The sequence below is a fragment of the Dethiosulfatibacter aminovorans DSM 17477 genome (assembly GCF_900142005.1).
GTDB lineage: Bacteria > Bacillota > Clostridia > Tissierellales > Dethiosulfatibacteraceae > Dethiosulfatibacter > Dethiosulfatibacter aminovorans.
Genome location: NZ_FQZL01000005.1, coordinates 173,015 through 288,357, shown reverse-complemented (window position 1 = coordinate 288,357; position 115,343 = coordinate 173,015). Strand labels below are relative to the sequence as shown.

Here is a 115,343-nt window from a genome sequence, read left to right as displayed (position 1 = left end):
CTGTTACCACCAGTCCCAGCACAAATACTATGAGTGTAAGAATGATACAGAATACGAACGAATCAGGTATTATCTTGTCTGCTGCAAACTGGAAATTCTTTGAGAATCTCCAAAGAAAGCTGCCCTTGTTATTGCTGTTTATATTTTCTTTAGAATTTATTGACATATATTATCCTCCTAATATCATATGTAGTTCTTTGAGGTCTTAAGCTGAGTCAACAGCTTTTTGGTGTAATTTCTCTTGATGCCATCAATTTCCTCAGGGGCGTATTGATAGAAACCTTCTCCAGATTTGAGACCGAGCTTTCCATTCTGCACCTTTTCATGGAGAAGCTTGTTGGCACTTGTTGAATTGTCCATTTCAGGTAGAAGATTGTCTCCCACGATTGCCCATATATCAAGTCCGCCGAAATCCGCTATTTCAAGCTGACCCGTACTGCAGTACCTGAATGCAGGTCCGAACTTGAGTGCATTGTCGATATCCTGTGGAGCCGCCACACCCATTTCTATGAGCGAGAACACCTCTCTTGCCACACCCTGCTGGATCCTGTTGGCAACCAGTCCTGGTACATCCTTCAGAACCTTGACTATGTTCTTCCCTACCGACTTATAAAGGTCTTCCACCGTTTTATAAGTTTCTTCACTGGTGTCTCCGAAATATGTGATTTCTGCAATAGGCATTATATGCGCCGGATTGTACCAGTGTGTTACCAGTGACTTGCTCTTTCTGTCGTCGGATATGTCCTTTGTGATATCCGAAATTTTAAGACTTGAAGTATTACTTGATAGTATTGCATGTTTTGGACAAATTTCATCCAATGATTTAAAAATTTTCTGCTTCAATGAAACGTTTTCAACTGCAGCTTCAACAACATAGTCTGCATCCTTTGCTGCCTCTTCCAGATCACCATAGATCCCTATTCTTCCTAAAATGCTTTCGAAGTCATCCTTTTTGATGACTTCTTCCTCTGCCAGAACGACAAGCTCTTCTTTGATGATATCAAGGACAGTTTCTCTCATATTGTCATTGATTTCAAATACGCTCACATTGTAGCCATGAATAGCGAAACATTCCGCTATGCCGTGACCCATTGTTCCGGCTCCGATTACTGTAATGTTTTTAATCATTTTGCACCTCCTGCCCTATATAAGTGCAACAAGCGTGCCAAAAAAGAAAACATTTTCAATGCACTGATGAAATCACCCTTGCCCATAGCCTACAAAGTACCTTTAGCCCAATAAAGTCAACACTTTTAAGGTTATGCATTTTTTTGTTTTGCCAAGCTGGTTAAAGGTTCTTCCCATGTTGTTTTTACAAAACGCAGATGCATTATCGCATCGTTCAATAATTAACAAGCCTGCACTAATATTCATATGCAGGCTTCAAAGGTCTTTCGATGCTTTTTTGCATCTCGATGCTTTTCCGCATCTCTACTTTAAATTGTATTTTCTCATCTTCCTCACAACATTTGACTGATTTATTCCAAGTACCCTGGCCATATCCCTGGTGCTGCCGTGTTCCCTCATTGCCCTCTTGAGGATTTCTATCTCCAGTTTTTCCACCTCATCCTTAATATTGCAGGAACCGAAATTCTTCTCATCATCACCTATGAGAAGGACCTTTCTGATATCCCCTTCACCTATTTCATCGTTCATCGTTATAACAACAAGCCTCTCGATAATATTTTCAAGCTCCCTGACATTTCCCGGCCAGTCGTATACAAGGAGCAGCCTTTTGGCATCTTCATTGAAATGCTTGCTCTTTCCGTATTTCTTATTGAACCTGTCTATAAAGAAATCTCCAAGTTCAGGAATATCTTCCTTCCTGTCCCTGAGAGGCTTCACATTTATCGGCAGTACATTGAGCCTGTAATAGAGGTCAAGCCTGAACTTTCCTTCCTCTGCACGAGCCTTCAAATCCCTGTTGGTAGCTGCAATGATTCTTATATCCACCTTAATGGGATCATTCTTGCCTATTCTCATTATTTCCTTCTGCTGAATTACCCTAAGCAGCTTGGATTGAAGATTCAATGGAAGCTCCCCAATCTCATCCAGAAGAACCGTACCTCCATCAGCCAATTCCAACAGTCCAATCTTCTTTTTTTCGGCACCCGTAAAGGATCCCTTTTCATGGCCGAAAAGCTCCGATTCCATAAGATTGTCCGGAATTGCAGCACAATTGATTTTTATATAGGGTTTGTCTCTTCTGCTGCTTTTAGTATACACTTCATTGGCGATAACCTCCTTGCCGACTCCGGTTTCACCAATTATCAGAATGTTGACATCCGTATCCGCTATATGCTCTATTTCATTTTTTATACTTTCAATATGACTGCTTACTCCAATCATGGTATTCTTTGATGCAAGAGCCTTCTTAAGATGGTCTATTTCAAGTTTTTTCTTATATGTATCTTTTTTTGCTACCGCCAGTTTTTCCCTGGCTGATTCCAGTTCTTCCTTTATACCTTCAAGTTCCTCAATCTGCCTGTCGTTTACAACTACATACTTGATGGTTCCATCTTCATTGAATATGGGTATTCCCGACACAAGCATCTCATTTCCCGTCTTTAGACTCTTGCCGATGGAATTCATGGCCTTTTTGTTCTTGATCACCTTGAGGGTAACAGAATTCGTAAAGAGACTCCCCTCCAGATCTGAAATATTCCTGCCGACAACCTCCTCGGCAGCTATGCCCGTCATCCTCGTATATGCTGAATTGACAAACAGCACCTCGCCGTCTCCTGCAGACACAAAAATTGCATCGTGGAGATAATTGGCTATCTCTTCAAAATCCAGTTTGTTTTTTTCTTTGATTTCCAAACAAATCAACCCCTTAATCATTAATAGAAAATGTAGATCGTATGATATTTTTCCTACCCATCTTCAATCAGATGCACAAATGCATCATAATAATTATAACCTTTATCTCCTGTGTCTTCAAGTTTTTTTCAAATGAACCCAAGCCATTGTCAAATATCAGTTACTGCATCTCTCCTCCAAGGTCAGCTTTCCCTTAAGAATAGAAATAAAAATACACAAGTGCATAATTGAACACACTTGTGCATTTTTTCTTTCGTCCTATTCAAATTTGTCAGTCAATGCAATATGGCAAATACATTGTCTAAGATAAGTAAATGAAATGTGTATGGTTCCATCTTCACTTTCCTTGATGGATGGATATGAAAATTCAGGATCTCCTTCAAAACCTTCCCTTGTAATGAGAGTCTTTTCCTTTCTCCATGTAATTCCGCCATCCTCAGACAGGGCTATGCAGAGAGGAGAACGACTGACACCCCATACAGCACTTGGCTTGTCCGTTTCCTTTATATCGATTTCATCCATGTCTTCCTTGTCAAACCACGGAGGCCTGTTTTCTTCGGGAGGGGACATGAATTTGTTGGTGTCGTTGTATATCATCGCAAGCCTTCCGTCCTTCAACTTTGCGCACTGGATGGACGAGTTGTTGTTAGGCAGTTCTGTAGGCTCCGGAAGAGACCAGGTCTTGCCGTCGTCACTTGATACTGTCCTGTATATGTAGTCTGCATTCCTGCTTCTGAAGAATCCCACAAGTGTCTTATCCTCAAGTTGTACAAGGGACATGTGCACCAGCCCTTTGGCTCCTTCGATAACAGTTTCAGACCAGGTTTTGCCGCCGTCGGATGAACGCTTCATGACACTGAAATCCTCACCGAGAAATCCCGTCTCGGATGCCAGACAGTAGTATGCGGGAAGCAGGATATCACCGTTGTCAATAATCAGGGGAGGATGTCTGACAAAAATGCCCGACTCAATGAAAAGATTAGTTGTTTTCGACCATGTATGTCCATAGTCTTCCGACTTTCGCCAGCGCACAACGGCTGTATCCTGATGTATCCCGACCTGAGCAGTATAGATCAACCATATGATCCCGGGGGAGAACTCAAAAAGGATCGGATTCTGTTCAGACCGCTCAGGATCGTCTGAAAGAATTATTGGTGTTTCCCAATTCTTTTCTCCGGCTCTCAGTCTTGCACAATGTACAGATATGTCCGGCTTTCCCTCGCAGCTTCCGCCGAACCATGTACAAAGGACATCCCCGTTGCTTAGGGGAAGGATGTTTGAAGCATGGTTGTGAGGGAACAATGTTGGGATTTTAGTAGTTTCCATAGTTACGTACTCCTTGCAGCTGCAGTTAAATTCATGCTGCTTTAATTTTATTCTCTTTCGCCTGCAATGAAATTTTATTCAGTAGGCAACTTAATTACAATTTTCTTGAATTCCTGTTGTTTTTCAGTATGTCTGACGGCTTTATGTCCGTCATGGGGAAATGCAATATAAAACATTCCTTTACTGACTTTCATATTATGCATAATGTTGCCACTAAGATAAAGGGCGTCCTTTTCAGGATTGTAGGCTATCTCTTCCTTTAAATCCGGAAGATCTGCCCATGCAATCTCTTCACTTCCCTCCAGAACTATCTGGATATCGACATACTTTCTGTGAGCTTCAAAGAATCCTTCATCCATGGGCTTTGTCTTTCCAGCTTGTACCATGAAGAATCCTCCGTCAAACTCGTATCGGCCTATTCCGTTATCATTGTCTTCGATAGCCTCCAATCCCTTTTCAAGGCCAGGGACCAATTCCTTGTAGAGCGATATGTTTCTGATATTGTCTATAATCATATCCTTATTCCTCTAAGCGGCTATCTCTAATTGCTTTTTTCTCTTCACAGAAGTAAGGAAGAAGTATGTGATGAACACTAGTCCTATGGCACTTCCTACGAGCATTACCACAGTGTTAGGTATTATAATCATAATCGCTGTAATGAAGAATGCAGCCCTTATTATCACATTGTCAATTGGAACAAACAGGTAACCGGTAACTGCTGCAGCCAGGAATATTATTCCCCAGGCCAGTATCATCACAGCTATTGCTATGGTGAAAGGTGTAGCGTCCATGAGCAGTATCTCAGGCTTGAATACGAATACATAAGGCACTATGAATGCAACAAAGGCATATCCAAAGGCCGTCCAGCCAGTCTTCCAGGGATTTGCACCTGCAATTCCAGCTGCAGTGAACGAAGCAAGACATACAGGAGGTGTAATCTGCGCAATAACTCCGAAATAGAATATGAACAAATTCGCCGGCAGTGCAGGAAGACCCAGATTTATAAGGGTTGACCCGAACAGTATGTTGGCTATAAGATAGGCAGCAACCGTAGGCAGCGCCATACCCAGCAGAAGACATCCCGACATTGCGAATATAAGAGCAAGAGCTATGCTTGAATCTCCTGTATTAGCTATGATCTTGGTCAGCTTGTTGGCTACTCCCGATTGGATTACGATACCTATCATGATACCTATGGCTGCAGTCGGAACGGTAATTCCTGCCGCCTGTCTTATACCGTCAAGCATTGAGTCCACATATCCCTTGAGGGACATTCTTGTCTTTTTTGAAAACAGACTTACAATAATTGCCAGAGCAGTACCTGTAAGTGCCGCTCTCGTCAATGAACCGCCCCTGAAAATGATGGTTACAAGTGCAACTATGGGCAATAACTGGTAAAGTCTCGGAACTATCGGCTCCGATTTGTACTTGACACCTGAGTCCTTTGAAACCATTTGCTTTCTTTTGGCAAGGAAATGGACCAGAAGGAATACCGAACCGTAATAAGCCAGAGCCGGTATCAGTGCCGAAGATGCAATTGTAAGATAACTTACACCTATCATTTCCGCCATTATGAATGCTCCTATACCCATGATAGGAGGCATGATCTGCCCTCCTGTAGAAGCAATGGATTCTATGGATGCCGCCTGATGGGGCTCGTATCCCGATTTTATCATAAGGGGGATTGTCATTACACCCGTAGTCGATACGTTTGCCACTGCACTTCCCGAAACCATTCCCATGAGTCCGCTTGAAAGAACCGCCGCCTTGGCAGGCCCTCCAACAGTCTTGTCGCTAAGCTTCATACCCAGGTCTATAAGGACCTGGCCGCCGCCGCATGAGGAGAAGAAGGCACCGAATACAAGGAAATAGAACAATGTATTCATGGATGCAGTCAATGGTGATCCAAGGATCCCGTTGACATCCATGATCATAACCTCTCCGAATGTCTGCCAGCTCATTCCCCTGAACTGGAATATTCCCGTCAGCTTCTGTCCCAGGAATGCATAGATAATAAAAATCATTATGAATATAAACAAGTTCCTTCCCATGATCCTTCTGACGGCTTCCATTACAACGAATATGGTAGCATAAGCAGCCATAAGGTCAGAAGGCCTCATTTCATCGATGTTGTATATTCTGTTCTGCAGAAAACTAAGATTTGTCGTAAAAAAGTATGCTATATATATGAGTAAAGCTACAAGTATGATGTCATAAATCCACGCCAGGCTTTTTGCCGTCCTGGACTTGAAATTATCAGCCATTGGTCTGAACATGAATGCAGCCAGGAGACCGAAACACATATGGTAGGGAACCTGCAGCCATCTGTCCAAAGGGCGGACCATAGCTATATATAGCTGAAAAAGAATAAAACTTACTGAAATAACAACCAAGAGCGCATATCGCCATTTTTGTATTTCATTTCTTGTATTTGCCATTATAAACCTCCACTACTATTGGAGGAGAGCGGCACGAATGCCGCCGTCCTCCGTAATTAAATTACTTGATATAACCAGCTTCCTTGAAGTATCTTTCAGCACCAGGATGAAGCGCAACGCCTCCAACCTTCTCTGCCTCCCAGCATGTTTCAGGATTGAACGGCTCTAAAGATGCGAATATGTTTACAAGGTAATCCCTGTTTTCACACATGATTTTTGTCAATTCGTAAACAATTTCTTCATCAAGGTCGTCTGATACGAACAGACAGTCAGGAGTTCCTGCATTTACAAGCTCGTTCTCCTGTCCTTTCCATGAGTTTGCAGCTATTGTAACTCTCTGGAAACCCTTTTCCTTAACGAAATAGTCTATAGTCTCTTCTTCCCACTGAAGGAATCTTACGTCACTTGTCATGGAAACTTCCTGCATTGTTGAAGAGTTGACAGATGTGTGGTCTAGCATAAAGTCAAGCTTTCCATCCTTAACCATTGACGCAAGGTCTGATCCACCACCGTGAACTACATCTCCGCCCCATGATTTTATATCTTCCTCGGTTACACCCATGTATGCCAGGAGTATCTGTACAACTTCGTTATCCATCGATCCTACAGGACTGCATCCGATTCTTATTGGAAGTTCCTGTCTAATAGCTTCCTCAATCGTTGACACGCCATATTCTTCTATGAAATCTTCTGTAAGGAAATTCACTGCTGAAACTGCAGAAAGTTCACCTATCATTGCAAGATATCCGTCTGCAGGTTCTTTTCCAAGAGTTCCTGTCTCCATTGCCCACTTGGCAGGTGCACCATTGATGAATGCTATGTCCGCCTTGTTGTTTGCAAACAGATAAGGAGCACCCATTCCTCCAGGTGATATAGGCTGTACATCAACTTTGCCAATACCGTTATCTTCCCACAATTTGCCAAGTTCCGCCGAAATATTGTAGTTGCTTGTACCTACTTCAAATGTACCGAACAACACTTCAGCATTCAATCCTGTCTCCTGAGCCGTTTCTTCCGTTGCTTCCTGGTTGTTCTCTGCAGGCTTCTCTTCAGGTCCAGAGCATGCCACCATGTTCAAAGACAACAACAATACCAATACTAAAACAATAAACTTTTTCATTTCTACCTAATCCTCCAATTTTTTCTTTGCCAGAAGAATACCGTATTCTATGGCGTTCTCCAGGCTCAATTCATTTGCTATGCCTTTTCCCGCTTGATCGAAGGCAGTTCCATGGTCAACGGAAGCCCTCACTATAGGCAACCCTAAAGTGATATTGACTCCTGCTACAGCATCCCATTTGGCTTCCTCCTTGTTATATACAAAACCGACGACCTTCAGGGGTATGTGCCCCTGGTCGTGGTACATAGCCACAACTATGTCATACCATCCGCCTCTAGCTTTTGAGAAAACAGTGTCCGGCGGCACCGGTCCATCCACGTCCATTCCCTGGCTGCAGGCTTCTTCTATGGCCGGTATGATTTCATCTATCTCTTCCCTTCCAAAAAGTCCGTTCTCACCGCTGTGGGGATTTAAGCCCGCAACTGCTATCTTTGGAGATTCAATCCCCAGATCCCTGCAGGCATCATGTGCTATACGAATGACATCCAACACCCTGTCTTTTTTGACCAGGTCGCATGCCTCCCTCAAGGAAACATGGGTGGATACATGGACTACACGCAGATTGTCATGGGCAAGAAGCATAGTATACTTCTTCGTGTTCGTCATTTCGGCATAAATCTCCGTATGTCCCGAATAATGGTGCCCTGCAAGATTTATAGCTTCCTTGTTAAGGGCATTGGTGACAGTTGCATCAATGTCACCATTCATTGCAAGGCCGATCACCTTCTCAACATACCTAAAAGCCGCTTCACCTGCCATTTCAGAAACTTCACCCAATTTGAGTACGGACATATCCACAAGTTTCATGTCCAGAACGTCAATGGTTCCCCGGCTGAAAACAGCGCCTTCCACTTTTTCCACCGGATTTATTTTCATATGGGTCTTACCCAATATTTCGAGGGCATTTCCCATTACAGCGGCGTCTCCAACAACAATGGGATTGCACTTGTCGTAGATCCATTCCTTGTCGAAAACCTTTGCAGTAATCTCAGGTCCTATGCTTGCCGGATCACCCATGGTGATGCCGACAACAGGCTTATCAGTCATACAATACCTCCTAGCTCATTCCCAGGGCTGCATTTTCTTCAAGGACCTTCTTCAGTGCTTCTATACCCTGGTCAGGCACCTGGTTGAAGGGAGCCCTGCATTTCCCAACAGGATATCCCAGAAGTTCCACCGCAGCCTTTACGATAGTGTTTGGGTTTCCATACTTGAATGTGTTTCTCAAACTTCGGATACTGTCCTGAACCTTTCTTGCAGTCTCCAGTTCTCCCGCAACATACAAATCGTAGATGGATGCCATTGTAGCAGGATATATGTTGGCGCATCCCGCTATGCCGCCCGTTCCCCCTGCCATGAGATTCCATAGTATCAGGGAATCGTTTCCAGAAAGTACGCTGAATCCCTCAACGTGTCTGGTTCTTTCAATATACTGCAGCATGTTGTCAAAGTTTCCACTGCTGTCCTTCACGCCTACGATGTTTGGTATTTCACTGAGTTTTTCAACAGTCTCGGGCGTTATGACATTCCCTGTCCTTGCAGGTATGTTGTACAGTACAATGGGCATGTCCACCCCTTCAGCCACAGCCTTGAAATGCTCGTATAGTTCATTTTGGGAAGCCTTGGCAAATGAAGGCGATATTATTGAGAGAATGTCCGCTCCCAGGTCCTTGGCCTTATTCGACTGCTCTATGGTATCCTTTGTACCTATGCATCCGGTGCCGGCATAGACAGGCACTCTGCCACCTACTTCATCAACTATGACTTTCAGTATCTCCATTTTTTCAGCTTCGCTGAGTATATATGCTTCTCCGTTGGTTCCGAACGGGAACAGTCCGTGAACTCCGGCATCGATGAGACGATTGGCCTGCCTTCTGAGTTCGTCATAATTTATGCTTTCATCTTCATTCATCGGTGTCAGTATTGCAGGTATAACTCCTTTTATTTCCGCCATTTGAATCCTCCTATTGAATTATTGCATTAACTGCAGATAGAGCGCTCTTGCGTCTTCCGCCTTTATTTCTCTCATATTGTTGTCAAGAAGCCTCTTGACTTCCATTCCCGAAGATACCAGTACTTCCAGATCTTCCTTGGGCACTCCGTAGGAAGACAGCTTCGTCGGTATCTCCAGATTTTCCACTATTTCCCCAAGCCTGTTCACAAGCCATTCTGACTTTTCTTCCTCGGTAACCTTGTTGTCTCCAGGCTTTACCCTGTCATACACTGCTGCAAAACGGCTTCTGCACATGGGTTCGTTGAATCTCATGACAGGTACAAGCATCATTGCATTGGAAACTCCGTGAGGTATGTGGTACTTTCCTCCCAGAGGATATGACAATGCATGAACCGCTGTGGTTCCCGCTGCCGCAATTGCCACTCCTGCGTAGAAAGAGGCAACCATCATGGCTTCCTTTGCTTCCACGGCTTCAGGGTCATCGCATGCCTTTTCAATATTTCCAAGTATGAGAGCTAAAGACTCAAGGGCATACATGTCACTGAAAGGATTGGCCTTTTTGGACGTATAGCATTCTATTGCGTGAGCCAGTGCGTCAACCCCCGTGGAAGCAGCTATGGTACGTGGCAGATTTTTTATAGTCACCGCGTCAAGTATTACATAGTCCGCTATCATTTCCTCGCTTACTATGCCCACCTTCAGCTCCTTTTCCGGTACGAGGACTATGCTGTTGGGCGTTGCTTCCGAACCGGTGCCTGCCGTAGTAGGAATCATAAGTGTCCTGACCTGCTTTTTCGCCAGTCCCGGATTCTCAAGAAGATCCCTTACATTGTAGTCGTCAGTGCTGAGAACCGATGCCAGCTTGGCTATATCCATGACACTTCCGCCTCCCACAGCTACAATGAGATCAGCCTCAGTTTCCTTGAAAGTGTCAACTACAGCCTGTGCCTGGTCGCATGACGGTTCCGCAGGCAGATCATCAATAACTTCATATTTAATTCCAGCATCGTCCAACTTTGCCAAGACAAGATCTACAAGTCCCGCCTTTATTATGCTTTTATCGCTGAACACGGCTACCTTTTCAACGCCATACTTCAGTATTTCCCTTATATTGTCCAGTGAATCACTTCCACTGTAAACTATTCCCGGTGATTTGAGCTTATATCTTTTCAATATTCTTCCTCCTTTTATCAGGTTTTTTCATATATTTATCAGCCAGTTCCATGAAGAGATTCTCATCTCCGAAGCCTCCTGATTTTGATATTATTTCATATTCCCTGCCGTTGACGGTCATTCGCGACATCACCGTGCCGGGAGCCATCTCGCAGACCGGGGACAATTCCCAGATATCCATCTGTTTCATGAATCCGAGAAGCATGTCTCCCCCTGTTATCAGAACAGTGCTTTCAATGCCTGCTTCAAACAGTCTCTTGAGGATGAATCCCAGAGTCGAAGATATGTTTACCCTTATATCATCAAGGGACATTCCATTCTCCCTTGCATACTCCCTGGTTGTCATTTCACCGGAAGGGTCGTTGCTGTCTATGATTCCTACAGCTGAGGAGGACAACATCTTCACAAGCTCTTCAATATCACGCTTGCCGCAACTCGTATCATAGTATTCCTTCGAAAGCTTTTGGTGAGGCTTTAGCCTTATCCTCTTTATTCCCCTCGCTTCAGCATAGTCAAGCTGTTTGCCGGTAATGGGATTCACACTGCCGCAAAGAATAAGCAGTTTTTCTATTTTATTGCAGTAATGCACAGACTTCCCTTTAAGCCCCAGAAGATCCGGCAGAACTGATGCCAAACCTGCGCATCCCGCAAAGACCCTGAGTTTGTCCTTTTCATATATGGAATCGGCTATACACCTGATATCGCCTTCCGTTTCTGCATCATAGACATATATTGAAGGCGAATCCACCATTTCATTCCCAGCCTCCCTTTCCAAGACAACGACAGCCTTGTTGCTTTGACCGGATATTATGTCGGGTATATACGAATCCAATACCGGTTCAAAGGGGTCTGTGCCGAAAACGCTGTCACTCACCTTTATACCGTCTATGAAGTGGATGCCTTTTCTGGTCACCCTGTTCATCTTCGGCAAGGCAGGTATGAAATGAAGCACCTTCTCACCTGTAGCATCCAGCACCGCCGACAGTTCACTTCCTATATTACCCCTCAGTGCCGAATCCGTCTTCTTCATTATATGGGGGATACCCTTTTCATAAGCCCTTTTTATTATATTGTATGTTGTCCCGTATGCATCATCGGCAGTCATGTGTCTGGTCTCGGCATTTATCACGAGAACTTCAACAGATTCATCCACAACTTCCATCTTGTAGTCTTCCCTCGTTATTACCTTGGTTACGGCGCCACAAGATGCAAACTGAACACCAGTATCCAATGCGCCTGTAAAATCGTCCGCCACGATGAGCAACTTTATCATCGATACCAATCTCCTTATTAGTGTTTATATTTGAAACACGCGTCTCATTCGCGTCTCTCTTTTGTTACATTCTACAATACACAAAAAAGATTGGCAATTGTTTTCATGGGTTTTTTCGTTTCTTTTTGAAACATTTTCCAGAAAATATGGACTTTTTATTTCGAATATGGTATTATTGTTTCAATTAGAAACACCGATGTGCGTGATAAAGATTTACATGTATATAGAAATGAAACAGGAGGCACCGGAATGAAAAAAATCCGAATTTTAGGAATAGCTCCATACGAAGGCATGAAAACAATGATGCAGAACCTTGCCGCGAAACGCAAGGACATAGATCTTACCGTATATATAGGAGACCTTGACAAGGGAGTTGAAATTGCAAGAAAGAACGTGGATAAAAACTTCGACGTGATCATATCACGTGGCGGAACTGCAAGTATGATAGAAAAGATAACGGATATACCCCTGGTCAGAATTTCATTGTCGGTGTACGATATCATCAGAGCCATTAAAATGGCGGAAAACTACACGGGAAAGTATGCTATAGTAGGATATCCAGGAATCACGGAAACCGCCAAACTCCTCTGCGATCTTCTTCAGTACGATATAGACATATACACCATAAACAGCGTTGATGAAGTGTCAGGACTTCTTTCCGACCTAAAGAAAAAAGGATATCAAATGATTCTCTGCGACATGATCGCAAATACAACAGCCAAGCGCCTGGGAATGAATGCAATACTCATTACTTCAGGTGACGAAAGCATCAACATTGCTTTCGATCAAGCCTCAAGGCTTTATAAAAGCTATTTTGCCATCAAGGAAAACAACCTGTTTCTCGAAAAAGTCATGGGAGAATACGATGAAAAGGTCATGGTCTACGACAAAACAGGTCAATTAAAGCTGTCCACAGTGGACCGGGACAACCTGGAAGCATATACAAAAATTGCAGAAAAGGAACTGGAGGCTTCCTTCAAGACAAACAACAGAAAGTTCATTAAAAGGATGGGAGAATTTTCAATCAGTGTAACCAGTAAGGTTTCAAGCATAAGCAACAGCACATATGTAGTATACTGCTTCAACGAAAACCATAACCTCCAGAGCAGCAACAGGTTTGGCATATCATATTTGACAAAAGACGAGGTGGATGCATCCTTCTTCAATAGCTTCTACAGCATAGCCAGTCCCTTGTCGGAAATGGAAAATGACATCAGACAAATGAGTACCGTGGATTCGCCAATAATGATATTGGGAGAAACGGGAACGGGAAAGTCACAAATTGCAAAGCTGCTATACGCCAGAAGTTCATTGAACAACAACCCCCTGATAACACTAGACTGCAACCTCATGGACGACAAGACATGGTTCTTTCTCCTTAACCACTATAACTCTCCATTGACGGATTCAGACAATACACTGTATTTCATGGACATCCACAAGCTGCCTGAGGACAGGAAGGACTATTTGCTGACAACGCTTGTCAGCACCAATGTCCACAAAAGAAACCGCCTCCTGATGTCCTGTGCTACGAACGAATCTGGAGGGAACCACATTTCTGCAAAGGAATATATCAACCAACTGACCTGCATGACCATACACCTGGCTCCTTTAAGGGAACGAACCGGAGACATACCTCAGATGTCAAGCTTATACATCAACGCATTGAATCTTGACCTTGCAAAACAGATAATAGGCTTCGTTCCGGAAGCCATGGAACTAATGAAAAACTACAACTGGCCGGCCAACTTCACCCAGTTCAAAAGAGTGCTGCGGGAGATGGTTACTGTAACCACAACACCATATATCCCCACGGAAACAGTCGAAAGCATCCTTGAAAAGGAAAAACTCACCGCAGCTGCCGCCTCCATCATATCTCCCGAGAACGAGGACCTGCTGAGCTTCCCTCTCGATACAACCATGACCCTTAATGAAATAAGCAGGGAGATCATTTCCCTGTACATAGAAAAGGCGGGTGGCAACCAGAGTCTGGCGGCCAAGCGGCTGGGAATAAGCCGGACGACACTTTGGCGATATCTGAAGTAATACGGAACATAAAGAAGAGATGCACGGCGGTTTTTCCCGCCGTCATCTCTTCTTTTCATTTCATATCATATCTCAAACCAAAAGGTGCTTCCTTCTCCTTCCACGGAGTCAACTCCAAGACGTCCACCGTGGACCTCGATTATGGACTTCACTATTGAAAGGCCCAGACCCGTTCCCGTAACGGCTCTCTTGTGCTCCTTGTCCGACTTGTAGTATCTCTCCCAGATGTACGGAATATCCTCTTCGGGTATACCTTCTCCCCTGTCCGTGACGCTTATTCTTACTCTTCCGTCCGTTTTCTTTTGATTGACGGTCACAATCCTGCTGTCCCCGGAATAGTTGACGGCATTTATGAGGAGGTTGTAGAAAGCTTGGGAAAGCTTCATCTCGTCCCCTTCAACCATCAGGTCCTCATCAGGGTTGAACTCAATTTTATATCCCTGGGAACCGAGAAGTCCATTCATCCTCTCCACCGTATTTCTTATGGACGAGGTAATGTTGAAGGATGATATTTCCGGAACCATCATCCCCGACTGGAGCTTAGACATGTCCAGCATGTCATTTACAAGACTGGTAAGTCTCCTTGTCTCGTCAATTATTATCTGAAGGTTCTCGTTGTTTTTCTCATGGGGTATGTCTCTCATGACCTCCGCATATCCTCCAATCAGGGTCAGAGGAGTCCTCAGGTCATGGGATACATTGGCTATGAGTTCCTTTCTCAAACCTTCCACCTTTGAAAGTTCTCCTGCCGCGTAGTTTAGAGTATCCGAAAGTTCTTTCACTTCCCTGTAACCACTTCCGTCGAATTTTACATTGTAGTCGCCGGAAGACAATGTCCGTGCTGATTTGTTGATTTTTTCAATTGGCTTGGAGACATTTTTTGAGATGAGAAGGGATAGCATTATGGAGAATACCACCATAAATCCTGTAATCCAGTATAACTGGACTCTGAGGGTGTTCACAGTTGCCTCAACAGGACTTATCATTGCATTAATCAATATGGCATATGAATCGCCTTCATCATCCGACACCGTCTTGACATACATTATCGTTTTGGACAATTCCTTGTCCTTTATCTGTTCCCGCGGAACGAAACCATCACGTTCAATATCCTCTTCCCTTTTAATGTAGTCGGGGTCATAGGAAAGCAAAAGTTCGCCCCCCTCTTCCACAGCCTGCTCGATGAAGCCTGCCTTGTCCTGAAAGGATATCTTCTGAATTTCAGAATCCCTGAAGGTATTGTAGGTCGAATATATTATTCCACTGTCTAATTCAATGACCTCGATACTTATCTCTCTTGTCTTCGAATAATCGGCAATAATGTCATTGACATCTTCCCCGCCAAGGCTTTTCTCTATATGTTCAGCAGTATTCTTGACTTCCGATGTCTTGATCATCCTGTAGAAATCATCAAGAAACACCACCTGAAAGAGCCACAGCACCACAAGAAGTAGTGCGCAAAATCCTGTAAGATAAGCGAATATTTTAAGTTTGATGCTTGCATTTTTCATATTATCCCTCGAATCTGTACCCTATTCCTCTAAGAGTCACAATGAGATTGCTGTATTTGCCGAGACTTTTTCTTAGAAGCTTTATGTGGGTATCCAATGTCCTGTCTCCACCGTAGTAGTCGTATCCCCACACCTCGCAGATGAGCTTTTCTCTGGAAAGGGCTATGTTCCTGTTTGAAGCGAAATAGAACAGAAGCTCGAACTCCTTTGGGGACATGTCTATGTTTTCACCGTCAATGGAAACCCTCCTTGCAGTAAAGTCTATTTTCAAACCATCCTTTTCCAATACATCATGGTCCTCTGTCCTGCTTCCGTATCTTTTCATGACGGCATCCACTCTCATCATGAGCTCCCTTGGAGAGAAAGGTTTCACCACATAGTCGTCAACACCAATCTCGAAGCCGTGGATCCTGTCGTATTCCTCGCCTCTTGCAGACAGCATTATGACAGGTATCTGGGATGTCTTCCGTATCTCCTTTACCGTGGAAAATCCATCAAGCTCAGGCATCATCACATCCATAATTATTATGTCAAAGGATTCCTCCCTGCACATCCTGACGGCATCCATGCCGTTTCCCGCCTCATAGACCTGGTGGCCTTCAAAATCCGCATATTTCTTTATCAGGGACCTTATCTTGTCCTCATCGTCAACTATCAGTATCTTGTACAAAAAATCACCTCAAACCATTATACCTCATTCATTTTACCGAGGGCAAGGATTCTTCCTGCCCCCGGCAGCTGTATTATGATATTCTCTTCATTTCATTCTTCCGCTCTAAAGTTCGTCCTTGCTCGCCTGTACCTTGCTGCACATCACCGTAAGATTGCCGTTCCTGCATCTGATTTCGTCGATCATGACCTTTTCCTGCTTTTCATCCTTCATGTCTATATGGTATACAAGATTGAACATGCTTCCCAAATTTGTAGTCTTCACTTTCTCAAGGGATGCCTCGTTGGTATACTTCTCGAATATGTCGTCAAAGACCTCCGTATAGTCAAGACTCTCGGGTATTGTAATCCTCAGTTCCTTGTCAGGTCTGCCGTCACATCCGAAAGATGACTTGGACAGAAGCATCATTGCAAGACACAGTATCACAGTTGTAACGGCGGCGAAGGTAATGTAGCCCATTCCTGTCGTAAGACCTATTGCCATAGCAAAGAATATTGTCGATATTTCCCTTGAACTTCCTGGCAGGGACCTGTATCTTACCAGGCTGAATGCTCCCATTACTGCAACTCCGGTTCCAAGATTGCCGTTGACCATCATTATGACCACCTGAACCAAGGCAGGCATCATAACAAGGGAAAGAACGAAACTCTTTGTGTATTTTCCGCTGTGCATATATGTGAATGCTATGACAAATCCAAACAGAAGGGATGCAGCGGTGCACATCACCGCATCAGTAATTGTAAGTCCGCTTGATACCGATTCTATAATACTTGTAAACATTCCTGCATCCTCCTTTTTTCGTTCATGTCATGCTTGTAAATGTTGCCGTACTTTGAAAATGATTTTGGATAAATTTCCATGTCCGACAAGATGTCTACCAGCCACATGGGCATCGCTCCTGCAGCCTTTATTTCCATTATATAAATATCATCATCCAGCAGGGGCCTTCCGTAGTCTCCCTTGTCCAGACTCAAGTCGTAATCCCTGCTCCTTATGTTCCTGTCGAAGGTTATCCTAAGTCCACTGTCGAATATTACCGAATACGCCTCCCTGTCATAGGCAAGGAACAACTTGGCCTTGGGCCTGTAAAAGCTCATGAAATAATCAAGCTCCTTAAGTATCTGTCCTCTCTCCTCAGGCTTTATGCCGCTTTCCAGATAGTTGACCGCATCCCTTAAAGGAAGGGAAATCCTCCTTTTGTATACGGTACCGTCATATTTCTTCTTGATCTCCAGAAATACCGTGTCCTTTTTTCCGGGTACGCCGTAGCTTCTCAGCCTCAGCTTCTCCTTGTACACCGGCTTGTCGATGGACCTTCTTATTAGATCGTAGTCATCCGTATCGTAGTAGATGTTAAGAATTGAAGATCTGCAGTATTTGTCGGGGGTTATGTGACACCCTGCCTGTTTCATGAATTTTTTGTATTTTTGTTTCGAGAGCATATATTTCTTCTCCACTCTCTCAAATGTATAGTTGTACCCGCTATTACTCATTGTTTTCCTCCTTTGTGTCTTCCATGGCTATATTATCTACCCCAAAGATGGATTCTGAATGACCGGAATCTGAATTCTGTGTGAACTTTTGTGAAACTTTGAGGAAATAAAAAACTCCGCAGATTTATTGCGAAGCCTTTTCGTAATCTATATTGGTTCAAAAAATCAGGTTGATTTAAAATCGAATTCTATACCAACCTGTAACAACTACATCCAGTCTGAGTGAAATCACGATTTCCTTATGAGCCTCAAAATGCCCAGCATAAAATTTATCCGGGGTACCTTTTTCATGTAGCTTATATATTCGTCCCCGAATTTCTCAATGGCATACTTGTCTGCAATGATTATATCCACATACAACAGAATTATCACTGCCATTCCCATGCATGCAACCATAAGGTTCTGCGAAATGAGAATCAGAGCGAGACTCAACAACAGTCCTGCCGTATATTGGGGATGACGCATAATCGAATAGATGCCGCTGTCTACCAGGACAGTGGTATTTACATAACTCTTGCCTTTTTCCACTCCCCCTTTTCTCTTTAGAACCACCATCGGAATCCATCCAAGTATTGCAGAAATCAGCCATATCATCCATCCTGCATACAGGACTGCATCGTAGCCTGCTTCATTGTATTTACCGAATGCAAAAACAAGTATGAATTGCAATATCAGCAACGGTCCCCAAAGACATGAGAGGATGTACCTTTTCCAGTTTTTCATATATCATGCACTCCTTAAATATGCAACGGCATTGTTCTTCTTCACTATTTAAATTATATCAATATAGCAACAACCGCACAAGATGTTCCAAGAAGGGTTATTATTTCCATTAACCTCTCCGTCCAATATTGCCATTAGCATCGGACCCTTTCTGAATATTTTTACACAAATCATAAAAATATTTTTACCCTTTTTACCACATTCTTGTAAGAGCCTTGAAAATCCAACGTTTCTTGTTTTACGACAGTTCTACTTTTTGGCATGATACTTGCAATTATCAATATTATAATCCATATTGTAATATCAAAACATGTTTTTATCATGATTGAATTTACAATCAATATCCAATAACATACGAGGAGAAGATTGTTATGAAAACCAATAATTTTGAACTGGCCAGAAGACTCCGCCGCGAGCTCCACCAGAATCCGGAATTGTCCAACCAGGAGTGTTGGACAAAGAAGCACCTTATGAATTTCTTGAATTCAAATACCAGCCTTGAAGTGGTAGACAAGGGAAAATGGTTCTACGCTTTGTACAAGTCAGAGAAGGGAAACAGGAACCTTGCTTTCCGCGCGGATATTGATGCAATTAAAATGGAAGAGTCCATGGCGATTCCCCACGCATCAAAAAATCCGGGAGTTTCCCACAAATGCGGCCATGACGGCCATGCAGCCTCCCTTGCAGGGTTTGCACTCGAAATCGACCAGAATGGATCCGACAACAACATATTCTTCCTGTTCCAGCACGCCGAGGAAACAGGAGATGGTGCAGAACAGTGCATAGAACTAATACGCGAAAACGATATCGATGAAATCTTCGCATACCACAACATGAGTGGAATGCCATACAACTCTGTCAATATCAAGGACGGAACCATCAACTGTGCATCTAAGGGCATGACTATACACCTGGAAGGAGCCCCGTCACATGCCAGCGAACCTGAAAAAGGCAAGAATCCTGCTCTTGCAATATCCAAAATAGTGAGCATCCTTCCCGAACTCACATCTCCCGCTGTCAACAAGGGAATGGTACTCTGCACCGTAATTCAGATTGATCTTGGTGAGAAAGCTTTCGGAGTGTCTGCAAGCAAAGGAGACCTTCGCCTAACCATAAGGGCCCTTTACGAAGATGAACTTAACAAACTCCAATATAATATCGAAAAGATGACATTGTTCCTTGCCTACCACTATGGGCTGGAGGCAACTTTCTCATACAACGACAGCTTCCCTGAAACCACAAACCACGATGAAAGCTCCGCAAAAGTTCGTCTGGCCGGCATTGATCTTGGTCTTGATGTATTCGAAATGCCTGAAGCCTTCAGGGGTTCAGAAGATTTTGGTCACTACCTTAAGGAAACAAAGGGAGCAATATGCTATATAGGAAACGGAACGGACTACCCTCATGTCCACAGTCATGAATATGATTTTCCCGATGAATTGATAAAGACTGCCGTAAGACTCTTTAAACGAATTTCTGAAATGTAGAAATAAAAAACCACCTTCAGCTGAATCCCATTCAACTGCAGGTGGTTTTTTCAATTTCATGAATTGAAGTCTTCCTTCATCCTCTGGATAATCGATTCATCACAGATCGAACGAATTATCAAAGCGGATATGGTCTTGGCGCCTTTTTCAATGGCCCATTTGGTCTTGTCGCTCATCATGCATTCGGCAAACTCCTTTGTATGGGGAGCCACCGGGCTGTCGGATACTGAAATCATCGGATGAAATGCAGGACATACATAGCTCAGGTTTCCTATATCTGAAGATCCCAGGGACTCCACGGGGCTTCTGTCCACTTCCACACCCAGCTCCTCGTATATTTCAACTATAAGGTCATTTGTTTGCGGCGTAGTTTTAAGGTCTGCCAACGCCCTTCCCGGTGACTTTATGTTAAGTTCAGTCTGAGTAGCCTTTGCACATCCTTCAGCTGCATCCATGACCATTTTCATAATCTCATCAAGATATTGCTTTTCCTTGTACCTGAACATATACATACATTCAGCCTGATCCGGAATTGTATTGGCAGACGAACCTCCCGAAGTTATCATCCCGTGAACCCTCGAACCGTCTCTCAACTGCTGCCTCATCATGTCCAGCGCATGCATGAAAAGAGTCATGCCGTTGACTGCGTTCTTCCCTTCCCAGGGTGCTGCTGCTGCATGGGACGGTTTACCCTTAAATTCAAATGCATATCCGTCAAGAGCCGTAAATTTCGAGTATGGTTGGTTCTTGTCGTACATGTGAATCATCACTACAAAACTGAAATCGTCATACTCTCCTGAGTTTGCCAAATCAGTCTTCATTCCATTAAACTCCTCGGCTGGCGTGCCAATAAGGTAGATATTGCCTTTCAGGCTGTCCTTGATCCTGTATAGTCCCAGAGCAGCAAGAAAGCTGAGGGCTCCGCTGGCGCTGTGTCCACATGCATGACCGATTTCGGGAAGTGCATCGTACTCAGCCAGTATTCCAATCTTTATGTCGGAACTTTCATCTTCCCTTATCACTGCCTTGAAGGAAGTCTCTACTCCCATGTAGTTCTCCTCAACCTCAATACCTTCCAACCTTAACATCTCAACATATTTTTTCGCTGCAAGAAATTCCTTATAGGGAAGCTCCGGATTTTTGAATATGTATTCGTTCAACGCATGAGCCTTACCCTTCTCCCGGTCTATTGATTCATAGACCAGCTTTTCCAATTCTCTATTGTTCATTTAAATGCCTCCATCATTTTTATATATTTGATTTCATGATACATGATTAACTTTCCAACACTACGAGACAAGCTCCGGATTACCCGGAGCAGTCATTATATATTATTTAAACATCTATTATTCTCACGACATCCAGCCCTTCGAATCATCTTGTACGTTATGTAAATTAAAATGGTCCAAGCCCTATGTTGTTTGCAACCATTATTAATCCGAAAGCAACTGTAGACAAGATGACAAACAGCTTCCATGAGTATCTGATCCAAGCCATGTAGTCAACATTTACAAGAGCCAATGCAGCCATCAGAGCACCTGATGTAGGCCAAATGTAGTTTGTGAAACCGTCTCCATATTGATACACGAGAACCATTACCTGCTGATTAACATGAAGTATCTGACCCAGTGGTCCAAGAAGAGGCATCATTATAACCGCTTTTCCACTACCCGATACTACAAAGAAATTGAATGCTATTACCGATAGATAAATCAGCACGAGGGCCACAAAGCTTCCCTTACTTTCAAGTCCTCCTGCAAGGCCATGTATTGCAGTATCCACTATCCTCGCCTGACTCATGAGAACCATGACTGAAGCAGCTATTCCTATAGCCAAGGCTGCAGGAAGCACCCTCGATGCTCCATAAGCAAAATCGTTGCATGCCTGGGAAGGATTCATCTTGGTTACAACTGCAACAAATATTGCAAATATTATATAAAGGGCTGAAAGCTGGGGCAGTCCCCATCCAAGCTTTATGGCGCCGTATGCCTGGAATACAAATACGAAGGCTAGAGATGCCAACGCTATTTTCCTTCTGAATGTCAGTTCTACAACTTCCCTTTCTCCGGCTTCCTTAGCTTCCTTAAGTTGCTGCTTGTATTCCTCCGCCATAACGCTTTTGTCAGGATCATCTTTAATCTTTCTTGCATATCTTGTGATATATATCATGGTAATGAGATAGAATACAGCAAGAGCTGCAGTTCTGAATCCTATTCCCGAATATATAGGCAATCCCACTATGGACTGACTGACACCAGTTGTATAGAAGTTAAGCACACCTGAAGCAAAACCTACGGCCATACCCGCTCCGGCAGTTGCAAAGCCTGTAATCTTGTCAAAACCAAGAGCGGTAACCATTGAAACAGCAAGGGGTATGAATGCAAGCCCCCCTTCTCCCATACCTATTGCTCCCAAAAGGGCGAATATGAATGTAAGGACTCCAATTATGAAAACTTCCTTGCCTCCTGACACTTCCAGAAGTCTGTGGATCCCAGCTGTTATTGCACCTGATTTCTCAACCAGATATATGGCTCCAACGGCCATAAGCAAAAGAACAATTATATGCGAAGCATTTGTTATACCCAAATGTATCGCTGAAAAAAAGTCCATCAAAGAAATCGATTTCACGCCTTCCGTAACATAACTGAAGTTGTCGGGATCAACAACGGGTTTTCCACCCGGTCCTGGAACTCTTGCAAACTCACCGCTTGGTACCACCCATGACAATGCTACTACAATAAGCATTACTATCATGAGCAGGATATAAACGTGAGGCAACCTAATGGTTTTCTTTCCACTCATCTCATTACTCTCCTTTTTTACCGAATCACTGTTCATATTATTCCTCCTACATAATTATAATGAAATTTAATCAAGCAACTACCTGATTATTAATAATTACACAAAAGAATAATGCAACTTCCGTGCCAACTATATATTTCTTTTCCCGAAAATTTGATTATCATGTGAAGGCCTCTAAAATCAACCTTCTTGGAACATGTCCAATTCTTTCCTTCCAACATAGCCAGCCAATTCAAAGACAAATTCTGTAAAAACTTTTTTACCATCAATAATATATTCAATTAATCCTTATGTCATTAACTGTAGTCATGTCACTTCTCCATCCTTATATCTTCCCTATTAATAAATATTATATCATTCTATATCGACAAAAACTCCCCCTCTTCTTTTTAGTTATATCAATAGATTTATAATACTGAATAAAGAAAATATTGTAAAATTTTTACTGAATACATTGTTTTTTTTACAGCCATCTGACTTTTTTACCCTTTATCTTGTGAAACAATATCTTCGTTTATTATGTCCCACAAGCCTGAAGACTAGCTGATTCAAGCAACAGCTCGCAAATCCCCGCTCCAAAAATTTCAAACCATAAAACTCAAAACATGGCATAAACCTTGCAAATGTTAATAATAACTCGGATTTAAACGGCAGAATAACAAAAGGGAGGTGAATATTCGTACATTAACAGAAACCAACTGCCAATAGCAATCAATTTATACGATAATAATTTTAAAGGAGAAGACATGTTTAAATTTAGTAAAGCTACAAAAGACATCATTGTTGTTGGATTTGCAATTTTCGCTATTTTCTTTGGTGCTGGAAATCTAATTTTTCCACCCTGGATTGGACAATTATCAGGCTCTGCATGGTTCGCAGGTTTAATGGGTCTTGTCATAACCGGGATCGCTTTGCCGATTCTTGCAGTTGTAGCCGTAGGAAACGGCGGTGGAACATTCAAGGATCTTACCCAGCCTGTGGCACCATGGTTCTACAAGGTTTACAACTTCCTGATTATGATTTGTCTTGGATTTCTAATCACCCACCCGAGAGTTGGAGCCGTTGCATATGAAACGGGAGTCAGAACATTGCTTCCGAATGTCAATCAGTCTATTCTTCAGCCTGTTGCATTGATTGTTTTCTTTGGACTTGCAGCATATTTCAGCATCAATTCGTCAAAAGTGGTTGACAAGGTGGGTGAAATCCTTACACCCATTCTACTGGTAACCTTGTCCATTATCATCGGTCTTGCCATATTCAGACCAATTGGCGCACCTGTTGATACAGGCATTGAAAACGCTTTCTACTCAGGTTTCATAAACGCCTATCAAATTGGCGATGTTCTGACTGGACTTCTTTGCGGAGTTATTTTTATCAACGCATTGAAGGACAAAGGATATGGCCCAACGACCGAAAAACTTGGAATAACAACATTGCTTAAATCTTGTCTTGTTGCATTTACATTGTTGACATTTGTTTACGGCGGACTGGAGTATCTTGGTGCAACCGGCGGATCTTTATTCGAACAGGGCACTGATCAAACTGTACTTCTCATAGGACTGGTAAGGAATCTGGGCGGAAGCCTTATCACATATACCCTTGCAATCTGCGTAGTGGTTGCATGTCTTACAACATCCACCGGCCTAATGTCGGTATTAGCCGGCTATATAAATGACACTACAAAGGAAAAAATACCATACAAGGCTGCCGTTGTTATCGTTGCCGTTGTAGCTGTAATACAGGCAATGGGTGGAGTTGCAAAGATCATAGTCATCGCTGGCCCTATATTCATGTTTGTTTATCCTCTTTCAATTGTCCTTGTTCTTCTGGGATGCTTCAAAAAGTTCATTCCCAATGACGGGATATGGAAAGGTACTATTCTGGCAGCATCAATCATCGGACTATACGATGGAATGTCAATCGTAAGTGCAATTGCAGGATTTTCACTGCCTTCCGGACTTACAGCGGCTTATAATGCCATTCCTTTGGCATCACAAGGATTTGCATGGATTGTGCCCGTCATGGTTTTCGGTACTGTCGGTTACTTCATCAGTAAAAATAATGAAGCCAGAAAATCCAATAAGAACACTGCATGATGAAATAAAATTTTTACACGGATATTACCAAATATGCAACGAAAAATGCAGCAGGAATAATTTCCTGCTGCATTTTATTACTTTGACATATCAACCGGTACGGTACAAAACCTTACTGAACCATTCTGCCATTGACTATGGTATGAATTACTTCAACCTCTTTGATTTCTTCATTTTCCACTTCAAAAATATTGTGTGATAAAACAGTAAAATCCGCATAATTTCCCATCTTTATCACTCCCTTAATATCTTCTTCATGAGATAGATACGCTTCGTTTTTAGTAAACAGATCTATCGCCCTTGAAACGTCCAGTTTTTCTTCGGGAAACCATCCGCCGGCAGGACTGCCTTCAAGGTCCATCCTTGAAACAGCTGCATATATTCCATATAGAGGAGCGAAGTCCTCAACCGGGGAATCGGAGCTTCCTGCACACATCACTCCTCCGTCCATGAACTTCTTCCAGCAATAGCTGTATTCCATCCTTTTCCTGCCTATTCTTGATTCTGCAATTTTCCAGTCCGAATTCAGGAATAAGGGTTGAATATTTGCGATTACGTCAAGTTCTTTGAAGTTGTCAAGAATACTTTGACTTGTTATCTGGCAGTGAATAATGGATGGACGCAAACCCTTGTTCTTGTATAAACCATAGTTTTTCCTGAAGGCACCAAGGACTGCATTAATACTCCTGTCTCCTATGGCATGAGCACAGACGTCAAAGTCATTGATGAAGCTTTCATAAACCAACTCATCCAGTTTTTCTTGGGAAGCGACCATTATCCCGTTGCAGGTCTTATCGTCACAGTAGGGCTCCTCGAGTGCTGCCGTCCTGGAACCAAGGGAGCCGTCTGCTATGATTTTTATAGGCCCTACTGACAATTTCCCGATTCTGTCCCATGACTTCAATCCCATTTCGGCGTACCGTTTAATATCCTCCACCTTAGAAGCTCTCAGCTGCAATACAACCCTCAGAGGAAGCTTTTCATTTTCAGCCATATCCCTGAATACATCCCAGAGCATCTTCTTGTCTTCTACAAAGAAAAAATCGTCCGAATGAACGGTGGTAAGCCCCTTTTTCACGAATTCATCGCATCCCCTTGCAATAAGTTCCCTAAGCTTTGATGCTACCTCCATTGAAGGGAGAATGTCTGTAATGAAATCCATTGCATTTTCACGCAAGACACCTGTAAGCTCACCATTTGAATCGACGTCCAGAGAACCTCCGTCAGGACTTTCCGTTTCCCTGTCAATTCCGGCAACGGAAAGAGCCAGGCTGTTCACTGAACAAATGTGGTGGCATACCCTCTTAATGCATATGGGGTTCTCGTCGGATATTTCGTCCAGTAGTTGTCTGTCGGGAAGGGACTTGTCGCTGAATTTTTCATGGTTCCAACCCGTTCCTATGACCCATTCTCCAGGCTTAATTCCTCTTTCACTGATGAATTTCTTCGTCTTTTCCACAATATCTTCCCTTGAAGCGGCATCTGAAAGGTCGACCTCATTTAGTTTTTCCTGACTGTAAGCAATCAGATGCAGGTGTGAATCAGTAAATCCCGGGTAAACGAATTTGCCCTTAAGATCTATGACTTCAGAGTCGTTCCCTTTAAAATCAAGTTCACACATATTACCCATTTCATGGATTTTCCCGTCCCTTACGGAGACATAACCTGTCTTGAAATCGCTGCCGTCTTTTAGAAATTCTCCGTTCACATATAACGTATCCTTTTTCTTCTCCATAGAACACCTCTCATAAATATAGTATATAGATATATTAGAGCAATTTCCGTGCCAGTATTTATTATTGATTCGCATTTGATTATTTAAATATAAAAAAAGCAAATTGCATACTATTTTCAATGGCTCAACCATTTCAAGGCAATTTGCATAGTCTTTGCCGCAAATCAAACACCTGTAAAAATTATAGTGTTTATAAAAAAATTTTTACTGCTTTCAGTGATTGCAATATAAGAATTTTTTATACAAGCTATAATGCTCCCATCATAATCCACCATGTCCTGTAAACCAAAAAAATACTTACTATAACCAATGCCGTCAGCATAGGTGCATATTTGATTATGGTACTGCTTGGAAAAAGCATGTTGCCGTTTCCGATCAATACTATAACCTGGTGGAAGGGCAGAACGAAGTGGGCACATACCGCTATATATGTTATGAACATGAGTATAAAAGGGTCTGCAGTTCCACTGCTGATTAGCAGAAGTCCCGGCAGAACAACCGACAATGTAGTTATGTTGCTTCCCAGTATCATATGAAGTGCCATTGATGCCATTATAGTAATCATGATATAAACGGTGTTGAATTCACTGGGAAATATTTTCGTGAAACTTGAAAAAAGCAGGTCTGAAGTACCGCTATATGTCATGACCTTGCCTATTGAAAACGCTGCAGTCAAAAATACTAAAAGCTTTATGTCCACGCATTTCAAGTCATCCGCCTTTAGAAGCCTGTTAAGGAACATGGCCAGTGAACCTGCAATAACGACAATTGTTCCTGATAATCCATGAATACCTTCAGTTGCCCATATAATGACAACCAAAGCTATTATTGAAAGATTGACTTTATCCTTCCCGGAAAGTTCATCCATCTCAAGATTTGCTTCCTTTTCACAATCGTTGTACATCTTCAAGTCATCCTTGAAAATAAATATAAATCCTGCGGCTGCAGTGAAGTAAAATATTAAAGAAGGAACCGCCATATATTTCATCCAGGTCAATTCAGACATCTGGATGCCGGCTATGTTCAGCAAGGCATTGTTCAGGATCAAATCCCCTTTTATAAGGGCCATATTGATAAATACTGAAGATCCATGCATCCAGAACATCAGGGAATTCTTGGATTTTTCCGGGAGATTTATACCATTGAAGTACTCCCTCATTATTATCGACAGTATTATAATCCTCGAAAAGGGTTGAGGTATTACAAATATCATTGCAAATTGAAGAATCAGCATTATTATCAGAAGCTTCCTGTAATTAGAGCCATGTTTGTACAAATATGGCTCCAGCAATCTCTGGGCAAGCCCGCTGTTTGATATGCCCTGGGAAAATATGTATGAAAAAACTATCATTACAAAAGTTTCAGAAGCAGGAAAATCAAATATTACCGTTATGGGCGTCTGTCCAAACATGACAAACATAGCAAGCATGAATATTGATGCATACATTTTGTTAACTATACCTGTAGTCCATAATATTATGGTTAATGTGAGAGTTGCCAAAACCATGCTCTGATTGAAATTCAACCCCGCTGGTCTTATGAATAATATCAATATAGGTATTATTGCCGTCTTTAAAAATTTTGTCATTACTCCTCCATTTACTGTTTCCAAAGATTTTACCCTTCCGTGAAAGTCCATGCAACCCTTCAATCATATCGAACATCTGTAAAAAAAGCAATATATATAAAAAAATTTTTACCGCAATCGATGATTGTGTTATAATTGAATCAATAAAAACGCAGGTGATTATAATGATTGAAACCTATTACGATATTATTACAAAGATAGAAAATTTTGTTGACGGATTGATGATAGTGGATGAAAACGGATTAATCAAGTACAACAAGCAATTCGCCAAGGGACCTTTTCAAATCGACGAGAAGCAATCCCTTGGAAAAACTCCCATGGAGGTTTTTCCCAACCTGACAGAAGAAACATCCACATGCTACAGGGCACTGAAATATGGCGAAACGACAAAAAACCAACTCCAGACCCTTAATCACAACGGTGTTGAGATAACCGTACTGGACACCACTTTTCCAGTAATAGAGAAGGGAAAAGTCATAGGCGCCGTCAGTACGACAAGGTTCATGGAGACGAGTCTGACAAACGACTTCATAGACCTGTCAACAATGACATCCTCCCACAAGACCGATTTCTATGAAATCAGCGATATAATGGGAAGTTCAGAAGGAATCCAGCTCTTGAAATACAAAATCCACAAGGTGTCCAAGACAAGTTCAAGCGTGCTGATATACGGTGAAACCGGAACGGGAAAAGAACTCGTTGCCCAATCCATACACAGCAGCAGCTCCAGAAGAAGCAGCCGGTTCATTTCGCAAAACTGCGCTGCCATACCACACACTTTGCTTGAGAGCATTTTCTTCGGAACGACGAAAGGGATATATACGGGAGCTGAAAACAAGCCGGGAATATTCGAACTGGCAGACGGAGGTACGATATTTCTTGATGAGATAAACTCAATGGATCTCAGTATGCAGGCCAAGCTTCTGAAGGCAATCGAAGAAAAGAAAGTTACAAGAATTGGAAGTTCGGAATCCAAAAAGATCGATGTCCGAATAATAGCTGCAGTAAACGAAAACCCTCTGGACTGCATAAATTCAAACAAAATGAGAAAAGACTTGTACTACAGACTTTCAAGCCTTCAAATAAAGGTACCTCCCCTGAGAGAAAGAAAAACGGACATACCGGAATTGCTGGACCACTTCATAAAGATATTCAACAGTGAAATCGACATAAATATTACGGGAGTATCGGACGAAGTATATGATATTTTCAAGAGGTATGACTGGCCGGGCAACATCAGGGAGTTCAGAAACACAGTGGAAAGCGCTATGAACTTTGCCACAAGCGAAACCATAGAAAAACAGGACCTGCCCGAAACACTGCTGAACAAAGAAATTTCAAGAAGCCATGCATCCGGCTACGGATACGGCAACTTGAATGAAGCAGTGGCAAAATTCGAAAAAGACTTCATACTGTCAAGGTCTAAAGATATCAAGTCCCTGTCGGAACTTGCGGAAAGGCTTGACATATCAAAGCAGAGTCTTAACTACAAGCTGAAAAAGTACAGTCTGAATCTGTAGTAACCAAATATGAGGAGGCATTTATGGGACCCTCAAAATTGAAATCAAAAAAGAAAAGATCCAATTTTCTCGCAAAGGCATTCAGCAGGTATCTGCCCGATTCATATTCAATAGCAATACTTCTGGCAATAATTGTATTCTTATCGGGAGTAATTTTTACAGAATCAACCATAATGGATATGGTAGGTTATTTTGGTAATGGTATACCATCCTTATTCAATTTTGGCATGCAAATGGCATTGATACTGATAACAGGTCATTCTTTGGCAAGTTCAAAATCAGTGAAAAACATGTTGATATCATTGAGCGGCATTCCTAAAACAGCAACTCAGGGAATAGTTTTCACCGCTGTTGCATGCATGTTTTTGAATTACATGAACTGGGGTCTTGGAATGATAGGCGGAGCCCTCCTTGCGAAACAGGTTGCAACAAAAAACAGGAAAATACACTATCCTTTACTGATTGCATTGGTATACGGGGCAACGATCATAAGAGGCTTTTCGACTTCCATACCTTTGATAGTGGCCACTCCAGGTCATTTCCTCGAGGAATCCATCGGTGTTGTTCCTATCGGACAGACTCTGTTTTCATATTGGAATATAGTGATTTCCATCGGCTTGATCATTTTGCTAGCCCTTTCGGGAAAAATCATGATGCCTCCGGAAGACGAAGTCATCAGCATACCAGAACATTTGACAGAGGTAGAAACAACAGAAGATCCAGTCGATTCAAATACATTTGCCGAAAAATTCAGCCACAGTAAAATACTGAGTTTTTCACTATCAGCGGTTCTGTTGGTGTATTGCGTCAATTACTTCATGAACGTTGGAACTTTAAATATAAGCATCGACATTGTAATAATTCTGTTTATGGCTATGGGGATAATTCTTCATGGAAATCTCATGAATTACAAGACAGCAGTCAAAAATGCCGTCAATGTGACCAGCGGAATAATGATTCAATTCCCCATATATGCAGGCATTATGGCAATGATGAAAACATCCGGACTGGCTGCAATGATGTCCCAATGGTTTGTTTCAGTATCAACACAAGATTCATTCCCATTGACTTCCCTTTTGAGTGCATCCATTGTTAACATATTCGTACCTTCAGGTGGCGGCCAGTGGGCCATACAGGCGCCTATTATGATGCCTGCAGCAGCTGACCTTGGTGTCGATACTGCAAAGACAATAATGGCCATCGCATGGGGAGATGCCTTGACGAATCAGATACAACCTTTCTGGGCACTGCCTATACTGGGTGTAGCGGGATTGGGAATAAAAGATATCATGGGATATTGTGCTACATGGTGTTTGGTTGCAGGACTTTTCATAGCAGGGGTCTTGTTTATTTTATAAAGATAATTCAACTGTAATATTTCAATCACCATTAATTTAATGAAAATTAAAACGACAAATCAAATCGAGTTACATAAGAATGAACGGAAAGTAAAAAGGAATATTTATAGAAAGATATGGTAACTTAATTAAGCCCTTCGACCACAGTGTTGGAGGGCTTTTATATTGCAGTTTGAAATAATGCAAAGGTTTCAGATAATTTTCTTTTGATATATATTTAATATTCCAAGCCGTTTCACTCAATTTTTATATGCGCGTATTGGAATTTTACACTTGACTTGGTACACCAGTATACCGTATAATTTTTATAAATGACTATTCCCAGTATTTGCGCGAGGTCGGTTTTACGAATTTGTATCTATATTTTTACACACGCATGTCGGATTAAACATATCGACTAGCGCAATTCTCTTTAGTCATTGACATTTTTTAATGCTGCTTTTCATATGTCGATTTAAAATTTGTTCATTATTATGGAAATTCATTTAAATAGAATATTTCTTGAATTTATTAGGAGGAAATCAAATGAATACAAAATTGAAAAAGGCTACCATGGACGGCAATACAGCCGCCGCTTATGCATCATATGCCTTTACAGAAGTTGCGACCATCTACCCCATCACCCCATCAAGCCAGATGGCTGAACTCGTTGACGAATGGAGTGCAAATGGTGTAAAAAACATTTTTGGCGAAACAGTTGAAGTAAGGGAGCTTCAAGCCGAGGGAGGTGCTGCTGGAGCACTGCACGGCGCTTTGCAGGGCGGTGCATTATGTTCAACATATACTGCAAGCCAGGGACTTATGCTCATGCTACCAAACATGTACAAAATTGCAGGAGAACTGCTCCCAGGTGTATTCCACGTAAGTTCGCGTGCAGTAGCATCAAACGCTCTTTCGATTTTCGGGGACCATCAGGATGCAATGAGCTGCCGTCAGACAGGTTTTGCATTGCTGGCATCAGGAAGCGTACAGGAAGCCTTCCATATGGCCTGTGTTTCACATCTCGCCGCAATCAAGAGCAGGATTCCTTTCCTTCACTTCTTTGACGGATTCAGGACCAGCCATGAATACCAGAAGATTGATATTCTTGAGTATGACGAACTTAAAAAACTTGTTGATTTCGATTCAGTCAAGGCGTTCAGGGAAAATGCACTCAATCCCGATCACCCTGCAATAAGGGGAACCGCGCAGAATCCCGACATATATTTCCAGACAAGGGAATCAGTAAACAAGTTTTATGATGCAATCCCTGGAATTGTTGAGAAATACATGAACGACATGAACAAACTTTGCGGAACAGACTATAAACTGTTCAACTATTACGGTGCGGAAGATGCAGAAGATGTAATCATCACAATGGGATCGTCCACAGGAGTAGTTGAAGAGACAATAGACTACATGAATGCAAATGGAGAGAAATTCGGATTGCTTAAAGTACACCTTTACCGTCCTTTCTCTGCTGATTACTTCCTTAAGGAGCTTCCGGAAACAGTCAAGAGAATATGCGTTCTTGACAGAACAAAAGAGCCTGGTTCGATGGGCGAACCTCTCTACCTTGATGTAAGAAACGTATATGCAGATATGAACAATGCTCCACTTGTAATAGGAGGACGTTACGGTCTGGGATCAAAGGACTTCACACCTGCTGATGTTATGGCTGTATACGAAAACCTGAGAAGCGGAAACCCAAAGAACTACTTCACAGTATCCATAATCGACGACGTAACAGGGCTTTCACTGCCAAAATATGAAGCAAAGTTCTCATCAACTCCAAAGGATAACTTTTCCTTCAAGTTCTGGGGACTTGGTGCTGATGGGACTGTAGGTGCAAACAAGTCGGCAGTAAAAATCATAGGAAACCACACAGACTACAATGCGCAGGCATATTTCGCATATGACTCTAAAAAATCAGGTGGAGTTACAATATCCCACCTTAGAATGGGACCAAAACCTATAAAGGGTTCATACCTGATTTCATCTGCAGACTTCATAGCCTGCCACAACCAGTCATATGTGGACAAATACGACCTTATAGGAGACCTCAAGGAAGGCGGAACATTCCTTCTGAATACAATCTGGTCGCCTGAAGAACTTAAGGAAAAACTTCCTGGAAGTCTCAAGAGAAAAATCGTTGAGAAAAAGGCCAAATTCTATACATTGAACGCTGTTGACATAGCAAGAGAAATCGGTCTTGGCGGACGTATAAACATGATAATGCAGGCTGGATTCTTCAAGCTTAGCAGCGTATTGCCAATAGATGAAGCAGTAAAATACCTCAAGGAAGAGGTTAAGAAATCTTACGGAAACAAGGGACAGCATATTGTTGACATGAACAACTCGGCTATCGATAAGGGTATCCAGATGATAAAGGAAATTGAAATCCCTGCGTCATGGGCTGATGCTGAATTGGAAGTTGTTGAGACTCCAGAGGACATGCCTGATTTCGTAAAGAATGTAATGAAGAAGATAGCAAGACAGGAAGGTAACGAACTTCCAGTATCAACCTTCAACGGAAGAGAAGACGGAAGTTTCCCTGACAGCATTACCAAATGGGAAAAGAGAGGAATCGCAATTGAAGTTCCTAAATGGAACATGGATAAATGTATCCAGTGCAACCAGTGTTCATACGTATGTTCTCACGCAGTAGTTCGTCCTACTCTAGTAGACGATCTTGAGGCCAAAAACGCTCCGGCATGCTACGAAATAGCTAAGGCCAAAGGATATGAGGGAATGCAATACCACCTCGCAATCTCAGGCATGGACTGTACAGGATGCGGAGTCTGCGTAAAGGCTTGTCCTGTTGACGCACTTGAAATGGTATCTCTTGACTCTGTCAAAGAAGAACTGAACACAAACTGGGAATACACAGAAAAGAAAGTAACATCCAAGGATATAAGCGACAAGCAGAAATATACTGTAAAAGGAAGCCAGTTCCTTAAACCATACGTTGAGTTCAGTGGCGCATGTGCAGGATGTGGTGAAACACCTTACATCAAGCTTATCACTCAGCTTTACGGCGACAGGATGATGATAGCAAACTCTGCAGGATGTACCCACATATGGGGAGGATCTCCAGAGGTTCCTTATACAACAAACAGCAAGGGTCACGGCCCATCATGGGGATGTTCCCTCTTCGAGGATACTGCAGAATACGGATATGGAATGTTCCTTGGAAACTCTGCAGTGAGAAAACTGGTCAGAAGCAAGGCAAAAGAAGCCGTTACAGAACTTCCAGCTGGAGAATTGAAAGATGCTCTGAATGATTGGGAAATTAACTTCGATTTAAGCGAAGGGACAAGAGAAAGATCTGAAAAACTCATTCAGGTTCTCCAGTCAAACACAGATGTAAAATCTGAGGCAGTGAAGGAAATCACCAAGAGAACGGATTACCTTGTTAAACCATCACAGTGGATTGTAGGTGGAGACGGTTGGGCTTACGACATTGGTTACGGCGGACTTGACCATGTACTGGCATCAGGCGAGAATGTAAATGTAATCGTAGTTGACACAGAGGTTTACTCAAACACAGGTGGACAATCATCAAAGGCAACTCCTACTGCAGCAGTTGCTCAATTCGCAGCAAGCGGTAAGAAGACAAAGAAAAAAGATCTTGGTATGATGGCTATGAGTTATGGATATGTTGCCCAGATAGCCATGGGTGCAGACAAAAACCAGACTATGAAGGCTATTAAGGAAGCAGAAGCTTATGATGGACCATCATTGATCATTGCATATGCTACATGCATCAACCACGGAGTTAAGGGTGGAATGAGCAATTCTCAGAACCGTCAGGCAGATGCTGTTAAATGCGGATACTGGCACCTGTACAGGTTCAATCCTGACCTCAAGGATGCTGGACAGAATCCTTTCACACTGGATTCAAAAGCACCATCTGAGAGCTTCAAGGGCTTCCTCATGAACGAGGTAAGATATACTTCACTTGTGAACAAGTTCCCCGAAACAGCAGAAGAACTCTTTGCAAAAGCTGAAAATGATGCAATAGAAAGATATGAAGCCTACGATGAACTTGCAAACAGGAAGTTCAAGGCAACAGAAGTCAAAAGCATCAGTTAATTGAACAGTCCAAAATATACATAATTTTGCCATTTATTGTATATGGGAAAGAACCCTTGCTTATGAAGCAGGGGTTCTTTTAAATACATTTTCTCTTTTTTAATCACAGTTCCCTTCCACTGGCTCAATGTAAAGTAAACTAACTACCAATACTTTTTTCATACTAAATAATCATCTTTATTACGGTCCTGCTGGCCTTGTGCATTGGATCATGTATGTAATAACTTTATAGAAGCAGCTTGTAAACAAGTCCCCAGGAAATATATAAAAGTTGTCCACAATAATAAAACTATACTGTGTTAAATCCAAACGGACGCACGGTCCAAAGGTCCTTACGTTATACCTATTGATCCTTATATTCTAACAGCTTAAACAATAAGATGGAAAAGTCCCAGCTGGATGTAAGGTACTATCACCATAACACCAAGATTTCAAAGGGCTATGTATATCTTAACTTTCTTATGGTACAAAAAAAGAATGCACAGTATTATATACCATACATTCCTTGTTTTATTGTTGATTTGTTTATATTCTTAGAGTCCTGGAAGACCTACAGTCGAATTTATAAAGCTAAGGATAAGTACTACGGCAAATCCTGCAAGAGCTGCTATTGTACCTCCCATTGTCCATGAATTGAATGTTTCCTTAACAGACAGGTTACTGAATCTAGAAAGTACCCAGAATCCTGAATCGTTAGGAAGCGAGAATCCTGTTCCTCCACAGCATATTGCCAATCCTACCAGCACCGGTGATCCTATGCCTGTCGCTGCTATAGCAGGTCCAAGGATAGATGATGTTGTTACAATTGCAACGGTAGTTGAACCCTGTGAAATACGAAGCAATGCACTCAGAATGAATCCCAGAAGAACAGTCGGTATTGCAAGGTCTGACATGGATTGAACCAGGTAGTTTCCTATTCCGCTGGCGTTGATTACAGATCCGAAGGAACCGCCTGCACCTGTTATCATAAGTATGAGACCAGCAGAACCTGCTGCTTCGATTACTATTGTTCCAAGATCTTTCCTGAAATACTTCTGCAGTGAAGCAAAAGATACAAAACATCCAATCAAAAGAGCGATATTCTTGTCGCCAATGAATTTTATAAGTTCATATGCTCCTGTACCTTCAGGAATAAAGTTGATTGCTATATTAGAGAAAAGTATCAATGCTATAGGGAAAAGAAGATTGAACATTGAAAGACCGTAAGAAGGTATGCTTTTCTCTTCAATATTTGTACATGTAGCAGCTGTCTCATCACTCTCACCTACATATGCTGGATAATTCTTGAATCTCTTTCCATACAACCAGCCTCCTACAAATATTGCAGGAACCGAAACGAGGATTGAATATGTGATGAACATGCCGACATTGGCATTCATGTTTATTGCAACGGCAAATGGACCTGGAGTCGGGATTACGATTGCATGACCGACAATTGTTCCTACTCCAAGAGCTGTAACGAAAGTCAACATTGATTTCTTAGTAGTCTTTGCAACATATTTAACTATCGGTATCATGATTACAAATGCAGCATCCATGAATACGGGAATTGATATCAAAAATCCTGCGAACAATACTGCCAGTGCAGCCTTTTCATTCCCTGTCCTTTTCAAAAGACCATCTGCAATGGACTGAGTTGCATCCGCTTCAGATAAAATGTTACCAAAAATGATTCCTAGACCTATTACTATACCGATCCCTGACATCGTTTTTCCAAACCCTGCCGAAATTGTACCTGAGATTTCACTTATTGGCATCCTAACCATAAAACCTGTAATTACTGATGTCAATAGAAGTGATAAAAATGGGTTTAATTTCATCTTGATAATAGTAAAAAGCAATATGGCAATTGCTATAACAAATACTATCAATAAACCAAAACCTGTTAGCATATTTACCTCCAATTTTTGACCTTACGGTCCTTTTTTTGATAAGTTACAGTATGAACAACGAACAGGATTCCAATAAACCATCAATATTGTTAATTATTTAACTTTTTCGCAAACGTATGCATTTCAAGCTTTAAGCTTTGCGATCGATTCACGCTCGCTTTTTTTATATGAGTTGGCTCCCCGTCCTTGTTAAAATCATTATACGGTATACCGGTGTACCTTGTCAATGGCAAATTTGGGAATTATTTTTTCATAGAAATATATATACATTCATTTCTTTGTTATATTATTGTCAAGTGAAATCTTTACCACTTCCTTGAGAATATCTGCATCTCCTACCTTCCTGGAAATATAACATAGGGCATATTGGGGATTCACAAATTTTCATTGTTGAATTTTATGCAAAACACACTTGACCGGTGCACCGGTATGCTGTATAATGTGGGAAAACGATATAAGGAAGTGTGGATTAAATGGAATCAAGAAGTCAAAGAATATTAAAAAGACCTGAGTGGAGCATAAACAGAGCCTACTACAAGTCCATGGGATATACGGACTCCGATTTGGACAAGCCCATCATAGGTATTGCAAATGCATGGAGTACTACTGTTCCTGGACACTACAACCTTAGAAAAGTTTCAGATGCGGTCAAGGAAGGAATAAGGGCAGCTGGAGGAACACCTGTTGAGTTCGGAGTTATAGGTGCATGCGACGGAATCGCCGAAGGACATGAAGGAATGCGCTACATACTTCCAACAAGAGACATCATTGCAAACAGCATAGAGCTTGTTGTACAAGCCCACCAGTACGATGGAATAGTCATGATCGGATCGTGCGATAAGATTGTTCCGGGAATGCTCATGGCTGCTGCAAGACTGGACCTGCCTTCAATTCTCGTAAATGGAGGGCCTATGCTTGGTGGCCCTGAAATACATGGAAGAAAATCCGATACCACTTCAATTATTGAGGGCGTCGGTAAACTAAGCAACGGTGAAATAACAGAAGAAAAACTCATAGAGATGGAAGACCAGTGCGCACCTACATGCGGATCATGTTCATTCCTTGGTACTGCGAATACAATGTGCTGTATAGCTGAAGCCATTGGAATGTCGCTGACACAAAGTGCAATGATACCTGCAGTATACAAGGAAAGACTATTAAGTGCCCAGAAGTCCGGAGAGGCCATCGTAGACCTCGTAAAAAAAGGAATCAATGCAAGACAGGTAATCAACAAAAAATCAATCGAAAATGCAGTAAGACTTTGCTCTGCAATTGGAGGATCCACAAATGCTGCTCTTCACATCCCTGCCATAGCATATGAAGCCAGAGTAGACTTCGATATGGAGAGCTTTGACACTTTGAGCAGAAGTACTCCACTAATAGCGAAAATGAATCCTGCTGCTACTTTCAATGTAATAGATTTCCATGAATCAGGTGGAGTTCCTGTAGTAATGAATGAAATAAGATCAATGCTAAATGAAGATGTAATGACTTCAACTGGCAAAACTATGGGCGAAAATCTGGAAGGATATCTTTCTCCAAACAATGAGATTGTCAAGACACTTGAAAATCCTCATTCTGCAATGGGCGGTTTGGCAGTACTTGCCGGAAACCTTGCTCCAAATACAGCTGTAACAAAACCTGCTGCAATCAAGGAAGACATGCTTAAGTTTACAGGCCCAGCTATCGTATTCGATTCAGAACAGGAAGCAAACGAAGCCATCATGAGACATGAAGTCAAAGCCGGTCAGGTTGTTGTTATCAGATATGAGGGCCCTAAGGGAGGTCCTGGAATGCCTGAGATGTTCAAGGCAATGAAGCTTCTTTATGGAATGGGTCTAGCAGACAAGGTTGCCCTTGTAACTGACGGAAGATTCTCAGGAACTAACAACGGAACTTTTGTAGGACACATCTCTCCTGAAGCACAGGAAGGTGGACCTATTGCAGTTGTAGAAAACGGCGACATAATCGAAATCGACATCCCTGAAAGAAAGCTCAACATAGAAATCTCAGATGAGGAAATGAAGTCAAGACTCGAGAAATGGACAGCACCTAAGGCAAGAGTCAGCGAAGGATACCTTTATATATACGGTAAACTTGCTGAATCCGCCGACAAGGGTGCGATTATTAAAACAAGAGATTAGTTCCCTTCAAGTATACAGACAAAAAAATGGAAAGGAGTATTAAATGTCCTTTCCATTTTTTTATACTTAATTGTTCTTTTACTCTTCCAAATCTACGGCTAATAATCAGGGCCTACAAATTTTCAAGATCCTTTAGATTTATATATTTCGGAGTCTCCATATGTACCATGGTTATATCGTATATTTCGTCAATATCTCCTCTTTTCATTGCTTCCAGGATATCTGAATGCTCCTTGCAGGTGTTCTCCATCCTGTTCTCATGTCCAAGGGAAAGCTTTGCCAGCTTCTGTATTCTGTAGGTATATGTCTCGAATATATTCTTGAAAACCGAATTGTCTGCATATTCGACAATGCTCATGTGAAAATGGAAATCATATTTTATGAACCTGTCTATATTCCTGCTTGAATTCACGATATTATCCATAAGCTTGTTAAGCCTGTCCAGTTCCTTGAACAATGCCTTTGCCTTATCCTCATCGTATCTTTTTGCAATGTAGAGAGTACAGTATGATTCTATGGCAGACCTTACCTGAAATATTTCCTCTATATCCTTTACCGACATCTTATGGAGCTTGAATCCCTTGCTGGGAAGTATGTCGATATAGCCTTCCTGGGAAAGGCGGTGTATAGCATCCCTTACAGGAGTCCTTGAAACACCAAGATCCTTTGCAAGTTTTGTTTCTGAATATATTTCATTGTCGCTTAGCTCTCCGTTGATTATTTTATCTCTCAAATGCTCAAATACTACAAGTTGCAGTGATTTTGTCACAACCATATCGTTTCTCCTTTATCGATTCATTGATTCGTTTTTTTAATGATAACACAAATAAAGGATTAATACAACATAAATAAAAAACCCGGTATACCGTAATTGATTCATTCGGCTACTGGACGACAATACATCTTAGTGGTATAATTATGCTCAAATCAAGCTTCTTGGGTTGATTATCAAAAATTCAAACAATATACTCCTAAGGAAGCGAAAGGATTTAAAATGAAGGAAATCATAAATTATATCAACAATATTGAAGACAAAATCATATCTTATAGAAGGGATTTCCACAGATATCCCGAACTTGGATGGACTGAATTCAGGACTGCGTCAATAATTGCAAAACGCCTCCTGGAACTGGGATTCGAAGTGAAGTATGGTAAGGAAATCTTTTCCGAAGCCGACAGAATGGGAGTTCCTTCAGCAGGAATTCTGGACAGCAATTACTACAGGGCCCTTAAGCAGGGCGCCCCTGAGGAATTCATGGAACAGTTAAAGGGCGGATATACCGGAGTTCTTGGAGTATTGAATTTGGGTGAAGGGCCCACTGTTGCCATGCGTTTTGACATAGACGCCATAGGCGTAAGTGAAAGCACTAAAGAAAACCACCTGCCTTTCAGCCTCAGTTTTAATTCATCAAACGACGGCATCATGCACAGCTGTGGCCATGACGGCCATGCCGCCATAGGACTGGGTGTAGCACACACGTTGGCAAATTTCAGGGACCGGTTCAAGGGTCTGGGAACGATAAAATTGATTTTCCAGCCTGCCGAAGAGGGAGTACGCGGTGCAAAGTCAATGGTAAAAGCGGGCATTCTGGATGATGTTGATTACGTCCTGGGAAACCATATAATGGCTGACGAAGAAAACGGAACCCTCATATGCGGCACAAACGGCTTCATGGCAACTTCAAAGCTTGATGTATCCTTCAAGGGTCTGCCCGCCCATGCCGGCGCCGCACCAAACGAGGGAAGAAACGCCCTTCTGGCCGCCTGTTCTGCAGTCTTGAATCTGAATTCAATACCACGTCATAAAGACGGAGCCAGCAGGATCAACGTCGGCACCTTGATGTCGGGTTCCGGCAGAAATGTAATCCCGGAGGAAGCATCAATGAAACTGGAAACAAGGGGACAGACTACGGAAATCAACGAGTATGTCAAAACATATGCAGAAAGGATTATCAAGCATGCTGCAGAAATGCATGAAGCAACCTATTCAATCAGCTATTCAGGCGAAGCTCTCGTTGGCAATTCCAGTCCCGGCCTCATAAAAAGACTGGCAAGGATCGGTGACAGTCTTGGAGATTTCAACTGTCTAATTGAAGAGTCAAACAAATCCATAGGAAGTGAAGATTTCACATATATGATGGACAGGGTGCAGAAGAACGGCGGACAAGGCATATTTTTTATTCTAGGCGCTTCACTGGACAAGAGTCAAGCCCTCGGGCACCATACTTCAAATTTTGATATCGATGAGAAGGTACTGGTAAAAAGCGCAAAACTGTTTACTTTGTTGACCTTGGATATCGAAAAAAACTGTAGAGAGTAGAAATAATGAAAAGACAATAAAAAAATCAATCGAATATTAAAAAGGGCAGCCTCAAACCAATACAGTTCAGGCTGCCCTTTTTTCATAGTCTAAGAAATTTAAAAATGTGTAATCCCTTGAAGCGTTGGTATTACACTCATAAGGATAATTTCTTAGACCTCTAAATATACGTGTAAATTACATTATCATGACACGTATAACGCAGCGTAGCTGCTTTCTTGTTCTATTGTTTAATTCTCGCAAGCATTATTCCCCAAGAATGACCTGCTGGAAACCGCCATAGTAGTCTTCGGCAACTCCATCATACAAGGACACTCCCAGGAGCTTTTCAGTTATTTCATCGTATTTTTCAGCAGGGTCCACATCGGAATACTGGTCAGGATAAAGCACGGAACCCATGAAATACGCATCTGCAATGGCTGTGTCGATGTTTGTCGAATAGTAGTTGTATGGAAGTTCCATAAACACCATTCCGTTCTTGACAGCCTGAAGCCCTTCATAATATGAAGGATTGGAATTATAGTCCTCCATAACCAGTGACAGTCCGCCTGCATCGATGAAAATCACCTCAGGGTCCATCTCCAGCAAGGCTTCCTTGTCGAGCATGATGTATTCGCTGATTCCCGCTTCGTCCACTACGTTCCTGGCTCCAATGGCATTGAAGAGCGAGAAGTTACCGCTGGTGCTTTCAATACCGTGCATTCCCCTCATGGACTGTGCTCCCAAATATACAGTGGGCTTGCTTTCTTCAGAAACGCCTTCAACTCTGCTCTCCATGTCCGCCTTCAACTCGTCAAAGTAGGCAAGAACTTCCGATGCCCTTTCCTGGTTGGAAGTCACTTCACCAATGATCTCGATTGACTTGTTTACCACCGGATCGAATACCGCAGTGTTCCCATAGCCAAGGGCTATGACAGGAATTCCGGTTTTTTCCTGCAGCTCGTCCACTGCTGCAGCATCGGAATTGTATGTGGTGAATATTACGTCAGGATCCGCTACAAGAAGTTTCTCCGCATCTGGAGCGTTCCTGGGTCCGCCTGCTCCTATTATCTCCATTTCTCCGAATTCCGGATGTGCCATCCTGTATGGTCGTCCCATGTCATCCTTCTCCATGTCCTCAACACCGACAAGCTTTTCAGCATCGGCTACATAAGTGTAAAGCCTCAAGCATCCAGGTCCTATGCAAACAAACTCTTCCGCATTTTCAGGTATCAATACCTCGCGGTCCAGTATGTCCTTGACTGCAACGCCACTTTGGGCGTCTCCCTTGCTGCATCCGGCAAGTGCCGAACACATCATTGCCGCAACAACTAAAATCGTTAATATTCTTCTCATCTTCATTTCAATTATCTCCTCGTAGTCTTTTTTATAAACAATTTCATATAGTCTAAGAAAGTTAAAAATGTGTAATCCCTTGAAGCGTTGGTATTACACTTATAAGGAAACTTTCTACGACCTCTTAATAACCGTTTCGTTCACATGAAGCGTGAACACGGTTAACGCGGCAAAGCCGCTTTCTTGTTCAAATTTAATTAGGAATTACTACCTTGTGTCCGTTGTATTCCTCAATGGATACGTTCACTCCATATACTTCCAATATGTTCTCGGGAGTGATTATCTCCATGCCGCCCATGGCATATATGTTTCCGTTTTTCATCATGATGAACTTGTCGGCGAACCTCAATGCCAGGCTCAAATCGTGCATGGTGACAACAGCCGATATCTGCTGTTCCCTGACTATATCCTTGATTATGCCTATGACCTCCAGCTGATTTTTAAGATCCAGGTTGCTGGTCGGCTCGTCAAAGAGAAGCACTGAGGGCTGCTGGGCCAGGGCTCTGGCAATTGACACCTTCTGCATTTCTCCGCCGCTCATGTGGTTCACCTTGCGAAAGGCATATTCCTCAAGAGACAGTGACTTGATCACTTTTTCTGCAATTTCAAGATCATTCTTTGTTGCATCCCACTTGATGTAGGGCTTCCTTCCTAGAAGTACGGCGTCAAATACCGTGCTGTCCGGAAAGGATCCATTCTGGGGAACGTACCCTATGACTTTTGCAAGTTCGTCCCCTGACATACTGTCAAGATTGGTGGTCCCCACGGTTATTTTTCCCGATTGAGCCTTTATCACCTTGTTCAGGCATTTAAGCAATGTTGATTTACCAACCCCGTTGGTACCCAATATGGCTATGCATTCACCCTTTCCTATCTCGAAGGAAACATCCTTCAATACCTTGCTCTTTGAATAGGCGTATGATACGCCTTCAACTATCATTCTCATGATTATCTTTTCACTCCTCTCATCAATAGAAACAGAAACATGGGGCCGCCAAGGAGCGATGTAATTGCGCCCACAGGCAAAACCACCGGTGAAATCATCGTTCTTGCAGCAGTATCCGCAATAAGAAGCACCACCGCTCCCAACAGTGCCGATGATGGTATCAGGAACCTGTAGTCGGCTCCTACAATTCTTATCATAATCTGCGGTCCTATCAATCCTATAAATCCTATCATTCCCAGGAAGGATACCGACACCGAAGTTATAATGGACGAAACAAGCAGTCCCCAGAAGCGGGTTCTTCCAGTGTCAACACCCAGACTCTTTGCCGTTTCCTCGCCGTTGGCAAGGGCGTTGTAGTCCCACCTCCTAAAGGAAAAATAGACTATGGATGCTATGACCACAACGCTCAGTATCAGTACCTCGTTCCATGAAACCCTGCCCAGGTCTCCAAACGTCCAGAAAATAGCCGCGGCAATCTTTACATCCGGTGCGAAATACTGCACTATAGTGGTACCCGCCCCGAAAAGGGAGCTTAAAGCGACACCGGCCAGGATGATGGCTTCCGGCGAAAAGGATCTGAGCTTGGCCAATCCAAGAATTACAAATGTCGCTCCCATTGAAAAGACAAAAGCACAAATCGTAACCATATATGGATTGCTTATTGATATGGAATTACCGGCAGTATGCAGGGTTGTTCCTGCGCCAAATACAATGATGGCTAGATTTGCCCCAAATGTGGCGGCGCTTGATATGCCCAGAGTAGAGGGTGATGCCAAAGGATTCTTCAGGTTGTTCTGCATTACGCATCCCGAAACGGAAAGGCCTGCACCTGCTATTACAGCAGCTATGACCCGTGGCATCCTGATACGCCATATTACTATTCTTGCCTTCTCATCAGCCATTCCAATCAAGGTTTTCAGCACCTTCAAAGGATTTATATCCGCCGCTCCCGCATTTATGGACAAGAGTACAAGAAAGAAAACAAGTGCGGTCAAAACGGCGATTGTAATCTTCTTTCTCCTTACATGCCCCCAGTATGATTCAATTCCTCCCGAGCTTTCTTTGAGTTCAGTTTCCAAACTGTTCATTGATTACCATCCCCTTTGGTAATCGGTAAAGCATTCGGAACATACCTTTTTCCCTTCCATAATGCGAATCTTGTGCTCCGGTGAAGCTTCACCGCATTTTTCACAGACTACGCTGTCAAAAATCCTTGCCCTCTCCGGCAGTTCGAATTCAGGTTCCTTTACCCAGAATACCTCGTCGGCAGGCGCTTCCAGAATGTATCTCTTGCTTTCTTCCCTGCTCATTGGAGCATCACCAGGCTTAGGTTTCCTTACTATTCGTATGCTCCTGCCGCTTTCTCTAAGAAAAAATGAAAAAGCCATTTTACCCGTAGGCCTGTAAATTAGATTTCCCTTGCCGACAGTACATCCTGTCATCCACTGGACGGCATCCACTCCGCAGGCGTCATTTTCCGTTACACAGACAATCTCTTCGTCATGTGAAGGTGAAAAGATATCACCCAGGTGTTCCTTTGCTATTTCCACTGCCCTGTATCCTATTGCCAATCCTGGACATTCATGTCCGTGAAATTTTATGCATTCTTCCCATAATTTTTTGTCCATAATAATTTTCTCCCTAGTCATTTATTATTTTTTTCCCAATATATTGTAACGACAGTAGTCGTTATGGTTTCATATACTTTTCCATCATGTTTTTTTATTTAGTCAACTGCCTGTTCCCTGCTTTTCACTTTGTTGTCCATGCTTCCCGAACGGAATCCTTCCAGGTCAACAGTTATATACTCAAAGCCCAAGTCCTTAAGGAGTCGAATCACTTTGCCACGCTTGTCAAGCAGCTCCTTCATTTCCTTTTCATCAACTTCTATTCTCGCGATGTCCTCATGGACCCTGATCCTTACATTGTAGAATCCCAGTTCCTGAATATATGACTCCCCTTTTTCAACAGCTCTCATCTTCTCGTCGGAAAGCAACGTTCCATATGGAAATCTTGTGGCAAGGCAGGGCGAAGATGGCCTGTCGGCTACTGATATGCCGAATTCCCTTGCCATTTCCCTGACATCTTCCTTTGTCATTCCAGCATCGGCAATGGGGCTCAATATATTTAGCTCACGAAGAGCCCTTATACCGGGGCGATATTCGTGAAGGTCATCCTCATTGGTTCCTTCCAGAACAACGTCTATATTCAGTCCTTCCGCATATTTCTTGAGTTCTGAAAATATATGTTTTTTGCAAAGATAGCATCTGTCTACTGGATTATGTTCTATGCCAGCATTCTTCAACTCATCTATTCTGACAACATGATGAATAGCTCCGGCCTCTTCAGCCACTTTTTTTGCAATGGCAATATCCTTTACAGGATGAAGCCCTGTTTCTGCTGTAACCGCATGAACTTCACTGCCCTTTTTTGCGGCAGACTCACAAGCAAGCTTAAGAAGCAGGGAACTGTCAACACCTCCCGAAAATGCTATGACAATATCCTTATTCGTATATTTGTCAATTTCAGACAACAATCGGCTGCATTTACTTTTATAGCTTTCCATGGGCTTCCCTTACTATCATGTTGTAAACCTCCTGATATGGCATATTGTGTTTTTTGCACAATTCAATCACACTGCTGTATTCAGGATAGAATCTCATACCATAATCAAGCTCACATACCTTTACATCAACATCTCCCATTGAAGTATTGATTGTTTTTATGTTCCTCTTCAATATGGACCTTTCCATCTTTTGCCTTCTAATACCTATGGATGTTGTTTCTTCGAATATTATCTTTTCCAGCTTGTCAATATCCTCTTCCTTGCATATTACATTTAGCTGATAGGCAGGCCTGTTCTTTTTCATGAAAACCGACATATAGTTCACATCCCTTGCTCCAGCTTCAAACAGCTTGTCCATGGTATAGCCAAGTGCCTCTCCTGTACAGTCGTCTATATTGCTTTCCAGCTTGTATATTATATCCTTTTCCTTCGATTCGTCTTCAATCAGCATTGCTCTCAGAATGCTTGCCCTCTCGTAGTTTCTCTTTCCGGCTCCCATTCCTATTTTCTTGATTGAGAATTGTCTCGGCAGGGCATCAGATGTTTTAATCGCTGCAACTATAGCAGCTCCCGTAGGAGTGATGAATTCGCCTTCGACATCCATAATATGCAAAGCTAGTCCGTTCTCCGATGCAATGTTCGAGACAGCTGGACCGGGAATGGGTATCACTCCATGCTGGCATCTCACGAAGCCTTTTCCCTCATACATTACAGGCACGACAACCTCTTCTATGGCCAGGTTGTCCAGACAGACCGCAACAGAAACTATATCCACTATGGAATCGACTGCACCCACTTCGTGAAAATGCACCTTGTCGATTTCAAGACCATGAGCCTTTGCTTCCGCCCTTGCAATGATTTCGAAGGTTTTAACCGCTATGGACTTGGCATTATCCGTTATTTCAGTCCTGTCGATAATATCGAGGATATCCGGCAAGCCGCGGTGGTCATGGCTGTGGCCATGTTCATGGTCGTGGCTATGCGGATGTTCGTGTTCATTCTCATGACTGTGGTTGTGGTCATGGTCGTGATCATGCGTATGCTCGTGGTCGTGACTGTGGTTGTGATCGTGATCATGTGGATGCTCATGGTTACGGTCATGCTTGTGATAGCGGTCTCCGTGAAGATATTCCATGTCGTGGTCATGATTTTCATGCTTGTTGTCCAGTATCACATCAAAATCACACATGTCGAGGCCCACCTTGACCACTCTGCTTATTTTGATATCGAACCCGTTTATTGGAAGGCTTTTCAGTGCCTTTTCAAGGACATCCTTGTCGGCTCCAAGGTCCAGCAATGATGCCACCATCATATCTCCGCTTATTCCCGCGTAACATTCCAAATATAACTTTTTACTCATTTTCTTACTCCCAGTCTATTGATTTGAGTTGCAACATATCCTGCCCCGTAGCCGTTGTCAATATTAACAACTGTTATGCCGTTTGCACAGGAGTTGATCATAGTCAAAAGCGCCGACAGACCATTCATATTGGCTCCGTATCCTACCGATGTGGGAACAGCTATTACGGGCACGTCAACCAGCCCTCCAATAACACTTGCAAGGGCACCTTCCATGCCGGCAACCGCTACAACACAATTTGCTCCGTTGATTCTATCCATAGTACCCAGCAACCTGTGGATTCCGCTGACACCCACATCATAAATTCTTTCAACATTAGAACCGAAATACTCTGCTACCTGCGCCGCCTCTTCCGCAACAGGAATATCGGCAGTACCTGCACTACAAACAGCAATTTTCCCCACCCGCTTCTTGTTATCCTTCTCGATCTTTATTATCCTTGATATGGGGTCATATTCCGCCTCCGGATATTCCTTCCTGATCAGCTCATACTGCTCTTCGGAAGCCCTTGTTCCAAGTACTTCACCCTCATCCTCGTAAAGTCTCCCGAATATTTCAAGCATGTGTTTGTCTGATTTCCCGCTGCAGAAAATAACCTCTGCAAAGCCGGATCTTGATTTCCTATGCGTGTCAAGCTTCGCATACCCCATGTCGTAAAAATGCTCCCTGGAAAAGAAGTTTTCCGCCTCTTCTATGGAAACTTCGCCTGATTTAACCTTTTTTAGCATTTCATATGCATTCATACTGTTTCTCCCTCTTTGATAATTTCTTTCAATACATCAAAAAAACCATGAAAAGCAAACCCAACTTCTGTTGGTTCAACCTTCATGGTTCTATTCATCTCTATTATAGAAAACTGATTCTGCCACTTGATGCAATCCTATTGTTCAGGCCTTCTGCCAAAACATGTTGAGACTTCTTGCCAAAACACTGTATAAATCTGATTGCTTGTACCATTTTATATCAATTATCATTCTTTGTCAAATATTTTGACAAAAACCTGCGCACACTTTTTAGCTGGAAAAATTCTTAATAATTTGAATTGCATTTTCAATCTGCTGTGACAGTGACCTGCTTCCGGTATCGGCAACATGGACATTGCACTGATTCAATGGTATAAGCACTTTTTTAGCCTGACTTTCACCAACTGCCTTGGCCATTTTAGGTGTGAGTTCTCCAAGCATTGAATTTGCTACAACAATCCCAATGGGTCCCATGATTATGTCTACCTTTGGTGCGCAAAATACAATGGCATTTTCTCCCGTTGCACCTTCATTCGCACCACCTCTCATCATCATAGAAGTAGCCGTCGCATTGGTGCCAAGGACCAGTATGGATACATTGTCCCCAAATTCCTTCCTCAGCTTTTCCACTATGCTCTTTCCAATTCCTCCACCCTGTCCGTCTACTACCGCAATCCTCACAAACTTCCTCCATAATTCTTATTAACTCAAATCGTATCGGTGATTCTTGGCCCATCGTTCTTTTTATCATAAACCGTAGGCATCAATAAGTCAACCACAATCTTTTTCTCAATTATTGTAAGATTTCCAATTACTTGCGCTTCAATATAAATCACTAAAATCCTATACTATTATAATTTCATATACTTATTTCCATCTTCTAAACAAATTATGCTCAATTTTATAATAATCAAACACTTTACCAATTGTCTGATTTACAATATCTTCAATCGTTTCAGGCTTATGATAAAAAGAAGGTACGGGTGGATATATTAAAGCCCCCATCAATATGGCATTCTCTATTAATTTAATATGGCCTAGATGTAGAGGAGTTTCACGTATCAATAATGCCAGTTTTCTTTTTTCCTTCAATATTACATCGGCAGCTCTTATCAATAAATTATTGTTAAAAGAATTTGATATTCCTGATAATGATTTTATAGAACAAGGAGCTATTATCATTCCTTCAGTTAAAAATGAACCACTAGAAATAGCAGCCGTAATATCATTGTTATCATATACTACATCAGCTAATTTTTCTACTTGGGTAACATCATAATCTGTTTCATATTCAATATTTTTCTTTGCCGCTTCTGTAATTATAAGATGAACTTCATAATCTTTCATTTTTAATTCTTCTAAAATTCTTATACCATAAATTACGCCACTAGCTCCTGATATTCCAACTACTATTCTTTTTTTCATTCATAACCTCCAATTTTTCATTATATAAAATAAAGACTAATATTCAAGGAATGCTTCAATTCCTAAGTTGAAATTCTTTTGCACCTTCATCGTATATAAATATTTCGCCCGTTTCAATCTGATAATACCATCCACTTAATTTCAAATTCTCTGTCTTTACTTTTTCATAGATGTACGGATAAGTCATTAAATGTTTTAATTGTTCAATGACATTGTTTTGCTCCACCATTCTTTTCCAAGTATCATTACTACTCGACATTTTTATAGGTTTTATTAATTCTAGCCATTTACGCATAAGTGGCAACCGTTCTAATGATTCAAAAGAATTATGATCTATATTACATCCACCACAATTCGAATGACCACATACAATAACATTTTCAACTTCTAATACATTTATAGCATACTCTATAGCTGACGTTGTGGCTACGTATTCTAAAGCATCACAATAAGGAGGTACAATATTGGCTATATTATTAATAGTAAACAACTCTCCTGGCATAGTCCCTGTAATCATATTTGGATTTATTCGTGAATCAGAACAGGAAATAAAAAGAGTATGCGGTTCTTGTCCTTCCTTTAATTTACTAAAAAGTTCCTTATTAACCTGATAATCTTTTTTTCTAAACTGTACAATGCCATTTAGTAAATGTTGAATATTATCATCCTCCTTCTAAATACTCGATATGCAAACATTACAATTATTCAGCAAATTTATTCATTCCTTTACTTTTAATAAAACAGAATGTGTTTAACACATTCTGTTTATTAAAAGTCAACAATACTATAGTCCACAGTTATATTAGAATGTTTTCAACTACTTAAAATATTCCCAATAGCGAAATGATAAAGAATGTCAATGCAATAACTACTGCCCCTACTACTCCCATGACCATTTGTTTAGTAAAATATTTTAACGCATTTTCTTCTCCCATCTGCTGTGAAAGATTTTGCATAATCAGTGCTCCATTAGAAGATAATGGTCCAATACTTGAAGCAAAAGCACCTGCAGATGTAGCAATAGCTGCTAAATTAGCAGAGGAATGAGGAATTACATCTACTATACCAGGTATAGCGGGGACCAAAGTAATAACACAAAGTCTTGCAAGAGTAAACAAGGACATAGCACTAGACGTCAAGCTCATAGTAGGTGCTACAGTATTGGCAGTCATAACTTTGGCTAATAAAGCACTCATAAGTTCAAATCCACCTAATTTAGAAACCAGACTGATCAGTGTTCCTACACCTGTAATCAGTATCAGAGAAGCTAAAGAAACACTCTTTATCGCATCAGTAGATTTACTACAACCTAACAGTATACATATAATCGCAACCATCAATCCCGCCCAGCCTACATCTACTCTAAAAACAATAACTAATGCTAAAACAACAATTATCCCTAGCATTGTATATATTTGTTTTCTGTCAAAATCAGGTAAATTATCAAGGACTTCATCTGAGAGTTGTCCTTTAGCTTTATGACCTCCCATTAATAAATACATTACTGTAAAACTAAATGTATAAGCAATGAGTGTGAAAATAAAAATTGAAACAAGATCTATATTTAGTCCTGCACCTTCAGTAGCCGAAGTAATATTTGCTGTAAACTCATTAATCGGACTATAGCAACCCGTTGCAACACCATAACCACCAGCAATACCAAACAGCAATGGATGTCCACCAGATGCCAATGCTAAAGAAATACCTATACCACTTAAAATCGCCATGCCTGCAAGACTATTAATACCAATAGAACCTAATATTACTCCCGTAAAAAATATAAAATAAGGTAGTAATTTAACATTTCTAGTAGTTTTTTTAAGCATCTTTTTTGCCAATAATTCTAAAGAACCATTAGATTGTGCAATACCAAAAAATAACATAATACAAAATACACGAACAAATAAGGTAGTAGGGAAAAGTTTCATTATTTCAACATCTTTTAACCCTTCAAATCTTCCAATAAAATAGGCGAAAGCTAAGGCCAATAGACCTAGATGTAACGGATTCTTTTTAAATGCGCCTACAACAAACACTAAAACTATAGATAACAATGATACTAATGCTATATTCATTATTTTTCCTCCAATATACTTGTTTATAAATATAAATTACCGTACTTCCCTTAATAATATAATATAATTTTATCCTAATATAACTGTCCAAATCAATATAATCTAATCCAAATAATCTTCCAATATAATTTCATCATACATAGGTATATTGATTTTTTGGAATCTTTCCGGATCTGCATTCAATGGAACTGTTGCATCAATACCCATTTTATCGCTTACACCTTCGTCTGATGAAGGGTCCAGTTTGTTGCCCATTGCACTTTTTACTATGATTACATCATTGTTGGCCTGTACCCTGTTTGCAATGGCCCACTCAACGTCTTTAGAATCAAAAATATCAATATCCTTATCCACAACAACAACTTGTTTGACTTCACTACTACTTGCAAATGCGGCAAAAATTGCATTTTTAGCCTCACCTTCATTTTTTTTATCAATTCCTATTATAACATGATATCGACACCCACCTGCAGGTGTAAGATGAACACCGAATGCACTTGGAACAGCTTGTTTTACAATCTGAAACATTGTTGCTTCTCTTGGTATTGCCCCTAACAGAAGATGTTCCATAGTAGCTGGAATTATCGTGTGATAAATCGGATTATCTCTGTGTGTAATAGCAGTGATTTCAATAACATGTCTTGGTCTTTTGGGCCCATATGTTTTTGGATATTCTCCAAAAGGACCTTCATCTTTTCTTATATTAGGTAGAATTTTACCCTCTAAAACGTATTCACATTCTATAGGAACTTCCAAATCTACCGTCTCACATTTCGTCATTGCCACAGGCTTTCCTATTAAGCTTCCTGCAATCTCAAACTCGTCTATTCCCAATCTTGTTGTAGCTTGGGAAGCAAGAAGCAGGACTGGATGCGTCCCAATAATCAAGGCTACTTCAAGAGGTTTTCCTGTCTTTTCAGCTCTATCAAATATATGGTGAGTGTGCCTTGGCAATAATAGAGCTCCAAGATGATTCTTATCCTTTATTTCATGTCTATGAATAGCAACATTTCTTATACCTGTCTCGGGATCCTTTACTATCAGCATTCCTGACGTGATATATTTTCCGCTGTCTTTTTCATGGTGAACACATGCAGGCAAGATTCTTTCTATATCTACATCATCACCAATGTATATGTTCTCTTTGATTCCAAGACCCTCGGAAGGAACAATACTGCACGGAGTAGGCAATGATAGTGCATTATTGAATCGCTCCATTAGTTCTTCAACTGTCAAACTCAAGGAGCTTGCCATTTTCTCCCTTGTACCTGCCAATCCCGTGATAACAGGCACATCATATCCTTTGACATTATTGAACATTACACCATAATCGGGCTCCAATTTTTTGCCAATTGCTGCAATCTCAAATTCAGTACTTACTTCTTTTGATACTGTTTTTAAGACTTTTTCCTTTTTCATAACTTCAATCCAATTTCTTAAATTTAAGTCCATATTATTTCCTCCTATTTTAATTCATATTTTAATTCATCCAATATCGATAAATCTACTCCCCTTTGCTTCAGCCATTTAGGAAGAAGCTCTTTGTCCACTTTTTCATTTACTTCTGGAGCTTTCTTAATCAAATATTCCGCCAGAGATTTACTGACATTCAATCCTCCCATTGCACCGTCAAAGATGATTACCTTGTCTGTCTTGGCAGTATTATAGGCAAATTCCATTGCAGCTTCAGTTGTTTTACATGTCACAGCATGAGACATATATAAAATGTTTAGGGGGTCAGTATCAAAAAGATCTGCCTGTTCGCGTCCCACAACAACCGTAGGTATATGCTTTGAGAAAAATTCTGAAGGATATCCAAGCCATGCATAATTGTGGACGCACATTTTAATGGCAGGATTCATTCCTGGAATCGTTTCCAGAATCGGCTTATCATTTTTGCCGTAAAAAGCTTCTGTATACCAGGTATATGAAGGCAACGGCTTTTCCAAATCGTAGAGGTCATCATTGGCCCCGCAGAAATTGGCATATATTACCCCTGCCGAGAATACATATGGGACAGGACATGGGAAATCAAGTACAGCTATACATTCATCAATTTCCCCGAACAAAGTCATTATCTTTCCATAAAGCTGACATCCTATGAATGTTGCCCTGTCATTAACCGCATATAGGTCATTGTCCGAATCAACCCCGATTACTCCATGAGGACCAACATTCAGAAATGAAGCAAAAGCAAATTTTTTCTGTACAAATTCTGATTCAAATAAGGCTCTTGCAGTGAAATTGGCCGCTCTAGGTCCAAGGTTCTGGTGGTACGTACTCCTAGTCTCAATTCTCGCATATGACATTCCAAAGGGTTTTACCGCCTTGTCAACTTGTCTGTGGAAGTGAACCTCTCTGACATCAGTGTGATGTGAATGAATTATCCAATCCGCATCATATGCTTTTTTCAGTCCATAGAGCGTACCTATCTCCGTCTCTATGGGCAACCCTTCATCTATGGGAGCTATCCCTATAGCCTTGCCCTTGTAATGTTCATCCAAGCCGTATCTTTTGATGTACTCTTCAGTCTCACGAAAACGCATTCCAACACCGGCTCTCAACCTTATGTCTTCACATCCTGTTTTCTCCACAACTACATCCCGAATCATTTTCAATAATTCAGCATATGGATGCCCTCCTAACAATGTAAAACCATGGTGTGATGCTAAAACATTGACTGAATGCTCGGGCATGATCATGGACATATCAACATTCATCAGAGAATCCCTTGCCGCTTTCCTGACATCCTCAAGTGCATTTTCACCACCGGGGAATATTACAGGAGGCAGGTCCTCGAACAAGTCCTTCAACTGTAGAGATACCATGTTGGGCATCTCAGCAACACGTTTTTTTACCAAAGAAGGATCAATCCCATACTGTGATGGTTTGGGTTCAATAGGCATAATAGGTTTATTCATCATGTTCTTCACCTCCGCAACAGCATTGACCGGGAATATGGGCCACCTTTTCCATCAACTCCCTGTCTTCATTGAAGTAAAATCCTCTGCTTTCATATTTTTCTTTTATCTCTTTAGGTATATCCCAGGCTGTAGCCGTCCTTCCATACCACTGCCATTTGCTTTTGTCACGTTCCAGCTTGAGTCCGCCAGCTTCAGCCATTCTCAATAGTGATTGTACACACTCTATAGAACAGCCTGTCCTTATACCAGTCACCGAAGAAATTTCTTCAGGTGTCTTTGCTCCTTGTAGTATTGCTGCTGCAACTTCATCCGCTCTTACACCTACACAATAACAAAGTATCTGCTCCGGATTGATATGTGCATTCAAGCAAATTTCCTTGATTTTCTCGGGATCTGATTTACATACATCTACACCTACCATAAACGATTCATCCCTTTTCACCATTTTAACGGCATACTTGGGACATCGGTCTGCACAATTTGCACAGCCTCTGCATATGTCTTCATCAACTACTGCTTTTCTGTCCACAATCTTAATGGCATTGACCGGACATACCTTTTCACAGATTTTGCAGCCGATACAAAGATCGGTGTCAACCATTGCCAACAGTGTTACTTCTTTCATTAATAGGAACCTCCATGTAATTTATAGCCAACAATTATTTTGTTGGCTGCATTATCTTGTCTTTGTTTGCCAGATTATGTGCCACTTCAATTATCCAGTCTTCCTGCCCTCCAACTGCCTTTTTCCTTCCAAGCTCTACAAGTATATCTCTTGTGTCAACTTTAAATCTCTCGGAAGCATTTTTAGCATGTAGCATAAAGCTTGAATAAACTCCAGCATAACCGACCATCAACGAATCGGAGTTAAATCTAGGAAGTTCTCTTCCCTTGTTTACAATTATTGGTTTAAGAACATCGTCTCCGGCATCTATGATTTTATATAGATCAACATTGTTTTCAATTCCTTGCTTATCCAAAACAGCTACAAGCATTTCAGTCGGACAGTTTCCTGCTCCAGCCCCGAGACCTATAAGTGAACCGTCGATATAATCCGCACCTGCTTTATATGCACTTAAGCTGTTTGCAACTGCCATCCCTAAATTATTGTGTGAATGGTGTCCTATTGGCACATTGAGATTTTCCTTAAGATATTTAATATTTTCGTATACCTCATCAGGAAGCATTGCTCCTGATGAATCAGTCATATAAACAACATCAGCTCCATATGATTCCATTTTTTTCGCTTCCTGTAAAATAGTTTCCTTATCAGCCATATGGGCCATCATCAGAAATCCGACAGTAAACAGTCCCATCTCCTTGGCCGCCTTTATATGCTGCTCTGAAACATCCGCCTCGGTAACATGGGTTGCCACTCTTATAACTTCGGCTCCCAGTTCTTTTGCCTTTTCAAGATGTTCGATAGTTCCTATCCCGGGAATAAGCAAAACTGCAAGTTTTGCTTTTGTAAGAACTGAAGCTACAGCTTCGATATATTCAAAGTCATTATGCAATCCAAAACCATAATTAATTGAACTTCCAGTAAGTCCGTCTCCATGGCCCAATTCTATTATGTCTACTCCTGCATCTTCAAGAGCTTTAGCTATAGATTTCATTTCATCCAATGTATGCTGGTGAAATACCGAATGGCTTCCATCTCTCAACGTAGTATCTGTTATAATTACTTTTCTCATTTCACTTTCACCTCCAACAATTTTCTAGCATATTCTTCAGCAATATTTACTGCTGCACAGTTTATTATGTCAAGATTTCCTGCATATTTAGGAAGAAAATCTCCAAGTCCTTCTACTTGAATCATCACTGTCACTATATCGTCCTTGATTATGGGCTCCAGAAGATATGTGTATCCTGGCACATACTCTTTTATCTTTTCAAGCATTGCATTAACTGATTTTTTTATTTTGTCAATGTCCGGATTCTTCACTTTGGCATATACGGTATTTCTCATGTATATCGGAGGCTCTGCAGGATTCAGGACTATCATTACCTTCGCCTTGTCTGCTCCACCAACCTGTTCAACTGCCTTTCTTGTTGTTTCAGTGAACTCGTCTATGTTTTTCCTTGTTCCCGGTCCGGCACTCTTGCTGCTGATGGATGCTATTATCTCCGCGTATTCAACGTCCGCCGCTTCATTTATTGCTGCGACGATTGGCACTGTCGCCTGTCCTCCGCAGGTTACCATGTTGACATTGATCTCTTCCAGCAGTTCGTCATTCAGATTGACTGAAGGAACAGAATAAGGTCCTACTGCTGCAGGTGTAAGATCAAGTGTGAATATTCCCTTTTCCTTCAACAAGGGCGCATGCATCAAGTGGGGCTTTGCTCCTGTTGAATCAAAGGCTATTTGTATTCCTTCCCTTTCCATCAGATCCTTGATGCCGTTTGTAGTCGTTGCTATTCCCTTTTCCTTTGCTATATTGATTCCTTCCGATTCCTGAATACCCACAACATAGTCAACCTGTATGTATTCACTTCTTCCGAGTTTTATCAATAGGTCCGTGCCGATGTTTCCCGGTCCTATAATCGCTGCTTTTATCTTTTCCATAATCTCTCCTTTCCAATCTTCTTAACTTAATAATTCAATGGAATCTTTTATTCAAATTTCAATGTGATGCTTCCCATTCCCGCAAAGCTGACATTGAATATGTCCCCTTTTTCCGCAACGGACATTGCAGTGAAGGATCCCGACATTATTATGCTTCCTGCCTTCAGTTCAATATCAAACTCGGACAGTTTGTTTGCCAGCCAGGCAACTGCCGCTGCAGGATTTCCCCATACCTCTGCTCCTGTACCGCTTGCGACAAGTTCTCCGTTCTTTTCCAGATTCATGCCAACCAGTCGCATGTCTATTTCTTCGATTGGCGTCATTTTACTGCCCAGTACAAACTTTGCACTGGATCCGTTGTCGGATATGGTATCCTCAAGCTTGATTTTCCAGTCCTTTATCCTGCTGTCCACTATTTCTATTGCTGGTACGACGTAGTTTGTCGCATTGTATACGTCAGCTATTGTCACCCCGGGACCTTTCAGGGATTTCTTGAGGCAGAATGCCAGTTCCCCTTCAACCTTTGGCTGATTAAGCTCATCCATTGAACATATCTCACCTTCCGGCAACAACATGGCATCCGTCAGATGTCCATAGTCCGGTTCAGTAACACCAAGCATTTTTTGTACTGCCTTGCTTGTAAGGCCGACTTTCAGTCCTATTACCTTTTCTCCAGCCTTTTTCTTCAGTTCAATCAGTTCGAGCTGAACCTTGTATGCATCCTCCACCTTCATGCCTGGATTAGCTTCCGTAAGCTGATCTATTTGGTAACTGCCCTTCTCAGCGTCATAGAGATCCTTCGCAATTTTCTTGTAATCCATATTTCTTCTCCTTTCACTTCATTTATTTTTTATTTCCAATCATGCGTATGATGCTTGTGATGCATATGCTTTTTTGCCATGAGTTTCTTGGCAAGGACTTCCGATAATTTCCTTGATGTTACAGTCTTGTCGCTGTTGTTGTTAAGACACTCCAGCAATACGGGTGCAGCCAGCCTTACTTCATCATTAGGCCCAGGCAGTGTTACAATTCTTGACAGCCCAACCTGTCCCACTCCTATTCTTACGCCATCTTTCACATGCCTTCCGGTACCCTTCTGGAATTTGACAATGTAGTCCACCGCCGCTTCCTTGTCAACTCTCAAAAGCGCTTCAACACTCTTGTCCTTGTCTTCCGCCCCGACTCCTCCAGTCGTTATGATCAGACCGAAACCTCTTGACAGTGCATCCGACAAATGGTAGCTGGCTATATCCAGATCATCGTCTATTATTTTCCCTATTGTCACCTTGTATCCTTCGTTTTCAAGTAATTCCTTAAGAAAGGGGGTGTTGGTGTCTTCAATCAAACCTTCCTTAAGTTCAAAGCCCGTAGGATATACGATGGCTCTCTTTGATATCCTCTCCGTTATTTCCTTTTCCATAGTATTTATGTTTTCTATTATTTCAGGTGCGTTATCCTGATCATAGCATATGGTGCCCAGGATTCCATTTGAATGTATGTATGTATCATCGTACAGGTTGACACCATCCATGGCTCCAAGCTTCTCAAGTATTTCACTTTCTTTTCCTATGATGTTTTCCTGTTCGACGTTTTTCTCCATTATGTCGAATGTAATGTGGTTCGACCTAACGTCAACCACAAGAACCTTTTCCTTATCAAGTTTCAACACTTCCGCCAATATACCCGCCATTCTTGTCAAATTTGCATTATCAAGAGTAATATTATTAATCCATAATTCCGTTTTTTCAAGTAAATTTAATCCCATGATTTCACATCCTCACCAATAACATCAAGCTTGATATCCAATAACTGTGCATCTACTATTTCCTTACCTATACATAAAATATCCAAATCCATGTCGGTATAAATATTTATATGATCAATCTTTACGTTTCCTGCAAAAGCAATCTCAACTTTATTTCTCTGACCTAATCTTTTTACTGTATCAATACATTTTTTTAAATCATTTATATCACCGGTATCAACCATAATTATTCCGCAATAGTTTTCTAATGCCATAACAGTTTCCTCTTCAACCGAAAAATCTTTTCCCTTTATTTGAATGACTTTTACATAATCTATCTTGTCTTTTACGGCTTCAAGAGCGTAAGGTATAGACCCCAACATTTTTATATAATTTTTGTCCAAATAAATCATAGGCTCTTCGGTAATTCTAAAGAAAGCACCTCCGAGATTCACTGCATGCCTTACTCCAACTTTCATTTGTGGCGGCATCTTTTTCCATGAGCCTGCAACTATCTTAACTTTACCTTTAGCAGTATCAACCGCAGTCTTTGCTGCAGTGGCAATTCCTGAATATTTGGCAACAGTTCCAATTATTCGTTCCTCTGCAATAGCCATTCCTTTAGGATTTGCTATGATTTCGCCAATAATATCTCCTTCTTTAATCCTGTCCCCATCACAAAAATTAAACTTAAGATCAATTCCAATATCTTTAGCCTGGTCCAGTGCATAAGAACTTCCAGCAATAATTCCTTCATTCTCTGATACAAGATTAGCTATGAATTTACTGTGCAAAATCTCTTCGAAAATATCATCTCTAATATCTTTCATTTTACCTCCTTGTATATTTTTCATCATTAACGAACCGCGTTCCGATATGTGCTTAAAAAAATTAATCCCTTTCTTATGCGTTTTATGTTTTTCGTCATTGCCGAATAATGTTCTGATATGTGTGCAAAAAATATTCCACTCACACCATATATCTAAATATTTGTTCAGAATATTTTTATTTCTTTCAATTCATTTGTTTATTTCATTATTGACGAACTCTTTCTATTGCATATTTAAAATATTACTTACATACCCATATGTCTGGATATTTGTTCAGAACATTTTATTAGTTCATTTTTCATTTCTTCAATTCTTTCGATATTCATTCGTCCCGTTGGTACTGATATGCTGATTCCAGCCAAAATCTCTTTTCCTTGGCTGAATATTGGAACAGCTACACATCTTAATCCTATTTCAATCTCTTCATCATCTAATGCATATCCTTTTTGCCTAATATTTTCAAGCTCTTCTAATAGTTTCTCTTTAGTAATTATCGTATTTTCCGTATACTTCTTCATAGGCTTTGAAAAAATATATTTTTCTAGATACTCTTCAGAAAGATATGCAAGCATCACTTTTCCTACTCCTGTGCAGTACATTGGAGCACGGTTTCCTATCTGAGATGAAACAATACTGAAATCGGAACCTGTAACCTTTTCAAGATAAACTACTTCTCCCTCATATTGTTTGGCTAGATGCATCGTCTCACCAAATAATTTACTTAAACTTTCAAAATGAGGATTCACTTCCAACCTAAGATCCATACGCTTTTGAACACAATTTCCTAGTTCAAAATTTTTAATACCCAATTTATATTTTTTTGTTACATCATATTGCTCCAAAAAACCTTTAATTGTCAATGTATTCACCAAACCATACACTGTACTCTTGCTCAAATCCATTTTTTCTGATATTTCAGTTATACTCAATTCCTTGTTCTTTACAAATAATTCAAGTATTTTTAAGGCTCTCACAACAGATTGTACGGTAACACCATTTTTATTTGCCATATTATCACTCTTTCATAGGTTTGTTTTCGTTACTACCGAACCTCGTTCTAGTTCTGTTTAGATTTTACCATACATGATTTTTTATTGCAATAGATTTTTCATTATTTTAAAATACTATCTCAGATAAATTCAAATATAATATCAATCTAATTACAGTTTTACTTGTAATTTCTTCAACATATTGAAATCATTAAATAATTGAAATAAGTTTCAAAAAATTCCAAATAAGCATTTAATGCAAGCAAAACAAAATAAAGCTCCCTCCATGAAATCCCGTTCGATCCATGTGGGAGCTTGCATTATTATATACTATTCAAAAACCGTCATCAAGGATAAAACGGGAACAGCATCGGCAAGAAGAAGGTAGCAATAACTATACTTATGATACATACCGGTAAACCTGCCTTAACAAAATTTTTGATTGTGTATTTTCCAGGTATTGCTATCATTGCCTGGACGGGACTTGCCATAGGAGTCAGTATTGATGCACAACCAGCAATCTGCACTCCCATAACTGCTGCTCTTGGATCCATGCCCAATTGTACGCAGACCATTGCTACAATTCCGGAAAATACTACAATAATCATGTTTGACATGAGCTGTGTGAGCACGAGAACAACCATCATAAGTACAAACAATACAATATATGGATTAACACCGCTGGTGAAAAGACTTGTCAACTGTGCCCCTACGAAATCCGAAGCGCCGGATACAGCCATTGCACTGGTAAGTGTTAGAATTCCAACAAACAAGAACATTGTTTGAGGATTTATGGAATTGTATGCTTCCTTTGGGCTGAGTATGCCGAAAACAATAAAGAGTGCAGCACCTACCGTTGCAACAATCCAGGTACCTACGTGAATGTAGTCAGCTATGAACAGACAGCAGATTGTCATAATTGATATGATGATTGCAATGGACTGCTTGCTCTTGCTCATTTCTGCAAAACTCCCTATTGCAACCTCTGATTGATCATCAAAGCTGCTGTTGGGAATGTCAGGAAGAAACTTGTGTCCTATAAATACAAAATAAAGAATCGTAATGATGACAAAAGGTGTTCTAGCTATTGTGAAATCAATCATTTGTAATGGTATGGTACCTCCGACCTGCATCATCATATTGTTTGATATTGGATTTATTGCACCTATTCCCATTATTGTGACAGCCGCAGCTACATTAACACAGGCAGCCATGGGGTAAAGCAATTTGCTTCTGCTGATGCCTGTTTCATTTGCCAGTTCAATCATAATTGGAAGCAAAACAGGAACTGCTATGATTGGGTTGACCAAAGCCGAAATGAGGGCACCTGAAATACATGATATTGCAATGAGCGCCTTTGGATTATCCTTGTACCTGTACACCAGTGATGAAATTTTGGCGACTATGCCTGTCTTAGTCAATCCGTTTCCTACAATGAACATAGCACCAAAAAGTATTACATTCGTATTGGAAAAAGCTGCAAGGGCCTGTTCAGCTGTCATGACACCTGTAACAGTCAACCCGACAACGTTAAAAACACAGACTATGCCGTAATCCACTTTTCCCGAAACGAACATGATAATTGTGATTGCTACAATAACCAATGTTGTAATCAATTGAAAACTCATTAAATCCTCCTAAAATTAGTTTAAATTTTTGTAAAATTGCATATATAGCTTGACCCATTTGATCAACGGATCAGAACTCCTTCTTTAAAGACATGCTTTACATCCTGCAAGCATTCAAGTTGTTCAAGTGGGTTTTGATCAACAATAATCAAATCCCCTCTTTTCCCGATTTCTACCGTTCCCCTGTCCCCGGACATGCCCAGCAGGTCTGCTGCATTTACCGTTGCAGCCAAAATACACTCCATTGGCGTATAGCCCTGTTCCGAAAGAAGAGACAACTCCAAGGCACCTATATCATGAGGGGTGTTTATTGCGCCTCCATCTGTACCGACAGCGATTTTTATTCCCATTTCCCTTGCAAAGGCAGCTGCTTTTTTACAATCCTCCAGATACTGATCAGATTTCACTCTGAAGAATTCAGGAAGTGATTCCCTGTCAGGCAGGATATTATTCATATATCCCGGCAGTATAGTAGGCACCAGTGTAATTTGATTCTCCAGCATATATCGTCCGCTGACTTCATCCAGTCCGCTACCATGCTCTATTGAATCCACACCAGCTTTTGCAGCTACCAGGACACCTTGTCCCCCTATGCAGTGTGCCGCCACTTTCTTGCCGGCATCGTGGGCTATGGAGACTATTTCATCCAGACATTCCGGCTTCACATTCACGGCATTTGCAACACCTACTGTTGTCACTCCTCCTGTGAGATATACCTTTATGAAGTCTGCACCTTTTGACAATTGTTCATTGGTATACTTTCTTGCCAGTTCAACTGTATCACAGCAGGGAAGAAACTGACCGAAATGACCTCCCGTAGCCGTCATAGCTTTTCCTGCAACCACAAGGGAAGGTCCTTTTATTACACCGGATTCAATGGCGTCCCTGAAAACCATTTCAAGATTATAAAAATCCATCATAGACCGAACCGTTGTAAATCCACTCTTCAAGATATCCTCCAGATAAGCTACACTTTTCATAATAGTGTGTTCATAACTTGTCAAATCAGTGGACATATTCTTGTCGTCCACCAATACATGTTCATGGCAGTTGATAAGTCCCGGAAGAACATACTCTCCCTTAGCATCAATGATCGTTGACCCTTTATCCGGCTGGCATTCTTCAACAGGCACTATTTTGGAAATGACACCGTTTTCCATCTGTATACAATGGTTTTCAAGAATTGCATCATCCTTGCAAGTTATTACATTGGCATTTTTTATCCAATACATTTCAATCTCCTTTCGCAACCGTTTACATGCAATGATCATTTTACATCTACAAAAGTTGCATCCTTTTTCTTGTATTTATAAATACAGTATAATCGATATGATATTTTTCTTAGAATATTTTTATACCTTTTATAATATTATTACACTCGTTGCAAAATTTGTCAATAGCCATTATAATATTTTTATAGCAAGTAAACAAAATTTACAACAGAGGTTTCTTATGGAAAAATTACTCATACAATTTGCAAACTTTATGTCCAGGGTCCAGGGTCCTTCAACGGAGATAACACTTCATAATTTCCGCACCGGTGAAATACTCTTCCTTAAGCACGGGTATGTTACAGGTAGACAGCCTGATTACAAAAATAATTCTGAAACATTGGAAAGAATTAAGGAACTGGCAGAGAACAATCAGGACTACCTTGTTGGTTATCGGAGAATATCCAGCAATGATCAGCCCTTGAGATCTTCAAACATGTTCATCAGAGATGAAAATGGCGAGCTGGCTTACGTACTGTGCGTAAATCAAAATATTAAAGAGCTTGAGCAATTTCAAAATTTCCTGTCATATTTCACAACATCCTGCATTCCCTTGGAAAGTACCGCAACCAATAAAGAGGAAACTATCGAAAGCCTTATAGACAATATAATCTCAGATGAAATCGAGAAGATAAAACACTCGGGTCTGGATATAATGACAAAAGAAGTCCGCTTCGATATAATAAATCGTTTGGACAAGAAAGGTGTTTTCGATGTGAAAGGTTCCGTACAGAAGGTATGCGAGGTACTGAACATATCTCAAGCTACAATGTACAATTATTTGAAGGAGATTCATAGAGACTAAAATATATTTTGCATTTTGCAAAATATATTTTCTGTGTTAGAATATAATAGGTATACAACAATAAACGCACACCTATTGAAACAGGAGGTTAATCAATGGATACAGCAATATTGAAAAAACTTTGCTCTATAAATGCCGTCCCTACACAGGAAGACAAGGTAAATACAATCATAAGGGATATGATAAAAGATTATGTAGATGAGATATCCGAAGACAGGTTCGGAAACATGATTGCCCACAGAAAGGGCTCTGGACCCCGCTTCATGCTCACAGCCCATACGGACCAGATTGGATTAATGATTCACGGTATAGAAGAAAACGGATGCCTCAGGTTCACTGCCGTGGGAGGGCTTATACCTTTCACCCTCATCGGCCAGAGGGTTGTCATCAATGATACGGTAATGGGAACCATAGGTGTCGATATTGACCTTGAAGCAGGAGGAGATCTGGGCAAGGCCGGAGTCAACAATATGTATGTTGACATAGGAGTTAATTCGAAGGAAGCCGCTGAAAAGAAAGTTTCCATAGGAGATTTTGGCAATTTCTGCAGCGAGTTTTATGAAAATGATGAAATAGTAATGTCCAGGGCTCTCGACGACAGGGCAGGCTGCTTCGTACTCATAGAGGTAATAAAGGCTCTCAAGGAATCCAAATACGATTTGTATTTCGTATTCACTTCCCAGGAGGAATCCGGCACGAGAGGAGCCTACACCGCATCATATTCAATCGAACCGGAGTACGGCATAGCCGTTGACATTACACCTTCCGGAGACCTTCCCGGAACAAAAAACTCAACCGCCTCACTGGGCAATGGAGCAGGGATAAAGCTGATGGACCCTTCCCTCATCATCAATCCTGAAATGAAATCAATGCTTGTCAAAGGGGCCGAGGACAACAATATACCCTATCAGTTTGAAGTCATGAAGCGCGGCGGCACCGATGCAGGCGCATTCCAGTCAGTCCAGACAGGCGTCAAGTCGGCAGCGGTATCGATAGTGACAAGAAACGCCCATACAGCCAATGAGATCGTCAGCAAAAATGACATACAGGCTGTAATAGACATGCTGATTTCAATACTTTGACCAAAACATTCAATATAACAATCCAAAACAAAACAACTGTATCCCGCTGGTAATTCCAGTCATGATACAGTTGTTTTTTATAATCTCGTTGTTTCTCCATCCAGAAGCCAATCGATTAGATTAATTTGCCGAATGCCTTTATAGTTTGAATTTTGTCCTATCCTGTCAAGAGTAAGCAAAACCTTCGGATAATGGTCGGGGATGCTGTCCAGAGGGGCAAGTTCACGTTTTAATGTGTTCTCATCCATAACACTGGCAGCCACCTGATAATATTCGGTCCCCTCATATTTTTGCGCCACAAAATCCACTTCCTTTTGAGCAAGTTTGCCTATATTGACCTTGTATCCCCTTCTTAACAATTCCAGAAAAACTATATTTTCAATAACATGTCCTATATCTGATGAGGCACTGGACAGCAGCATACGACGCATGCCGGTATCTACAATATAATACTTGCCGTGAGTCTTAAGGTACTGTCTTCCCTTGATATCATAGCGATCAACCTTATAGAAAATGTAGCTGTCTGTCAAGGCCCTAACATATTTTTCAACAGTATTGACGGATATCTTTCTGCCGTAAGAATTCAGAGTGTTGGCTATCTTGTTGATTGAAATCGGGCTGCCTATACTGCTGGCTATGGTTTTAATAATACTCTCAAGAAGTGAAATATCTGAAATCCCTTCCCTGCTGGCAACATCCTTTATCAATATCGTATTGTATATTCCCTCAAGATAGGGCTTTATCATCTGCTCATTCTGCTCAAGGGATGATATGTATGGAAATGAACCCAATCTGATATAGTCGTTGAACTTCTCATCAACAGACAGATTGCTGTAACTGAAGGCATCGCAGTACTCCCTGAAGGAAAAAGGCAGCATGTCGACTGTTACATATCTTCCGGACAGCAAGGTGGCCAATTCACCTGACAACATATATGCATTTGAGCCTGTCACATATATATCGACATTCTTCTTAATATAGAGACTGTCAACAGCCCTTTCAAACTCGATGCAGTTTTGGACTTCATCAATGAAAACATAGTTCATTCCATTATTTAATTTTGCAGCAATATAATCATTAAGAGACTTGTAGTCTCTCAGTCCATCATATTCAACACTCTCAAGGTTAATTGATATTATCTGTTTTTCATCTACTCCATTTTCTTTCAAGTAGTCCATGAACAGTGCAAATAAGGTTGATTTTCCACAACGTCTAACTCCTGTCACAACCTTTATGATATCCTTGTCCTTGAAGTCTATCAGCTTATTTAAATATTCCTTCCTTTCAATCATAAAAAACACCTCTTTCATGTCAATATTAACATAAAAAGGTGTTTTATGGCAAGTTTTTTCTCATTTAAGAAAAAACTTTTGGTTTTAAGTCATTTTTTGTATTTTCTACAAATTGCCAAGTACCCTTCTATAGATGCAAGGCATCTTTTCTATATGTGAAAGCTCTATATTTAACTATCAGCTGCCTTCATGCGCTCCAAAACAAACGACTTTGAAGAATTGAAACTGTTTCTGACAAGCTCCACTACACCCTTAATATCATCGTCAATTAGTCTTTTCAGAATTTCACTGTGGTTGTCATATATGGCCTGCCTGTTTTCCATCTTTTCCTCATATAGGTTCGACAAAATGGTGAACTGGCCCCTCAACTGGTTTGCCATTTTCAGTAGCCTGCCGTTGTTGGCATAACTGTAAATGATATTGTGAAAATCATCGGACAGCCTGTTGAATTCCATGAAGCTTCCTGTTTCCAGACACTTCCCTGTTTCCACAAGATTGTTCTTAAGGTCTACATACATTTCTTCAACCTTGCCGGAATCAAATGCATACCTGATGGCAATGCAGTCCAGTTCACAGTACAGATCATACACTTCATTGACATCAGCTTCTGTGAATGTCACAACCTGGGCTCCCTTGTTGGAGAAGTATGTCACCAACCCATCCTGGTAAAGCCTGTTCATGGCTTCACGCAGGGGACTTGAACTTATACTGTATTTCTCCTGAAGTTCCTTGAACTGAAGCCTTGTTCCACTGACAATATTCTGTTGAATTATCTCTTCCCTCAATATTTCATATATCTGGTCCGTTAATGTTTTTCTACTGATTTTTTGCATAATATTCTCCTTTGGATACAGATATTTTAACACAAGATTATCGGTTATACAATTAATTGAATTTTGAGGTTTTAATTTCAACATTCCTGTTATTTTACAAGGCTTTTCTTTTCCACCCAGTTTACCTGGTTCATCAGGGGATGCCTCAGTGTAAGTGCCCCCTCAACTGGGCAAGCCATTACACAACATCCGCAATACCAGCATTCATCAGGATACTGGACCCTTGGGGTTTTGTCTTCTTCATCTCTTGGTAACAATACGTCCACCTGGCATATATTTACACATCTGTTGCATCCTATGCACTTGTCCTCGTCAAAGATCAGGGGTCTTGAAAGAGCTTTGGCGACTGCACTGTATTTATATTCATCCATAACATTTCTCTCCTATGTAATCCGGATTATATTTTTCATAATTCTCCTTGAGGTCACCGTAATAGTCAATAGGCACAGTCTCAACTTCAATCCTGTTTCCCCTTTGACTTACAGTTATAAACTTCTTGTCTTTTTCCTGCTCCTGAAGAGGATAGTCCATTCTCTTGAAGTTAAGGGTTTCAGAACTCGACTCCCTTGAAAGACATGCATGGATAATCAGCTTTGAAACAGTCAAAATATTGAATACTTCATTAAGCCTCATCAAGTCATGGGGATTAGCTGCATGTGCATGGTTCCTTGCTTTTTCCTCCAGCTTGTTCAACTGTTCAAGTCCCGTCTTCAGGATATTCCCGTGCTTCTCTTCACCACAATAGTTCCTCATGGTCTTTGAAAGGGCTGCGTTAAGCTCCTTCCATCCCATGGAATCACCAGTTTCGGTCATCATTGGGCTATATACCCTCTTTTTCTCCAGCTCAATCTGGACTTCATCAGGTTCTTTAAGGTCCATATTCGAAGCATATTTTGCAGCATGTCTGCCCGCATAAGACCCTGTCGATGCAGCATGTCCAAAACAGTTTGAAGCGAAAAGTGAATCACCTGCCACAAATAAACCTTCCAAAGACGACATCAGAGTCCAGTCATTGTGAAATCCTCCAGGTAGTCCAAAAAGCTGGCGTTCATTTGGAGAAAAACTTGATGATGTCCATCCTGCTCCGTAACACTGGAGGACGTGCTTTTCAGGATCGAATCCTGCATCGGTGTAGTTCTTGAGAATTGGAATCCTTGTCTTCCCTTCCTCTCCAACCATCATTCCCCAGATTATGTCCCTTTCCTGTTTAGGCATATCTGTAAGGTCAGCGTAAAAGGGTGGTATGAATCCCTGCTTTATGGACTCATCGAAGGACATTGTCTCCGGTCCGTCATAGTCATATTTTGCCTGTTCTATATTTCCGCCTTTCAAAAAGAAGGGCTGGTCGTCCCCGGACTTGGTTCTTTCGTAGTAATCCTTAAGGATTTTGCCGTCCCTGTTCATATAGGGAATTTCCCTTCCCTTAGAATCTATAAGTGTAGCAGGGTACCATGTATTGTGGTTGTTTCCTGCTCCGTAGGGCGGAAAGCTCTGTCCTGCTGCAGAAAACTCCGCCTTCACTGACTTCTCCATCATATTGAAGGCTGCTCCGGCTCTCCATCCCATTGCATGACCGTCCCCTATGCACTGGGTAGGTCTGAATTCACACAGTCCCGGATGAGCTTCAGAAAACAGCCACACCCTTGCAGGTCTTGACATGCACATGATGGATGACTTGCTTTTGAATATGTAGAACTTTCCTGTCCTGCCGTTGAAGCCCGTCGCTCCCACAACCCTGCTTCCCTGTTTTCCATCCTCAGTGAGAAGGGAAGTCACCATTATCCTGTCAATCACCTTGACTCCCAACCTTAATAGTTCCCTGTACATGGCAGGCTTGAATGTTGTTCCCCAGATTCTCAATGTAATTCTGCTGTCATAGTCATATGCATATAGGAATTTGGTCTCCTCGTCCCTGAAGGCAGCTCCCTTGAACTCATCGTCCTCGTCACGTATCTTTCCGCCCATTTTTTCGATGTCGAGAAGCCTGTCATAGCCTTCCCTGCATTCGATATAGTGTGAAATACCATTATTATATCCATTTTCATTGTCAATCATTGCTTTGACCAGGTCTTCCGGAGATACTGTTGATCCGGGATTTGTTGCAGCGGATTCCCAGTGGTCACAGCCAGACCCGCCAGCTCCGCTCCTCTCCGTTGCCCCCTTTTCAACAAGAACAACCTTTTGTCCGGATTTTGCGGCGGATATGGCTGCCATACATCCGGCTATACCTCCACCCAGAACAAGTACATCTGCTTCCACTCTTTCCTCTTTATTCATTTCCATTTCATAGGGCCATCTTTTATCCATAGTAGACCTCCTTTGTTTCGAGTATATCATTCCCCGGATTTCACAGCAAGTGCATTTTGCATTGTATACAATATATTTTGTGTATTGATTGACATGGAACTGTCCATGATATAGCATATTAATATGTAGCAATCACATAATTTCCATTAAGTTATAAAATCTACTGTGACAAAATTAATGTAAAAGGTGGCTCCAATGAACATAAACAACTGGGTAAAACTAATCCTTGATTCCATATATGACGGTGTCCTCATAATAGACGAAAATGCCGTCGTCCAGTATATCAATCCCGCTTACACGAGAATAACCACAGTCAAATACGACGACATAGTAGGAAAATCCCTGAAGGAAGTGCGTCCGGGAGCCCGCCTGCCCAACGTCCTCCATACGGGAGAAAAGATCCTAAGGGCCCTAAGGCTTGAGGACGGAATAGAATACATAGTAAACATGTCCCCCATCGTCGAGGACGGTCAAATAATAGGCGGCATATCCCTGGTCAAGGGACTAAGCGACGTATATGAATTGACCAGCCAGATAAATGAATACCAGAAGGATATAAAGAAGCTGCAAAACAGTCTGAAAGCCATCCAAAGAGCCAGGTACACCTTCAGCGACATACTGGCTGAGGATCCCGGAGCTGTTGACATCAAGAAGATAGCAATGAAGATAGCCAAGAAGGATACCACCGTGCTGATGACGGGAGAAAGCGGTACGGGAAAGGAGCTCTACGCCCAGGCCATACACAACGCATCCCCCAGGAGCGGCGGCCCCTTTGTGGCTGTAAACTGCGCCTCCCTTCAGTCAAGCCTTCTTGAAAGCGAGCTCTTCGGATACCAGGAAGGCTCCTTCACCGGCGCAGTCAGGGAAGGCAAGATAGGACTCTTCGAAGCGGCAAACGGAGGAACCATATTCCTGGATGAAATATCGGAGATGGATTTCAACCTCCAGTCCAAGCTTCTCAGGACACTTCAGGAAAACACAATACGAAGGATAGGAAGCATAAAGGAAATCCCCATTGACGTCAGGGTTATAACTGCAACAAACAAGGACCTTGATGAAATGGTAGCAAAAAAGGAGTTCAGGGAGGACCTTTACTACAGGATTGCAGTATTCCCATTGCAGCTCCTTCCGCTAAGAGATAGAAAGGGTGATATCCTGCCCCTTGTACATTACTTCACCAGCTACCACGAAGACAAATTGAAGAGGGGCATAGACATAACCTCCGGCGCGAAAAACATGTTGCTGAACTACGACTGGCCGGGCAATATCAGGGAACTTAGAAACTGCATGGAATTTGCAGTGAACATGATGGACGACTTCATCATAGACATTCGGCATCTTCCACGAAGGATACAGACCACCATCTCCTCCGAGACGGATTCCGTTGAGAAACTGGACAGCATAATCAGAATGACTGAAAAGAGGCATATAGGTCAGGCAATTGAGATCTTCGGCGATTCCGTCGAGGGCAAGAAAAAGGCTGCAGAAGCCTTGGGGATATCCCTGGCAAGCCTCTACAACAAAATGAAATGATGAATTTCTAAAATTTTAGAAATTCACAAAATTAATTCCAATATTCTAGAAACAACAAGAACGTTAAAATTTTAACCTACAATCGATTTCAAGACTCCAATCCTCCTGTTTATTCCAGAATCTTATAAGCAGGAGGATTTTTATCGTTGGAATTTCAATGTTTTAAAGTTGGCACGGACATTGCAATAATAAAATTGAACAAAATTCATATTATAAGGAGAATTTTTACATGTTAGCATTTTTAGGTTTTTTAACAATCGTACTACTACTTGCTCTGGTAATGACTAAGAAAACGTCACCAGTAGTTGCACTGATCGTGGTGCCAGTAGTAACTGCACTTATTGGCGGTTTCGGAGGCGAACTGTCGACATTCATCACAGACGGGGTAAAGAGCATTTCCAAAACAGGTGTAATGTTCATCTTCGCAATACTTTTCTTCGGAATACTCACTGATGCTGGTACATTCGAGCCGATCATCAAGAAAATACTGAAGGTTGTCGGAAAGGATCCTGCAAAGATTGCCGTAGGAACAGCAATACTTGCAATGATAGTTCACCTTGACGGTTCGGGAGCAGTTACTTTCCTCGTAACGATTCCGGCAATGCTTCCACTTTACGACGCACTGGGCATGAGACGGACGACACTTGCCACAATAGCGGCACTTTCCGCAGGTACAATGAACGTTCTTCCATGGGGAGGTCCTACATTGAGGGCTGCATCGGCTTTGGAAGTGTCTGTAACAGAACTTTTCAACCCCATGCTGATACCGGTACTGGCAGGAATTGCCTTCGTACTCTTTACGGCTTACTATCTTGGAAGAAAAGAAAGAGCGCTTATAGGAAATATAGATGATGTTGAAATAAGCATGACTGACGAGCAGATTGATGAAGCAAAACAAGGTCTTGCAAGACCAAAACTGTTCGGGTTCAACATAATACTCATAATCGTTGCAATAGCCACTCTCATATCAGGAAAGCTTCCCCCTCACGTTGTATTTATGCTTGCATTTGCAATATCACTGACAGTCAACTATCCAAAGGTGAAAGACCAGAGAGAAAGGATAGATGCACACGCCAAGGCGGCCCTGATGATGGCAAGTATTCTGTTTGCAGCAGGTTCATTCACAGGTATCCTCAAGGGATCGGGAATGATTACAGCCATGGCTGAAGTTGCTGTAAAGGCTGTTCCTGTATCACTCGGACAGCACATACCTTTGATTACAGGACTGGCTTCCATGCCTGCAAGTCTTCTCTTCGATCCTGACTCATTCTATTTTGGCGTAATGCCTGTATTGTCAAGTGCAGCAGGACAGTTTGGAGTTGCTGCCGTTGATGTAGGAAGAGCTGCAATTCTTGGACAAATGACTACAGGTTTCCCTGTAAGCCCCCTGACAGGATCAACCTTCCTTCTAATAGGACTTACGGGAGTGGATCTTGGAGAACACCAGAAGAAGACAATACCTTTTGCATTCCTTACAACATTGGTAATGCTTGTGGTATCCATAGTACTGGGAATACTGCCTTTCTAGGCATGTAAACCCATAATAGACAAGAAAGCGGCTTTGCCGCGTTAACCGTGTTCACGCTTCATGTGAACAAAACGGTTATTAAGAGGTCGCAGAAAGTTTCCATACAAGTGTAATACCAACGCTTCAAGGGATTACATATTTTAAACTTTCTTAGACTATATAAAGGAGATTAAGACTTATGAAAAAGATCAGAATAGGCAGCGGAGCAGGTTATGCCGGCGACAGGCTGGAGCCCTCTCTAGTACTGCTGGAAAAGGGACAACTGGACTACATAGGATTCGAGTGTCTGGCTGAAAGAACCATAGCCATTGCCCAACAGCAAAAGCTTCAGAATCCGGAAAAGGGATACAACGGACTTCTTGAATACAGAATGGAAAAGATATTGCCCCTGGCATACGAGAACAAGGTGAAGGTAATAACCAACATGGGTGCAGCCAACCCTCAGAGCGCTCTTGAAGTAGTAAAGAAAATGGCTGAAGACATGAACCTTAAGGGCATGAAGATAGCTGCCGTATTCGGAGACAGCATATTCGAAAACATCGAAAAGTATTCAGATACAATTGTCTGGGAAACAGGAAAGCCCCTTAAGGACCTTGATGGAGAAGTGGTATCCGCCAACGCATATATGGGAATGGAAGGCATCGTGAAAGCCCTTCAGGAAGGTGCCGATGTCATAATAACGGGAAGGGTTTCAGACCCTGCACTCTTCATCGCTCCCCTTGTTTATGAGTTCGGATGGACGGCAGAGGACTATGAAAAACTTGGCAAGGGAACACTCATAGGCCATCTACTTGAATGCGCAGGCCAGGTGACCGGAGGCTACTATGCAGAGCCTGGAAAGAAGGACATCAGCGATCTTTGGAATCTCGGATTCCCAATCGCAGAAGTGGACGAATCCGGAGATGTAGTGATTACAAAGGTTGAAGGAACAGGCGGATCCGTAACAACTTCAACCTGCACGGAACAGCTTCTCTATGAAATCCACAACCCCGAGAAATACATAACACCGGACTGTGTTGCCGACTTTTCCAAAGTGTCAATGGAACAGATCGGAGTGGACAGAGTATCCGTCAAAGGAGCAACAGGCTACGCCAATACAGACACATTCAAGGTAAGCGTGGGATACAAGGACTGCTTCATCGGCGAAGGCGAGATGAGCTACGGTGGACCGGGATGTCTTGAGAGAGCCGAGCTAGCAGGAGAAATCGTAAGCAAAAGGCTTGAGATGCAGGGAATCGAAATGGACGAGACAAGAATTGATATACTTGGTATAAACTCCATCTACAAGAACGGTTCAAGAACCCTGGCAGGCTACCCTGAAGAGGTCCGTCTGAGATTCGCAGCAAGAACTAAGGACAAGGAAAGCGCAGTAAAAATCGGAAACGAAGTTGAGACCCTTTACACAAACGGTCCCTGCGGTGGAGGCGGAGCTGCCAAATACGTAAAAGAAATAGTATCCGTTGCATCCATACTGGTTCCAAGGAAAGACATGAAAGCGGAAGTTATATGCAAGGAGGTGCTTTAAGATGAAACTTTGGGAAATAGCACATTCACGTACGGGAGACAAGGGAAACATTTCAAACGTGTCCCTCATAGTGTACGACAAGAAGGATTTCGACACAGTCTCCGAAAAGGTGACTGCGGATGTAGTCAAGGAATGGTACAAGGACATAGTGAAGGGTGAAGTAATCAGATATGAGCTTCCCCAGCTGGGAGCGCTGAACTTCGTAATGCACGACGCCCTGGGCGGTGGAGTTACAAGGTCACTTGCCCTGGACAAGCACGGAAAGAGTCTCAGCTCATACCTTCTGGATATAGATATAGAAATGGAATAGCAGACAACTGGTTAAAAAATAGTTCCAAAAAACACAAAAAATGTTGAGGTGAAAAACATCTCAACATTTTTTCTATTCAAGGAATCAGTGTTCCAATACAAGACCCCAATACTTGACATATGTCAATCGATATGACTAGTCAAGCCGTCATCCCAGGGCAGGCATTCATCTTCAAACCGTACTGCCTTGTAGCCATGTTTATTTAGTATCTCTACCGCCTCCACAGACAAGAGGCAATACCGCCCCTGGCAATATGCGATAATTTCCTGATCCTTCGGCAGTTTTTCCAGATGCGCTTCCAGTTCTTCAAGGGGAACAGAACTCGCCCCTCTTATATGGTTTAAATCATAGTATTCCTTGGGTCTAACATCAATCAATGTAACATTGCCATCTTCAAGTTTTCCCATCAATTCCTTTGCATTGATCTGCTCTATGTTGCCGTGCTTTTCATATACATCATCCAATAGTTTCTGAATATCTGCAAATAAACTCTCTCCAAGAACCTGCATGTGATGGAACATGGCCCCCACAGAAGAATCACTTAGTTTGTAAACTGAAAAAAGACCTTTTTTTTCATACTCGACCAGTCTTGCCTCAAGTAATGTTTGAAGATGCTGCGATGTATTCGCAACCGACATTCCAGTATCTTTTGCCAACGTATCGACCGTTTTAGGGCCTTCACACAGAAGATCAATAAGATGTAACCTTCTTGGACTTGATAATGCTTTCCCCACGCGAGCTAAATGATTATATATATTAGTTTTCAATTGTTGTGAATTTGTTGCCATTATAGGTACCTCCGTCATTCAAGTAAAAACAACAGGCTACCAGCCTGTATAATCTTGATAATTTTATACAACTACTCCATGAACATCAGTGAATGATGGAATATATATAACATTATAACTTATCCACTTGATTAATGCAATTTGTTCTAAATTACACCAATTATCCATTTCTTAAAATTAATACCAGTATACTTGAATTGTTTAAATACCTAATCCACCGTTTATTGTATCTCCATTGAATACATATCATCAGTATGCGGGTCTTCTTCATTCTTGATTATATATGCAAGTGTTATCAAGCTTTCAAACAAATGTACATTCTCAACAACAACACTGTCATCACTAATTTCAAGATTTACGGGAGCAAAATTCCAAATACCCTTTATGCCATATGAAACCAGTTCAACAGCTATCTGTGACGCATTCGCCTTCGGTAATGTCAACATGGCTATATCAATATTGTTATTTTTGACAAATACCTTGATATTATCCATATCCATCACTTCGATACCCCTTACAAATAACCCGACAAGGCGAGGATTTACATCAAAAAGTGCTTTGATGACAAAACCGCTTTTTTCGAAATCCAAATAATTAGCCAAAGCCTGTCCAAGGTTTCCTGCTCCAACCACAATCACGTTATATTTCTTTCCAAGTCCCAGGAGTTGGGAAATCTCATTGTATAAATACTCGACCTTATAGCCGTAGCCTTGCTGACCAAAGCCGCCAAAGTTATTAAGGTCCTGACGTATCTGTGATGCTGTAACGCCCATTCTATCACCCAATTCTTTTGAAGATATCCTTGTAACCTGATTTTCAAGCAATTCACCCAAATATCGATGATATCGCGGCAACCGTTTTATGACTGCATTTGATATTTTTTTAGAATACATTCCATTACCTCCATTCAATTATTCCCAAGCACAACCATTTACTGTTCAAAAATCCACACGTTGATGTTATTGAAAAAAACTGCTGAATAAGATGTTAACATCCTGCTCAGCAGCCTGAAGTTTTTTCAAAATAAAATATCGTAACTTCCTAATTTTAACATTCGAGTGTTTCTTTCTCGTAAATTGTGTAAATCGCATTTTTATGAACATCATGTGCAGCTTCCATAATTGACTCGGCAATTGTCGGATGAGCATGGATCATGCTTCCTATATCATCAATGGTAGCCCCCATGCCTATTGCCAGAGCCCCTTCATGAATCATGTCGCTGGCTCTAGGTCCGAAAATGTGGAGCCCCAGAACCTGACCGCTGTCACCATCGACAACAAACTTAATTAAGCCGTATTTGCCCATGGACATTACCTTGGCATTTCCCGAAAGATCCCACTTGCCGATTTTAACATTCTCATATTGCTCTCTGGCCTGGTCTTCAGTCAATCCTACAGATGCCAGTTCCGGCTCCAGGTACACACATGAAGGTGTAGTTTTCCCATCAAAAGCCTTCTTGTTCCCTAGAACAATATTCTCACCAAGTATGATTCCTTGAGCCTGGGCAACATGGGCAAGCATGATACCTCCTGTACAATCACCGACAGCATAAATGTTAGGCTGATTTGTACACAAATATTCATCAACCTTGATTGCACCTCTCTCAGTATCGATACCCGCATCTTCCAAGCCAAGACCTTCAGTATATGGCTTTCTTCCTACAGCCATGAGCACCTTTTCTGCAGCAACCTGCTCTTCATCATCACCAGACTGGAATTTCACAAGACCGCCTGTTGGTGTGTCTTCAATTTCAAGGACGCAGGCTCCGGTAAATACATCGATGTCATCCTTTTCAAGCCTTTCCTTGGCAAGTACGGAAAACTCACTGTCCATAGGCGGCAGAATCCTGTCTTGTGCTTCAACTATGGTAACTTTTGTACCCAATCGCGAATACAGTGCTGCAAATTCAACCCCGATTACACCGCCACCTATTATTACCATGCTTTTTGGCGGCTGTTCAAAAGCCAAGGCATCATCGCTGGTTACTACACAATCTGCATCAAATCCTTTTACCGGGATGCTTGCCACAACAGAGCCTGTTGCCAGGATTGCCTTATCAAAGGTCATATCCATTTCTCCACCGTCATTCAGCGTGACTTTTGCTGTATTCAAGCCTGTAAGTGTCGCAATACCGTATACCACTTTGATATCTCTAGCTGCCATGACGCCGCCTACCCCTTCACAGATCCCGCTTATGATGTTGTTCTTGTATGATTGCAGTTGGCCGAAGTCAAGGGTCGCCTCTTTGATAGTTATGCCCATCTCGGCAACGTGTTTAGTCTCATCAATTACATCTGCTGCATGAAGCAGTATTTTCGTTGGTATACAACCAACATTGAGGCAGGTACCGCCAAGACCACTTTTTCTACAATTGTTACATCCGCACCTAAATCCGCAGCTTTAGCTGCCGCAACGTGACCGCCTGGGCCACCACCGATTACTAGTATTTTCATTTTCTCCTCCTTGAATAGTGTTTTTATTACGTGAATTTTCAAAATATTGCGTCAAAAAATTCACTTGCACAGATTGTTTACGCCCTTTCATCCAATAAGATGCCGAACTATCTCTACAACCACTAAACATGTATCGAAGGAGGATATCAAGTAAACTTCCTACAAAATATCATGTATCTTACCCAAAAGTTACGACTTTTAATTTCGAATGATATTTTCCATGAAATCCTGGTCAATCTGTAGTATAATGGGTATACATTAGTAGTATGTATGTCTATATATTATTAATCCTCTGTGAAACACAGAATAATAATTCAGACTGTTTTGCAGCAAATATGCTGAAATTCCCCATTTATCCTTATGTTTAGGCCGCCAAACCAAAATAATTGATATGGGGAATTTCTTTGTATTCAAATGCAAGTCGTGTTCGCAATCGTTTTCAGAATATTGATAAATTTTCAACAATCTTTGTGTTATTATTATACATCAATTAATTAAAGTAGTCAATAGATTAATTGAATAGTTGAATATCAAAAAAATCCGGTGCAACTTGTCACTAAATCGTGAATTTGCACCGAACTTGCAATACAGACACTTAAGGATATTCAGGAAAATAACCGGTATTCCATCGGGACAGTATATGAGGGAACATCGTGATTCCAAAAAGTCTTGAAGCCTTACATCTTAACCTTTCCGGCAAATTCCTTCATGACCTTTGAAATGGAGATTTGCTGAGGACACACTTTCTCGCAGTTTCCGCAGCCTATGCAGGCACTTGGCTGTTTTTCCTCAGGTATTGCCATCAAGGCCATTGGCGCTATGAAGCCTCCTTCTGTGAACCTGTGTTCGTTGAAGAGTCCAATAAGTTCAGGAATATTCAGCTCCTGGGGACAGTGGCTTACACAGTAGTTGCAGGCCGTACATGGGAGGATCTTTGAGCTGAGCATTTGGCTGGCCATCTTCATTACCGATTCCATTTCCTTTTCACTGAGGGGTTGATCCGTTTCATATGTCCCTAAATTTTCCTTCATCTGTTCATAGTTTGACATGCCTGACAATACAACCTTTACGCTTGGCAAGGACTGAAGATATCTAAAGGCCCATGCGGGAACTCTCTCCCCAGGTCGCATGGACTTAAGCGTTGCAGTCTCTTCTTCATTTAACTTTGCAAGCCTTCCTCCACGGAGCGGCTCCATTACCCAAACGGGTATATTGTAGTCATCCAGAAGTTCAACTTTTCTGCTGGCTTCCTGGAAGATCCAGTCAAGATAGTTCACCTGCAACTGGCCGAACTCCATATGTTCTCCGTAGGCTTCAAGAAAGCGCTTGATGACATCATAGCTTCCATGGGCAGAAAATCCCAGATGCTTAATTCGTCCCAATTCCTTCTGCTTCATCAGAAAAGAAAAAAGGTCATATTTTTCATCAAGATAAGCATCTATGTTCATTTCGCATACATTGTGGAACATATAGAAGTCAAAATAATCCACCCTGCATTTTTCTAGCTGCTTGTCGAAAATCTCCTCAATTTTGGTCATGTTTGACAGGTCATAGCCCGGAAACTTGTCGGCCAGATAATAACTGTCCCTGGGATATTCACTGAGGGCCTTTCCAATGGCAATTTCAGAATTCCCTCCGTGGTATGCCCATGCAGTATCAAAATAATTTATCCCATGTTCCATGGCATAGGCAACCATTTCCCTTGTTGCTTTTTCATCAACATTTGAGTCCTGTCCTTCGATGACAGGCAAGCGCATTGTACCCATCCCCAATGTCGATAGTTTCAAATCCTTAAAATCCTTGTAAATCATATTTCCTCCTAAAATCCTTTTTTATTATTTTCATTTCTAAACTATTACTCTTGTCCCCCCTTCTTTTCTGTCATGCCATTCAAAGATTACAGACTTCACCACCCAGTCCACAAACATTGCAACCAGGTCCCTATTTGAAAAGAAACGCTAATGTTCCATTCTTGCTTCCATGAAATAATATCTCCTCATCTATTTCAGCTTCCTGTAGTCTTCATCTATTGCTGGCTCACCCCATTCATTGCTACAGTCTTCTCCAGGCACTTCAACTGCAATGTGGCTGAACCAGCTGTCGGCCTTGGCTCCATGCCAATGCTTAACTCCGGCCGGAATTTTTATTACATCTCCTGGATTGAGACTGACTGCGGCCTTGCCTTCTTCCTGATACCATCCGCTTCCTGCAGTACACAAGAGGATTTGTCCCCCATCCTTTTTAGCATGATGAATATGCCAGTTGTTTCGGCATCCAGGTTCAAATGTTACATTCATGATCAGCATCGGATCCTCTCCTGGTTCAGTCAACAGATTCAAGAATGAATCCCCTGTAAAATACTCTGAATAGCCTGTGTTCTCTATACCTTTTCCAAATACATTCTCTTTGTTAAACTCATCGATGTTTATGATATTCATTATAATTTCCCTCCAATGTTGTAGATCTAGAACCTCTAAACCTTGATTCAGGTTCATCTTTTTTACATCATACAACCTAAACCTAACTTTAGGTCAAGCACTTTCTTAAAATACTTATTTGTTGAAAGATTACTCCAAATGAAGTATGATATAAACACAATATCACCTAAAGCTAACTTTAGGTCAAGACTTTATTTGAAGTTTTTAACAAGGAGCCCATTATGAAAAAAACAATTACGACTCATTCAATTGGTGAAATATCTAAACTGCTGGATATCTCAATATCTACACTTCGTTATTATGACAAGATAGGCTTACTTCCATTAGTTAATAGAACCGAAGGAAATATTCGTGTATTTGACGATACAGATATAGAATGTCTAAAAATGATTGAATGCCTGAAAACAACAGGCATGCCGCTTAACGATATCAAACAGTTTTTCGAGTGGTGTGAGGTTGGTGATTCTACTATTGAACAACGCTACGAACTCTTCGTTCAACTAAAAGAAGAAACCAAGCAGCAAATAGAACGCCTGAAAAATGCTCTCGATCGAATTAATTATAAGTGCGAATTCTATCGCATAGCCAAGGAAAAGGGCACCACAAATGTTCCCGGTCTTAGGGAAGAACTTGCAATGAAGTTCTTGTCGGAATAACTGGCAATAAGGATTAAAAAACTTCCTATATCATTCCTTCAGGAAAAATATAGGAAGTTTTTTTACAGACATCATTCATATTCCTACAAATTCGAAATATGCATTATTGCCCACAGCGGCAAATTCAGAAGCCAGTCGTCAAGCTTGTAGTCAATCATGGCAGTACGAATTGATGTTTTTGGATTGAATTTTTCATAATATGTCTTGAGGCTCTTTGCCTTTAAATTTGCTTCAGCCTTGACTTCAATGGGAATCACCTCACTGCCATTGTCTATTATAAAATCAATTTCCGCACTCCCTCGATTATTGGTCCAATAGTAGGTTGCAATCTTATCCATTGTCTTTAATTGCTGCAATACATATTGTTCCGTCAAGGCACCCTTAAACTCTTTGAAAAGTTCATTTCCATCAATCAACACTTTTGGATCAAGCCTGACCATGCAGGATAGCAAACCTACATCAAGGATGAACAATTTAAAGGCTTTTATATCCTCATAAGCCTTCAAAGGCAGGCTGGGAGCAGACACACGCTGTACCTTGTGAACTAGTCCGCAGTCAGTCAACCACAACATTGCCATTTCATAATTCTTGGCCCTGGCTCCTTCCTTGACAAGTCCGTATATGAATTTTCTGTTCTCCTTTGTAAGCTGTGAAGGTATGCTATTCCAAAGCATTCGTATTCTTGGTACTGCTTCGTTTGGAGCATGTTTTGAAAAATCCTGTTCGTAGGCATCAAGTATCCTTTCCTGAATTTCTCTTGCAACCCCAAAATCCCTGTTTTCAACAAAATCAGCAACAACTTCGGGCATGCCCCCTATATAGTAATATTGTTTTAGCATTTCTATATATTCCTGCTTGAAGCTGCCGGCAAGTTCAAAGTCCCCCCTGTCGATTAATTCAGCATATTGTTCCTTTCCCATTGCTTTCATAAATTCAACAAAGGACAAGGGATACAAGTCCAGGAACTCGACCTTGCCTACAGGAAAGGAAGTACCCTTGTGCAAGGCGACACCCAACAATGATCCTGCACAAATAATCTGATATTGAGGTGCATTTTCATTGAAATACTTTAGGGCTGTCAATGCTTTCGGTACTTCCTGAATCTCATCAAAAATCAAGAGGGTATCTTCAGGATTGATTTTTTTTCCCGAATATATTTCCAGTCCCATAATAATCCTGTCTACCTTCATGTCAGTTTCAAATAGACTCTCCATCTGCTTGTTATTGTCAAAATTTATGTAGACCATGTTTTTGTATGCATTTTTCCCAAAATTATTCATGAGCCAAGTTTTCCCTACCTGCCTGGCCCCTCGAATAATGAGTGGTTTTCTATTCCTTTTACGCTTCCATTTATGAAGCTTTTCCATTGCCGAACGATACAATATCATCACCTCGTAGCTTCAGTATATACCTTTTTTACATTTTTTACAACGATATTTGTAATTTTAATACATTTTTCACAACGAACTTTCGGCAATATTATACACTTTTTACACGAAAACTTGTGATTCTCGTAAATTTTCCCATTCTATTAGCAATTCTGACAAGTGGTGATTCCGTGTAATTTAAAATGCGATTTTTTATTATATCATATAAGGATTTTAACCGAAATATGGAGAAATAAAAACGGCATCGGATATGATACTTATAAACTTAGCTTATTTATAGTTTTTAACAAAGACTTCAATCTTAACTGCAAAAAGGATGGGTTTATCCCATCCTCCATAATTATTATTTTGTATTGGCTTGAGCATCTTCAAGCAATCGGACAATATGCTCACTTAAAATCCGCCAGTCCAACTCCCGACTCCGTTATTATGCCTTCAAGCATTACGATTCTTTCCTTGTCAGGCTTTTCGAAGGTATGCTTTTCAAGACCAAGCTTGTCGTACTTGTACTCGCCCAGGTTGTGGTAGGGAAGGAGTTCCATCCTGCCCTTTTTCAGATATTTCCCTACAAAGTCTGCAGTTCGTGAAATATTTTCCTCGTCGTCATTGAGACCCGACATGAGAGGTATCCTTACTACTACGGGAACATCAAGACTTCCCATCTTCATGATGTTCTCAAGTATTGTCCCGTTTCCCTCTCCGCAGTACACCCTGTGCTTTTCATCATCCATTGTCTTGATATCCACGAAGATCATGTCCATCTTTTTGAGAACAGGCTCCATCCTTTCCCATTGAAAGGAAGCGCAGGTTTCAATTGCCATATCCACGCCCAGATATTCAAGCCTGTCTACTATTCCGCCAAGGAATCCGGCCTGCATGGAGGCTTCTCCTCCGGAGAAGGTTACACCTCCTCCGGAATCCCTGTAGAAGAGCAGGTCCTTCTTGACTTCATTGACTACCTGGTCAACAGTCATCTCTTCACATGTATGGATACCTTCAGCTTCTCTGCTTCCAATTTTCACATTCCAAGTCTCCGGATTTGCACACCATCTGCACCTAAGGGGGCATCCAGTAAAGAAGACCGTAGTCCTTATGCCGTCTCCGTCGTTTACAGAGAACCTCTGTATGTTGGATATATATCCCTTACAATTTTCATTCTTCATATCAACACTCGATTCTAGCTGTGGATGTTTCTTGCAATGATGGCATCCTGAACTTCCCTTGAAAGATTGACGAACTGAGTGCTGTATCCCGCAACCCTAACAAGGAGGTCCTTGTACTCTTCAGGATTTTTCTGGGCATCCTTCAAAACTTCGTCGGAAATCACATTGAACTGTACGTGGAAAGCGCCCATGTTGAAATAGGACCTTACCGTCGATGCGATATTTGCCATCCCTCTCCTATTTTTGAACATATCCTTTGACAGTCTCAAGTTAAGAAGCGTTCCACCTGTATGTACGTCATGGTTCAGCTTTGCAGCAGATTTCATGGCTGCAATTGGGCTTGAAGTATCTGTTCCCGCAAAAGGAGATACTCCTTCCGTAAGGGGCATTTCAGACTTCCTTCCGCATGGTGTGGCTCCGACAACCTTTCCTGCAGGTATGTAGTTTGAAATTCCCATGAAGGCCGAGTTGAACCTTGAATCGAATAGATCCCTGTATTGTCTGGTTTCATTGTAGTAGTGATTTGACAGTTCCACTGCTATTGAATCGACATATTCTATGTCGTTGCCGTATTTGGGTGCATCCATGACCATTTGGCGAAGTTCATCATATCCTTCCCAGTTGGCATTCATTGCATCACTGAGTTCTTTCAAGCTTGTAGCCTTGTCCTCGTATACAAGCTTCTTGATTGCACAAAGGGAGTTGGCCACTACACCAAGCCCTATTCCCGTCAGGACAGGTCCAACATTGTATTTGGCTCCTCCCCTGCTGAGGTCCAGTCCCTTGTCCATGCAACCGTCAATGCAGGTGGAAAGGAAGGGTCTTGGAACCATTTCGGAATGAAGCTTCTGTGCAACAAGAGTTCCCGTAACGGAATGCTTGACAAGGTTTGAAAGCTCTTTGAAATATGCTTCCTTTATCTCTTCAAAGGATCCATAACCGTCCATTGCCTTGTCACTAAGTCCAAGCTTTGCTCCAGTAATCCTGCTTTTACCTTCATTGAGGGCATATTCAAGAGCAGCTCCGAAATTGATGTTTACGGCTGCTGTCCACTGACCCGTTTTCCTGAAATGAGGTACGACACATCCGCAGTTGCTCCAGTCCCTGGCATCCTCTGCATCGTAGCCAGCCTGAAGGAGCATCTGAGATCCTGCATAATCGCTGTGGATTGCAGGAAATCCAGTTCCCTCTCCTACAAGCTCCATGACAGCCATCATGAACTCTTCCGGGCAGTTTGGATGAATCCTTACGGAAACGCCTGGCTGATGGGTCTTTACTCTCTTTGTCGCTTCCAGGCACATATATGAAACATCGTTGGTTCCATCGCTTCCGTCGACTTTCCTTCCGCCTACTGTAAGGTTCTGAAACTGATTGTAACCGGCAAAATAGTTTGCAGTATTTGCAGAAATAGTCCAGACCCATTCCGATAACTTTAACCAGATTGAGTCCACAAGTTCCTGGGCTCTTTCCCTTGTTATCCTTCCGGCTTCGAAATCCTTCTCGAAATATGGATACATGTACTGGTCGAAACGTCCCAGATTAAGCGCAAGAGGATTTTCAGAGATTATACCTCCAAGCTGTACAAACCACACGAACTGTACAGCTTCATGGAAACTTTCAGGAGGATTTTCAGGCACTCTTCTGCACACTTTTGACATTTCAACAAGTTCCGCTTTTCTTTCCTCGTCATTTTCCTCTGCTGCCATTGTCTCCAGCCTGTCGGCAAATCTGTTTGCAAAAATTATGATTCCTTCCGCAGCCGTTATTACAGCCTTGTAGAAGACAGACTTTTCAATCATTTCAACAGATGTAGCCTGAATTTCTTCAAGTTTTGCCCTGGCTTCCTCAATTATTCCCTTGTATCCCTTGACAAAAAGTACATCCTGATAATCGGGCGTCACTTCCCCTACGGCCTGTCTCCATTTGGAGTCGTTGTCGATTATACCTGTATCTATAAGCAATTCAGCCGTATCTTCAGGAATCCTGGACAAGAAACATTCTTCAAGGGATTTCCCCTTCCAGTAAGGAAATATGTCTTCCCTGACGAATTTTTTCTGTTCTTCGGTAATTGTATAGGGGTCCTGTGACCTGGATTCAAATGTATCCATTTCATCATCAACCCACTTCCATGAGAATTCAGGTGTCAATATCCCTGTTTTCTTGAAGGTTCCTGCAGTACCTACTATAAGCTCCCCGTCAAATATGTTGACAGGCAGTTTCTGGCAGGCCGCCTTGAAAGCCTTGGCCCTTCTCATCTGAATATCTTCACCTTCAGTCTCCTTGTGGGATTCAGTCCAGATATGGGCTCTTTCGGTACATATGGACGGTTTAAGGTTTATATAGTCTTCCTTTGCTCTTTTTATCCTTTGGGTAATCATATTACACCTTCTTTCTTGAGAGTCTCAATTTCATCACCGCTCATGTCGAGATAAGCGGCTAGAATCTTCTCAGTATGCTGTCCCAGTACAGGAGCCGCATACCTTATTTCATCGCTGCATCCTTCAACCTTGATCGGTATTCCTGGAATCTTGACTTCACCTGCAACGGGATGGCTTACACTCTGTATCATGTTCCTCGCCTTTACATGCTCGTCTTCAATCACCATGCCCACATCGTTTATGGGACCGCATGGAACTCCTCCTTCTGTAAGCGATTCGTACCAGTCTTGTGTAGACCTTCCCGAAATCACTTCAGCAATGACAGGCCTGAGAAGGTCATAGTTGTCGTTTCTCAGCGGGTTCGTTCGGAATCTTTCATCATCCGCCAGCTCTTCCCTGTTCATTACCCTGCAGAATTTGGTCCACAGGTTGTCGTTCCCTGCCGCTATCATTATCTTTCCGTCGCTGGTGTCGAAAGGTTCAAATGGAGTTATTGAAGCGTGCTTGTTCCCTGCCGGCTTTGGTGACTGACCAGTGGCGAAGTAACGTGCTACGGCATTTTCAAGGATGGCAACCTGGCAGTCAAGCATTGCCACGTCTATCTTGGTTCCTTTTCCATCCTCTCTTCTCTTGTTCACGGCGGATAGTATTCCTATTGCAGTGAACATTCCGGCAAATATGTCTCCCACGGAAGGTCCAACCCTTGTAGGCTCTCCTCCCTTTTGGCCGGTTATGCTCATGATTCCCCCCATGGCCTGGACAACTCCGTCATAGGCAGGTCTGGAGCTGTAGGGGCCTGTATGTCCGAAGCCCGATGAAGCGGCGTAGATCAGCTCCGGGTTTATTTCCTTCAGTACGTCGTAACCCAGGCCAAGCCTTTCCATGGTTCCCGGCTTGAAGTTCTCAACAAGTACGTCCACTTTTTTCGCAAGGCTTTTAAGGATATCCTTTCCATTTTCGCTCTTGAGGTTAAGGGTTATGCTCTCCTTGTTCCTGTTTATGCTCATGAAATAAGCACTTTCATCTTCTATATAAGGTCCGAAAGCCCTGGAATCGTCTCCCTTGCCGGGCATTTCCACCTTTATGACCTCAGCTCCCAGATCCGCCATTACCATTGTGCAGTAGGGGCCTGCAAGTACCCTTGTAAGGTCAAGAATTCTTATATTCTCCAAAGGCAAATTCATTGTATCATCTCCTAGTAATTTCAACTATTCTTATCTCTTATTATTAAAGCTCCATACCTTCAAGTTCAAATATCAGGTTTGTTATAAACAGGATTCTCTCCATTGCAGAATCAACAAGAGCATATTCCCTGTTGGAATGGTTCCACTCGCCTTTTGCACCTAGAGCACACAAACACGGAACACCTGCCTGAGTTATGAAGGCTGCATCGGAAGCTCCTCCGATTTTAGCGCCCTTAGGTTCTCCAAATCCAAGCTTGGACGACACTTCCCTTGCCTTCTCGAACAGCTTTCCGTTGAGGCTGTTTGGAAATGCGGGAAAAGTATTCTCTATAATAAGATCCGACTTGGTTCCTTCAACATAATTTTTGTTTACAATGGACTCCAAAGCTTCCTTTACCGCCGGAAGGACGGAATTGTCCACATATCTTATATCCAGCTTTATTTCACAATTCTCTGGAACTGCATTGACAACCGTACCGCCGGTTATGGTTCCTACATTCAAGGTTGTTGGTCCGAATTTTCCATTCAGTTCCTGAATTTCAAGAATCTTGTGAGACATTTCCTTTATTGCGCTTATACCATCGTCAAAATTTGCCCCTGCGTGAGCGGAAAGACCTGTGGTACGGATGGCACAGTGCATCATGCCTTTTCTTGCGACAACAATGTCATTGGTGATAAGTCCTGTTTCAAAATTTAAAGCATATTTATAGCCTTTCGCTTCTTCAGCCATAACACTTCCTGATCCTGACTTTCCATGTCCATGCTCTTCATCTCCACTTATCAGAACCTTTATAGGCTTGTTGTATCCAAGGGATTTCAACATCTCAACTACATAGAATATGATGTTGATTCCGCCTTTCATATCCAGAACGCCCGGACCATAAACCTTGCCTTCTTCTACTCTGAAAGGAAAATCCTTTATAAAATCGTCTTTATGAACAGTATCCATATGCCCTGTAAGTATTACACCTTCACTTGGATCGCCCTGGCCCATTTCCCCAACCAGTGTAGGTCCGGCTTTATCAAACTCAATAGTCCTTGTTTCAAATCCAAGATCCTTAAGCCTTCCTTCCACATAGGCACATACATTTTCCACTGCCTTCTTGTTGTGGGTGTAGCTTTCTATCTCTACAATTTCCCTCCAGGTTTTCAGTATTACTTCCTCATTAATGTTGTTCTCTTCCAAAGCACATAGAATTGCTTCTTTATTGATATTTTTTGTTCTCACAATATTTTCCATAAGCTGTCTCCTTAATCTCCTTTATCTCTATACAAATATTATCTGGTAAATTCTTTTATTTCGTATGTCATGTCATCAACCATTTCCTTGATCGGCTCATAGCCTATTCCAGGCTTGTCCAATACTGCTATGCAGGAATCCTCGTCTATTGTCATAGGCGGGTCGATGATGTCCTTCTCCCAATATCTCGTCGATTCAGGAAGATCTCCAGGGAATTTGTAGTTTGGCAGTGAAGTTATGGCTACATTGTGGGCCCTTGCAATTCCTGTGTCCAGCATACCACCGCACCATACGGGCAGGTCATGCTCCTGGCAGAGATCATGAATCTTCTTTGCAGCCGTCAGACCTCCAACCCTGGCAACCTTGATGTTGATGGTCTTTGTAGATCCAAGCTCGATTGCCAGTCTGGCATCGTCCACAGAATGGATGCTTTCATCGAGACAAACCCTTGTCTTGATTGCCTTTTGAAGCTTTGAGTGGTCCACGATGTCGTCGTGGCCAAGAGGCTGTTCGATCATTATGAGGTTCAGCTTGTCCATTTCCTTGAAAAGCTCTATATCGTCAAGGGTGTATGCAGAATTGGCATCAGCCATAAGCATTACGTCAGGATATTTTTCCCTTATCTTCTCAAGATACTTGATGTCCTTTCCAGGCTTGATCTTGATCTTGATTCTGTTGTATCCCTGGTCTACGAAGCCGTCAACATACTTGAGAAGCTCTTCCGGGCTTTCCTTGATTCCTATGCTTACACCAGTCTCAACTTTTTTCTTGGTTCCTCCCAGTGCCTCGGAAAGGGTTATTCCCTTCTCCTTTGCATAGAGGTCCCAAATGGCACAGTCGAGAGCCGCCTTGGCCATCTTGTTTCTCTTGACAGACTTGAACATGTCGTATACCTCTTCAGGATGGTCTATCTCTTCCTTGTCAAGGACCATGGGAACCAGGTAGTCGCTCAATATGATCCATGCAGTATTTGTAGTTTCCTCGTTGTAGAATGGGTGGTAAAGAGCTGAACAATCGCCGTAGCCCACTTTATCTCCCGAATGGACTTCAGTCATTATGAAATGCTTCTCCTTCATCCTTACAGAGCTTATTTCAAATGGAGTCCTGAACTCGATTTTCATCTTTCTCAATACAATCTTATCTATCTTCATGGTTCTACTTCCTCCGTAAAATTGTTGTTTTTTTAATCCTATTTAAAAATATGCCTCTCCACCATCATTCTGTCTATTGCTTCTTCGTCGACCTCGTAGTCGACTCCGTTAGTTTCGTCAGGCACCGCTATTGTGCAATCCTTGGATATCTTGACTTCCGGTATTGTTATGTCCTTGTCGAAATACCTGTCACTTGCCGCTATGTCATGGGCCAGTGTGAAGTTGGGAAGACTTGCAAGTGATATGTTCTGCACCCTTCCTATTCCAAGTTCCGTCATTCCTCCGCACCATACGGGAATCCCATGATCCTGGCACAGGTCGTGAATCTTTATTGATTCGACTATTCCCCTGCATCTGCTGGACTTGATGTTTATCACCTTGCAGCTTCCAAGCTCTATTGCCTGTCTTGCATCCTCAACGCTTTCAATGCTCTCGTCAAGACAAATGGGAGTCTCTATTTCCTTCTGGAGCACCGAATGGTCTATTATGTCGTTTTCTCCAAGAGGCTGCTCTATATACTTCAGGTTGAATTCGTCAAAAGACTTGAAAAGGTCTATGTCCTTCAGCGTATAAGCCGAATTTGCATCAATTGTAAGGGTGATGTCCGGATAATGCTTCCTTACTTCCTTTACAACTTCATAGTCCCAGCCGGGCTTGATCTTTATCTTTGTCCTGTGATATCCTTCTCCCAGATATTTTTCGATTTTTTCAAGAAGGTCCTTGATGGTTGGCTCGATTCCGAGGCTCACACCGACCTTCACTTGGTCATAAACTCCGCCTATGAGAGTCTTCAGTGACTTGTTTTCCTTTTTGCGCTTTATTTCCCAGAGTGCATTCTCCACTGCAGCAACTGCGAGGTTGTTGCCTCTGATATATGATGTTTTCTCAATGAATTCTTCAGGTCCTGAAATATCCTTGTGCAGAATTTCAGGGATAAGGTATTTGCTTATTATATGAAGGGCTGTACCATTGTCCTCAGGACAATACAGGGGGGCAAAAAATGCCTTGCACTCTCCGTATCCTGCAGTATCTTCGGAATACAGTTTTACAAGAAGTGCGTCCCTCTCGACAAATTTCGTGAAAGCCGTTTCAAAAGGAAATCTGAAAGGGTTTTTCACCCTGATTATATCTGCTCTTTCTATTATCATGATTTTCTACTCCTCATATGATTCAAGTGCCCTTTTACAGGCACTCGAATTATATTTTTCTATTTTCAAAAGTCTTATTGCCAACCTATTGCAGCGCCTATAATTACCGCAATTGTTGAAAGAAGTGTCCACATTCCTACAAGAGGAAGGATGAACTTGAGCCATTTGTCGTAAGATACCTTGGCTATTCCGATGAATCCCATCAATGTTCCTGAAGTAGGTATGATAAGGTTAGTTATACCGTCTCCGTACTTGTATCCGGAAACTATTACCTGCTTGGAAAGTCCGATTACTTCTCCGAGAGGTGCAAGTATAGGCATTACCACTGCTGCCTGGCCGCTTCCTGACGGTACGAAGAAGTTGAATATCCAGTTGAAGTAGAATATCAATACCGCTGATACTGTCTTTGATGCAGATGTAAGAGGTACTGCAGCATAGTTTATTATTGTATGAATAACATTACCCTTTGTAAGTACTACGGATATAGCAGTTGCAAAGCCTATTAGAATGGCTGAATAAGTTGCCATTCTACATCCATCGACGAAGGACTTGCTCATTTCATCCATTGACATCCTGTTTATAATACCTGCTATGATTGCAAGTATAATCGTAACAGTGTTAAGTTGATTTATACTCCATCCGTAGTTAAGTGCACCATAAATGTAGATACCGAAAGTTACAAATATTCCAACAAGGATGATTTTGTGTTTTCCTGTAAATTCTGTTACTACGCCTTCGTGTACATCAACAGCCCAGTCGAAGTCTGCTGTTCCAAGAGCTGATTTTGACGGATCCGCCATTACCTTCTTGGCATATCTCATAAGATATACGGTTGCTATGATAACTGCTATCACACATATTACCGTTCTGAATCCAATTCCTGAAAGAGCCGGAAGTCCAGCTATTTCCTGGGCAACCTGAACTGTAAATGGTCCCATACCTCCGAATATGAATCCTGCATAGCAACCCAGATACATCATGGAAAGACCAACTATCGGGTCCATCTTAAGCTTTCTGGCTATTACAAGACCTATAGGTATGAATACTATAACCTGATTAACTATAATCTCCATATAACCAAGAACGGCCATTACCGATACGATTATAGGGATAAGGAATATTATCTTGTCTTGCAGCTTAGATGAAAGAAAATCTATTCCACCTTCTATTGCCCCGGTATCATTGATAATCTTGAATGCACCTGATATTATGAATATAGAAAATATTATCTTTCCAGAATTTATCATACCCTGGGTTATGGCAAATATTGCATTAAAGAAATTTACAGGCGACTGTTCAACGAAGTGGAAGGAACTTGCATCTACAAACTTCGTACCTTCTATAGTATTATAGACACCTGCAGGAATTATGTATGTCAGCACTGCCGCAAACAGAATGAAAAACGTCAATAAAGCATACGTATCTGGCATTTTAAATTTTTTCTTTGGTTTATCATTTCCCAATGATCTTTCAATTTTAGAACTCATGAAACCCTCCATTAATTTTATTGATTATAACTTGATTATTGCCGGCAATTTTTATATCATGATTATAGCAAGGAAATATCTGACTGAAAATCGTCCATAATTTGTCTAAAAATATAAAAGTTAACAAATTTACCTAATTTTAATAAAAAACACGTTTGTTGAAGGAGTTTTTATGAGAATTTGTTTTGCAGGACCCGAAGTTAGAATTATTTTAATGAAGAAAACAATCGGATTATTTTATGATGACATCGATCCTATATACATAATCGACGGAAGGGACTATTATGCCCAGGATTTCTATGAAAAGCTCGAGAAAATAAAGCCCGGAATTGATGCCATGATCTTCACAGGTGAACTGCATTACAATCTTTACAACAAGATATTTTTCCCGGAAGTACCCTGCGAATACATAAAGAAAGACTGGTCCACCCTTCAAAACGCATTGCTTGCCATAACGTTGAAGGGAATAGATTTCACAAATATAAGCATTGACAGCTATCCTCTGTCTATGGTCAACCACCTTGTCAACAACTTGAACATCAGCCTGGATGATTTCCATTTGATAAAGAGAGCAAAATTCGAAAAGGACTATTCACACAGCCTTTTCATGCAGCACAAGGAACTGTATGAGTCCGGCAAGGTCAAGGGATGTCTGACAGCCATGTACACGACCTATCTTGAATTGATAAGAGATGAAATACCCTGTATCTATGCCGAACCGACTACCGATGTAATTGTAAAGACTGTCAATCGCACACGAAAGCTGTATTTCGATAAAATCGGCAAAACCGGCAACCTGGCCATTTTGATAGTTAGAATAATGCCCAAGAGGGAATACTCATACATAAGAAAGGACGAATACCTCTATATGCACGAAAAGATGAAGGTCGCCGAAGAGATATATTTCTTTACGAGGGATACAAATGCCGCCATAGTCAATGAGTCAATTGACAAGTTTGTGATACTTATGAACAGGGCCGACTTCATTGAATATACAAACGGTCTGCAAAGTTTCTATCTAATGAATTCGATAATCAACAATACAAACTGCGATATCAACATAGGAATAGGATATGGATTCAACCCCGGGGAAGCAAAATTCAATGCAAATCTTGCAATAGAAAAAGCAGGTGTCGATGAAAAAAACGCTACCTATATAGTGACAAACTCCGAATCATCAATGGGTCCCCTGTACTTTTTGAACAACAATGTAAACAAGGACGATTCAGATGTGGAGGACGAATATTTTCAGGACCTTGCCAAGAAAAGCGGTCTGTCACAACTTAAAATATACACCCTGTATTCCATAATTGAAAAAACAAAGAGAAACACCTTCACTTCAGTTGAGCTTTCCACAAGAATGGACATGTCCCTGAGAAGCGTCAACAGGATGCTCAAAAGTCTGGAAAATGCCGGTCTTGCAAAAATTGTAAGCAAAAAGACAACCGGTGGGAAAGGCAGGCCAAGGGATATATATGAATTGAATATTTGATTAAATAAAAATCTTCCATGAAACCTTCAATGCAATTGCATCAAAGGGTTCATGGAAGATTTTTTTATTTCCTTTTATATAAGTTCCATTTCATTTCCTGAAACTCAATATTTTATCATGTATCCTCTTGCACCAGCCAACGGCAACACCTACTAATATGGCTGCAATTATAGTTCCTTCCCGCACTGATTTTAACGCACCAAGGAATATCAGGGAAAGGGAGGCGGAAATGATTACCATGATGACATCACTCGTTATTTTCACCTTGTGAAACTCCAGCTTCCCTCTGGATTTTTCCACGATGGAAAGAATCAATCCTTCACCCGGTATGGGGATAAGCTTGGCCGACACATAGGTGTATATTCCAATTCCACACACGACACAGCTGATTGCACAAAGTAAAAGCCTGTAGAGATAGCTCTCCGGTGTTGGAATCATATACAGGAATATGGAATCCGGGGAAGAAACATTTATGGAAATACCTATGAAGAAGGCGCAAAAAAACTGCAGACATGATCTCAACTTGAACTCCCTTCCCAGAATTGCAACTTGAAGTGCAATAAATACCAGATTCATATATATGGTAACCGTTCCAAGCTTTATTCCCGTAATTAGCTCTATTGCATAGGGTATGGAGCTGACAGGCGTTATGCCAAGTCCTGCAAGCTTTGACAGGTTAATCCCCAGACCCATGAGGAAAATGCCGAAAAAATATACCGGTATCCTTTTGAAAATCTTTTTTGATTCTTCATTTATGGTTTTTCTTGATTCCAACGATTCAGGTGAACTCATATCATCATCCTTTCAAAATTTATATTTATTGCAAACATTCATCAATTTGCTTTCTTGAATTGATATCGGATTTTTCTTTTTAAATCATATCAACTTTCCAAGGTTTAAGTAAATTTTCTTGACATCTTCAAACATTGATTCAATGATCTCTTTAACGGAGCTGCATTCACTGACCATTCCGCAAATCTGCCCGGCCATGACGGATCCCTCAATCATATCACCATCAAACACCGCTTTTCTCAGTGACCCCATTGAAAGGTCCTCCAGTTCATCCCTGGATGCCTTTCTAGCCTCAAGTTCCAGAAATTTTAAAGTCATTTCATTCCTGATTCCTCTAACAGGTCCACCAATGCTTCTGCCCGTCACCAATGTATCCGTATCGATTGCCTTGAGGACTTCTTCCTTGAATCTTTCATGAACCGGACATTCCTCAGCAACAAGAAATCTTGTTCCCACTTGAACGCCTTCAGCTCCCAAAGCCATGGCAGCAACAACTCCCCTGCCGTCGGCAATGCCTCCTGCTGCAATTACCGGTAAGGAAACTGCATCAACTACCTGCGGCACCAATGCCATTGTTGTAGTTTCACCGACATGACCTCCAGCTTCCGTTCCCTCTGCAACAATTGCATCCACTCCCATTGCCTCAACCTTCTTTGCAATTTTTACCGACTGGATGACGGATATGATCTTTATACCTGCTCCCTTCCACATTGGGATATATGGAGTAGGGGAACCGGCACCGGTCACAACCACCTGTACGCCCTCATCAACAATAACTTTCGCCAGTTCATCCCTGTTGGGAGCCATCAACATCAAATTGACACCAAAGGGCTTATCCGTCTTCCTTTTGCATTTGCCTATTTCCTCTCTTAGCCTATCCGCACTCAGTCCCCCCGATGCTATGACTCCAAGTCCACCGGCATTTGACACCGCTGCTGCAAATTCACCCATGGAAATTTGGGCCATTCCTCCCAGCAGTATGGGATACTCTATATTCAACATCTCATTTATTTTCATTTTAATAAAATGGCCTTTCAATTGAAGGGCCACAGCCTCCCTATTTGTAAATACAAGCTGCCAAGCCATGTTTCCCTGAAAACAAAGCTCGGCTGCTTGAATATAATATTTTATAAAACGGACTTCATAAATTATCTTTATTGTTAACTGAAATTCTTGATTATTTGATATTTGTATAGTTGTAGGAGTTGTTTCATAATCCGTCCCATAAAATAATAAACTATTGGAATGTCATTGCAAGTCAATCATTCAATAATATGTCCATTACAGTCACTTTTTGCCGCCAAGTATTGACCTTGCAAGATCAATCAGTTCCTCGCTTACATAGTCAGCAATCAATACATCCGTTATCTCTTCGACTCCATTCAGTATTTCAGGCTTTATTATATCATCCAATGTCGCTTGATTGGCTCCGCACCCACTGCATGCTCCCCTGAATTTGATACACAACTTATTGTCTACGATCTTGTCAAATTCTATCCAGCCGTCATGTTCAAGAAGCTTTGGATTGATTATTTCTTCAATTATTTGTAATATTTTTTCTTCCATAAGTGACCTCTTTTTTTAATTTCTAAATTCCAAATTTTACAGCATTTCGTAGATTATGGCTGCTCCCATTCCTCCACCGATGCACATGCTTACTAAACCTGTTGATAATTGTCTTCTTTTCATTTCACTGAACAGTTTAGATGTAAGGAATGCACCACTTCCGCCAAGAGGATGTCCAAGTGCTATTGCTCCACCGTTTACATTAGTGATTTCCTCATTGATTCCAAGTGTCTCTATACATGCTATAGCCTGTGATGCAAAGGCTTCGTTCAATTCGATAAGTTCGATGTCCTTAAGTGTCATTCCTGCCTGCTTCAATGCCTTGGGTATAGCATACATTGGTCCAACACCCATTATTGCAGGATCGACTCCTACTGCCGAAAAGGCCTTTACCTTTGCAAGAGGCTTCAATCCAAGAGATAGCGCCTTTTCCTTAGTCATTAGCATTACAAAACCTGCGCCATCGCTTGTCTGAGAGGAATTTCCCGCTGTTACACTTCCGTCCCTTTTGAATACCGGTCTGAGCTTTGCAAGAGCCTCTTTTGTCTGTCCATACCTAATTCCCTCGTCCTTGTTGAATATAAAGGTTTCCTGTCCGCTTCCGTCTTCAAGGGGTCTTATAGCTTCAATGTCTATTATTTCATCATCAAAAAGTCCGTTCTCCTGAGCAGCTTGAGCTCTCAAATGGCTTCTCAATGCTAGAGCATCCTGCTTCTCCCTGCTTACATTGTACTTGGATGCAACATTTTCTGCTGTAATTCCCATTGACATATAATGGCCCGGCTTACTGCCCATCAATGCAATCTCAGGGAAGTTCATGTTTCCGCCTCCAGGAATGGTACTCATACTTTCCACTCCACCGGCAATTGCTATGTCAATGTTTCCTGCCAAAATTGCATTGTTTGCAGTTGCTATTGTCTGTACACCCGATGAACAGAATCTGTTCACAGTTTGACCTGCTGTAGAATCAGGGAAGCCCGCAAGAGCTGATGCCGTTCTTCCTATGTTAAGTCCCTGTTCTGCCTCTGGAAATGCATTTCCCATCACTATATCTTCAACATCCTCGTATGCAACACCGGGGGTTCTGTCCATCAACCCTTTCAGCACTTGGGCTGCCAGAGACTCTGGTCTAGTGTACTTGAGCTTTCCCCTGGGAGCCTTTCCCACTGCTGATCTTGCATAACTAACGATTACAACCTCTCTCATGCCGACACCTCATTTCCTATGATTGTATTCTTAAAGTATTCAGATTCAAGCTTAAGAAGCTGTTCCTCAGGCACTTCAGTACCTTTTGGTACATCTCCTCCACTTATAACCTTAACTACGCCTAATGCCTTTTCATATATGTCATCCGGCATGAACAGTCCTTCGTGTCTGTTCAGAAGTACTATTCCCAATGCAGCCTGCCCCATTGTTCCTACGGCAGTCACTGTTCTCTCAACATATGGCTTGAACCCTTCAACAGCCATGGTTGGCGCCTTGTTTTTTGCAACAGCCACCATATCCACATCACTTCCAAGTACTACAGTATCCTTTGGCAGAAGTCCCAGACCTATAAAATCTTCCGTACTTTCCGCCTTGCTTGGCAATATTATCCTGTCTACCAATACCTTTAAGAAAGGAATTATATCCATACCTCTGATACCATCGCCCATTCCATATGTATCCATTATGTGAGATGTCAGTCCACCACCTAAAGGTAATACTCCATTTTTAAAATCGTAACCGGTTTTTGTTATATCAGCTCCTGCAACAACTCCGTGGCTGTTTTTAACTATATCATATCCAGCTCCAGTAATCGGCCCTGATACAATCGATACGACTGGCTTGTTGTATAGTTTGATCTTTCTAATAAATTTTTGTATTGAATCTACATCTTCAGCGGCAGCATCAACTTTTATTGCAGCATTATCGCAGCCTACAATCACAAGACCGTCGATATCAGTTTCAATCTTTTCAATGGTTTCCGCTATCCATTCAGCTGTCTTTGAATCAATCCCAGCTGAGCTGTCTCCTATTATCAATGCCGCTATTCCACCTTCCATGTCTCTTACTTCAATATTGTTAAAGCTGGAGACAACGGCATATTGATCAAATCCATTATTCATCGCAATTTCTCCTCTATGACTTTTTCTTCATTAATTCGCTCATTTCTCCCCAATTTTCATTAAAGATACTTGAAGGCATTTGCTTCACGTCCTTAATAATAGGTTTAAACATCATGTTGGCGAGAACATCCTTTTCCATATCCACTCCGGGAGCTACTTCAATCAGCTCCCAACCGTCTTCGGTGAGTTTGAAAACTGCTCTTTCAGTTACTATGAGAACTTCTTTTCCATCTTCCAGTGCAAGTTTTCCGTTAAAGGAAACCTGCTCAATCTCATCCTTGAACTTGACGATTTTTCCCTCTTTAAGAATATTAAGTTTTCCATCGGCTATGTCAGCTTCAAGACCTCCACAGAAAATCAATGAGAATACTATCTTCTTTGATCCTCCTGCAACATTGATGAAACCTCCTACTCCGATTCCTCCACCATTCAGCATGCTGGCATTGAGATTACCCTCCGGACTTATCTGCAATGCGCCCAGTCCGGCGAAGTCCAATCCACCGCCATCATAGAAGTCAAACTGATCAGCCATTTCAATAGTTGCATCTGCATTCCAGCAGCATCCGAAATCGTGCTTGTTTGCAGGCATTCCTCCGATACCACCTGCCTCCGTTGTTAGCGTGAACAGATCCAAAACGCCTTCTTCCGCAGCAACAGAAGCTATGGCTTCAGGAATACCTACCCCCAGGTTTACAACATTACCGGGAGTCAATTCCATAGCTGCTCTTCTGGCGATTACTTTCCTTGGGCTAAGCTTTTCCATTGGAAGGCTTTCAAGGGGAACTCTATGTTCGCCGGCAAAGACAGGATTGTAAACCGTTTGTGCTGTCTGCCAGTGGTATTCAGGTTTTGCTACATATATGTAATCGACCATTATGCCCGGAACGATGATATCCTTTGGATTTGTGGATCCTGACTGTATTATGCTTTCAACCTGACATATCACCTTTCCACCGCATGCTCTCGCAGCCTGGGCCATTGCAAGCTGTCCCAGCTTGTATCCTTCCTTATCCATGGATATGTTGCCTTTTTCATCTGCATAGGTTCCTCTTATGAGTCCAATATCCACTTTCGGCAGTTTATACATAAGCCATTCTTCATCATTAAGGTTTATCAAGTCGATTATTGGCTCAGCATCCTTTGCCCTCTGGTTCATTGTACCGCCAAGCTGCCTTGGATCCATCATTGTTCCAAGACCCACTTTAGTGATTACTCCAGGTTTTCTTGCAGCAATATATCTGGGCATTGTTGAAAGAACTCCCTGAGGAAGATTGAATACCTCAGCCTTGTTGTCCCCTGACAGTTTTGTCATGGCAGGTCCGCAACCCATCAAATGACCTCCAACAGCCCTTTTGAGCAATCCTTCACGAGCAATGTGGGCGAATCCCCTTTCTCCTCTGTTTCCTACTGCTGACTGGAAATATATTGTCAAATCTCTAGGATGTCCTTTATCCAAGAAACTCTTTTCAAGTTCCATGACTACTTCTTCAGCGAAACCACCCATTGTTATCCCGGTAGTAAAAATCGTATCCCCGTCCTTGATAATATTACAAACTTCACTAGAATCAATAAATTTAGCCATTTTCACTTTCCTTTCAAATGTTTTTTATCTTTTGTTGCTGTATTCCGGTCTTCTTTTTTCAGTGAAGGCTTTCATTCCTTCCTTTTGATCTTCCGTGGAAAAACAAGATGAAAACAATGCCTTTTCAAATCTTTTTCCAGTATTTATATCATTATCAACTGCATAATTAATGGCAGACTTAGCGAACTGCAGTGCTGAAGCAGGCTTTTGGCATAGTTTTTTTGCATATTTCACAGCCTCTTCCATCACCTCTTCATCAGCAACACACTTTGTCACAAGGCCGATCTCATAAGCTTCCCTGCCCTTGACCATTTTACCTGACATGACCATTTCCTTGGCTTTAACCGCACCTATCATTTTTGTGAGTCTCTGCGTACCGCCGGCACCTGGAATAACTCCAATTCCAACCTCGGGAAGTCCGAACATGGCATTCTCGCCCGCTATCCTGAAATCGCAGGCAAGTGACAACTCACATCCGCCTCCAAGGGCAGGTCCGTTAACTGCAGCTATTACAGGTATAGGCAATGATTCCAAAGTGTCATTGATAAAATGGGCTTTCTCTGACGTTCTTTCAGCCTCAAACAAATTTGAATCCATCATCTCTTTGATATCAGCCCCTGCAGCAAAAGCCTTTTCGCTTCCAGTAATGATCAGTACTCTTATATCCAAATCTTGTCTTATAATATTGATAGCTTCTATCATATCGTCGTTCAAATCATTACACAATGCATTAAGAGCAGTTGGTCTGTTCAAAGTTATTGTTGCAATATTGTCTTCTTTTTTCAATAAAACATTCTTAAATTCCCCGATCATATTGTTACCGCCTCTATTCGTATTTATAAAAGCCTTCTCCACATTTCATTCCTGTCTTTCCAGCTCTGATCATCTGTTTTAGTATCAATTGGGGTGCATACCCTAAATCATTGAATTCATCTCTGAAATATTCTGAAATAATCACACTAAGGTCTATTCCACCGAAATCGAACATCTGGAAAGGTCCCATTGGATAATTCAGGCCAAGCTTCACTGCAGTATCGATATCTTCCACTGATGCAACACCTTCTTCAAGAAGTCTTGCAGCTTCATTCATATAAGGTATCAAAAGTCTGTTTACTATGAATCCAGGAGAATCCTTCTTGACTTCTACTGGAGTCTTTCCTAGAGAAAGAGAAAACTCAAGAGCCATTTCTATAGTTTTCTTTGAAGAATCCATTCCATATATTACTTCTACAAGTTTCATGACTGGTACTGGATTAAAGAAGTGTATTCCACAGAATCTGTCAGGTCTTCCAGATGCACTTGCTATTTCAGTTACAGACATTGATGATGTGTTTGTTGCAAAAATCGTATCTTCCTTGCATATTCCGTTCAGTTCACTGAAGATGCTTTTTTTGAGGTCCATATTTTCAAGAACTGCCTCTATGATCAAATCCGCATCCTTGAAATCTTCCAGTTTGTCTGTTTTTGTAATCCTGTCGAGAGCATCGTTTTTCTGAATCTCTGTAATTCTTTCTTTCTTGACACTTTTATCAAGAAGCTTTGCCATTTTTGTTACCGATGATTCAACATACTCCATTTTAATATCTCTTAGGATGACGTTGTATCCCTTCATTGCTGCAACCTGGGCTATACCTGTACCCATTGTTCCGGCACCAACGACACCAATGGTTTTAATGTTCATATTATCCTCCTTATTATTACTCGGACGGCATCTAATACCGTCCGAGCATGGAAATTTAATTATACTGGTACCTTAACTTGTTTCTTGAATTTCTCAAGTATCTTTCTAGGTGTTACATATGCTCTGTCGTAAATTGGAATGTCTTTCTCGATACCTGCAAGGTATTTTGCTATTCCCTTAAGCTCTTCAAGGTCGTATCTTGACATCATTGCAACTTCTTCCATCTGTGGAGATCCACCACCATGAAGACCTGCAACTATCATTGCTCCACCAAACTCGGAAATCATCTGGTCTTCAATCATCCTGAAGCATCTGTGCTGGTTCTCTGCTGAAATTTCAGGATTTCTCATGATGTACTTGTGAAGTAAATCTCCAACCCCATCTTTTTCTTGATAATAATCTGCTTCCATAGGCAATGTTGCAATAAGACCACCGGCCAAGTCCGCAAGTATCTTATTCTCATTGTATATTTCCTCTCCTGCAAGCTTTCTTCCTGCATTAGTAAGGATTTCATCAGGGATCCATGTTCCTGAAGGAGACTCTTCAGCCTTAACTGCACTTGCAACACCAGCTGCATATACAAGCTCTGCAAGACCGATTATGTGTGCAAGCTTACCTTTAACGTGGTCAGCTTTTGCGATTCCATTGTACTCTGCCACTAGAGCTGCCTGACTTGCTATAACCTCAGAAGTCGCAGGCTTACATCCTGTATATGAATGTCTGTGGAAGTGAGCGAACATCAATGCAAGGAATCCAGCATAAGGTGTACATCTTGGGTCAGCTTGTCCATTCATGAATACTCTGTCGTTTGGAATGAATACGTCATCGAAAATTGTAAGTGACTCCATATCTCCAACCTTGTTTATAGGAGCATCAATGTGCTTTCTCTTATGTCTTACTCCTGGAAGTGCAGCAAGCTTTACTCCAGGCCAGTCTGCAGGTATTGCAAAAGATACTGCATAAGCTGCGTCTTTAGGACCCATGAAACGAGTTGGTGTAACGATTATTTCATCTACGTATGGAGCTGCAGAGTTACAAGATTTCGCTCCTCTTACTATGATTCCATCTTCTCTTGTTTCAACTACTCTCAAGTACATGTCAGGATCAGCCTGGTCTGAAGGTCTCTTGAGTCTGTCACCTTTTACGTCTGTCTGTGCACAGTTTGCAACTATATCGTTTTCCTGAGACCATGCAAGGTATTTCTCGAATCTTTTGTGGAAATCTGTTCCAAGAGCATCGTCCATTTCATATGTAACTACTGAAAGAGCGTTTAGTGCGTCGATTCCCATACATCTCTGGATACATCCTCCAACTCTGTGAGAAAGAAGCTTTGTCATTTTCTGCTTGTTGAACAAGTCCTCTCTTGAATGGTGAATGTGTGTAAATCTGTTGATTGTCTCTCCAGTAAGGTGTGATGTAGCTGTACAGAACTCCTTGTATCTGTCATCATGAGCACAATCAAATGTCTGTCTCATAACATACATTCCAGGTTCCATCCTTGGATCAGACCTGTCTACCACCTCTCCACCTATATAAATATTGGGTTTCATTTTTAATAGTCTTTCTTTGTACTGTTCAAATGTACCTACTGCCATTTTGGTTCCTCCTAATGTTTTTTTATTTGCAAATAAACAGTGCAAATAGCGTGCCAACATTATAAAAAAATTACATTTTCTTTGAAAACCGCCTTTTTTGAAGGTTTTCACGCCATCCCGTCAACTGGTCAAAAAAATGATTAAAACCCAACACTCAATTCTGTATATATTGTATACAGTTTGAAGGCATAAAAAAAAGTGGCGATGTATACTTAGTATACATCGCCACTTTTTTTCCTACATCAATCCATATTTTTCCAGTTTTGAATAAAAAGCTCTCCTGGATATTCCCAGTTCCTCGATGACCTTGCTCTTATTGTTGTTGTTTCTTAAGAGAGATCCCGCTATCAGTTCCTTCTCCAATACTTCTATATTGAGTTTCAAGTTGTACTTGTCACTGTCTTTTTTCCTGCTGTTGCTGGCTGGAGCAATATAAGCCGGTAGGTGTCTTGCCTTTATCATGTTTCCATCCCTTATTATATTGGCATGTTCCAGTGCGTTATTCAGTTCCCTTATATTTCCGGGCCAGTCATAGTTCTGAACTATCATCATTGTATCGGAAGCCAAATATACATCATCTCCGCTTTTGGCATTCAGCCTTTTAAGTATTGAACGGGCCAGCAATATTATGTCATCCTTCCTTTCCCTTAGAGGAGGCAGGAACAGGGGCACCACATTCAGTCGGTAGTAGAGGTCGCTTCTGAAGGTCCCTTCCGCTATCATCTTTTCCAGGTCCCTGTGGGTTGCCGCTATTACCCTGACATCAAGCTTGATGGTCTTGTTTCCTCCGACCCTTTCCAGTTCCTTTTCCTGAAGCACTCTCAATATCTTTGCCTGCATGGCCAGATTCATGTCTCCAATTTCATCCAGAAATATGGTTCCTCCCTGGGCAAGTTCAAACTTGCCCATCTTGCCGCCTTTCTTGGCACCGGTGAAAGCTCCCTCCTCATATCCCATAAGTTCGCTTTCCAGCAAATTCTCAGGTATAGACGCGCAATTCACCTTGATGAAAGGCTGATTTCTTCTGTTGCTGTCATTGCAGATTGCCCTTGCCAGCACTTCCTTACCCACTCCGCTCTCGCCTCTTATTAGTACCGTGGTGTCTGTTTTCGCCACCTTGGATGCAAGAAAAAGAACTTCCTTTGTTTTTTCATTTGCGCATATATATTCATCGAAGCACTGGGAAAGATGCTCCTTGTCAAGCTGCTTCTTGTAATACTTGACTATCTCTCTTTCCCTGCTCAGTTCTTCAGTCAGTCTCGATACCTCTGAAACATCGTTGAAAATCGAAACGGCTCCCATAAGCTCCTCATCCTTATATATAGGGAAAGACAGGCCTACAACATAAACATCAGTATTCGGTATCTGTTCAACAATATTGTGGGATGCTTTCCCCATTCTCATTACCTCTATCGCCGTCGCTTCTGGATTGATATTACAAAGCTTCTTGCCGATAGCCTTTTCAGCAGGAAAGCCAAGAATATCCTCATATGCCTTGTTTACATATACAATAGCTGTATCAGCATCATTTATCACCACAATATCTGAAATATTATCCAGAATGTCAAGTAAAAACCCGTCATCCCATTTATTTATAAATTCCCTTGTCACTTCGTGATATCTTCTCTGCATAACGTTATCTCCAGTTCAAGTATTTTAAATAAATATTATCACAATTGAATAATTTGTCAAATCATCGTTTCGATTTTTGGCTTTTATTCTGCTCGCTCAAATATTGGCATATATCTTGCATCTAATCATAGTACGAGGTGATAAAATGAGTGATAAAACAAACAAAATTACATGTATTGGTAGTGGAACAATAGGGTCCGGATGGGCGACGGCCTTCCTGATGAAAAACTGCAATGTATGCCTTTATGATGTTTCTCCAGAACAGCTTGAATCATCAAAGAAACTTATTCTCAGCAACCTGAAACTCCTTGAGGACAAACAAGTCTTCGAGAACCGCTCAATGGGGGAAATATTTGAAAACATAACATTTACTACAGATTTTGAAGAAGCCGTCAAGGATTCCCGGTTCATACAGGAATCAGGACCCGAAAATTATGAAATCAAAAAAAGAATATTGGCGGATGTAGATCTTTATGCTCCGGAAGATGCAATTTTTGCCAGCAGCACGTCGGGACTTCTCATTACAAAAATTGCAGAAGATTCATCACATCCCGAAAGATGTATAGGTGCACACCCCTATAATCCCCCTCATCTCATACCCCTTGTTGAAATTACAAAGGGCGAAAAAACTTCCCGGGATATTGTAGACAAGGCTTTCTCCTTCTATACTTCAATAGGCAAGGAACCCGTCATGCTAAACAAGGAGTCACTGGGCTTCATCGGAAATCGTTTATCCTTCGCTTTGTACAGGGAGCTTATCACAATGGTCATCAACGACTGCTGCTCTGTAGAGGACATCGACAAGGTTGTAACCTATGGCATCGGAATGCGCTGGGCCATACTGGGGCCTGCCATGCTCTATGACCTGGGAGCCGGCGATGCGGGGATAAGGGGAATGTCGAAGCTTGACACCACATTGAACATGGTTTTCAAGGACCTATCAAATCTTAATCACATGCCGAAGGTCTGGTATGACGTTGCCGAAAAAGGACTGGAGTCGGAGAAGGAGAATTTCCCCGATTTCATCGGGAAAACAAGACCTGAAATAGCTAAATTCAGAGACAATATGCTTGTAGAAGTATTGAAACTTCATAAAAAAATATAGGAGAATAAAGATATGGATAAAGTAATACTGACAGTTGCAACAACAGGATCATGGGGCTCAAAGAACGATTCGCCCTATATACCTCTAAGTCCTGAGGAAATTGCCGAGGAAGTGGTTAACTGCTCTATGGCAGGAGCGTCACTGGCTCATATTCACGCACGGGACGAAAACGGAAATGAATCCCTTTCAACAGATATATTCTCCGATATAGTTGGAAGGATAAAGGAAAAAAATGATGATTTGATACTCAATATGACTACTGCCGGACCTCCTCCTCACGAAAACAGAATGATTCCTATCAAGGCTATTAAGCCGGAAATGGCCTCCTTTGACTGTGGAAGTATGAACTGGCTCCATAAGCATGTTTTTGTAAATTCACCTGAATTCCTTGAAAACCTGGGAATGTGCATGCAAAAAAACAACATCAAGCCCGAGGTAGAAATTTTTGATTCAGGGATGATGTACAATGCACTACATTATATCAAAAGAGGAATACTTAAATCACCTGTTCATTTCCAGTTTGTATTGGGTGCGCCAGGAGGAATGAAAGCTACGGTGAAAAACCTTTTATTCCTTCAGGAAATGCTTCCTGAAAATTCAACCTGGAGTGCATTCGGAATAGGAAAGGACCATCTTAAAATCATGTATGCCTCCCTGGCTCTTGGTGCAACAGGCATACGAGTGGGTATGGAAGACAATCTTTATTACGAAAAAGGTATACTGGCCAAATCCAATGTTGAATTTGTTGAAAGAGCTGTAAGGGTAATAGAAGAATTTGGAAAGAAACCCGCAACACCTTCGGAAGCAAGGGAAATACTAAATCTATAATCTTTTTATCCACACGAAAAGGGGCTGTCTCATGACCGGAAAACAATCCGTTGATGAGCAGCCCTTTCTTTCTGTAATCTGTTCTGTACCAAGTGTCTAATTCCCGATCTTGTTCAACGTTCAAATATATACAAGTTTACAATTCAGTTATAATGCTGACAAGCTCAAAATCTTCCACCAGGGGGGGCGGAAGATTTTGTTCGTTGTCTAGTATGTGTTTTGTTGAGTTATATGTTTCTCTTAGTTGCAGGTAGTTCCCATGTCGGCAGCAACTATGGCACCGGTCATGATGCTTGATGCGTCAGATGCAAGGAAGGTAACTACTGCAGCAATTTCTTCGATTGTTCCAAGTCTCTTAAGAGCTGTCTTGCTGAGTATCTGGTCTCTTACCTTTGGTATCTCAAGAGGTTTCTTGTTGATTGATGTAGGTACATATCCGGGGCAAACTGTGTTGGCTGTAATCCCGTATCTTCCCCATTCCATAGCCATTGTCTTTGAAAGGCTTACAACACCGGCTTTTGACGCACAGTATGCAGCGATATTCTTAGTTCCCACAAGACCGCCTGCAGAAGATATGTTTATTATTCTTCCACCGTCTCCCTGCTTTATCATTTCCTTGGCTGCAGCTGCTGCTCCGAAGAATACTCCCTTTAGGTTTGTATCAAGAACTGTATCCCACTCGTCTTCAGACATTTCTATTACTTTCTTTGTTATACCCATTCCTGCATTGTTTACCATGATGTCTACTCTGCCGAATTCTTCTACAGTCTTCTTCACAAGTTCGTCAAGCTCTTCCTTGACTATAACGTCACACTGCACGCCTAAAGCCTTCTTTCCTGTCTTCTTGATTTCTTCTGCCACTTCATCACAGTCCGCCTGATTTCTGCTTGATACTACTACATCAGCACCAAAGTGCGAAAGAACCATGGACATGCCGTATCCCAATCCCTTTGTTCCGCCTGTTACGATTGCTACCTTTCCTGTAAGATCAAATGTTGGCATTGTCAATTTTTCATTTCCCATTGTTATTCCTCCTATGATTTTATTTAACTTTTTGTTATGTATCTAATAGTGTATACTATTCTTAACATAATAATTTTATAAGCAAATATCATACCAATTTCTTCAAAACATCCAAATCTTATATACTATTTTGCAATCGCTTCCCTATTTAATAGCTTATTGGCTATTTCCCCGTCTCAAAAGAATATCTGTTTATATTTTAAATACTTTTCAATTTGAAGGAAAGCTTAAGGCAAATCATGTATACATTGTATACATATACGTCATTTATCAGGTCGTTATTTGTATATAAATAAAACAACTTCAGGCACTTTAATTAACAGCTGTTTTTTCAATATAAAAAAACGTTTGCTAAAATACACATATTCAAGCAAAAAAATGGTTATTTAATCTTTTTTGTGGTTTTTGGCACATATATTGCTTTATATATTTCCATATGAAAGCAATTGCAACTAGTAATGCTAAATACTGCACCGAAGGGGGAATATCTGAATTGCTTTTTAAACTAATCTAATGGAGGTATTTATTTTATGTTAGGAGTAATAGGCGTATTATTTTCACTAGCTTTGATCATGGTTATTGTTTACAAAGGATTTGGCGTAATACCGGCATCCATAATATGTTCTCTTGTAGTAATCCTCACTACCGGTGGAGAAATATGGCCAATGCTGAGCGGAGGATTCCTTGCAGGAACAACCGGTTTCATTGCAAAATACTTTTTTCTTCTTTCCACTGGAGCTTTCCTAGGTCAAGCTCTTGGTGACAGCGGTTCAGCAAAGGCAATCGGTAATTTCCTGATTGACAAACTCGGAGCCGACAAGGTTCTTCTCATAACAACCTTGACAACTGCAATACTAAGCTACGGTGGTGTTAGCTTGTTCGTTCAAACCTTTACTGTAATACCACTTGTTCTTGGAATATACAAGGAAGCAAACATACCAAAAAGGTTCATGGTAGGATCATTTGTTCTTGGTAACGGAACCTTCGCCATGACTGCCCTTCCAGGTTTGCCTTCACTTCCGAACCTGATTCCTACAACCTATCTTGGTACAACTCCAATGGCAGCACCGATAATGGGTATTATCTGTGCAGTATTCATGTTTGCAGCAGGTCAGTTATACCTTGCAAGAGAATTGAAAAAATGTCGCGAAAGAGGAGAAGGATTCAAAATCAACATGGCTACAGACGAAAAATTCCTTGCCATTACTGATGAAAAAGAACTTCCATCAGCAGCAAAGTCTTTTGTACCTTTGATAGTAGTACTCGTATTGATTGTTGCTTTTTCAGGACAGTTTGAAGACAAGAACTTTGGTGTCAGCATAATGCTTATTATAGGCGCTCTGTTAACCCTTGCACTGAACTGGAGTAACATACCAAATAAAATGAACACTATGAACGAGGGATTCAAGGTTGCGCTTATTCCATTATTGAACACTGCAGCGCTTGTAGGATTTGGTACTGTTGTATCACAATCTTCTGCATTCCAAACTTTCGTTGATTTTGCAATGGGTCTTCAGTTCAGCCCATATATTTCTGCAGCACTAGCTACAAACATAGTTGCAGGTATCACCGGTTCGGCATCAGGAGGACTTGCAATATTCATGAAAACTCTTGGTCAGCAATACCTTGATATGGGACTTAATGCTGAGGCATTCCACAGGATTTCGGCAATTGCATGTGGCGGACTTGACTCTCTTCCTCACAACGGTGCCGTTGTTACCATGTTCATGCTCATGGGAACTACACATAAGGAAAGCTATAAGTATGTATTTGTAATCATGTGTGCAATTCCTTTGATAACAACAGTACTTGCAATAGCATTGGGAACCATAGGCATAATTTAACCTCATGAACAAAATGAAAAAAAACGACACAAGAATCACAAGGATGCTGAATGTGGAATATCCTCTTCTATGCGGCGGACTGTACGGGCTTTCGGAATCGAAGCTCGTATCGTCAATCTGCAACGCGGGAGGATATGCATTCCTCTCCTCAAGCCACCTTAATTCGAAGGAATTGCTAAAAAAAGAAATTCGCAAGACAAGAGCATTAACAGATAAACCCTTTGGTGTAAATCTGTCCCTTTTGAAGGAATCAAAAAGCAATCTTGTCAACGAATATATTGATGCTGTAATCGAGGAAAATATCCCCGTAGTCGAAACCGCAGGGAACAATCCTGAAGATTACATCAAAAAATTGAAAGAAAACGGAATCAAGGTTTTACACAAAGTCGTATCTCCACGACATGCCTTAAAAGCCGAAAAATTCGGAGCGGACGCCATAATCCTGGTAGGATATTCGGCAGGAGGACATCCCGGAATGGACGAAGTGGGACTGTTTGTCAATCTGGTGGAAACCTTGAATTGCGTACAAGTGCCTGTAATTGCAGCAGGGGGAATATGCAGCGGCCGGGGAATGGCAGCAGCGATGTCTGCAGGAGCGGAAGCAGTACTAATGGGAACTGCCTTTTCTGTAACTAAGGAATCCCATTACCACGAAAACATAAAAAACAAAATAATCGAATCCAGTTCAACAGATACTGTAGTTATTTTCAAGTCAATAAGGAACGCGTTCAGATGCGTCAGGAACAAGATGACCGAAAAAATACTTGAACTGGAAGAAAACAATGCATCTCCCGAAGAGCTTCTGGTTCATCTTAAGAATTTTGATGCCAAAGAAAGCTATTTGGCAGGCGATGCAGAAAACATCTTCATACCTGCAGGTCAGGCCATCGGACTAATAGACAGCATCAAAAGCTGCAGGGAGCTAATAGAAAATACAATGGAAGAATACAAGGCTTGCATCTAGCTGCCTTGTCTCTTTATAAAGGAGGATAAATTGAACGAAGCGTTAATAGTTTTGGAACAGGTTTTTATATTGATATTGCTTATGTTTATAGGTTTTGCCTCGATCAAGCTTAAGATAATGGAACTTGACTGGTATGTAGGAGTAGGAAAATTCACAATATATGTTGCTCTTCCCGCACTCATCTTCAAGGTCATCACCACCTTAGGCGGTAGATCAGTTCTTTTGGAAGGCAAGATGGCAGTTGTCATATCAGTGGTTGTAATATTCATTAACTTTGCCATAGGAAAATTTGTAGGTAAGATAAGCAAACTGGAAGGCCCTACCCTCGATACCCACCAGAGTGCAACAGCCATGGGAAATCTTGGATATATAGGAATACCAATGATTGCCGCACTTTACAGCAATATGGGACTTGTAGTCGTAGCAATCTACATGATATTCGATTTGATGTTCAACTGGACAATGGGAATTAACTTCATGGATCAGAACAAGAACCAGACAAGGGAAGAGTTGATGAGGAGCCTCATCACACCACTTAATGTTACACTTGTGATATCCCTCGTATTCCTTATGCTCAACATTACTCCATCCGGGACTGTATTCGAAGTCATATCAGGACTTGGAGCAACAACCAAGTATCTGTCAATCGCTTACCTGGGTGCAATGCTAACTGTTGTTGACTTCAGCGGATCACACAAGCAGCTTTCACTTTATACCCACGCTGCCATAAAACTCATAGCATTTCCTGTTTTGATATATGTTGTTGCAGTACAGTTTGTGGACCCGGTCATAGCAAAGACATTCGCTATAATAATGGCACTCCCAACAATGCCATCCTTCCCAATATTTGCAACACTTAAGGGCGGAGACCATCATTATGCTGTAAAGATAACATTTGTAGGAACACTTACATCACTTGTAACAATACCTGTAGTAACATGGATAATGGCATATATTTAACAAAAACAAAGAAGTCTTTTCCCGGCTGATGATTATTTCAGCTGAGGGGAGATTCTTTTTTTTTTTGCCCAAACCAAGATATATTCCAATGTCCAACTATATATTAAATGAATTTTCACCTTTTTTTGTTTTATATGTATACACAAATATCAGTTAAAACAGGTGATTTGTATCCTTTATATACAATAAACAAGGTATATCAAGGCTTTAAGAATGGCACGCTTCTTGCAATATTAATTGTTAATATAATAACGTTATTATATTAACGTTAAATCAATAACAATTATTAGGAGGATCTTATGTTTGAAAAGAAGCATGAAATGATTAGAAAGCTAGCAAGAGAATTTGCTGAAAATGAAATAGCTCCTCGTGCTCAGGAAATCGACAAAACGGGAGAGTATCCCGCTGACTTGAGGGAAAAACTCATAAAAAGCAAATTCCACTGTGTTACCATACCCGAGGAGTACGGCGGATGCGGAGGAGACTACAAGTCAGCTGCAATCGTTACCGAGGAAATTGCAGCAAAATGCGGTTCTTCCGTAACACAGATAATGCCCAACTCCCTTTCAGGTGGCCCCTTGATATATTTCGGCAACCATGAGCAAAAAAAGAAATACCTGCAGGGAATGGCGGAAGGTAGTCTTATAGGAGCCTTTGGAATTACTGAACCAGGTGCTGGTTCAGATGCATCGTCCATCGATACAGTTGCTGAGAAGGATGGAGACGACTATATACTTAACGGTAGAAAGTGTTTTATAACAAACGGACCCATCTGCGATTTCATAACTGTTTTCGCTAAAACAGATACAAAGGCCAAAGGAGTAAGCGGAATAAGTGCCTTCATAGTTGAAGCCGACTGGAACGGTTTTTCAAGAGGAAAGAATGAAGACAAACTAGGAATCAAGGGATCCAAAACCAGTGACATCATTCTTGAAAATGTAAGGGTTCCGAAGGAAAACCTTCTCGGAAGAGAAGGACAAGGATTCAAGATATGCATGGGAGTACTTGATTCAGGCCGTATAACCGTTGCTTCCCAGGGACTTGGTCTGGCACAGGGAGCTCTTGACGAAGCTGTTAAGTTCACAAAGGAAAGAATTCAGTTTGGAAAATCAATTGCCAAATTCCAGAACACTCAATTTGAAATTGCAGATATGGCTACAAAGGTACAATGCGGAAGACACCTTGTATTCAATGCAGCACATATGAAGGATAGCGGCCGTTCATACACCAAGGAAGCAGCAATGGCAAAATACTATTGCGGAGAGCTTTGTAATGAGATTTCATACAGATCACTTCAGCTCCACGGAGGATACGGTTTCATCAAGGACTACGACATAGAGAGAATATACAGGGATTCCAGAATTGTATCAATATATGAAGGAACATCAGAAATTCAAAAACTAGTAATATCCGGAATGGTATACGCCGGTAAATAGGAGGTCATTATGAAAATAGTAGTATGCGTTAAGCAGGTACCAAATACAAACGAAGTAAGAATAGATCCTGTAAAGGGAACACTAATCAGGGATGGAGTAGAAAGCATACTCAATCCTGATGATGCAAATGCATTGGAAGAAGCTCTAAGTTTGAAGGACCAGAATGAAGATGTAAAGGTCACAGTAGTATCAATGGGACCTCCACAAGCCAAGGAAGTATTGATTGAATGTCTTGCCAAGGGAGCTGATGAGGCAGTGCTTCTAAGCGACCGTGCCTTTGGTGGAGCTGACAGTTGGGCAACATCAAATACAATTTCAGCAGCCATAAAGAAAATAGCGGACTATGACATCATATTTGCAGGCAGACAGGCAATAGACGGTGATACTGCCCAAGTCGGTCCACAAATTGCTGAAAAACTGGACATACCCCAGGTTACATATGTACAGGATTTCACCCTAGGTAAAGACTCTGTTACAGTTCAAAGACAGCTTGAAGACGGCTACGAACTCATTGAGGTTAAAACGCCAGTCCTGCTTACTACAATCAAGGAACTTAACACTCCTAGATACATGAGTGTAAAAGGTATCCTGGATGCCTATAAAAAAGAAATACCTGTGTGGGGAATCGACGATATAGATGTAGATCCTTCAATCGTAGGTCTTAAGGCATCTCCTACAAAGGTTTTCAAATCCTTTGTTAATCCGCCAAAAGGTGCAGGAATGATGCTTGAAGGAACATCAAAAGAAAAAGTTAATGGTCTTATGGAAAACTTGAAAGACAAACATATAATATGATTTGGGAGGACGGTTATGAGTAATATTAAAGATTATAAAGATGTTTGGGTATTTGCGGAGCAGAGAGGTGGAGTTATAACTCCCGTTGTTCTGGAACTGCTTGGAGAAGGAAAAAAGCTTGCAGAAGAAGCAGGATCAAAATTGTGTGCGGTTCTCATGGGCGAGAATGTCAAGGAAATGTCCGATACATTGATAGCACATGGAGCAGATAAGGTCTATACGGCTGATTCTCCTCTTCTGAAAAACTATACAACCGACGGATATACAAGTATGATGACAGAAATGATTGAAGCCTACAAGCCTGAAATTGTACTTTACGGTGCAACACACATAGGAAGAGCCTTTGCACCAAGGGTTGCAGCAAGGGTAAATACAGGTCTTACTGCAGACTGTACAAAGCTTGAAATAGATCCCGAGGACAAGAAACTTAAACAGACAAGACCTGCATTCGGCGGTAACCTTATGGCTACAATCATATGCCCCGACTCCAGGCCCCAAATGTCAACTGTAAGGCCTGGCGTAATGGAAAAAGCTGAAATGGATTCCACCAGAAAGGGAGAGGTTATCTCTGTGGATGTCAAGCTTGCCGAAAGCGATATTAGAACAAAAATACTTGAAATAGTTAAGAGTAAAAAAGAGCTTGTTTCACTTACAGATGCCGAAGTTATAGTATCAGGAGGAAAGGGTCTTGGAGATCCGTCCGGTTTTGAGCTTCTTAAAGACCTTGCCGACTCCATGGGCGGCGTTGTAGGAGCTTCAAGGGCAGCTGTTGATGCAGGTTGGATAGACCACAGCAACCAGGTAGGTCAGACTGGAACTACAGTCAAGCCCAAGATCTATGTTGCATGTGGAATATCGGGAGCAATCCAGCACGTTGCCGGAATGCATGAAGCGGACACAATCATAGCCATAAACAAGAATCCCAGCGCACCAATTTTCGAACTTTCCGATTATGGAATCGTAGGCGACCTCTACGAGGTTGTACCTATGATGATAGATGCTTTCTCTGCAATAGAATGAGCAAGGCTGTAAAAAAAAGGCTGTATTCCCCCGAGGTACAGCTTTTTTTAGCACCTTGTTTACATCACTACAAACTCCGTTGTGCTTCCCGTATTTGTACTCTTCACCTCAAGCCTTGTGTCAATTCTCTCTTTTAGCTCCTGTACGTGGGATATGATACCAACGAGACGCCCAGACTCCTGAAGATCGATGAGACAGCTGATGGCATTGTCCAGGGACTCCTGGTCAAGAGTCCCGAATCCCTCATCAATGAACATAGTGTCCAG

General features: G+C 41.5%; 98 protein-coding genes (2 of these 98 running past the window's edge). 24 read left to right on the top strand and 74 right to left on the bottom strand.

Going from position 1 to position 115,343, the window contains the following annotated elements; genetic code table 11:
* The 11 genes from BUB05_RS02990 to BUB05_RS02940 form a co-directional block, all read right to left on the bottom strand.
* A protein-coding gene (locus BUB05_RS02990; protein WP_073046903.1) for a short-chain fatty acid transporter crosses the window boundary here: on the bottom strand, window positions 1-166 show its 5' end (the start). The gene continues 1,217 nt to the left of window position 1, outside the view; 166 of the gene's 1,383 nt are visible here — the first part of the coding sequence; its start codon is at window positions 164-166; its stop codon lies off the left edge, out of view.
* Between the two features lie 17 nt (window positions 167-183).
* Window positions 184-1,128, bottom strand: coding sequence for a 3-hydroxyacyl-CoA dehydrogenase family protein (locus tag BUB05_RS02985; protein ID WP_073046900.1), 945 nt, complete (start codon window positions 1,126-1,128; stop codon window positions 184-186).
* A gap of 303 nt (window positions 1,129-1,431) precedes the next feature.
* Window positions 1,432-2,820, bottom strand: coding sequence for a sigma-54 interaction domain-containing protein (locus tag BUB05_RS02980; RefSeq protein ID WP_175548495.1), 1,389 nt, complete (start codon window positions 2,818-2,820; stop codon window positions 1,432-1,434).
* Window positions 2,821-3,078: 258 nt separating this feature from the next.
* On the bottom strand, window positions 3,079-4,146 hold the full coding sequence (locus BUB05_RS02975; protein ID WP_073046897.1) for a sialidase family protein: 1,068 nt from the start codon (window positions 4,144-4,146) through the stop codon (window positions 3,079-3,081).
* Between the two features lie 74 nt (window positions 4,147-4,220).
* Window positions 4,221-4,661, bottom strand: coding sequence for a NanQ anomerase/TabA/YiaL family protein (locus tag BUB05_RS02970; RefSeq protein ID WP_073046894.1), 441 nt, complete (start codon window positions 4,659-4,661; stop codon window positions 4,221-4,223).
* A gap of 12 nt (window positions 4,662-4,673) precedes the next feature.
* Window positions 4,674-6,584 (bottom strand): TRAP transporter permease, encoded by a 1,911-nt coding sequence (locus BUB05_RS02965; RefSeq protein WP_073046891.1) that lies wholly within the window; start codon window positions 6,582-6,584, stop codon window positions 4,674-4,676.
* A gap of 61 nt (window positions 6,585-6,645) precedes the next feature.
* Window positions 6,646-7,704 (bottom strand): TAXI family TRAP transporter solute-binding subunit, encoded by a 1,059-nt coding sequence (locus BUB05_RS02960; protein WP_094762667.1) that lies wholly within the window; start codon window positions 7,702-7,704, stop codon window positions 6,646-6,648.
* 6 nt (window positions 7,705-7,710) lie between these two features.
* A complete protein-coding gene (gene pdxA, locus BUB05_RS02955) occupies window positions 7,711-8,721 on the bottom strand; it encodes a 4-hydroxythreonine-4-phosphate dehydrogenase PdxA (RefSeq protein WP_073047193.1) in 1,011 nt (336 codons plus the stop codon).
* 40 nt (window positions 8,722-8,761) lie between these two features.
* Window positions 8,762-9,664, bottom strand: a complete 903-nt coding sequence (gene dapA, locus BUB05_RS02950) for a 4-hydroxy-tetrahydrodipicolinate synthase (protein WP_073046887.1) — start codon at window positions 9,662-9,664, stop codon at window positions 8,762-8,764.
* A gap of 12 nt (window positions 9,665-9,676) precedes the next feature.
* Window positions 9,677-10,834 (bottom strand): iron-containing alcohol dehydrogenase, encoded by a 1,158-nt coding sequence (locus tag BUB05_RS02945; protein WP_073046884.1) that lies wholly within the window; start codon window positions 10,832-10,834, stop codon window positions 9,677-9,679.
* Window positions 10,818-12,104, bottom strand: a complete 1,287-nt coding sequence (locus tag BUB05_RS02940) for a four-carbon acid sugar kinase family protein (protein WP_073046881.1) — start codon at window positions 12,102-12,104, stop codon at window positions 10,818-10,820. The genes BUB05_RS02945 and BUB05_RS02940 overlap by 17 nt, the downstream gene beginning before the upstream one ends.
* Before the next feature lie 249 nt (window positions 12,105-12,353).
* On the opposite strand from BUB05_RS02940, the gene BUB05_RS02935 reads away from it, so the two are divergent.
* Window positions 12,354-14,150: a sigma-54-dependent Fis family transcriptional regulator gene (locus BUB05_RS02935; RefSeq protein WP_073046878.1), complete on the top strand. Its 1,797-nt coding sequence runs from the start codon at window positions 12,354-12,356 to the stop codon at window positions 14,148-14,150.
* A gap of 65 nt (window positions 14,151-14,215) precedes the next feature.
* On the opposite strand, the gene BUB05_RS02930 is transcribed toward BUB05_RS02935, so the two are convergent.
* From BUB05_RS02930 to BUB05_RS02910, 5 genes are all read right to left on the bottom strand, one after another.
* Window positions 14,216-15,661, bottom strand: coding sequence for a sensor histidine kinase (locus BUB05_RS02930; protein WP_073046876.1), 1,446 nt, complete (start codon window positions 15,659-15,661; stop codon window positions 14,216-14,218).
* A 1-nt stretch (window position 15,662) separates the two neighbouring features.
* A complete protein-coding gene (locus BUB05_RS02925; RefSeq protein ID WP_073046873.1) occupies window positions 15,663-16,331 on the bottom strand; it encodes a response regulator transcription factor in 669 nt (222 codons plus the stop codon).
* A 105-nt stretch (window positions 16,332-16,436) separates the two neighbouring features.
* The gene (locus tag BUB05_RS02920; protein WP_073046870.1) at window positions 16,437-17,111 is read right to left on the bottom strand and encodes a DUF4956 domain-containing protein; all 675 of its coding nucleotides are present in this window, start codon (window positions 17,109-17,111) and stop codon (window positions 16,437-16,439) included.
* Window positions 17,093-17,824 carry a polyphosphate polymerase domain-containing protein gene (locus tag BUB05_RS02915; protein WP_073046867.1) on the bottom strand — a complete coding sequence of 244 codons (732 nt, stop codon included), beginning with the start codon at window positions 17,822-17,824 and terminating at the stop codon, window positions 17,093-17,095. The genes BUB05_RS02920 and BUB05_RS02915 overlap by 19 nt, the downstream gene beginning before the upstream one ends.
* A 228-nt stretch (window positions 17,825-18,052) precedes the next feature.
* On the bottom strand, window positions 18,053-18,547 hold the full coding sequence (locus tag BUB05_RS02910; RefSeq protein WP_073046864.1) for a methyltransferase family protein: 495 nt from the start codon (window positions 18,545-18,547) through the stop codon (window positions 18,053-18,055).
* A gap of 371 nt (window positions 18,548-18,918) precedes the next feature.
* On the opposite strand from BUB05_RS02910, the gene BUB05_RS02905 reads away from it, so the two are divergent.
* Window positions 18,919-20,034 (top strand): M20 metallopeptidase family protein, encoded by a 1,116-nt coding sequence (locus BUB05_RS02905; RefSeq protein WP_073046861.1) that lies wholly within the window; start codon window positions 18,919-18,921, stop codon window positions 20,032-20,034.
* 56 nt (window positions 20,035-20,090) lie between these two features.
* Here the strand turns inward: BUB05_RS02905 and BUB05_RS02900 are convergent, their stop codons facing one another.
* Together BUB05_RS02900 and BUB05_RS02895 are read right to left on the bottom strand one after the other, a co-directional pair.
* A complete protein-coding gene (locus tag BUB05_RS02900) occupies window positions 20,091-21,263 on the bottom strand; it encodes an amidohydrolase (protein ID WP_073046857.1) in 1,173 nt (390 codons plus the stop codon).
* Window positions 21,264-21,429: 166 nt separating this feature from the next.
* Complete coding sequence (locus BUB05_RS02895; RefSeq protein WP_094762665.1) at window positions 21,430-22,872, bottom strand: YfcC family protein; 1,443 nt, start codon at window positions 22,870-22,872, stop codon at window positions 21,430-21,432.
* Window positions 22,873-23,582: 710 nt separating this feature from the next.
* On the opposite strand from BUB05_RS02895, the gene brnQ reads away from it, so the two are divergent.
* Complete coding sequence (brnQ, locus tag BUB05_RS02890; protein ID WP_073046854.1) at window positions 23,583-24,932, top strand: branched-chain amino acid transport system II carrier protein; 1,350 nt, start codon at window positions 23,583-23,585, stop codon at window positions 24,930-24,932.
* 112 nt (window positions 24,933-25,044) lie between these two features.
* On the opposite strand, the gene BUB05_RS02885 is transcribed toward brnQ, so the two are convergent.
* Both BUB05_RS02885 and BUB05_RS02880 read right to left on the bottom strand, forming a co-directional pair.
* Entirely contained in the window at window positions 25,045-26,667 is a 1,623-nt protein-coding gene (locus BUB05_RS02885) for an amidohydrolase (RefSeq protein ID WP_073046850.1), read from the bottom strand.
* 247 nt (window positions 26,668-26,914) lie between these two features.
* Window positions 26,915-28,255, bottom strand: a complete 1,341-nt coding sequence (locus BUB05_RS02880; RefSeq protein WP_175548494.1) for an SLC13 family permease — start codon at window positions 28,253-28,255, stop codon at window positions 26,915-26,917.
* A 164-nt stretch (window positions 28,256-28,419) separates the two neighbouring features.
* On the opposite strand from BUB05_RS02880, the gene BUB05_RS02875 reads away from it, so the two are divergent.
* From BUB05_RS02875 to nifJ, 3 genes are all read left to right on the top strand, one after another.
* Complete coding sequence (locus BUB05_RS02875; protein ID WP_073046845.1) at window positions 28,420-29,775, top strand: sigma-54 interaction domain-containing protein; 1,356 nt, start codon at window positions 28,420-28,422, stop codon at window positions 29,773-29,775.
* 23 nt (window positions 29,776-29,798) lie between these two features.
* Window positions 29,799-31,133, top strand: a complete 1,335-nt coding sequence (locus tag BUB05_RS02870; RefSeq protein WP_094762663.1) for a short-chain fatty acid transporter — start codon at window positions 29,799-29,801, stop codon at window positions 31,131-31,133.
* 525 nt (window positions 31,134-31,658) lie between these two features.
* On the top strand, window positions 31,659-35,207 hold the full coding sequence (gene nifJ / locus BUB05_RS02865; RefSeq protein ID WP_073046842.1) for a pyruvate:ferredoxin (flavodoxin) oxidoreductase: 3,549 nt from the start codon (window positions 31,659-31,661) through the stop codon (window positions 35,205-35,207).
* A gap of 533 nt (window positions 35,208-35,740) precedes the next feature.
* On the opposite strand, the gene BUB05_RS02860 is transcribed toward nifJ, so the two are convergent.
* Entirely contained in the window at window positions 35,741-37,099 is a 1,359-nt protein-coding gene (locus tag BUB05_RS02860) for a GntP family permease (RefSeq protein WP_073046837.1), read from the bottom strand.
* Between the two features lie 473 nt (window positions 37,100-37,572).
* Between BUB05_RS02860 and ilvD the strand changes: the two genes are divergently transcribed.
* A complete protein-coding gene (gene ilvD / locus BUB05_RS02855; protein WP_073046834.1) occupies window positions 37,573-39,243 on the top strand; it encodes a dihydroxy-acid dehydratase in 1,671 nt (556 codons plus the stop codon).
* Between the two features lie 112 nt (window positions 39,244-39,355).
* On the opposite strand, the gene BUB05_RS02850 is transcribed toward ilvD, so the two are convergent.
* Window positions 39,356-40,018, bottom strand: a complete 663-nt coding sequence (locus tag BUB05_RS02850; protein ID WP_073046831.1) for a GntR family transcriptional regulator — start codon at window positions 40,016-40,018, stop codon at window positions 39,356-39,358.
* A gap of 219 nt (window positions 40,019-40,237) precedes the next feature.
* On the opposite strand from BUB05_RS02850, the gene BUB05_RS02845 reads away from it, so the two are divergent.
* Window positions 40,238-41,563: an amidohydrolase gene (locus BUB05_RS02845; RefSeq protein WP_073046828.1), complete on the top strand. Its 1,326-nt coding sequence runs from the start codon at window positions 40,238-40,240 to the stop codon at window positions 41,561-41,563.
* 246 nt (window positions 41,564-41,809) lie between these two features.
* Here the strand turns inward: BUB05_RS02845 and BUB05_RS02840 are convergent, their stop codons facing one another.
* The 22 genes from BUB05_RS02840 to BUB05_RS02735 all read right to left on the bottom strand — a co-directional run bounded on the left by BUB05_RS02840 (window position 41,810) and on the right by BUB05_RS02735 (window position 63,926).
* Entirely contained in the window at window positions 41,810-42,904 is a 1,095-nt protein-coding gene (locus BUB05_RS02840) for an iron ABC transporter substrate-binding protein (protein ID WP_094762662.1), read from the bottom strand.
* Between the two features lie 187 nt (window positions 42,905-43,091).
* Window positions 43,092-43,844, bottom strand: coding sequence for an ABC transporter ATP-binding protein (locus BUB05_RS02835; RefSeq protein WP_073046825.1), 753 nt, complete (start codon window positions 43,842-43,844; stop codon window positions 43,092-43,094).
* Window positions 43,845-43,846: 2 nt separating this feature from the next.
* Window positions 43,847-44,932 carry a FecCD family ABC transporter permease gene (locus BUB05_RS02830; RefSeq protein ID WP_073046822.1) on the bottom strand — a complete coding sequence of 362 codons (1,086 nt, stop codon included), beginning with the start codon at window positions 44,930-44,932 and terminating at the stop codon, window positions 43,847-43,849.
* Window positions 44,933-44,935: 3 nt separating this feature from the next.
* Window positions 44,936-45,472: an FmdE family protein gene (locus BUB05_RS02825; protein WP_073046820.1), complete on the bottom strand. Its 537-nt coding sequence runs from the start codon at window positions 45,470-45,472 to the stop codon at window positions 44,936-44,938.
* Window positions 45,473-45,570: 98 nt separating this feature from the next.
* Window positions 45,571-46,410, bottom strand: coding sequence for an ATP-dependent sacrificial sulfur transferase LarE (gene larE / locus BUB05_RS02820; protein ID WP_073046816.1), 840 nt, complete (start codon window positions 46,408-46,410; stop codon window positions 45,571-45,573).
* On the bottom strand, window positions 46,397-47,770 hold the full coding sequence (gene larC / locus BUB05_RS02815) for a nickel pincer cofactor biosynthesis protein LarC (protein WP_073046813.1): 1,374 nt from the start codon (window positions 47,768-47,770) through the stop codon (window positions 46,397-46,399). The genes larE and larC overlap by 14 nt, the downstream gene beginning before the upstream one ends.
* Window positions 47,767-48,513, bottom strand: a complete 747-nt coding sequence (gene larB / locus BUB05_RS02810; protein WP_073046809.1) for a nickel pincer cofactor biosynthesis protein LarB — start codon at window positions 48,511-48,513, stop codon at window positions 47,767-47,769. Before larB ends, larC begins: the two co-directional genes overlap by 4 nt.
* 270 nt (window positions 48,514-48,783) lie before the next feature.
* Window positions 48,784-49,194, bottom strand: a complete 411-nt coding sequence (locus BUB05_RS02805) for a DUF3842 family protein (RefSeq protein WP_073046805.1) — start codon at window positions 49,192-49,194, stop codon at window positions 48,784-48,786.
* 186 nt (window positions 49,195-49,380) lie between these two features.
* Window positions 49,381-49,938: a UbiX family flavin prenyltransferase gene (locus tag BUB05_RS02800; protein ID WP_073046803.1), complete on the bottom strand. Its 558-nt coding sequence runs from the start codon at window positions 49,936-49,938 to the stop codon at window positions 49,381-49,383.
* Between the two features lie 55 nt (window positions 49,939-49,993).
* Window positions 49,994-50,596, bottom strand: a complete 603-nt coding sequence (locus BUB05_RS02795; RefSeq protein ID WP_073046800.1) for a carbonic anhydrase — start codon at window positions 50,594-50,596, stop codon at window positions 49,994-49,996.
* A 163-nt stretch (window positions 50,597-50,759) separates the two neighbouring features.
* Complete coding sequence (locus tag BUB05_RS02790) at window positions 50,760-52,013, bottom strand: SLC13 family permease (protein WP_073046797.1); 1,254 nt, start codon at window positions 52,011-52,013, stop codon at window positions 50,760-50,762.
* 102 nt (window positions 52,014-52,115) lie between these two features.
* A complete protein-coding gene (locus tag BUB05_RS02785; RefSeq protein WP_073046793.1) occupies window positions 52,116-53,465 on the bottom strand; it encodes a UbiD family decarboxylase in 1,350 nt (449 codons plus the stop codon).
* 11 nt (window positions 53,466-53,476) lie between these two features.
* The gene (locus tag BUB05_RS02780) at window positions 53,477-54,934 is read right to left on the bottom strand and encodes a hypothetical protein (protein WP_073047180.1); all 1,458 of its coding nucleotides are present in this window, start codon (window positions 54,932-54,934) and stop codon (window positions 53,477-53,479) included.
* Window positions 54,927-55,562, bottom strand: coding sequence for a 4Fe-4S binding protein (locus tag BUB05_RS02775; RefSeq protein ID WP_073046790.1), 636 nt, complete (start codon window positions 55,560-55,562; stop codon window positions 54,927-54,929). Before BUB05_RS02775 ends, BUB05_RS02780 begins: the two co-directional genes overlap by 8 nt.
* Before the next feature lie 34 nt (window positions 55,563-55,596).
* Complete coding sequence (dmpG, locus tag BUB05_RS02770; protein ID WP_073046787.1) at window positions 55,597-56,631, bottom strand: 4-hydroxy-2-oxovalerate aldolase; 1,035 nt, start codon at window positions 56,629-56,631, stop codon at window positions 55,597-55,599.
* Entirely contained in the window at window positions 56,628-57,503 is an 876-nt protein-coding gene (locus tag BUB05_RS02765; RefSeq protein ID WP_073046785.1) for an acetaldehyde dehydrogenase (acetylating), read from the bottom strand. The genes dmpG and BUB05_RS02765 overlap by 4 nt, the downstream gene beginning before the upstream one ends.
* A 47-nt stretch (window positions 57,504-57,550) precedes the next feature.
* Window positions 57,551-58,324: a 2-keto-4-pentenoate hydratase gene (locus tag BUB05_RS02760; RefSeq protein ID WP_073046782.1), complete on the bottom strand. Its 774-nt coding sequence runs from the start codon at window positions 58,322-58,324 to the stop codon at window positions 57,551-57,553.
* A 29-nt stretch (window positions 58,325-58,353) separates the two neighbouring features.
* On the bottom strand, window positions 58,354-59,268 hold the full coding sequence (locus tag BUB05_RS02755; protein WP_073046779.1) for a molybdopterin-binding protein: 915 nt from the start codon (window positions 59,266-59,268) through the stop codon (window positions 58,354-58,356).
* The gene (locus BUB05_RS02750) at window positions 59,259-60,077 is read right to left on the bottom strand and encodes a beta/alpha barrel domain-containing protein (RefSeq protein WP_073046776.1); all 819 of its coding nucleotides are present in this window, start codon (window positions 60,075-60,077) and stop codon (window positions 59,259-59,261) included. The genes BUB05_RS02755 and BUB05_RS02750 overlap by 10 nt, the downstream gene beginning before the upstream one ends.
* Before the next feature lie 245 nt (window positions 60,078-60,322).
* A complete protein-coding gene (locus BUB05_RS02745) occupies window positions 60,323-61,087 on the bottom strand; it encodes an IclR family transcriptional regulator (protein ID WP_073046774.1) in 765 nt (254 codons plus the stop codon).
* Between the two features lie 326 nt (window positions 61,088-61,413).
* Window positions 61,414-62,694: an SLC13 family permease gene (locus BUB05_RS02740; RefSeq protein ID WP_073046771.1), complete on the bottom strand. Its 1,281-nt coding sequence runs from the start codon at window positions 62,692-62,694 to the stop codon at window positions 61,414-61,416.
* Window positions 62,695-62,756: 62 nt separating this feature from the next.
* Window positions 62,757-63,926, bottom strand: a complete 1,170-nt coding sequence (locus BUB05_RS02735) for a metal-dependent hydrolase family protein (protein ID WP_073046768.1) — start codon at window positions 63,924-63,926, stop codon at window positions 62,757-62,759.
* A 220-nt stretch (window positions 63,927-64,146) separates the two neighbouring features.
* On the opposite strand from BUB05_RS02735, the gene BUB05_RS18630 reads away from it, so the two are divergent.
* Both BUB05_RS18630 and BUB05_RS02725 read left to right on the top strand, forming a co-directional pair.
* Window positions 64,147-64,770, top strand: coding sequence for a helix-turn-helix transcriptional regulator (locus tag BUB05_RS18630; protein ID WP_073046765.1), 624 nt, complete (start codon window positions 64,147-64,149; stop codon window positions 64,768-64,770).
* A 95-nt stretch (window positions 64,771-64,865) separates the two neighbouring features.
* Window positions 64,866-65,852: a M42 family metallopeptidase gene (locus BUB05_RS02725; RefSeq protein ID WP_073046762.1), complete on the top strand. Its 987-nt coding sequence runs from the start codon at window positions 64,866-64,868 to the stop codon at window positions 65,850-65,852.
* Between the two features lie 77 nt (window positions 65,853-65,929).
* On the opposite strand, the gene BUB05_RS02720 is transcribed toward BUB05_RS02725, so the two are convergent.
* The 4 genes from BUB05_RS02720 to BUB05_RS02705 all read right to left on the bottom strand — a co-directional run bounded on the left by BUB05_RS02720 (window position 65,930) and on the right by BUB05_RS02705 (window position 70,284).
* A complete protein-coding gene (locus BUB05_RS02720; protein WP_073046759.1) occupies window positions 65,930-67,144 on the bottom strand; it encodes an ATP-binding protein in 1,215 nt (404 codons plus the stop codon).
* Window positions 67,145-67,314: 170 nt separating this feature from the next.
* Window positions 67,315-67,977 carry a GntR family transcriptional regulator gene (locus BUB05_RS02715; RefSeq protein WP_073046756.1) on the bottom strand — a complete coding sequence of 221 codons (663 nt, stop codon included), beginning with the start codon at window positions 67,975-67,977 and terminating at the stop codon, window positions 67,315-67,317.
* An 89-nt stretch (window positions 67,978-68,066) separates the two neighbouring features.
* Window positions 68,067-68,348 (bottom strand): 4Fe-4S dicluster domain-containing protein, encoded by a 282-nt coding sequence (locus tag BUB05_RS02710; protein WP_073046753.1) that lies wholly within the window; start codon window positions 68,346-68,348, stop codon window positions 68,067-68,069.
* Window positions 68,341-70,284 (bottom strand): FAD-dependent oxidoreductase, encoded by a 1,944-nt coding sequence (locus BUB05_RS02705; RefSeq protein ID WP_073046748.1) that lies wholly within the window; start codon window positions 70,282-70,284, stop codon window positions 68,341-68,343. The genes BUB05_RS02710 and BUB05_RS02705 overlap by 8 nt, the downstream gene beginning before the upstream one ends.
* A 195-nt stretch (window positions 70,285-70,479) precedes the next feature.
* On the opposite strand from BUB05_RS02705, the gene BUB05_RS02700 reads away from it, so the two are divergent.
* The 4 genes from BUB05_RS02700 to BUB05_RS02685 all read left to right on the top strand — a co-directional run bounded on the left by BUB05_RS02700 (window position 70,480) and on the right by BUB05_RS02685 (window position 75,180).
* Window positions 70,480-71,817: a sigma-54 interaction domain-containing protein gene (locus tag BUB05_RS02700; RefSeq protein ID WP_073046745.1), complete on the top strand. Its 1,338-nt coding sequence runs from the start codon at window positions 70,480-70,482 to the stop codon at window positions 71,815-71,817.
* Window positions 71,818-72,046: 229 nt separating this feature from the next.
* Entirely contained in the window at window positions 72,047-73,345 is a 1,299-nt protein-coding gene (locus BUB05_RS02695; protein ID WP_073046742.1) for a CitMHS family transporter, read from the top strand.
* 178 nt (window positions 73,346-73,523) lie between these two features.
* A complete protein-coding gene (locus BUB05_RS02690) occupies window positions 73,524-74,870 on the top strand; it encodes an acyclic terpene utilization AtuA family protein (protein WP_073046739.1) in 1,347 nt (448 codons plus the stop codon).
* Between the two features lies 1 nt (window position 74,871).
* Window positions 74,872-75,180, top strand: coding sequence for an AtuA-related protein (locus BUB05_RS02685; RefSeq protein ID WP_073046736.1), 309 nt, complete (start codon window positions 74,872-74,874; stop codon window positions 75,178-75,180).
* A 122-nt stretch (window positions 75,181-75,302) separates the two neighbouring features.
* Here the strand turns inward: BUB05_RS02685 and BUB05_RS02680 are convergent, their stop codons facing one another.
* The 6 genes from BUB05_RS02680 to BUB05_RS02660 form a co-directional block, all read right to left on the bottom strand.
* A complete protein-coding gene (locus BUB05_RS02680) occupies window positions 75,303-75,968 on the bottom strand; it encodes an ArsR/SmtB family transcription factor (RefSeq protein ID WP_073046733.1) in 666 nt (221 codons plus the stop codon).
* Window positions 75,969-76,189: 221 nt separating this feature from the next.
* On the bottom strand, window positions 76,190-76,861 hold the full coding sequence (locus BUB05_RS02675) for a redox-sensing transcriptional repressor Rex (RefSeq protein WP_073046730.1): 672 nt from the start codon (window positions 76,859-76,861) through the stop codon (window positions 76,190-76,192).
* Window positions 76,862-77,015: 154 nt separating this feature from the next.
* Window positions 77,016-78,278: a dihydrolipoyl dehydrogenase gene (gene lpdA, locus BUB05_RS02670; RefSeq protein WP_342747078.1), complete on the bottom strand. Its 1,263-nt coding sequence runs from the start codon at window positions 78,276-78,278 to the stop codon at window positions 77,016-77,018.
* Window positions 78,257-78,421, bottom strand: a complete 165-nt coding sequence (locus BUB05_RS18965; protein WP_342747074.1) for an FAD-dependent oxidoreductase — start codon at window positions 78,419-78,421, stop codon at window positions 78,257-78,259. Before BUB05_RS18965 ends, lpdA begins: the two co-directional genes overlap by 22 nt.
* 677 nt (window positions 78,422-79,098) lie before the next feature.
* Window positions 79,099-80,232, bottom strand: a complete 1,134-nt coding sequence (locus tag BUB05_RS02665; RefSeq protein ID WP_073046727.1) for an aldo/keto reductase — start codon at window positions 80,230-80,232, stop codon at window positions 79,099-79,101.
* Window positions 80,233-80,421: 189 nt separating this feature from the next.
* Complete coding sequence (locus BUB05_RS02660) at window positions 80,422-80,859, bottom strand: cupin domain-containing protein (protein WP_073046724.1); 438 nt, start codon at window positions 80,857-80,859, stop codon at window positions 80,422-80,424.
* A 221-nt stretch (window positions 80,860-81,080) separates the two neighbouring features.
* Between BUB05_RS02660 and BUB05_RS02655 the strand changes: the two genes are divergently transcribed.
* A complete protein-coding gene (locus BUB05_RS02655; protein ID WP_073046720.1) occupies window positions 81,081-81,515 on the top strand; it encodes a MerR family transcriptional regulator in 435 nt (144 codons plus the stop codon).
* Window positions 81,516-81,598: 83 nt separating this feature from the next.
* Here the strand turns inward: BUB05_RS02655 and BUB05_RS02650 are convergent, their stop codons facing one another.
* From BUB05_RS02650 to BUB05_RS02615, 8 genes are all read right to left on the bottom strand, one after another.
* On the bottom strand, window positions 81,599-82,897 hold the full coding sequence (locus tag BUB05_RS02650; RefSeq protein ID WP_073046717.1) for an ATP-binding protein: 1,299 nt from the start codon (window positions 82,895-82,897) through the stop codon (window positions 81,599-81,601).
* 395 nt (window positions 82,898-83,292) lie between these two features.
* Window positions 83,293-84,066, bottom strand: coding sequence for a glycyl-radical enzyme activating protein (locus BUB05_RS02645; RefSeq protein WP_073046713.1), 774 nt, complete (start codon window positions 84,064-84,066; stop codon window positions 83,293-83,295).
* 14 nt (window positions 84,067-84,080) lie between these two features.
* On the bottom strand, window positions 84,081-86,444 hold the full coding sequence (locus tag BUB05_RS02640) for a glycyl radical protein (RefSeq protein ID WP_073046710.1): 2,364 nt from the start codon (window positions 86,442-86,444) through the stop codon (window positions 84,081-84,083).
* Window positions 86,441-87,628, bottom strand: a complete 1,188-nt coding sequence (locus BUB05_RS02635; protein WP_073046707.1) for a CaiB/BaiF CoA transferase family protein — start codon at window positions 87,626-87,628, stop codon at window positions 86,441-86,443. Before BUB05_RS02635 ends, BUB05_RS02640 begins: the two co-directional genes overlap by 4 nt.
* A 43-nt stretch (window positions 87,629-87,671) precedes the next feature.
* On the bottom strand, window positions 87,672-88,868 hold the full coding sequence (locus BUB05_RS02630) for a M20 family metallopeptidase (RefSeq protein ID WP_073046705.1): 1,197 nt from the start codon (window positions 88,866-88,868) through the stop codon (window positions 87,672-87,674).
* Window positions 88,869-88,906: 38 nt separating this feature from the next.
* Window positions 88,907-90,019 carry an o-succinylbenzoate synthase gene (gene menC, locus BUB05_RS02625; protein WP_073046702.1) on the bottom strand — a complete coding sequence of 371 codons (1,113 nt, stop codon included), beginning with the start codon at window positions 90,017-90,019 and terminating at the stop codon, window positions 88,907-88,909.
* A gap of 38 nt (window positions 90,020-90,057) precedes the next feature.
* Complete coding sequence (gene menC, locus BUB05_RS02620) at window positions 90,058-91,167, bottom strand: o-succinylbenzoate synthase (protein WP_073046699.1); 1,110 nt, start codon at window positions 91,165-91,167, stop codon at window positions 90,058-90,060.
* A 74-nt stretch (window positions 91,168-91,241) separates the two neighbouring features.
* The gene (locus BUB05_RS02615) at window positions 91,242-92,654 is read right to left on the bottom strand and encodes a YfcC family protein (protein WP_073046696.1); all 1,413 of its coding nucleotides are present in this window, start codon (window positions 92,652-92,654) and stop codon (window positions 91,242-91,244) included.
* Window positions 92,655-92,826: 172 nt separating this feature from the next.
* On the opposite strand from BUB05_RS02615, the gene BUB05_RS02610 reads away from it, so the two are divergent.
* Window positions 92,827-94,146 carry an HTH domain-containing protein gene (locus tag BUB05_RS02610; RefSeq protein ID WP_073046692.1) on the top strand — a complete coding sequence of 440 codons (1,320 nt, stop codon included), beginning with the start codon at window positions 92,827-92,829 and terminating at the stop codon, window positions 94,144-94,146.
* 90 nt (window positions 94,147-94,236) lie between these two features.
* On the opposite strand, the gene BUB05_RS02605 is transcribed toward BUB05_RS02610, so the two are convergent.
* The 10 genes from BUB05_RS02605 to BUB05_RS02560 all read right to left on the bottom strand — a co-directional run bounded on the left by BUB05_RS02605 (window position 94,237) and on the right by BUB05_RS02560 (window position 105,102).
* Complete coding sequence (locus tag BUB05_RS02605; RefSeq protein WP_073046688.1) at window positions 94,237-94,938, bottom strand: YczE/YyaS/YitT family protein; 702 nt, start codon at window positions 94,936-94,938, stop codon at window positions 94,237-94,239.
* A gap of 84 nt (window positions 94,939-95,022) precedes the next feature.
* Window positions 95,023-95,955, bottom strand: a complete 933-nt coding sequence (locus tag BUB05_RS02600) for a DUF561 domain-containing protein (RefSeq protein WP_073047178.1) — start codon at window positions 95,953-95,955, stop codon at window positions 95,023-95,025.
* Window positions 95,956-96,225: 270 nt separating this feature from the next.
* On the bottom strand, window positions 96,226-96,504 hold the full coding sequence (locus BUB05_RS02595; protein ID WP_073046685.1) for a NifU family protein: 279 nt from the start codon (window positions 96,502-96,504) through the stop codon (window positions 96,226-96,228).
* Window positions 96,505-96,540: 36 nt separating this feature from the next.
* Window positions 96,541-97,710, bottom strand: coding sequence for a thiolase family protein (locus tag BUB05_RS02590; protein ID WP_073046682.1), 1,170 nt, complete (start codon window positions 97,708-97,710; stop codon window positions 96,541-96,543).
* Window positions 97,707-98,612 carry a Clp protease/crotonase-like domain-containing protein gene (locus BUB05_RS02585; protein ID WP_073046679.1) on the bottom strand — a complete coding sequence of 302 codons (906 nt, stop codon included), beginning with the start codon at window positions 98,610-98,612 and terminating at the stop codon, window positions 97,707-97,709. The genes BUB05_RS02590 and BUB05_RS02585 overlap by 4 nt, the downstream gene beginning before the upstream one ends.
* Window positions 98,613-98,625: 13 nt before the next feature.
* Complete coding sequence (locus BUB05_RS02580) at window positions 98,626-100,194, bottom strand: acyl CoA:acetate/3-ketoacid CoA transferase (protein WP_073046675.1); 1,569 nt, start codon at window positions 100,192-100,194, stop codon at window positions 98,626-98,628.
* 24 nt (window positions 100,195-100,218) lie between these two features.
* Window positions 100,219-101,007: an enoyl-CoA hydratase/isomerase family protein gene (locus BUB05_RS02575; protein ID WP_073046671.1), complete on the bottom strand. Its 789-nt coding sequence runs from the start codon at window positions 101,005-101,007 to the stop codon at window positions 100,219-100,221.
* Between the two features lie 13 nt (window positions 101,008-101,020).
* Complete coding sequence (locus BUB05_RS02570; RefSeq protein ID WP_073046668.1) at window positions 101,021-101,875, bottom strand: 3-hydroxyacyl-CoA dehydrogenase family protein; 855 nt, start codon at window positions 101,873-101,875, stop codon at window positions 101,021-101,023.
* A 59-nt stretch (window positions 101,876-101,934) separates the two neighbouring features.
* Complete coding sequence (locus BUB05_RS02565) at window positions 101,935-103,470, bottom strand: 4-hydroxyphenylacetate 3-hydroxylase family protein (RefSeq protein WP_073046665.1); 1,536 nt, start codon at window positions 103,468-103,470, stop codon at window positions 101,935-101,937.
* A gap of 237 nt (window positions 103,471-103,707) precedes the next feature.
* A complete protein-coding gene (locus BUB05_RS02560; RefSeq protein WP_073046662.1) occupies window positions 103,708-105,102 on the bottom strand; it encodes a sigma-54 interaction domain-containing protein in 1,395 nt (464 codons plus the stop codon).
* Window positions 105,103-105,247: 145 nt separating this feature from the next.
* On the opposite strand from BUB05_RS02560, the gene BUB05_RS02555 reads away from it, so the two are divergent.
* Both BUB05_RS02555 and BUB05_RS02550 read left to right on the top strand, forming a co-directional pair.
* Window positions 105,248-106,207 (top strand): 3-hydroxyacyl-CoA dehydrogenase family protein, encoded by a 960-nt coding sequence (locus BUB05_RS02555; RefSeq protein WP_073046659.1) that lies wholly within the window; start codon window positions 105,248-105,250, stop codon window positions 106,205-106,207.
* Between the two features lie 12 nt (window positions 106,208-106,219).
* Window positions 106,220-107,035 carry a beta-keto acid cleavage family enzyme gene (locus tag BUB05_RS02550; RefSeq protein WP_073046656.1) on the top strand — a complete coding sequence of 272 codons (816 nt, stop codon included), beginning with the start codon at window positions 106,220-106,222 and terminating at the stop codon, window positions 107,033-107,035.
* A gap of 240 nt (window positions 107,036-107,275) precedes the next feature.
* Here the strand turns inward: BUB05_RS02550 and BUB05_RS02545 are convergent, their stop codons facing one another.
* Window positions 107,276-108,058: an SDR family NAD(P)-dependent oxidoreductase gene (locus BUB05_RS02545; RefSeq protein WP_073046653.1), complete on the bottom strand. Its 783-nt coding sequence runs from the start codon at window positions 108,056-108,058 to the stop codon at window positions 107,276-107,278.
* Window positions 108,059-108,588: 530 nt separating this feature from the next.
* Between BUB05_RS02545 and BUB05_RS02540 the strand changes: the two genes are divergently transcribed.
* The 6 genes from BUB05_RS02540 to BUB05_RS02515 all read left to right on the top strand — a co-directional run bounded on the left by BUB05_RS02540 (window position 108,589) and on the right by BUB05_RS02515 (window position 115,077).
* The gene (locus BUB05_RS02540) at window positions 108,589-109,902 is read left to right on the top strand and encodes a GntP family permease (RefSeq protein WP_073046650.1); all 1,314 of its coding nucleotides are present in this window, start codon (window positions 108,589-108,591) and stop codon (window positions 109,900-109,902) included.
* 4 nt (window positions 109,903-109,906) lie between these two features.
* A complete protein-coding gene (locus BUB05_RS02535; RefSeq protein WP_094762658.1) occupies window positions 109,907-110,866 on the top strand; it encodes an NAD(P)H-dependent flavin oxidoreductase in 960 nt (319 codons plus the stop codon).
* 30 nt (window positions 110,867-110,896) lie between these two features.
* Window positions 110,897-111,826, top strand: a complete 930-nt coding sequence (locus BUB05_RS02530) for an AEC family transporter (protein WP_073046647.1) — start codon at window positions 110,897-110,899, stop codon at window positions 111,824-111,826.
* 299 nt (window positions 111,827-112,125) lie between these two features.
* On the top strand, window positions 112,126-113,262 hold the full coding sequence (locus BUB05_RS02525) for an acyl-CoA dehydrogenase family protein (RefSeq protein WP_073046644.1): 1,137 nt from the start codon (window positions 112,126-112,128) through the stop codon (window positions 113,260-113,262).
* Window positions 113,263-113,271: 9 nt separating this feature from the next.
* Window positions 113,272-114,057, top strand: a complete 786-nt coding sequence (etfB, locus tag BUB05_RS02520; protein WP_073046641.1) for an electron transfer flavoprotein subunit beta — start codon at window positions 113,272-113,274, stop codon at window positions 114,055-114,057.
* 15 nt (window positions 114,058-114,072) lie between these two features.
* Window positions 114,073-115,077: an electron transfer flavoprotein subunit alpha/FixB family protein gene (locus tag BUB05_RS02515; RefSeq protein ID WP_073046638.1), complete on the top strand. Its 1,005-nt coding sequence runs from the start codon at window positions 114,073-114,075 to the stop codon at window positions 115,075-115,077.
* Window positions 115,078-115,136: 59 nt separating this feature from the next.
* On the opposite strand, the gene BUB05_RS02510 is transcribed toward BUB05_RS02515, so the two are convergent.
* Window positions 115,137-115,343: the final stretch of an AAA family ATPase gene (locus BUB05_RS02510; RefSeq protein WP_073046634.1), read on the bottom strand. Its footprint extends 2,985 nt past the window's final position; 207 of the gene's 3,192 nt are visible here — the last part of the coding sequence; the start codon falls outside the window, past its right edge; its stop codon occupies window positions 115,137-115,139.

What these genes read in the sequence shown, in the direction of transcription:
- BUB05_RS02585 (WP_073046679.1), bottom strand. Translation starts at nt 98,612, where the DNA reads ATGAATAATGGATTTGATCAATATGCCGTTGTCTCCAGCTTTAACAAT.
- BUB05_RS02960 (WP_094762667.1), bottom strand. Translation starts at nt 7,704, where the DNA reads ATGAAAAAGTTTATTGTTTTAGTATTGGTATTGTTGTTGTCTTTGAAC.
- menC (WP_073046702.1), bottom strand. Translation starts at nt 90,019, where the DNA reads ATGAAGATAGATAAGATTGTATTGAGAAAGATGAAAATCGAGTTCAGG.
- BUB05_RS02700 (WP_073046745.1), top strand. Translation starts at nt 70,480, where the DNA reads ATGAACATAAACAACTGGGTAAAACTAATCCTTGATTCCATATATGAC.
- BUB05_RS18965 (WP_342747074.1), bottom strand. Translation starts at nt 78,421, where the DNA reads ATGAAAATACTAGTAATCGGTGGTGGCCCAGGCGGTCACGTTGCGGCA.
- BUB05_RS02840 (WP_094762662.1), bottom strand. Translation starts at nt 42,904, where the DNA reads ATGAAGATGAGAAGAATATTAACGATTTTAGTTGTTGCGGCAATGATG.
- BUB05_RS02570 (WP_073046668.1), bottom strand. Translation starts at nt 101,875, where the DNA reads ATGAACATTAAAACCATTGGTGTCGTTGGTGCCGGAACAATGGGTACA.
- BUB05_RS02565 (WP_073046665.1), bottom strand. Translation starts at nt 103,470, where the DNA reads ATGGCAGTAGGTACATTTGAACAGTACAAAGAAAGACTATTAAAAATG.
- BUB05_RS02975 (WP_073046897.1), bottom strand. Translation starts at nt 4,146, where the DNA reads ATGGAAACTACTAAAATCCCAACATTGTTCCCTCACAACCATGCTTCA.
- BUB05_RS02825 (WP_073046820.1), bottom strand. Translation starts at nt 45,472, where the DNA reads ATGGACAAAAAATTATGGGAAGAATGCATAAAATTTCACGGACATGAA.
- larB (WP_073046809.1), bottom strand. Translation starts at nt 48,513, where the DNA reads ATGAATGCATATGAAATGCTAAAAAAGGTTAAATCAGGCGAAGTTTCC.
- BUB05_RS02655 (WP_073046720.1), top strand. Translation starts at nt 81,081, where the DNA reads ATGAAAAAAACAATTACGACTCATTCAATTGGTGAAATATCTAAACTG.
- BUB05_RS02695 (WP_073046742.1), top strand. Translation starts at nt 72,047, where the DNA reads ATGTTAGCATTTTTAGGTTTTTTAACAATCGTACTACTACTTGCTCTG.
- BUB05_RS02615 (WP_073046696.1), bottom strand. Translation starts at nt 92,654, where the DNA reads ATGAGTTCTAAAATTGAAAGATCATTGGGAAATGATAAACCAAAGAAA.
- BUB05_RS02745 (WP_073046774.1), bottom strand. Translation starts at nt 61,087, where the DNA reads ATGGCAAATAAAAATGGTGTTACCGTACAATCTGTTGTGAGAGCCTTA.
- BUB05_RS02515 (WP_073046638.1), top strand. Translation starts at nt 114,073, where the DNA reads ATGAGTAATATTAAAGATTATAAAGATGTTTGGGTATTTGCGGAGCAG.
- BUB05_RS18630 (WP_073046765.1), top strand. Translation starts at nt 64,147, where the DNA reads ATGGAAAAATTACTCATACAATTTGCAAACTTTATGTCCAGGGTCCAG.
- BUB05_RS02830 (WP_073046822.1), bottom strand. Translation starts at nt 44,932, where the DNA reads ATGAACAGTTTGGAAACTGAACTCAAAGAAAGCTCGGGAGGAATTGAA.
- BUB05_RS02935 (WP_073046878.1), top strand. Translation starts at nt 12,354, where the DNA reads ATGAAAAAAATCCGAATTTTAGGAATAGCTCCATACGAAGGCATGAAA.
- ilvD (WP_073046834.1), top strand. Translation starts at nt 37,573, where the DNA reads ATGGAATCAAGAAGTCAAAGAATATTAAAAAGACCTGAGTGGAGCATA.
- BUB05_RS02970 (WP_073046894.1), bottom strand. Translation starts at nt 4,661, where the DNA reads ATGATTATAGACAATATCAGAAACATATCGCTCTACAAGGAATTGGTC.
- BUB05_RS02965 (WP_073046891.1), bottom strand. Translation starts at nt 6,584, where the DNA reads ATGGCAAATACAAGAAATGAAATACAAAAATGGCGATATGCGCTCTTG.
- BUB05_RS02575 (WP_073046671.1), bottom strand. Translation starts at nt 101,007, where the DNA reads ATGATCGGGGAATTTAAGAATGTTTTATTGAAAAAAGAAGACAATATT.
- BUB05_RS02920 (WP_073046870.1), bottom strand. Translation starts at nt 17,111, where the DNA reads ATGTTTACAAGTATTATAGAATCGGTATCAAGCGGACTTACAATTACT.
- BUB05_RS02785 (WP_073046793.1), bottom strand. Translation starts at nt 53,465, where the DNA reads ATGGACTTAAATTTAAGAAATTGGATTGAAGTTATGAAAAAGGAAAAA.
- BUB05_RS02595 (WP_073046685.1), bottom strand. Translation starts at nt 96,504, where the DNA reads ATGGAAGAAAAAATATTACAAATAATTGAAGAAATAATCAATCCAAAG.
- BUB05_RS02930 (WP_073046876.1), bottom strand. Translation starts at nt 15,661, where the DNA reads ATGAAAAATGCAAGCATCAAACTTAAAATATTCGCTTATCTTACAGGA.
- brnQ (WP_073046854.1), top strand. Translation starts at nt 23,583, where the DNA reads ATGTTTAAATTTAGTAAAGCTACAAAAGACATCATTGTTGTTGGATTT.
- BUB05_RS02720 (WP_073046759.1), bottom strand. Translation starts at nt 67,144, where the DNA reads ATGATTGAAAGGAAGGAATATTTAAATAAGCTGATAGACTTCAAGGAC.
- BUB05_RS02610 (WP_073046692.1), top strand. Translation starts at nt 92,827, where the DNA reads ATGAGAATTTGTTTTGCAGGACCCGAAGTTAGAATTATTTTAATGAAG.
- BUB05_RS02790 (WP_073046797.1), bottom strand. Translation starts at nt 52,013, where the DNA reads ATGAATATAGCATTAGTATCATTGTTATCTATAGTTTTAGTGTTTGTT.
- BUB05_RS02905 (WP_073046861.1), top strand. Translation starts at nt 18,919, where the DNA reads ATGAAAACCAATAATTTTGAACTGGCCAGAAGACTCCGCCGCGAGCTC.
- etfB (WP_073046641.1), top strand. Translation starts at nt 113,272, where the DNA reads ATGAAAATAGTAGTATGCGTTAAGCAGGTACCAAATACAAACGAAGTA.
- BUB05_RS02525 (WP_073046644.1), top strand. Translation starts at nt 112,126, where the DNA reads ATGTTTGAAAAGAAGCATGAAATGATTAGAAAGCTAGCAAGAGAATTT.
- BUB05_RS02835 (WP_073046825.1), bottom strand. Translation starts at nt 43,844, where the DNA reads ATGAGAATGATAGTTGAAGGCGTATCATACGCCTATTCAAAGAGCAAG.
- BUB05_RS02660 (WP_073046724.1), bottom strand. Translation starts at nt 80,859, where the DNA reads ATGAATATCATAAACATCGATGAGTTTAACAAAGAGAATGTATTTGGA.
- BUB05_RS02680 (WP_073046733.1), bottom strand. Translation starts at nt 75,968, where the DNA reads ATGGCAACAAATTCACAACAATTGAAAACTAATATATATAATCATTTA.
- larC (WP_073046813.1), bottom strand. Translation starts at nt 47,770, where the DNA reads ATGAGTAAAAAGTTATATTTGGAATGTTACGCGGGAATAAGCGGAGAT.
- BUB05_RS02540 (WP_073046650.1), top strand. Translation starts at nt 108,589, where the DNA reads ATGTTAGGAGTAATAGGCGTATTATTTTCACTAGCTTTGATCATGGTT.
- BUB05_RS02870 (WP_094762663.1), top strand. Translation starts at nt 29,799, where the DNA reads ATGGGACCCTCAAAATTGAAATCAAAAAAGAAAAGATCCAATTTTCTC.
- BUB05_RS02555 (WP_073046659.1), top strand. Translation starts at nt 105,248, where the DNA reads ATGAGTGATAAAACAAACAAAATTACATGTATTGGTAGTGGAACAATA.
- BUB05_RS02875 (WP_073046845.1), top strand. Translation starts at nt 28,420, where the DNA reads ATGATTGAAACCTATTACGATATTATTACAAAGATAGAAAATTTTGTT.
- BUB05_RS02710 (WP_073046753.1), bottom strand. Translation starts at nt 68,348, where the DNA reads ATGGATGAATATAAATACAGTGCAGTCGCCAAAGCTCTTTCAAGACCC.
- BUB05_RS02605 (WP_073046688.1), bottom strand. Translation starts at nt 94,938, where the DNA reads ATGAGTTCACCTGAATCGTTGGAATCAAGAAAAACCATAAATGAAGAA.
- BUB05_RS02800 (WP_073046803.1), bottom strand. Translation starts at nt 49,938, where the DNA reads ATGAAAAAAAGAATAGTAGTTGGAATATCAGGAGCTAGTGGCGTAATT.
- BUB05_RS02715 (WP_073046756.1), bottom strand. Translation starts at nt 67,977, where the DNA reads ATGCAAAAAATCAGTAGAAAAACATTAACGGACCAGATATATGAAATA.
- BUB05_RS02560 (WP_073046662.1), bottom strand. Translation starts at nt 105,102, where the DNA reads ATGCAGAGAAGATATCACGAAGTGACAAGGGAATTTATAAATAAATGG.
- menC (WP_073046699.1), bottom strand. Translation starts at nt 91,167, where the DNA reads ATGATAATAGAAAGAGCAGATATAATCAGGGTGAAAAACCCTTTCAGA.
- larE (WP_073046816.1), bottom strand. Translation starts at nt 46,410, where the DNA reads ATGGAAAGCTATAAAAGTAAATGCAGCCGATTGTTGTCTGAAATTGAC.
- BUB05_RS02630 (WP_073046705.1), bottom strand. Translation starts at nt 88,868, where the DNA reads ATGGAAAATATTGTGAGAACAAAAAATATCAATAAAGAAGCAATTCTA.
- BUB05_RS02535 (WP_094762658.1), top strand. Translation starts at nt 109,907, where the DNA reads ATGAACAAAATGAAAAAAAACGACACAAGAATCACAAGGATGCTGAAT.
- nifJ (WP_073046842.1), top strand. Translation starts at nt 31,659, where the DNA reads ATGAATACAAAATTGAAAAAGGCTACCATGGACGGCAATACAGCCGCC.
- BUB05_RS02645 (WP_073046713.1), bottom strand. Translation starts at nt 84,066, where the DNA reads ATGAAGAATGAAAATTGTAAGGGATATATATCCAACATACAGAGGTTC.
- BUB05_RS02860 (WP_073046837.1), bottom strand. Translation starts at nt 37,099, where the DNA reads ATGCTAACAGGTTTTGGTTTATTGATAGTATTTGTTATAGCAATTGCC.
- BUB05_RS02915 (WP_073046867.1), bottom strand. Translation starts at nt 17,824, where the DNA reads ATGAGTAATAGCGGGTACAACTATACATTTGAGAGAGTGGAGAAGAAA.
- BUB05_RS02635 (WP_073046707.1), bottom strand. Translation starts at nt 87,628, where the DNA reads ATGAATTTGCCTTTGGAGAATATAAGAATTCTTGACCTTACAAGGGTA.
- BUB05_RS02850 (WP_073046831.1), bottom strand. Translation starts at nt 40,018, where the DNA reads ATGGTTGTGACAAAATCACTGCAACTTGTAGTATTTGAGCATTTGAGA.
- pdxA (WP_073047193.1), bottom strand. Translation starts at nt 8,721, where the DNA reads ATGGGTGATCCGGCAAGCATAGGACCTGAGATTACTGCAAAGGTTTTC.
- BUB05_RS02735 (WP_073046768.1), bottom strand. Translation starts at nt 63,926, where the DNA reads ATGTATTGGATAAAAAATGCCAATGTAATAACTTGCAAGGATGATGCA.
- BUB05_RS02580 (WP_073046675.1), bottom strand. Translation starts at nt 100,194, where the DNA reads ATGGCTAAATTTATTGATTCTAGTGAAGTTTGTAATATTATCAAGGAC.
- BUB05_RS02985 (WP_073046900.1), bottom strand. Translation starts at nt 1,128, where the DNA reads ATGATTAAAAACATTACAGTAATCGGAGCCGGAACAATGGGTCACGGC.
- BUB05_RS02750 (WP_073046776.1), bottom strand. Translation starts at nt 60,077, where the DNA reads ATGAAAGATATTAGAGATGATATTTTCGAAGAGATTTTGCACAGTAAA.
- BUB05_RS02685 (WP_073046736.1), top strand. Translation starts at nt 74,872, where the DNA reads ATGAAACTTTGGGAAATAGCACATTCACGTACGGGAGACAAGGGAAAC.
- BUB05_RS02665 (WP_073046727.1), bottom strand. Translation starts at nt 80,232, where the DNA reads ATGATTTACAAGGATTTTAAGGATTTGAAACTATCGACATTGGGGATG.
- BUB05_RS02780 (WP_073047180.1), bottom strand. Translation starts at nt 54,934, where the DNA reads ATGAATAAACCTATTATGCCTATTGAACCCAAACCATCACAGTATGGG.
- BUB05_RS02760 (WP_073046782.1), bottom strand. Translation starts at nt 58,324, where the DNA reads ATGGATTACAAGAAAATTGCGAAGGATCTCTATGACGCTGAGAAGGGC.
- BUB05_RS02705 (WP_073046748.1), bottom strand. Translation starts at nt 70,284, where the DNA reads ATGGATAAAAGATGGCCCTATGAAATGGAAATGAATAAAGAGGAAAGA.
- BUB05_RS02600 (WP_073047178.1), bottom strand. Translation starts at nt 95,955, where the DNA reads ATGAAAATAAATGAGATGTTGAATATAGAGTATCCCATACTGCTGGGA.
- BUB05_RS02885 (WP_073046850.1), bottom strand. Translation starts at nt 26,667, where the DNA reads ATGGAGAAGAAAAAGGATACGTTATATGTGAACGGAGAATTTCTAAAA.
- dmpG (WP_073046787.1), bottom strand. Translation starts at nt 56,631, where the DNA reads ATGAGAAAAGTAATTATAACAGATACTACGTTGAGAGATGGAAGCCAT.
- BUB05_RS02640 (WP_073046710.1), bottom strand. Translation starts at nt 86,444, where the DNA reads ATGATTACCCAAAGGATAAAAAGAGCAAAGGAAGACTATATAAACCTT.
- BUB05_RS02545 (WP_073046653.1), bottom strand. Translation starts at nt 108,058, where the DNA reads ATGGGAAATGAAAAATTGACAATGCCAACATTTGATCTTACAGGAAAG.
- BUB05_RS02690 (WP_073046739.1), top strand. Translation starts at nt 73,524, where the DNA reads ATGAAAAAGATCAGAATAGGCAGCGGAGCAGGTTATGCCGGCGACAGG.
- BUB05_RS02775 (WP_073046790.1), bottom strand. Translation starts at nt 55,562, where the DNA reads ATGAAAGAAGTAACACTGTTGGCAATGGTTGACACCGATCTTTGTATC.
- BUB05_RS02765 (WP_073046785.1), bottom strand. Translation starts at nt 57,503, where the DNA reads ATGGAAAAGATAAAAGCAGCGATTATAGGACCGGGAAACATCGGCACG.
- BUB05_RS02725 (WP_073046762.1), top strand. Translation starts at nt 64,866, where the DNA reads ATGGATACAGCAATATTGAAAAAACTTTGCTCTATAAATGCCGTCCCT.
- BUB05_RS02900 (WP_073046857.1), bottom strand. Translation starts at nt 21,263, where the DNA reads ATGAACAATAGAGAATTGGAAAAGCTGGTCTATGAATCAATAGACCGG.
- BUB05_RS02910 (WP_073046864.1), bottom strand. Translation starts at nt 18,547, where the DNA reads ATGAAAAACTGGAAAAGGTACATCCTCTCATGTCTTTGGGGACCGTTG.
- BUB05_RS02550 (WP_073046656.1), top strand. Translation starts at nt 106,220, where the DNA reads ATGGATAAAGTAATACTGACAGTTGCAACAACAGGATCATGGGGCTCA.
- BUB05_RS02880 (WP_175548494.1), bottom strand. Translation starts at nt 28,255, where the DNA reads ATGACAAAATTTTTAAAGACGGCAATAATACCTATATTGATATTATTC.
- BUB05_RS02845 (WP_073046828.1), top strand. Translation starts at nt 40,238, where the DNA reads ATGAAGGAAATCATAAATTATATCAACAATATTGAAGACAAAATCATA.
- BUB05_RS02675 (WP_073046730.1), bottom strand. Translation starts at nt 76,861, where the DNA reads ATGTATTCTAAAAAAATATCAAATGCAGTCATAAAACGGTTGCCGCGA.
- BUB05_RS02940 (WP_073046881.1), bottom strand. Translation starts at nt 12,104, where the DNA reads ATGATAAAGTTGCTCATCGTGGCGGACGATTTTACAGGCGCATTGGAT.
- BUB05_RS02590 (WP_073046682.1), bottom strand. Translation starts at nt 97,710, where the DNA reads ATGAGAGAGGTTGTAATCGTTAGTTATGCAAGATCAGCAGTGGGAAAG.
- BUB05_RS02740 (WP_073046771.1), bottom strand. Translation starts at nt 62,694, where the DNA reads ATGAGTTTTCAATTGATTACAACATTGGTTATTGTAGCAATCACAATT.
- BUB05_RS02895 (WP_094762665.1), bottom strand. Translation starts at nt 22,872, where the DNA reads ATGAACAGTGATTCGGTAAAAAAGGAGAGTAATGAGATGAGTGGAAAG.
- BUB05_RS02755 (WP_073046779.1), bottom strand. Translation starts at nt 59,268, where the DNA reads ATGGGATTAAATTTACTTGAAAAAACGGAATTATGGATTAATAATATT.